The 115,343-nt window shown below is 43.4% G+C and carries 93 protein-coding genes and 2 tRNA genes (2 of these 95 only partly in view); 51 read left to right on the forward strand and 44 right to left on the reverse strand.

What is annotated here, in order from left to right:
• The 6 genes from ACP26M_RS18920 to ACP26M_RS18945 all read right to left on the reverse strand — a co-directional run.
• Positions 1-2,007, reverse strand: partial view of an efflux RND transporter permease subunit gene (locus ACP26M_RS18920; RefSeq protein WP_426582305.1) — the 5' portion only. 1,245 nt of this gene lie to the left of the window's left edge; only the first 2,007 of its 3,252 coding nucleotides appear in the window; the start codon lies at positions 2,005-2,007; its stop codon lies off the left edge, out of view.
• 7 nt (positions 2,008-2,014) lie between these two features.
• Entirely contained in the window at positions 2,015-3,409 is a 1,395-nt protein-coding gene (locus ACP26M_RS18925) for a TolC family protein (RefSeq protein ID WP_426582307.1), read from the reverse strand.
• A 769-nt stretch (positions 3,410-4,178) separates the two neighbouring features.
• Positions 4,179-6,434 (reverse strand): response regulator, encoded by a 2,256-nt coding sequence (locus ACP26M_RS18930; RefSeq protein ID WP_426582309.1) that lies wholly within the window; start codon positions 6,432-6,434, stop codon positions 4,179-4,181.
• Between the two features lie 25 nt (positions 6,435-6,459).
• The gene (locus ACP26M_RS18935; protein ID WP_426582311.1) at positions 6,460-7,056 is read right to left on the reverse strand and encodes an AhpC/TSA family protein; all 597 of its coding nucleotides are present in this window, start codon (positions 7,054-7,056) and stop codon (positions 6,460-6,462) included.
• A 181-nt stretch (positions 7,057-7,237) separates the two neighbouring features.
• On the reverse strand, positions 7,238-8,326 hold the full coding sequence (locus ACP26M_RS18940; protein WP_426582313.1) for an acyltransferase family protein: 1,089 nt from the start codon (positions 8,324-8,326) through the stop codon (positions 7,238-7,240).
• 67 nt (positions 8,327-8,393) lie between these two features.
• Positions 8,394-8,852, reverse strand: a complete 459-nt coding sequence (locus tag ACP26M_RS18945; protein WP_426582315.1) for a DUF1569 domain-containing protein — start codon at positions 8,850-8,852, stop codon at positions 8,394-8,396.
• 208 nt (positions 8,853-9,060) lie between these two features.
• Here ACP26M_RS18945 and ACP26M_RS18950 point away from each other — a divergent pair, with 208 nt between their 5' ends.
• From ACP26M_RS18950 to ACP26M_RS18970, 5 genes are all read left to right on the forward strand, one after another.
• Positions 9,061-9,513 carry a carboxymuconolactone decarboxylase family protein gene (locus ACP26M_RS18950; protein WP_426582317.1) on the forward strand — a complete coding sequence of 151 codons (453 nt, stop codon included), beginning with the start codon at positions 9,061-9,063 and terminating at the stop codon, positions 9,511-9,513.
• 34 nt (positions 9,514-9,547) lie between these two features.
• Entirely contained in the window at positions 9,548-9,892 is a 345-nt protein-coding gene (locus ACP26M_RS18955) for a YciI family protein (protein ID WP_426582319.1), read from the forward strand.
• Positions 9,893-9,939: 47 nt separating this feature from the next.
• On the forward strand, positions 9,940-11,181 hold the full coding sequence (locus ACP26M_RS18960) for an RNA polymerase sigma factor (RefSeq protein WP_426582321.1): 1,242 nt from the start codon (positions 9,940-9,942) through the stop codon (positions 11,179-11,181).
• Between the two features lie 210 nt (positions 11,182-11,391).
• On the forward strand, positions 11,392-11,583 hold the full coding sequence (locus tag ACP26M_RS18965) for a hypothetical protein (protein ID WP_090531057.1): 192 nt from the start codon (positions 11,392-11,394) through the stop codon (positions 11,581-11,583).
• A gap of 108 nt (positions 11,584-11,691) precedes the next feature.
• The gene (locus ACP26M_RS18970; protein ID WP_426582324.1) at positions 11,692-13,398 is read left to right on the forward strand and encodes a sodium:solute symporter; all 1,707 of its coding nucleotides are present in this window, start codon (positions 11,692-11,694) and stop codon (positions 13,396-13,398) included.
• Positions 13,399-13,497: 99 nt separating this feature from the next.
• On the opposite strand, the gene ACP26M_RS18975 is transcribed toward ACP26M_RS18970, so the two are convergent.
• Positions 13,498-14,352, reverse strand: a complete 855-nt coding sequence (locus ACP26M_RS18975) for a DUF2911 domain-containing protein (RefSeq protein WP_426582326.1) — start codon at positions 14,350-14,352, stop codon at positions 13,498-13,500.
• Between the two features lie 165 nt (positions 14,353-14,517).
• On the opposite strand from ACP26M_RS18975, the gene ACP26M_RS18980 reads away from it, so the two are divergent.
• The 8 genes from ACP26M_RS18980 to ACP26M_RS19015 all read left to right on the forward strand — a co-directional run bounded on the left by ACP26M_RS18980 (position 14,518) and on the right by ACP26M_RS19015 (position 28,514).
• Positions 14,518-15,705 (forward strand): class I SAM-dependent rRNA methyltransferase, encoded by a 1,188-nt coding sequence (locus tag ACP26M_RS18980; RefSeq protein WP_426582328.1) that lies wholly within the window; start codon positions 14,518-14,520, stop codon positions 15,703-15,705.
• A 506-nt stretch (positions 15,706-16,211) separates the two neighbouring features.
• Positions 16,212-19,385 (forward strand): SusC/RagA family TonB-linked outer membrane protein, encoded by a 3,174-nt coding sequence (locus ACP26M_RS18985; RefSeq protein ID WP_426582330.1) that lies wholly within the window; start codon positions 16,212-16,214, stop codon positions 19,383-19,385.
• A gap of 13 nt (positions 19,386-19,398) precedes the next feature.
• Positions 19,399-21,309 (forward strand): RagB/SusD family nutrient uptake outer membrane protein, encoded by a 1,911-nt coding sequence (locus ACP26M_RS18990; RefSeq protein WP_426582332.1) that lies wholly within the window; start codon positions 19,399-19,401, stop codon positions 21,307-21,309.
• A 13-nt stretch (positions 21,310-21,322) separates the two neighbouring features.
• Positions 21,323-22,072 (forward strand): DUF3823 domain-containing protein, encoded by a 750-nt coding sequence (locus ACP26M_RS18995; protein WP_426582334.1) that lies wholly within the window; start codon positions 21,323-21,325, stop codon positions 22,070-22,072.
• A gap of 74 nt (positions 22,073-22,146) precedes the next feature.
• On the forward strand, positions 22,147-24,333 hold the full coding sequence (locus tag ACP26M_RS19000; protein WP_426582336.1) for a hypothetical protein: 2,187 nt from the start codon (positions 22,147-22,149) through the stop codon (positions 24,331-24,333).
• Positions 24,334-24,667: 334 nt separating this feature from the next.
• On the forward strand, positions 24,668-26,944 hold the full coding sequence (locus ACP26M_RS19005) for a GH92 family glycosyl hydrolase (RefSeq protein WP_426582338.1): 2,277 nt from the start codon (positions 24,668-24,670) through the stop codon (positions 26,942-26,944).
• 292 nt (positions 26,945-27,236) lie between these two features.
• Positions 27,237-27,872, forward strand: a complete 636-nt coding sequence (locus ACP26M_RS19010) for a hypothetical protein (RefSeq protein ID WP_426582340.1) — start codon at positions 27,237-27,239, stop codon at positions 27,870-27,872.
• A gap of 84 nt (positions 27,873-27,956) precedes the next feature.
• Entirely contained in the window at positions 27,957-28,514 is a 558-nt protein-coding gene (locus tag ACP26M_RS19015; protein WP_188834232.1) for a hypothetical protein, read from the forward strand.
• Positions 28,515-28,555: 41 nt separating this feature from the next.
• Here the strand turns inward: ACP26M_RS19015 and ACP26M_RS19020 are convergent, their stop codons facing one another.
• The 3 genes from ACP26M_RS19020 to ACP26M_RS19030 form a co-directional block, all read right to left on the reverse strand.
• The gene (locus ACP26M_RS19020; RefSeq protein WP_090531094.1) at positions 28,556-29,464 is read right to left on the reverse strand and encodes a prohibitin family protein; all 909 of its coding nucleotides are present in this window, start codon (positions 29,462-29,464) and stop codon (positions 28,556-28,558) included.
• A 246-nt stretch (positions 29,465-29,710) separates the two neighbouring features.
• Positions 29,711-29,926, reverse strand: coding sequence for a DUF6358 family protein (locus tag ACP26M_RS19025; protein WP_090531097.1), 216 nt, complete (start codon positions 29,924-29,926; stop codon positions 29,711-29,713).
• A 2-nt stretch (positions 29,927-29,928) separates the two neighbouring features.
• Positions 29,929-30,243: a rhodanese-like domain-containing protein gene (locus ACP26M_RS19030; protein ID WP_090531100.1), complete on the reverse strand. Its 315-nt coding sequence runs from the start codon at positions 30,241-30,243 to the stop codon at positions 29,929-29,931.
• 116 nt (positions 30,244-30,359) lie between these two features.
• On the opposite strand from ACP26M_RS19030, the gene ACP26M_RS19035 reads away from it, so the two are divergent.
• Positions 30,360-31,478 (forward strand): DUF4407 domain-containing protein, encoded by a 1,119-nt coding sequence (locus ACP26M_RS19035; protein ID WP_090531102.1) that lies wholly within the window; start codon positions 30,360-30,362, stop codon positions 31,476-31,478.
• A 272-nt stretch (positions 31,479-31,750) separates the two neighbouring features.
• The gene (locus ACP26M_RS19040; protein ID WP_426582344.1) at positions 31,751-32,413 is read left to right on the forward strand and encodes a DNA-3-methyladenine glycosylase family protein; all 663 of its coding nucleotides are present in this window, start codon (positions 31,751-31,753) and stop codon (positions 32,411-32,413) included.
• A 237-nt stretch (positions 32,414-32,650) separates the two neighbouring features.
• Here ACP26M_RS19040 and cphA read toward each other — a convergent pair whose 3' ends face one another.
• A complete protein-coding gene (cphA, locus tag ACP26M_RS19045) occupies positions 32,651-35,290 on the reverse strand; it encodes a cyanophycin synthetase (protein WP_426582346.1) in 2,640 nt (879 codons plus the stop codon).
• 172 nt (positions 35,291-35,462) lie between these two features.
• On the opposite strand from cphA, the gene ACP26M_RS19050 reads away from it, so the two are divergent.
• The 5 genes from ACP26M_RS19050 to ACP26M_RS19070 all read left to right on the forward strand — a co-directional run bounded on the left by ACP26M_RS19050 (position 35,463) and on the right by ACP26M_RS19070 (position 41,622).
• The gene (locus tag ACP26M_RS19050) at positions 35,463-36,383 is read left to right on the forward strand and encodes a cyanophycinase (RefSeq protein WP_090531111.1); all 921 of its coding nucleotides are present in this window, start codon (positions 35,463-35,465) and stop codon (positions 36,381-36,383) included.
• 72 nt (positions 36,384-36,455) lie between these two features.
• Entirely contained in the window at positions 36,456-37,298 is an 843-nt protein-coding gene (locus ACP26M_RS19055; RefSeq protein WP_091172868.1) for an isoaspartyl peptidase/L-asparaginase, read from the forward strand.
• A gap of 181 nt (positions 37,299-37,479) precedes the next feature.
• Complete coding sequence (locus ACP26M_RS19060) at positions 37,480-38,103, forward strand: hypothetical protein (protein WP_176625616.1); 624 nt, start codon at positions 37,480-37,482, stop codon at positions 38,101-38,103.
• A 189-nt stretch (positions 38,104-38,292) separates the two neighbouring features.
• Complete coding sequence (locus tag ACP26M_RS19065; RefSeq protein ID WP_426582349.1) at positions 38,293-40,434, forward strand: carboxy terminal-processing peptidase; 2,142 nt, start codon at positions 38,293-38,295, stop codon at positions 40,432-40,434.
• Between the two features lie 258 nt (positions 40,435-40,692).
• Positions 40,693-41,622, forward strand: a complete 930-nt coding sequence (locus ACP26M_RS19070; RefSeq protein WP_426582351.1) for an NAD(P)-dependent oxidoreductase — start codon at positions 40,693-40,695, stop codon at positions 41,620-41,622.
• 185 nt (positions 41,623-41,807) lie between these two features.
• Here ACP26M_RS19070 and ACP26M_RS19075 read toward each other — a convergent pair whose 3' ends face one another.
• The 11 genes from ACP26M_RS19075 to ACP26M_RS19125 all read right to left on the reverse strand — a co-directional run bounded on the left by ACP26M_RS19075 (position 41,808) and on the right by ACP26M_RS19125 (position 53,356).
• Entirely contained in the window at positions 41,808-42,086 is a 279-nt protein-coding gene (locus ACP26M_RS19075; protein WP_426582353.1) for an Atu4866 domain-containing protein, read from the reverse strand.
• On the reverse strand, positions 42,047-42,892 hold the full coding sequence (locus ACP26M_RS19080) for an oxidoreductase (RefSeq protein WP_426582355.1): 846 nt from the start codon (positions 42,890-42,892) through the stop codon (positions 42,047-42,049). Before ACP26M_RS19080 ends, ACP26M_RS19075 begins: the two co-directional genes overlap by 40 nt.
• Before the next feature lie 87 nt (positions 42,893-42,979).
• On the reverse strand, positions 42,980-43,711 hold the full coding sequence (locus ACP26M_RS19085; protein ID WP_426582357.1) for an SDR family oxidoreductase: 732 nt from the start codon (positions 43,709-43,711) through the stop codon (positions 42,980-42,982).
• A gap of 41 nt (positions 43,712-43,752) precedes the next feature.
• Entirely contained in the window at positions 43,753-44,586 is an 834-nt protein-coding gene (locus tag ACP26M_RS19090) for an oxidoreductase (RefSeq protein ID WP_426582359.1), read from the reverse strand.
• A 93-nt stretch (positions 44,587-44,679) separates the two neighbouring features.
• Positions 44,680-45,582 (reverse strand): helix-turn-helix domain-containing protein, encoded by a 903-nt coding sequence (locus ACP26M_RS19095; RefSeq protein ID WP_426582361.1) that lies wholly within the window; start codon positions 45,580-45,582, stop codon positions 44,680-44,682.
• Positions 45,583-45,706: 124 nt separating this feature from the next.
• Positions 45,707-45,780 (reverse strand) — tRNA-Asp (locus ACP26M_RS19100).
• A 109-nt stretch (positions 45,781-45,889) separates the two neighbouring features.
• Positions 45,890-45,966, reverse strand: a tRNA-Asp gene (locus ACP26M_RS19105).
• A 187-nt stretch (positions 45,967-46,153) separates the two neighbouring features.
• Positions 46,154-48,538: a hypothetical protein gene (locus ACP26M_RS19110; protein WP_426582363.1), complete on the reverse strand. Its 2,385-nt coding sequence runs from the start codon at positions 48,536-48,538 to the stop codon at positions 46,154-46,156.
• A gap of 46 nt (positions 48,539-48,584) precedes the next feature.
• Positions 48,585-49,760, reverse strand: coding sequence for a DUF4249 domain-containing protein (locus tag ACP26M_RS19115; RefSeq protein WP_426582365.1), 1,176 nt, complete (start codon positions 49,758-49,760; stop codon positions 48,585-48,587).
• 9 nt (positions 49,761-49,769) lie between these two features.
• Positions 49,770-52,544 carry a TonB-dependent receptor gene (locus ACP26M_RS19120; protein WP_426582367.1) on the reverse strand — a complete coding sequence of 925 codons (2,775 nt, stop codon included), beginning with the start codon at positions 52,542-52,544 and terminating at the stop codon, positions 49,770-49,772.
• An 80-nt stretch (positions 52,545-52,624) separates the two neighbouring features.
• Positions 52,625-53,356: a hypothetical protein gene (locus ACP26M_RS19125; protein WP_426582369.1), complete on the reverse strand. Its 732-nt coding sequence runs from the start codon at positions 53,354-53,356 to the stop codon at positions 52,625-52,627.
• Positions 53,357-53,742: 386 nt separating this feature from the next.
• Here ACP26M_RS19125 and ACP26M_RS19130 point away from each other — a divergent pair, with 386 nt between their 5' ends.
• From ACP26M_RS19130 to ACP26M_RS19160, 7 genes are all read left to right on the forward strand, one after another.
• On the forward strand, positions 53,743-54,318 hold the full coding sequence (locus ACP26M_RS19130) for a TerD family protein (RefSeq protein WP_090531232.1): 576 nt from the start codon (positions 53,743-53,745) through the stop codon (positions 54,316-54,318).
• A 4-nt stretch (positions 54,319-54,322) separates the two neighbouring features.
• Positions 54,323-54,991 (forward strand): TerD family protein, encoded by a 669-nt coding sequence (locus tag ACP26M_RS19135; protein ID WP_426582371.1) that lies wholly within the window; start codon positions 54,323-54,325, stop codon positions 54,989-54,991.
• A 138-nt stretch (positions 54,992-55,129) separates the two neighbouring features.
• Positions 55,130-55,825 (forward strand): HAD family hydrolase, encoded by a 696-nt coding sequence (locus ACP26M_RS19140; protein ID WP_426582373.1) that lies wholly within the window; start codon positions 55,130-55,132, stop codon positions 55,823-55,825.
• Positions 55,822-56,667: a phosphoribosyltransferase family protein gene (locus ACP26M_RS19145; RefSeq protein ID WP_426582375.1), complete on the forward strand. Its 846-nt coding sequence runs from the start codon at positions 55,822-55,824 to the stop codon at positions 56,665-56,667. The genes ACP26M_RS19140 and ACP26M_RS19145 overlap by 4 nt, the downstream gene beginning before the upstream one ends.
• The gene (locus ACP26M_RS19150) at positions 56,657-57,211 is read left to right on the forward strand and encodes a TerD family protein (protein ID WP_114939325.1); all 555 of its coding nucleotides are present in this window, start codon (positions 56,657-56,659) and stop codon (positions 57,209-57,211) included. The genes ACP26M_RS19145 and ACP26M_RS19150 overlap by 11 nt, the downstream gene beginning before the upstream one ends.
• 4 nt (positions 57,212-57,215) lie before the next feature.
• Positions 57,216-57,830: a TerD family protein gene (locus tag ACP26M_RS19155; protein WP_426582377.1), complete on the forward strand. Its 615-nt coding sequence runs from the start codon at positions 57,216-57,218 to the stop codon at positions 57,828-57,830.
• 87 nt (positions 57,831-57,917) lie between these two features.
• On the forward strand, positions 57,918-59,084 hold the full coding sequence (locus ACP26M_RS19160) for a toxic anion resistance protein (protein ID WP_426582379.1): 1,167 nt from the start codon (positions 57,918-57,920) through the stop codon (positions 59,082-59,084).
• Between the two features lie 139 nt (positions 59,085-59,223).
• On the opposite strand, the gene ACP26M_RS19165 is transcribed toward ACP26M_RS19160, so the two are convergent.
• A complete protein-coding gene (locus tag ACP26M_RS19165; protein ID WP_426582381.1) occupies positions 59,224-59,856 on the reverse strand; it encodes a DUF2306 domain-containing protein in 633 nt (210 codons plus the stop codon).
• Positions 59,853-61,757: a YARHG domain-containing protein gene (locus tag ACP26M_RS19170; RefSeq protein WP_426582383.1), complete on the reverse strand. Its 1,905-nt coding sequence runs from the start codon at positions 61,755-61,757 to the stop codon at positions 59,853-59,855. Before ACP26M_RS19170 ends, ACP26M_RS19165 begins: the two co-directional genes overlap by 4 nt.
• A gap of 186 nt (positions 61,758-61,943) precedes the next feature.
• Between ACP26M_RS19170 and ACP26M_RS19175 the strand changes: the two genes are divergently transcribed.
• Complete coding sequence (locus tag ACP26M_RS19175; protein ID WP_090535023.1) at positions 61,944-62,489, forward strand: peroxiredoxin; 546 nt, start codon at positions 61,944-61,946, stop codon at positions 62,487-62,489.
• A gap of 217 nt (positions 62,490-62,706) precedes the next feature.
• Positions 62,707-63,291, forward strand: a complete 585-nt coding sequence (locus ACP26M_RS19180; RefSeq protein WP_426582385.1) for a carboxymuconolactone decarboxylase family protein — start codon at positions 62,707-62,709, stop codon at positions 63,289-63,291.
• A 255-nt stretch (positions 63,292-63,546) separates the two neighbouring features.
• Here ACP26M_RS19180 and ACP26M_RS19185 read toward each other — a convergent pair whose 3' ends face one another.
• The 4 genes from ACP26M_RS19185 to ACP26M_RS19200 are packed head-to-tail and all read right to left on the reverse strand — an operon-like array spanning position 63,547 to position 68,169.
• Positions 63,547-65,091 (reverse strand): DHA2 family efflux MFS transporter permease subunit, encoded by a 1,545-nt coding sequence (locus ACP26M_RS19185; protein ID WP_090535020.1) that lies wholly within the window; start codon positions 65,089-65,091, stop codon positions 63,547-63,549.
• Positions 65,092-65,095: 4 nt separating this feature from the next.
• Positions 65,096-66,151: an HlyD family secretion protein gene (locus ACP26M_RS19190; RefSeq protein ID WP_091173137.1), complete on the reverse strand. Its 1,056-nt coding sequence runs from the start codon at positions 66,149-66,151 to the stop codon at positions 65,096-65,098.
• Between the two features lie 22 nt (positions 66,152-66,173).
• A complete protein-coding gene (locus ACP26M_RS19195; RefSeq protein ID WP_426582388.1) occupies positions 66,174-67,538 on the reverse strand; it encodes a TolC family protein in 1,365 nt (454 codons plus the stop codon).
• Positions 67,522-68,169, reverse strand: coding sequence for a TetR/AcrR family transcriptional regulator (locus ACP26M_RS19200; RefSeq protein WP_426582390.1), 648 nt, complete (start codon positions 68,167-68,169; stop codon positions 67,522-67,524). The genes ACP26M_RS19195 and ACP26M_RS19200 overlap by 17 nt, the downstream gene beginning before the upstream one ends.
• A 263-nt stretch (positions 68,170-68,432) precedes the next feature.
• On the opposite strand from ACP26M_RS19200, the gene ACP26M_RS19205 reads away from it, so the two are divergent.
• Positions 68,433-70,886 (forward strand): PIG-L family deacetylase, encoded by a 2,454-nt coding sequence (locus ACP26M_RS19205; RefSeq protein WP_426582392.1) that lies wholly within the window; start codon positions 68,433-68,435, stop codon positions 70,884-70,886.
• A gap of 249 nt (positions 70,887-71,135) precedes the next feature.
• On the opposite strand, the gene ACP26M_RS19210 is transcribed toward ACP26M_RS19205, so the two are convergent.
• Positions 71,136-72,353 carry a M57 family metalloprotease gene (locus ACP26M_RS19210; RefSeq protein ID WP_426582394.1) on the reverse strand — a complete coding sequence of 406 codons (1,218 nt, stop codon included), beginning with the start codon at positions 72,351-72,353 and terminating at the stop codon, positions 71,136-71,138.
• A gap of 411 nt (positions 72,354-72,764) precedes the next feature.
• Between ACP26M_RS19210 and ACP26M_RS19215 the strand changes: the two genes are divergently transcribed.
• The gene (locus tag ACP26M_RS19215; RefSeq protein ID WP_426582396.1) at positions 72,765-75,659 is read left to right on the forward strand and encodes a DEAD/DEAH box helicase; all 2,895 of its coding nucleotides are present in this window, start codon (positions 72,765-72,767) and stop codon (positions 75,657-75,659) included.
• Between the two features lie 142 nt (positions 75,660-75,801).
• Here ACP26M_RS19215 and ACP26M_RS19220 read toward each other — a convergent pair whose 3' ends face one another.
• From ACP26M_RS19220 to ACP26M_RS19245, 6 genes are all read right to left on the reverse strand, one after another.
• Positions 75,802-77,058: a pyridoxal phosphate-dependent aminotransferase gene (locus ACP26M_RS19220; RefSeq protein ID WP_426582398.1), complete on the reverse strand. Its 1,257-nt coding sequence runs from the start codon at positions 77,056-77,058 to the stop codon at positions 75,802-75,804.
• Positions 77,059-77,223: 165 nt separating this feature from the next.
• Positions 77,224-77,958 (reverse strand): acyl-CoA desaturase, encoded by a 735-nt coding sequence (locus ACP26M_RS19225; protein WP_090534794.1) that lies wholly within the window; start codon positions 77,956-77,958, stop codon positions 77,224-77,226.
• A gap of 156 nt (positions 77,959-78,114) precedes the next feature.
• Positions 78,115-79,128, reverse strand: a complete 1,014-nt coding sequence (locus tag ACP26M_RS19230; protein WP_426582401.1) for an LLM class flavin-dependent oxidoreductase — start codon at positions 79,126-79,128, stop codon at positions 78,115-78,117.
• 183 nt (positions 79,129-79,311) lie between these two features.
• Complete coding sequence (locus tag ACP26M_RS19235) at positions 79,312-82,641, reverse strand: vitamin B12-dependent ribonucleotide reductase (protein ID WP_426582403.1); 3,330 nt, start codon at positions 82,639-82,641, stop codon at positions 79,312-79,314.
• A gap of 380 nt (positions 82,642-83,021) precedes the next feature.
• A complete protein-coding gene (locus tag ACP26M_RS19240; RefSeq protein WP_090534791.1) occupies positions 83,022-83,783 on the reverse strand; it encodes a phosphosulfolactate synthase in 762 nt (253 codons plus the stop codon).
• A 279-nt stretch (positions 83,784-84,062) separates the two neighbouring features.
• Positions 84,063-85,466 carry a tetratricopeptide repeat protein gene (locus tag ACP26M_RS19245; RefSeq protein WP_090534789.1) on the reverse strand — a complete coding sequence of 468 codons (1,404 nt, stop codon included), beginning with the start codon at positions 85,464-85,466 and terminating at the stop codon, positions 84,063-84,065.
• A 238-nt stretch (positions 85,467-85,704) separates the two neighbouring features.
• Here ACP26M_RS19245 and amaB point away from each other — a divergent pair, with 238 nt between their 5' ends.
• The 13 genes from amaB to ACP26M_RS19310 all read left to right on the forward strand — a co-directional run bounded on the left by amaB (position 85,705) and on the right by ACP26M_RS19310 (position 99,622).
• On the forward strand, positions 85,705-87,246 hold the full coding sequence (gene amaB, locus ACP26M_RS19250; RefSeq protein WP_426589742.1) for an L-piperidine-6-carboxylate dehydrogenase: 1,542 nt from the start codon (positions 85,705-85,707) through the stop codon (positions 87,244-87,246).
• A 302-nt stretch (positions 87,247-87,548) separates the two neighbouring features.
• Positions 87,549-89,198, forward strand: a complete 1,650-nt coding sequence (locus ACP26M_RS19255) for a S8 family serine peptidase (RefSeq protein WP_426582406.1) — start codon at positions 87,549-87,551, stop codon at positions 89,196-89,198.
• Between the two features lie 162 nt (positions 89,199-89,360).
• Entirely contained in the window at positions 89,361-89,885 is a 525-nt protein-coding gene (locus ACP26M_RS19260) for a YceD family protein (RefSeq protein WP_426582408.1), read from the forward strand.
• 16 nt (positions 89,886-89,901) lie between these two features.
• Complete coding sequence (gene rpmF / locus ACP26M_RS19265) at positions 89,902-90,093, forward strand: 50S ribosomal protein L32 (RefSeq protein ID WP_090534782.1); 192 nt, start codon at positions 89,902-89,904, stop codon at positions 90,091-90,093.
• A 16-nt stretch (positions 90,094-90,109) separates the two neighbouring features.
• Positions 90,110-91,048 (forward strand): phosphate acyltransferase PlsX, encoded by a 939-nt coding sequence (gene plsX / locus ACP26M_RS19270; RefSeq protein ID WP_176628831.1) that lies wholly within the window; start codon positions 90,110-90,112, stop codon positions 91,046-91,048.
• Positions 91,049-91,058: 10 nt separating this feature from the next.
• Complete coding sequence (locus ACP26M_RS19275; RefSeq protein WP_426582411.1) at positions 91,059-92,048, forward strand: beta-ketoacyl-ACP synthase III; 990 nt, start codon at positions 91,059-91,061, stop codon at positions 92,046-92,048.
• 256 nt (positions 92,049-92,304) lie between these two features.
• Positions 92,305-92,778 (forward strand): acetyl-CoA carboxylase biotin carboxyl carrier protein, encoded by a 474-nt coding sequence (gene accB / locus ACP26M_RS19280; RefSeq protein ID WP_426582413.1) that lies wholly within the window; start codon positions 92,305-92,307, stop codon positions 92,776-92,778.
• 148 nt (positions 92,779-92,926) lie between these two features.
• Positions 92,927-94,261 carry an acetyl-CoA carboxylase biotin carboxylase subunit gene (accC, locus tag ACP26M_RS19285; protein WP_426582415.1) on the forward strand — a complete coding sequence of 445 codons (1,335 nt, stop codon included), beginning with the start codon at positions 92,927-92,929 and terminating at the stop codon, positions 94,259-94,261.
• A gap of 67 nt (positions 94,262-94,328) precedes the next feature.
• A complete protein-coding gene (tatC, locus tag ACP26M_RS19290) occupies positions 94,329-95,198 on the forward strand; it encodes a twin-arginine translocase subunit TatC (RefSeq protein WP_426582417.1) in 870 nt (289 codons plus the stop codon).
• Between the two features lie 158 nt (positions 95,199-95,356).
• Positions 95,357-95,794, forward strand: a complete 438-nt coding sequence (gene rpiB / locus ACP26M_RS19295) for a ribose 5-phosphate isomerase B (protein ID WP_426582419.1) — start codon at positions 95,357-95,359, stop codon at positions 95,792-95,794.
• Between the two features lie 109 nt (positions 95,795-95,903).
• The gene (locus tag ACP26M_RS19300) at positions 95,904-97,472 is read left to right on the forward strand and encodes a M28 family peptidase (protein ID WP_426582421.1); all 1,569 of its coding nucleotides are present in this window, start codon (positions 95,904-95,906) and stop codon (positions 97,470-97,472) included.
• A 238-nt stretch (positions 97,473-97,710) separates the two neighbouring features.
• Positions 97,711-99,099, forward strand: coding sequence for a LutB/LldF family L-lactate oxidation iron-sulfur protein (locus tag ACP26M_RS19305; protein ID WP_426582423.1), 1,389 nt, complete (start codon positions 97,711-97,713; stop codon positions 99,097-99,099).
• A gap of 4 nt (positions 99,100-99,103) precedes the next feature.
• Positions 99,104-99,622 carry a dihydrofolate reductase family protein gene (locus tag ACP26M_RS19310; protein WP_188834658.1) on the forward strand — a complete coding sequence of 173 codons (519 nt, stop codon included), beginning with the start codon at positions 99,104-99,106 and terminating at the stop codon, positions 99,620-99,622.
• An 81-nt stretch (positions 99,623-99,703) separates the two neighbouring features.
• On the opposite strand, the gene ACP26M_RS19315 is transcribed toward ACP26M_RS19310, so the two are convergent.
• The 4 genes from ACP26M_RS19315 to ACP26M_RS19330 form a co-directional block, all read right to left on the reverse strand.
• A complete protein-coding gene (locus ACP26M_RS19315; RefSeq protein ID WP_090534765.1) occupies positions 99,704-100,264 on the reverse strand; it encodes a hypothetical protein in 561 nt (186 codons plus the stop codon).
• 209 nt (positions 100,265-100,473) lie between these two features.
• Positions 100,474-101,397, reverse strand: a complete 924-nt coding sequence (locus ACP26M_RS19320; protein ID WP_426582426.1) for an ROK family protein — start codon at positions 101,395-101,397, stop codon at positions 100,474-100,476.
• Positions 101,398-101,458: 61 nt separating this feature from the next.
• Positions 101,459-102,070, reverse strand: a complete 612-nt coding sequence (gldD, locus tag ACP26M_RS19325) for a gliding motility lipoprotein GldD (protein WP_254780280.1) — start codon at positions 102,068-102,070, stop codon at positions 101,459-101,461.
• Positions 102,034-102,840, reverse strand: a complete 807-nt coding sequence (locus ACP26M_RS19330) for a shikimate dehydrogenase family protein (RefSeq protein ID WP_354486995.1) — start codon at positions 102,838-102,840, stop codon at positions 102,034-102,036. The genes gldD and ACP26M_RS19330 overlap by 37 nt, the downstream gene beginning before the upstream one ends.
• A gap of 221 nt (positions 102,841-103,061) precedes the next feature.
• Here ACP26M_RS19330 and ACP26M_RS19335 point away from each other — a divergent pair, with 221 nt between their 5' ends.
• Positions 103,062-105,914, forward strand: coding sequence for an ATP-binding protein (locus ACP26M_RS19335; RefSeq protein ID WP_426582429.1), 2,853 nt, complete (start codon positions 103,062-103,064; stop codon positions 105,912-105,914).
• Positions 105,915-106,552: 638 nt separating this feature from the next.
• On the opposite strand, the gene pyk is transcribed toward ACP26M_RS19335, so the two are convergent.
• Complete coding sequence (pyk, locus tag ACP26M_RS19340) at positions 106,553-107,992, reverse strand: pyruvate kinase (RefSeq protein ID WP_090534757.1); 1,440 nt, start codon at positions 107,990-107,992, stop codon at positions 106,553-106,555.
• Between the two features lie 65 nt (positions 107,993-108,057).
• Positions 108,058-108,483 (reverse strand): IPExxxVDY family protein, encoded by a 426-nt coding sequence (locus ACP26M_RS19345; protein ID WP_229701770.1) that lies wholly within the window; start codon positions 108,481-108,483, stop codon positions 108,058-108,060.
• Between the two features lie 148 nt (positions 108,484-108,631).
• On the opposite strand from ACP26M_RS19345, the gene ACP26M_RS19350 reads away from it, so the two are divergent.
• The 3 genes from ACP26M_RS19350 to rnc are packed head-to-tail and all read left to right on the forward strand — an operon-like array spanning position 108,632 to position 110,877.
• A complete protein-coding gene (locus ACP26M_RS19350) occupies positions 108,632-108,868 on the forward strand; it encodes an acyl carrier protein (RefSeq protein WP_031266521.1) in 237 nt (78 codons plus the stop codon).
• Between the two features lie 19 nt (positions 108,869-108,887).
• Complete coding sequence (gene fabF / locus ACP26M_RS19355; RefSeq protein ID WP_426582433.1) at positions 108,888-110,141, forward strand: beta-ketoacyl-ACP synthase II; 1,254 nt, start codon at positions 108,888-108,890, stop codon at positions 110,139-110,141.
• 10 nt (positions 110,142-110,151) lie between these two features.
• Positions 110,152-110,877 (forward strand): ribonuclease III, encoded by a 726-nt coding sequence (gene rnc / locus ACP26M_RS19360; RefSeq protein WP_090534754.1) that lies wholly within the window; start codon positions 110,152-110,154, stop codon positions 110,875-110,877.
• An 18-nt stretch (positions 110,878-110,895) separates the two neighbouring features.
• Here rnc and ACP26M_RS19365 read toward each other — a convergent pair whose 3' ends face one another.
• Positions 110,896-111,705, reverse strand: coding sequence for a hypothetical protein (locus ACP26M_RS19365; protein WP_426582436.1), 810 nt, complete (start codon positions 111,703-111,705; stop codon positions 110,896-110,898).
• Positions 111,706-111,929: 224 nt separating this feature from the next.
• Between ACP26M_RS19365 and ACP26M_RS19370 the strand changes: the two genes are divergently transcribed.
• The 3 genes from ACP26M_RS19370 (at position 111,930) to nadD (ending at position 114,150) form a co-directional block, all read left to right on the forward strand.
• The gene (locus ACP26M_RS19370) at positions 111,930-112,805 is read left to right on the forward strand and encodes a YicC/YloC family endoribonuclease (RefSeq protein WP_426582438.1); all 876 of its coding nucleotides are present in this window, start codon (positions 111,930-111,932) and stop codon (positions 112,803-112,805) included.
• A 101-nt stretch (positions 112,806-112,906) separates the two neighbouring features.
• Positions 112,907-113,488: a guanylate kinase gene (gene gmk / locus ACP26M_RS19375; RefSeq protein WP_090534749.1), complete on the forward strand. Its 582-nt coding sequence runs from the start codon at positions 112,907-112,909 to the stop codon at positions 113,486-113,488.
• Positions 113,489-113,577: 89 nt separating this feature from the next.
• Positions 113,578-114,150 (forward strand): nicotinate (nicotinamide) nucleotide adenylyltransferase, encoded by a 573-nt coding sequence (nadD, locus tag ACP26M_RS19380; protein WP_091173065.1) that lies wholly within the window; start codon positions 113,578-113,580, stop codon positions 114,148-114,150.
• A 71-nt stretch (positions 114,151-114,221) separates the two neighbouring features.
• Here the strand turns inward: nadD and ACP26M_RS19385 are convergent, their stop codons facing one another.
• Entirely contained in the window at positions 114,222-114,683 is a 462-nt protein-coding gene (locus tag ACP26M_RS19385) for a MaoC family dehydratase (protein ID WP_090534746.1), read from the reverse strand.
• Between the two features lie 63 nt (positions 114,684-114,746).
• Positions 114,747-115,343, reverse strand: the 3' end of a protein-coding gene (locus ACP26M_RS19390) for an ATP-dependent DNA ligase (protein WP_426582441.1). Its footprint extends 1,020 nt past the window's final position; only the last 597 of its 1,617 coding nucleotides appear in the window; the start codon falls outside the window, past its right edge — the gene reads right to left on this strand; its stop codon occupies positions 114,747-114,749.

The raw sequence follows: 115,343 nt of genomic DNA on the forward strand, positions 1-115,343 counted from the left end.
TTTAAGCTCATCCATATTGATGTGGTAATCTTCATCAAGGTTAACCTGTAATACCGCTTCATGTGTACCGGTATTAAATACATAAAGGTTGCTGGCGCCATAGCTGCTTGGCACAATGCCTACATAAGCCGATGTAATAGCCACATGATGGTTCACCGTGCTGTCAATGATTTGCAAAACCTGTTTCAGCCCGTCTTCCGTACGTTCAAGTCTTGTGCCATCCGGCTCTTTGATCCTGATCTGAAACTGGCCGTTGTTGAGCTTCGGCATCATATCTTTTCCAATAGTAACAAAGCAAACACCGGCCAACCCCAAAACAACCACGAGATAAACAGGCACTATTAGCTTTTTATTAGGCATCCAGCGTTCAATGATGTGTATAAAACGGATCTTTATCCGTTCAAACAGGTCATTCTTTTCGGGATGGTTTTGCTCCTGCTGCAGGTGATGGTTTACCTGCCCTTCTTCGGGCCGGTCTAAAGCTTCGCCGGCATGGGCATGCAATTTCCCATGTTCATAATGCTGATAGGTTTCGGCTTTGATAAGCCAGTTTGATAAAATAGGCACCAGTGTTTGCGCTATGATGTACGATACGATCATCGTTAAGCCAATAGATAGCGACAGGGGTAAAAACATCGCTTTAGGCACGCCGTTCATCATAAACGATGGCGCGAATACTGCAAGGATACACAGCAGGATGAGCAATAGGGGGAACGAGATTTCCTGGCAAGCATCATAAATAGCCTGTGCTTTGCTTTTGCCCATCTCCAGGTGCTGGTGAATATTTTCGATGGTTACTGTAGCCTGGTCAACCAAAATGCCTATGGCGAGGGCAAGCCCGCTCAATGTCATGATATTGATGGTTTGGCCGAATAAGCCTAAAAGTAATACACCTAACAAAATAGATACCGGGATAGTAATCACCACGATCAAACTACTTCGCCAGTCGCGCAAAAACAATAATACCATCAGGCCGGTGAGCAATGCGCCCAGACCGCCTTCTGTCATAAGGCTCTTTACCGCGTTTATCACAAATATGGATTGATCAAACTCATACGAGATTTTAACGTCATCGGGTAAAAGGCCCTGAATTTCCGGAATCTTCTTTTTCAAAGCCTGTACCACACTCCAGGTACTGGCATCGGCGGTTTTTACTACCGGCAAATAAACAGAGCGCTTGCCATTAATCAATGCATAATCAACCGTAACATCGGTAGCATCGGCAACACGGGCTACATCTTTTACCAAAATGGGAACGCCGTTTTTGGTAACTACGGGGATATTGCCAAATTCATCTGTTTGGTTAATCAACGTATTAACCGTAGTTACAAACATAGTGTTGCCTAACCTTAAATTACCCGAAGGCGACATCACATTGAACTTAGCCAACGCACTTACTACCTCATCGGGCGTCAAGCCGTAACTTCTTAATTTATTTGGATCAACGTTTAAGGTGATGGACCTGGCGTTTGAGCCAAACGGCGGCGGGGCCGATAAGCCGGGAACAGTAGCAAACATCGGCCTTACTTTAGTAGCAGCCATATCATAAATATCCTTCAGGCTGCGATTGGGGGCGGATAGTACCAATTGCCCAACAGGCAACGATGAAGCATCAAACCTTACAACCTGCGGTGGCAGCGCTCCCGGCGGGAAAAAGCTCATTACGCGGCTTACCTGCAAAGCCACCTGGGCCTGTGCTTCGGCCATGTCTGTACTCTCGTAAAAACTCAGCTTAACCATAGTTAAACCCTGGATGTTTTTACTGGTAACGCTTTTGATGCCGTTCACATACAGAAACTGGTCTTGCAAACGGGTTGAAAAGAAACCCTCCATTTGCTGCGGCGACATACCGCCATATGATTCAATAACATAAATGGTGGGCAGGTTTAATTTTGGGAAAATATCTATCGGTATTTTTATAGCACTAAGCACTGCAAAGATGAGCAGGCTCAAGGTAACCACCACCGTTGTGATGGGCCGTTTAAGTGCGGATGTGACCATTGACATAGCTAAATTATTTTAAAAGGTTTAATACAGTATTTACCTGGTTGCCGGTAACGGCCTGCTGGAACAGGGCATTTGAATAGGCATATTTGGCCTGTACATAGTCAGTTTCGGCGCGGTAAAGGATATTGAGCGCGGCGTTAAGCTCAATGATATCGGTTAGCCCATTTTTGTATAATGACAGCTTTTGCCGGTACCCGTCAGAAGCCGCTTTAAGCTGATTGGGGATCTCAACCAGGCGTTCGCGGGCGGTTTGCAGCTCGACGCCCGACCGGTTGGCATTGACGGCCAGCAGTTGTTTTTGCTCATCCAGCTTTTTCCGGGAGTAATCGGTATTGGCACGTTGTGTCCGTAATTTTAACTGGCGGCGACGGATATCAAACAGGTTATAGGAAACACCTATACCTACCAGGTAATTATTCCTGTCGAACCCCCATCCGCTGCTGAGGCTGTTAAAATGGTCGTTAGCATCAACACTTGATCCCCTGCCCCAAACGGCGCCTTCCAATAATATTTTAGGATTGTAGCTTTTTTTAATGAGTGTTTCGCGCTGCAAACTGTTTTGATATACCGATTTATAATAATTGATCAATGGATGATCGGTGGTGTCGATAACCAAAGGGTCGAGGCCGGTTACGGTATTGATAAGATTTGTTTCGGCAGCGGTATCGGGTACTATTGTCTGATAGGGTAAGCCGCTGACAGCCGAAAGCTGTAACTGTACCTGCTTCACCTGGTTGTTCAGTTCGATATAGTTCAAACGGGCTTTTGACAGTTCGGCTTCCGCAATGCTGGTATCAACGCCTGCCCTTACCCCACTTTTGGCGAGCGACTGTACCGACCGGCGGATCTCCTGGTTGCGTTTTATGTTCCGCGCCTGGATGGTGAGGAAGTTTTCCAGTTCCGTTAGTAGCAGGTAATTGCCAATGGCATAAGCCTGCAATTGATATTTGGAATCAGCAAACTGGTTTAGCTGTACCTGAATATCAGAGTTGGCTACTTTATTTTGAGCGCCATAGGCACCAAAATTGTAAATCTCCCAGTCGAGCGCGGCTACCCCAACGTTGGCTGATACGGTGGTGGTATTGCTTTCCGGCCGTACCCCCCTGGAGTTGGAAGGAATGATACCAAAGCCGAAGTATGGGCCTGCAACATTGTTATTGGTCCCATAATCTGCCTGGTAATTTAGTTTCAGGTTAGGGAGCCAGCTGCTCCTGGTTTCAGCGGCCTGGGCTTGCCTAACCGCTATAGCTGCTGAATCGGTTAGCAATGTGGGTGCGTTTCGGTTTACGCTGTTGAGCAGCGTTTTTAAGCTAACCGGTATGTTACCTTGTTGCTGCGCATAAGTACAGGCTGTTATTAGCAGGCCCATAAAGAGGCAGCAGAACTTCTTTGAAATTCGCATATCTTGATGTACGGAATATGCTTACCGGGAAATGCCCGCACACTGATCGCTACAGATCAGTAGTACTGCAAAAAATGCCGGTAAACGATGGATAATTAATTGAAAAAATGATCGAAGATGTATCTAAAGACAGAGCGCCTTTAATCATTCAAATCAAATGCGAAAAGTGCAAAGGGAAAGATAGGAGTATCGATACCCGGATATAATCCTGAAATTTCGGATTAATTGCTTCGGATTTAATTTCCAAAGCTGCAACGCAAAAAACAGCAGGATAAAACTTCCTACAACAGTGCTGATCAAATCAGTAACAGACTTTTTCTCCTCAAGAGTTGATTTGTCCGGCCTTTGAACATAGCTTGGCTCGCTAAAGCTACTGTGCAGGTTCTCCATCTTTCGTTTAAAAACCGAATTGAATCCTGTTGAACGTGTACGGCCCGACTGCGTTAAGCGGGGAAGAAAAAAAACATGACTGCTCGCGATGACCAAATAAAAGGCCATTACCGATAATATCCGCAACGATCTTAAAAATTCAGTATTTCGCTTATTCAACATATTGCTTATGCTGTACAAAAATGAAAAAAATAACCTAATTGTTTTGCAAAAGTATTGTTGCATTTATATTCTGCATACCGGGATGAGAAAACTTCACTACTATTGAAGCAGGCCCCCGCCAGGTAATTGTCTTGCCCTCCGGAGGTTCTAAGTAACGCTTTCTTTTATTAAACATGAGCGAACCAAGAACCAAATTAACAACAAGAGTGCGGTTGCATCAACCCTGACGAACTGCGGCTTTATTAACTAAAGTGTGCCATTTCGAAAGCTTATTCATCAGTTCATCAAGCTTTACAGGCTTGCTCAGGTAATCATTCATACCGGCCTGCAAACAATCCTGTTCATCGCCGGCCATGGCGTTGGCTGTTAATGCAATGATAACAGGCTGCTTAATGTTTTCTTTACGGATTACACGAGTAGCTTCAAGCCCATCCATAACAGGCATCTGCATATCCATTAAAATAAGCTCGTAATCGTTTTTGTACAGGGCCTCTATTGCTTCGAGCCCGTTTTGGGCCATACTTGGCTTATAGCCCATTTTATTTAAAATGTGTTTAATAACGTGCTGGTTAACCTCATTATCTTCGGCAATAAGGATATTGAAGGGATATTTATCACCAAAATTAACCGAAAGCTTGCTCTTAGTTTGTTTATCATTGTTTTGGACCGATTTATTCCTGAGCGCCATAAAAACCTGTTTGCCCAGCACCTGTTGTTTTATCGGCTTGCTCATAACAGAGGTAAACAGCATTCGCTGATCTTTTATAAACTCTTCGCCAACCGAGCTTAGCAGTATAATAGGAATGTGGCTGTACCCTTCCCTAATGATGCGGGCCAGCATAACCCCATCCATTACGGGCATGTTCATGTCGGTAATAACCAGGTCAATGTCTTTGTTTCTCTGCAGGATCACTAAAGCCTCGGCGGCAGACTCTGCCGGTACCGATTTAAGGTCCCAGTTTTCAAACTGGCGGTTTAAAATAGACAGGTTGGTATGGTTGTCATCAACTATAAGGATCTTTTTGCCGCGCAGTTCCTCAAGATCAAAACTGGCAGGCTGCCGGTGGGAGATCTCGCCGGGATAGGCGTTTATGGTAAAGAAAAACCTGGTACCGGCACCGGGCTCACTTTCAACACCTATACTGCCGCCCATTAGCGCAACAAGCTTTTGGCAAATAGCCAAACCTAAACCGGTGCCCCCGTATTTGCGTGTAGTAGATGAATCAACCTGCGAAAATGCCTTGAACAGCCGGTGCAGCTTATCATGCGGAATGCCTATGCCTGTATCCCAAACATCAAATCTTAATTTCAGCAAGCCATCAGATTGTTTGTCAACACAGCTAACCTTAATACCAACCTCACCTTTCTCCGTAAATTTTATGGCGTTGCTTACCAGGTTTATAAGCACTTGTTTAAGCCGCAGCGGATCGCCGATGATACCCGGCGATATATCTTCGGCAATTTCATAAACCAGGTCGAGCCCCAATTGTCCGCCTTTAATGGCAAACATATCCATCACATCTTCAATACATTGCCGCAGGTTAAAATCATCCTGTTCAAGATCAAGACTACCTGCTTCTATCTTTGAAAAATCAAGAATGTTATTGATCACATGGATGAGCGTTTCGCCGCAGCTGATGATGGTTTCGTTAAACATACGCTGCTCATCGTTAAGCTCAGTTTCATTCAATAAAGCCGACATCCCGATAACCCCGTTCATAGGCGTACGGATTTCGTGGCTCATGGTAGCCAGGAAAATACTTTTTTCCTGGTTAGCCTGATCAGCCGCGAGGCGTGCTTTTTGAAGTTCCTGGTTGGAATAGTTTAGCTCCTGGTTTGCAGCTGCCAAAACCTCTTCATTATGTTTGCGTTCCAGCGATAACTGGGCTTCCCGCTGCAGATCGGCCATTTGCAGGGTTTGTACTATTCTTAGTTCGTTATACTTGCGCAACTGGTAGGCCCAAAGTCCGCATATGAACATAATAACCCCGGTAAGCAATACATGTATGATAAATGTTTGAAGATCAAAGTAATTGAGCTGGGTAAAAAATATGCCGCCATAACCAATATCCTGCAGATAGCTAAAAACAGCATGGTGTACAATAACAACTAAAAGCAATGGCAATTGTAGCCTCCAGTTTTGGTAGGTGATCAGCAGCGCACTCGAAATAAATGCAAAAAAGTGCATCTCAAACAAGCCATGCATCTGGTAAATATACTGGGCCATAAAAATACCTAATACAGCTGCCAGCACATATTGGTATAAGGAAGAGTTAGGCAGGGCTATTTTAGCAGTATAGTACGCCAGCAGGCACAGGCCGCCAACGCCAAAGGCAATAAGCCATGTATCATAAAAATAGGCCAATGCTAAACCAACTACAAAATGCACAGGCAGGAAATAATCCATCAACCTGTCTGAGCGGTTTTTGATCTCGGTTTGAAAATTAATGTTTTGAACTATGTCTGCGGTCACTATGATTGATATTTAGGGGGTAATATTAATTATGACAGTCGGGCAGTCGACAGCCGTATGACGTTAATGCAAGTTTATTAAATGTTAGGCGTGTATTGTCGTTCAGTAAACCGTTGATGGCTACTTTGGCGAAGCTTGTTTTTTCGTCGGTACAGTAACGGCTTACGTTATAATTGCCGCGGTAATACAGCTTGCTGTCTGTATCAATAAGGGCAGCCTGGGGTGTTGAGTAAACCCCGCAGGCCGCAGCAACCGATGGATCAAATATAACAGGCAGTTTCATTCCAAACTTGTCCTGGATTTCGCTTTCGGTGAAGTGTTTATTGCTCATGATCACAATGGCAAAATTAACCTGGCTGCGATATTGCTGGGCAATAGCCTTAAACTGTTTGATATTAAATCTTGAACAGGGACAATCCGGATTAAAAAAGTGCAGAAACAGCGGCTTACTGCGGTCCTGGTAGTACCTGGGATTGATGGATAGTACCGTACCCCGCTTTACCGCTTTATAGTTTTTCGGTACAGGAGTAGGCAACTGGTATTGCAGCTCATTATACCAAAATAAAGCGCCAACAGCGCTTAAAAGTATCACAAGCCAACCAATAACTAACGTTTTTTTCATGTACCAAAGGTTGGCATACTTCTACAGAACAACTGGAAATCAGCACAAAACCAATTGTAAAAATAATTATTTTTAGTGTATAAAAAACACTTTTTCAGCATTTTAAACATACAGGTTTTAAATTTAACCGTTGGCTAAACCCTTCCTAATCTTTAATTAAGCTAACGAATAGTCATTCAGTTTATTTAACAGCCTGTTTTTTTCTTTTTTCGGTTAGGTAACTCCGTAATGGAACATCGTAACCTACCATAACCAGGTAAGCAAATGTTACCAGTACAATTAATCCACCTGTAATGATATATGTTAGATGAATGGCATCGGGTTTGTTGGCTGTGTTGTAATTGGCAAACATCCATATTACAGCGTAATGGGTCATGTACAGCGGATAAGAGATATTACCGGAAAATACACAGATTTTTTTCAAACCTGGATGGAGTTGAGCGCCGGCCCCTAAAGCAATTAATAAAGGGAAGTAAATGATCACTACCAGGGGTTCAGTTAACCAGTTCCAGGCTGAAAACGGCATCAGGAAGGCCAGAGATAATAAAATTGAAAGCCCAATAAAGCCAAGTTTGTTTTTTATAATAAGGTTGTAGCGATAAATCGACAACCCGGCGGTGAATGAAAAGGCTATCCGTGCCCCGCCGTCCCAAAAGCTATGACCATCCCAGCCGCCCATTAAATTGCCCGAGCGGCAGGCTACATAGCAAATAGCCGCTCCCGATAGCATGACAAGTACGATCAGATAACGCCGGGGCAGGCGGCAAAGCACAAAAGCATAAACAATATTAGCTACATATTCCCAAAATAGCGACCATGCGGGCGCATTAAAGCTAAACAGGTTAAAATACCGCACGGACATGGCCGGGTACGGGATCAGCAATATCGAGCAAAGAAATATCAGCAGCATTCTGCTAAGGCCATATAATTGAGGGTGGGCACCAAAGGGATCAAATAAAAAGCCCAGCAGTCCAAGTACGGATCCTAAAACAACCAACGGGTGCAGCCTGATCAACCTCGATTTGAAAAATTCCTTTATACCCATTTTGCCGATCCTGTCGTCATAAGCATAGCCAATTACGAAACCCGACAGGCAAAAGAAAAAATCGACCGCCAGGAAACCATGACCTATAAAATCCTTACTGTAATCGGAGTAAGCCACCTCCATAAAATGGAAAGTAACAACCGCTATAGCTGCTATGCCGCGCATGCCATCAAGAATTTCAAAATGCTGTTTGGTTTTAAGGATGGCGGGGTTTAGTTTTTCCATGCGCTATATCGATTTATCTGGTATGCCGGTAAAGAAAGGAAAATTTAGCCGTATGTTCAAACTGCGCTTAACAGCCAAACTGGATAAGGTGGTGGTCAATATGTTTATAGAACATATTGTTCCATTCGGTAATAGTTAAAGAGCCAAACGAATGAGACTTGCGCCCATCAAAAGCTTTTTCGCCCAGTTGTTGTGTTTTTTGGATGTAGGCTATCAATCTGTGTTTTTCGGTTTTGAAATCCCTTTCGCCGGTAATGAGAAATGCGGGCGCGGTAGGATTGTTGTGTTTATATGGGGTTTCAGTCACCACCTTGTTTTTAACCAGCATTTTCAGGATCAACTTCATGAACGCGCCGGGTTTGGGGTGCTTATCTTCATACACCATTTCATACGTTACACAGCAGTGCGCCAACATTTGTGCAACGTTCATTTTACCCCATCCCGGTGAGGTATGAGCCGTAAGCTTGTTGATCCGGCTAATTACATCATCAGCTACCTGTACAGTAAAAATATTGGGTAAGGCCATGAGGGGAAGATAGGCATTTTTATGTAGAGACGTATTACATGTATATGTAGTTAAACTGGAAAATCTGCAAAGCAGGAGATAATGCGCCCTGACAGAAATTCCCGAATTGAATTCCGACCGTAAAAAAAATAAAAAATATTTTTTTCGTTTTGTCCAATCTGCTAAGCACGGTTGTCATTGGGTTTTAACAACATAAATTTAAAACAAAATGGAACAGAGAATCAACATGTGGGAAAAAGGACAAAATGCCTTAAAACCATTATTCGGTATTAATACCTATCTAAAAAAATCGCCCCTTGAGTTATCCCTTCGTGAGCTGGTAAATTTCAGGGTATCGCAGATCAATAAATGCGCTTATTGTCTTGACATGCACTATAAAGATGCACGTGCCAAAGGCGAGACCGAACAACGTTTATATGGTCTGAGTGCATGGGAAGAATCACCTTATTATACCGATCGTGAAAGGGCCGCCTTCGCCTGGGCCGAAGCCGTTACCGCCTGCCATGTAACCGACGAAGTATACAACATAGCCAAGGCGCAGTTTACTGATGAAGAACTGATAGACCTTACGCTATCCGTTACCACTATTAACACCTGGAACCGCATCAATCTATCGTTCCCAAATACCCCGGGTACATACCAGGTTGGCCAGTTTGCATAAACAACTTATATTAACGCCATTAAAACATAGCCTTATGAATGAGTTTTTGTTAGTGATCCACAGGGATCTGAAAAGTAAAGATGCCAGTCCTTCGCCTGAGCAAATGCAGGCAGCGATAAAACCTTTCCAGGATTGGATAGGAGGCATCGCTGCCCAAAACAAACTGGTTGGCACTCCCAAACGCTGGGATGGCGATGGCCGTACAATTAAGCAAAACACCGTGATCAATGGCCCCTATGCCGAAATTAAGGAATCGATAGGCGGCATGTTCATAATCAGGGCCGAAGATTATGACGAGGCAGTGGAAATTGCCAAAGGCTGCCCGATATTGCAATGGGGAGCCACCGTTGAAGTACGAATGGCTGTGCCTGCCGTATAAAATAAAAATGCCTTTGTACTTTTGCAAAGGCATTTTTATTTTAACCTATGCAAGCCCAAGAACTTTTACCTCACCTGTTCCGCACCGAGTACCGGAAAATTGCAGCAGTGCTTTGCCGCCTTTTTGGTATTGAACATATTGAAATTGCCGAAGATATTGTAAGCGATACCTTCCTTTCAGCCACAGAAAATTGGAGCATGAAAGGCTTACCCGATAACCCGACGGCATGGCTTTATACCGTTGCAAAAAATAAAACCAAAAATTACCTTAAACGGGACACGATTTTTAAGCAAAAGCTTTTGCCCGAAATAAAATATACGACCGACAGTAGTGGCGAAATAGAGATCGACCTGTCTGCCAAAAACATAGCTGATAGCCAGTTGGCCATGATCTTTACGGTTTGCAACCCGGTTATTTCGGCCGAGTCGCAGGTGGCGCTTGCCCTTAACCTGCTTTGCGGTTTTGGTATACAGGAAATTACCGATGCTTTTTTAGCAAACAAGGAGGTGATATACAAACGGATAAACCGCGCAAAGGAAAAACTGAAGGAGGCGGGAATCCGGATTCAGCAGCCAAGACTGAGCGAGATCGGCAGCCGGCTGGAAACTGTTTTAACAACCATTTACCTGCTGTTTTCTGAGGGTTATTACTCAACCTCCCAAAACGTCACCCTTCGCCGTGATCTTTGTACTGAAGCTATGCGGCTTAATTACCTGCTTATTGAAAATCCGGCCACCAATACTCCTGCCGTAAATGCACTTTTTGCGCTGATCTGTTTCCACTCGTCGCGGTTTGAGGCCCGCGCCAATGATCATGGTGAAATGATCCTCTATGAGGATCAGGATGAATTACTTTGGGACAGGGACCTGATCAATAAAGGCATTTACTACCTGAACCAGGCCTCAAGCGGAACTTCAATAACTAAATATCACCTTGAGGCCGGCATAGCTTACTGGCATACCATTAAGGAGGATGCTGCCGAAAAATGGGAAAATATATTACAACTGTACAATAGCCTCCTCATCTTGGAGTATTCGCCCATCGCCGCGCTGAACCGGACATTTGCCCTTGCCAAAGCCAATGGAAAACCGGCTGCAATAGCCGAAGCCGAAAAACTGAACCTGAGCAATAACCACTTTTATTATTCGCTGCTGGGCAACCTGTATACCGGCATAGATAATCAAAAAGCCTTACGGCATTACGAAACTGCTATGAACCTGGCTACTTCTGCAAATGATAAGGCAACTATGGCGGGAAATGTTGAGCGGTTAAAAAACTTGCAGGAATAGCCTTTTTACAATAGTTGAAAGGCTGTTGGTTCATGCATACCGCAAAGCTATTGGCATATTTACAACGATAGTGAATTTAAAGCCGACCGGACACCGAATGGATAATTGGTGTCATTTATGAACTTTTAAACCGCACAATCCTTTTACAAAACAAACTTTGGTAAAATTCAATTAATCACCTATTTTTGCTGCAATCATATACATAACATCATGGGACACCATAAAGAAGAAAAAGAAAACTTTGATTACATATACTATTTGGTAGGATTAATCTCTGGCTTATTTGTAGGCGGTATTATTGAAAAAGGCTTTACCTGGATTTTTGTAGGTGGTGTTTTAGGCTTGTTAACTGCTGCTGCATATATCGCCGTGTTAGTTCGTGGCCGTAATGAAGAGGCCTGATCCTGACCTCCCTTTATTTATAAAAAATTGGAACCAGTTTTACGGCATTGTTGCCGCATGGCTGGTTTTTTTAGTTTTAGTATTCTGGCTCATTACCAAATTCTTTGAATGAGTTTAACCGACTGGATTGTTTTAGGCCTTACCATATTTTCTATAGTGCTTTATGGCATATGGAAAAGCGGCAATAATAAAAATATCGACCAGTTTTTGATGGGCAGCCGTTCATTACCCTGGTACCATGTGGGCTTATCGGTAATGGCTACCCAGGCAAGTGCCATTACCTTTCTTTCAGCGCCCGGCCAGGCTTACTCAGACGGAATGCGTTTTGTGCAGTTCTACTTCGGGCTGCCCCTGGCCATGATCGTACTTTGTATCACCTTTGTCCCCATTTTCCATCGCCTTAAGGTTTATACTGCTTACGAATTTCTGGAACAGCGTTTTGATCTGAAAACCCGTGCGCTTACATCGTTCCTCTTCCTGGTACAGCGCGGCCTTTCAACCGGCATTACCATTTATGCACCGTCTATCATCCTCTCAACCATATTAAATATTAATACGGTTTACACTACATTGTTTATAGGCGGGCTGGTAATTGTTTATACCGTTTATGGTGGCAGTAAGGCAGTGTCATACACCCAGCTGTTGCAAATGAGCATTATTTTTACGGGGATGTTTTTGGCAGGAGTACTGGTGGTTTACCTGTTACCCGGCAATGTAAGTTTCATGAGCTCGCTCAAAATGGCTGGTAAAATGGGCCGCATGAACGTGATAGACTGGAAATTCGACCCCAATAACCGTTATACAGTTTGGAGCGGATTGATCGGGGGCTTCTTTTTACAGCTTTCCTATTTTGGTACAGATCAAAGCCAGGTAGGCCGTTATTTGACAGGCAGCTCGGTAGGGCAAAGCCGCCTCGGGCTAATCATGAATGGCTTGATCAAGATTCCGATGCAATTCCTGATCCTGCTGATAGGGGTGCTGGTTTTTGCGTTTTACCAGTTTAACCGCCCGCCCATTTTTTTTAACCAGTACGAGGTTAAACAAATTCAAAAAAGCGTTTACGCTGCGGAATATGACCATCTCAATCAGCAATATGGCCAGGCCTTTGAGCAAAAAAAGATCAAGGCTAACGAGTTGATAAAAGCCATCGACAGTAAAAATGAAGGTCGGATCAGTCATGCCAAAGATCAATTAAAGGTGGCCGACACTAAGGCCCACCTCATCAGGCAAAACGCCATTGAACTGATGAAAAAAAATAACCCTAAGGCCGATGATAACGATACCAACTATGTATTCCTTACCTTTGTTACCCAGTATCTGCCCAAAGGCTTGATAGGATTACTGATAGCCATTATTTTTCTGGCCTCCATGGGCTCAACCGCAAGTGCTTTAAATTCATTAGCATCAACCAGTGTGGTTGATATTTACAAACGCATTGTTAATCCCAACGCTACAGATCAGAATTATTTAAATGCATCGCGCCTGGCAACCGTGTTCTGGGGCCTGGTTTGCATTGGGATGGCCCTTTACGCCAGCCGCATAGGTAATCTGTTAGAAGCCGTAAATCAATTGGGCTCTTATATTTACGGAACCATCCTTGGAGTGTTCATAGTGGCCTTCTATCTTAAAAAAATAAAAGGAACCGCAGTATTTATAGCAGCTGTTATAACGGAGGCTATTATTTGTATACTTGGCTATTTTGACGTAATCGCTTATTTGTGGCTCAATGCTATCGGTGCTATTTTACTGATTGTGATTGCGTGGTTGATCAGTAAAGCCCTCTCTAAATCTCCCCCGGTTGGGGAGACTTTCTGAATATTATCAATTCATAAAAGAAAATCGCCATTTCCTATAAAAAACAGCGATTTTCTTTTTAAAGCCCTCCCTTCCGGGGAGGGTTGGGTAGGCTTAGGACTATTGCTTAGCCTGATCCAGTGCTTCCTGGTTTAAACGGGCGTATTCTTCATCTTTATCAGCTTTGGCTAGAGCGATACCGGCTTCTGCAGCTGCTATAGCACCGGCTTTGTCGCCTTTGCGTAGCAATAAACGCGATTCCCAAAGTTTATACCACGGACCTTTAGGCTCAATTTTTTCGGCTTCGTAAACCCAGCCAAGAGCTTTATCAACGTCTTTATGGTTTTCGTAGTAGTATTGTATGGCGTTGAAGTAATATGGCTTGCGGTCGCCTTTCATCAGCTCATCAATATTGGCTGTGATTTTAGCGTCGTCGTCAGTTTCCATGTGGATGTAGGCAGCGGTTTTGTCCCAAACCAAAACCAGGTCGGTTGATTTGGTAGTTGTATTAACAAAAGCCATAGTAAACGTTTCGCGTTTTTCGCTCACGTGGATTGGCTTGATATTAAAACGCAGAAAGTCCTGGTCTTGCTTGTAGCTGTAAGCGCCCCATTGTTTTACCACTTTATTAAGGATGATGGTCCACTCGCCTTTATTAGGGATACTGAACAGGGAGTAAGTACCCGCAGGCACAGGGTTACCTTCAATAACAACTTTTTCGGTAAAAGTGATGGTTGTTGCCGCGTTGGCGCCGGTACGCCAAACTTCGCCGTAAGGGATAATGCCCCCGAATATTTTGCGGTCTTTAACATTTGGACGGGAATAAGTGATGGTTATTTTCCCTAATCCGAAATCCTGGATGATAGTTTGAGTTGAGCTGGCCTCAGGTATGCGAGGTATCTGAGCGTATGACTTTGAGCTAAAACAACAGCACGCTATCAGCATACTGAACAGGAGTACGTAGGTTTTTTTCATGATTATAGTTTTCGAATCTAAGATACCAAATGTTTTAATGCGGATATTATTGTGTATGACCTAAAAATATTTTCAAGGTTTAGAAGCGTTAATACAAATACGTAATAAATGAAGGCCGCGTTACTGTAAAGCTAAAATTGCCAACGCTTTATTACCTTTGCACCCATGATTGACGTTATATTAAAGAAGGGTAAGGAAAAAGCCGTTTTGCAAAGGCACCCCTGGGTATTTTCAGGAGCGATTGAAAAAGTAAAGGGCAAGCCTGCCAATGGCGACGTTGTTCGCCTGATGAACACACAAGGCGAATTTATGGCCTATGGCTTTTATAACGATCAATCGCGGGTTACTTTGCGTTTACTGGAGTGGAATAAGGATGTGCAGGTTAATGAAGCCTGGTTTCGTGAAAAAGTAGCCACTGCTGTTAAAAGCAGGGATAGCATCTTAGCTAATGGCACCAATACCTGTAGGTTGATCTTCAGTGAGTCAGACTATTTACCTGGCCTTATTGTCGATAAATATGCCGGGCATCTGGCGGTACAGGTGCTTACTTCGGGTATTCAAAATGTAATGCCTATCGTTATTGATGAGTTAACCAAGTTGCTTAATCCCGAAAGTATTTCAGATAAAAGCGATAATGCTTCCCGTGCTCATGAAGGCCTGGCCGAAGCAGAAAATAAAGTACTTGCGGGTAGTCCGCCACCCGAACTGGTAGAGGTTTTAGAAAATAACGTTATTTACGGTATCAATATCACCGAAGGCCAAAAATCCGGCTTTTATTGCGATCAGCGCGATAATCGTCATGTGTTGGCTGTACATACTAAAGATAAAAAGGTACTGGACTGCTTTTGTTATACTGGCGGCTTTACGCTGAACAGCCTCAAAGAAGGCGCGGCATCAGTAACCAGTGTTGATAGTTCGGCATTAGCTATTGAAACGCTGGCCGAAAATATCAGGCTGAATAAACTGGATGCAACCAAACACACGGCTATTAAATCCGACGTGAATGTACAGCTGCGCAAATTCAGGGATGAGGGCGAAAAGTTTGACGTAATTGTGCTCGATCCTCCTAAATATGCGCCATCACGCTCGGCGCTCACCCGTGCATCACGTGCTTATAAAGATTTGAACCGTTTGGGTATGCTCCTGCTTAACGAAGGTGGCTTGCTGGCAACCTATTCCTGCTCGGGTGCTATGGATATGGAAACCTTTAAACAGGTAATTGCCTGGGCCGCGCTTGATGCAGGGAAACAGGTACAGTTTATTTACCAATTCCACCAGCCGGAAGACCACCCGGTACGCGCTTCTTTCCCCGAAGGTGAGTATTTGAAAGGTTTGCTTTGCCGGGTGTTTTAGTCGCCCCATCCCCCCAAATGGGGTACGTTAGTCGAAGGCCTGTTTTGCATAGCAAAACAGGCCTTCGACGTTAACACTGTCGCAGGTTTTTAAGTGTGAATAATAAACCATGTCATTGCGAAGCGCGGAACAGGAAATGAGCGGGGGGCGCGACGTGACAATCGCATGCTATACAAAACGGCCATGCTCCCATGCGATTGCCTCGTTCCTCGCAATGACATGTTTTTATGCGCTTCGTCAAGAGCGAACACAAGGCATGCTATCGCTAAACCCGCTCCATTTTTTTAAATTATACCTCCATTCGCTTAAAAAAAGGGTTAATTTCTGTCCGGTTAATAAAATTTTAGCCGAGTTAACCCCTTTTTTAACCCTTGTTTTAATACCACCCGCTATATCATTGCTGTGCCAAATGGAAAGCATGATACGTACTGAACGGGTTTAACCATCCCTGTTTAATGTTTTTGTTTTCCCCGCGGCAAGAGTTATAAACCCATTAACCAATATTTATGTACGAAAATTTTACCAATTATGATGGGTGCCATCGCATCCGTTATCGTGCTAAAATTAAAGGAGTATTACAGTGCTGCATTGCCGCTCTTTTGTTTTTAGCTATGTGTACTTCGGCTTTTGCTCAGGGCAGCAAAATTACCGGGGTAGTAAATGATGAGCATGGGCAGCCCCTGCCCGGCGTAAGCGTTAAGCTGAAAGGAATGCCTAATGGTACCACTACCAACGTACACGGCCAGTTCAATATCAATGCTGAGCCAAGCCAAACGCTGGTATTTAGCTTTTTAGGATACACCCCACTGGAAATTGCCGTAGGTAATCAAAAAAGCATTACCGTAAAACTGTTACCCAATGCCACCAACATGAACGAAGTGGTTGTAGTAGGTTACGGTACCCAGCGTAAAGCAACAGTGACCGGGTCAGTTGCATCGGTTACCAACAGCGAGATCGTGACTACCAAAAACGAGAACGTGCTGAACATGCTTGCGGGTAAAGTGGCAGGTGTACGGATTACCCAAAATACGGCTGAGCCGGGCTCATTCAGCAACGCGTTTGATATCCGTGGTTTTGGTAACCCGCTGGTTGTTATTGACGGGATCCCCCGCGATAATATTACCCGTCTTGACCCAAACGATATCGAAAGTGTTTCGGTATTGAAGGATGCATCGGCCGCTATCTATGGTGTGCGTGCTGCAAACGGCGTGGTTATCGTAACTACCAAAAAAGGTAAAAAAGGCGCAGTTGACCTTAATTATTCAGGTACCTATGGCTGGCAGATCCCATCCTACATGCCAAAACCCGTTGGTGCTGTTGACTTCATGACCCTGGTTAACGAGCAACTGCTGCATAACGTTAACGGCGGGCAGGTGAAATATACCGATGCTGATTTTGCTGCTTACAAAAACGGTTCAAAAACCAGCACCGATTGGTATAGCCCTGTTTTCGCTAATAGTGCTCCCCAGCAACAGCATAACCTGAATGCAACAGGCGGTACCGATAACAGCAGCTATTTTGTGAGTATGGGTATTACCGATCAGGACGGCTTTTTCAAAAGCGGCGACCTGAACTACAAGAAATATAATCTCCGCTCAAACCTCACCACCAAAATCAATAAAAATCTTACCATTGATGTAAACCTGAGCGGTACGCTTGAACAAAAAAATCAACCTTACCAGGATGCATGGTGGATCATACGCTCCTTTTGGAGGCAAGTACCTACTCAAAGCATTTACGCCAATAATAACCCGGCCTACCTGAACAATGGAGAAGTTGATGGTTCAAACCCTGTTGCAATGGCCGATGCCAATGTTGATGGTTACAAACAAATTGCCAATAAATGGTTACAGTCTTCGGTATCTGCAACGTACAACGTTCCGTTTGTGCCAGGTTTAAGTGCAAAAGGCTTGTATAATTATGATTATTATTTTTCAAGCAACAAGCTCTATCAGCGTTCATACAACCAGTATAACTATGATGCTAATAGCAATACCTACGCGCCTATAGCTAACCAAACCCCGGGTTCACTCACCCGCCAGTTTTATGAAAAACCGAGCAGCTTAATGCAGCTTTCATTAAACTATGCTAAGCAGTTTAAAGGAGGGCATAATGTTACGGCCTTAGCGCTTTATGAAGAAAGCGAGCGAAAAGGCGATAACTTTAACGCACAGCGCCAGCTTTCATTACCGGTTGATCAGCTATCGGCAGGTAACGCTTTAAACCAAACAGCTACGGTTGACGGCGGCTGGCCTTATGATTTTGTGACCAAATCATTTGTTGGTCGTGTAAATTACGATTACAAATCAAAGTACCTGGTTGAGTTTAGCTTCAGGGATGATGCCAACTCTAAAAACTCGCCGCTTAAACGTTGGGGCTTCTTCCCGGGTGCGTCTGCAGGCTGGAGGATTTCACAGGAAGGGTTCTGGAAAAATGCTAAAGCCCTTTCATTTATTGACGACCTGAAGATCCGTCTATCATACGCTAAACTGGGTGATGATGACAAACTTGACGCTTATCAGTATCTTACTGGTTATAATTATCCTGCTTCCGGCGATAACAACAAGGTACCTCCGGGGTCGGTATTTGACGGCACTTTTGTTAACGGCGCGCAAAGTCGTGGTATTGCCAACCCGTATATTTTTTGGTTTGTTGCTAAAACCTACAACGCCGGTATCGATCTGCAGGCCTGGAATGGTTTGTTAGGTTTAACTGTTGACGCCTTTAGGCGCGACAGGAGCGGTTTGCTTGATACCCGTGCCGATAACCTGCCGGGTGTAGTAGGTGCAGGTTTACCACAGGAAAATCTTAATAGCGACCGCGCGCAGGGTTTTGATATTGAGATAAACCATCGTTACCACATAGGCAGCTTTAACTATTTTGTTAAAGGTACATTCGGCTATACCCGTACCCAATGGATCAGCAAGGTTCACTCTGCTTACGGTAACTCACAGCTTAATTGGCATAATAACAACGACAACCGTTACAACAACATATTCTGGGGTTTTGGTGCCGATGGCCAGTTCCAAAACTATCAGCAAATCTTGACCAGCCCGCAGTTTGTATCACGTAACGCAGTAGTTGGTGATTACATTTTGCAGGATTGGAACGGTGACGGCGTAATTAACGATCAGGACGTACACCCAATAGCACAAAACGTGAGTAACAATAACTACAGCGTACCTTCAACCACATTTGGTTTAACACTGGGCGGTTCATACAAAGGTTTTGACATCAATACCGTATGGCAGGGAGCTGCAGGTATTAACGTATCCTACATCGAACAGTTGAATATCCCGCTGTGGGGTGGTGGTAGTGCACTATCTATGTTCATGGACAGGTATCACCCAACCGATCCTAAAGCCGACCCTTATAATCCTAACACCGTATGGACCCCGGGTACATTTGCCCTTACCGGTACAACAGCTAACACCAACTCGCTGTCAAATATCCACAGCGCGGCTTATGTAAGGTTGAAATCTGCTGAGATTGGCTACAGCATTCCTGCCGGAGCAGCTAAAAAGGCAGGTATTAAAGGTGCAAGGATCTTTGTGAACGGGTACAACATATTAACCATTACAGGTTTGAAATATCTTGACCCTGAACACCCATCGGCCAACTACGGCTATTTATACCCCTTAAATAAAGTTTATTCAATCGGTGTAAATGTTAAACTATAATCCATTACAGATCATGAAAAAATACACATATACAATATTGGCTTTTTTACTTTGCTGGACAACGGCATGTAAAAAGCTGGATACCCTGCCCCCAAGTATTGTTAAGGACGATGACGTTTTTGCGACAGCCGCGGGAATTCAGGCCTACATGTCAAGGCTGTACAGTGAATTACCTATCGAAGATTTCAGGTATTCGCCCGAAAGAGGTTTAAATATGTTCTGGATCATCAGCCCAACAAGCGCCACTACCGGTGAGGCGTTAAGCCGTGACCAAAATGGCTCGATGCAGGAGAACACGGGTCTTTCAACCTGGGGCGATTGCTACAGGGTTATCAGGGATGCTAACTATTTTGCAGAAACCCTGCCTAAATACGCAAGCAACTTTACCAGCGACCAGGTAAACAACTGGTTAGGCGAAGCAAGGTTTGTTCGCGCGGCCACTTACTTTGCTTTAGTTAAACGTTACGGCGGCGTACCGCTGGTTGATAAGGTGCTTAACTATCCGGAGCAAAGCATCGAAGAACTTAAAATACCCCGTTCGTCTGAAGAAAAGATCTATGATTTTATCGGTACCGACCTGGATTATGCTTATACCAATTTGCCTGAAACTAATCAGGCAGGCAGGGCCAGCAAATATGCAGCTGCCGGTTTCAAATCAAGGGCAATGCTTTATGCCGGTACAGTAGCTAAATACAACCAGATCACATTGGTTGATGGCAGCGGAAACCGGCTTTGCGGTATCCCGGCAGCGAAAGCGGTTACTTATTTTAAAGCAGCTTATGATGCCGCGGCATTACTTGATGGTAAATACAGCTTATACAAAAAGGCATGGGCAGCGGGCGATAAAAACGCGCAATATCAAAACTATGTTAACCTGTTTTTCGATGCGTCGAGCCCCGAAAACATATTTGTACGCCAGTATCATTACCCCGAATCAGTACATGGTTATGATGCCTACAACGTACCCCGCCAGTTAATGGGCGCTAATGGTTACTCATCAGAGGTTAACCCTACGCTTGATTTTGTAGAACTGTTTGACGGCTTTCCTAAAAATGCAGATGGTACCATCAAAACTACAACCAGTGGCAAATATGACCTGTACACAAATACCATCGACCTGTTTGCAAATGCCGAACCAAGGTTAAGAGCAACCGTAGTTTTGCCGGGCGATGTGATGAAAGGTGTAAGCATTGAAATTCGCAGAGGTATTTATACCGGCCCTTCGGCAGGTGGAATTAGTCCGCTGTTGCCTGCCGGTTCAACTGCGCATTATCCTACTGATAATATTGTTCAATCGGCCAACGCCAGCCAAACCCCGTACAAATTGCCAAATGGTACAACCATGAACCCTGCCGGTTTAAGCGGTTATTTCACAGGCGATGGTACCAATTCTGTTTCCGGGTTCTCTATCCGTAAATATATCGTACCGGATAAACCAACGTCTGAAGTATTGGAAAACCGTTCTGATCAAACCTGGATTGAGTTGCGTTATGCTGAGGTGTTACTTAACCGTGCCGAGGCTGCTGTAGAGTTAAACTCGTTAGGCCAGTCGGATAAAAGCTATTTACAGGATGCCTTTACCCAGATTAACGCTATCCGTGAACGTGGTGGTGCCGACCTGTTAACCGGTACAGCCAATTTAACTATCGACGTAGTTCGTAAAGAGCGTAAAAAAGAGCTTGGTTTTGAAAACAAACAGTACTGGGATATGCGCCGCTGGAGGGTTGCTGATAAAGAGCAAAATAGCACCATTTACCGTACGCTGATGCCTTTCTATTCGGCCAATGACGGCAAGTACTTTTTTGATGCCCGTTTAGATGAGCGTAACTCAAGGTACACATTTGATGTGCGCTGGTACTACGAGCAGATCCCGCAGGGCGAGATCCAGAAGAGCCAGAATTTAATTCAAAATCCGGGTTATTAATTTTAAGAGAGAGATGAAAAAACTATTTTATAGCATAGCATTAAGTGTATTGGTTGCCGCAGGCAGCTCATGCAAAAAGGTTGATAATTACGCCGCTCCCAATGTTACCTTAAAGGGTACCGTAACGGATGCAGGTACAGGCAAAAGCTTACAAACAGAACAAGGTTCAGGCACCAGGATCAAATTATTGGAGATAAGCTGGAGCGCTAACCCAACCCCATTTTATATATCCTCATTTCAGGATGGTACTTATCAAAACACCAAACTGTTTGCAGGCAAAAATGTAATTTCGGCCGAGGGCGCTTTTGTGCCATTGGTACAAGTTGATAATACAGGCAAAACCATTGTTGATAAAAGCCAGACCGTTGATGTCAAAGATGTAACCACCGTAAACTTTTCGGTTGAGCCATTTTTACGGATAGAGTGGGTTGGCGATCCTGTTTTAAATGCTGATGGCACCATAACTACCAGCTTTAAAGTTACCCGGGGTACTGCCGATCCTAATTTTCAGCAAAATGTGAGCGACGTAGCTGTGTTTATCAATTCAAACAAGTATGTAGGCAACAATAATTACGACAACCGTTATACGCCTAAATTGAGCGGTGATGCGGCCAATGCAACAATTGGGCAAACGGTTAGCCTTACTACACTTGGCGGTAAATTGCCAGGACAGCGGAGCTACTTTGTACGCGTAGGTGCAAGGGTTTCTTATGGCCTTAATTATTACAACTATACCGACGTTAAAGAGGTAAAGGTTCCGTAAAAATAAATAATACCTGTGTGAGGGAGGGACTGTGGGAGTGGTTCCTTCCAACACAGTTTTAACAAAATATAACTATGAAAAATACGCTGCTTTTTTGTTGCGGACTTGCCTTTGCTGCCGGCGCTTATGCGCAGGATACTAACCCAAAACCGGCTTCTCTGAAAGAGAAAACGGCTTTTCAAACCAGCAGCCCATGGAGGCCCGAAATTGATGTGCGATCGGACATTGCCATTGTTTATGGTACTAATGATCATCCAAACATGACCTTTGAGCAGCGCGTAAAATCATGGCGCGACCGTGGCTATGACGTAAATTTCATGACCGGCATTGCCTGGGGCGATTACAAAGACTACTTTTTGGGTAAATGGGATGGTAAAAACCACCTTGGCGTAGGGCAGGTAACTCAAAGGGGTGATACTATTTTCCACGGCAGGGATATGCCTTATGTGGTACCCGATGATTCCTTTATCGAATACATGAAAACCGCTGTGGTTAAACGGGTGATAGATGTAGGTATCACCAACATTTTTTTAGAAGAACCAGAGTTTTGGGCCCGTGCAGGTTATAGCGCCGGCTTTAAAAACCAATGGCAAAAATATTACGGCTTCCCATGGAAACCGCAGGATGCATCTCCTGAAAATACCTACTTATCAAACAAGCTAAAATATAACCTGTATTATGAAACTATAAAACAGGTATCATCATACGCAAAGGAATACGGCAAAAGCAAAGGTATGAACATTAAAGTGTTCATTGCTACGCACTCGCTGGTAAATTATTCATCGTGGCAAATCGTTAGTCCAGAGGCAAGCCTGGCTTCATTACCGGGTATTGATGGTTACATTGCTCAGGTATGGACGGGCACCTCGCGCGAGCCGACTTATTTTAACGGCTTAGAAAAGGAGCGTGTATTTGAAAATGCTTTCCTTGAATATGGTTCGGTAGTATCCATGACTGCCCCAACCGGCAGGAAAGTGTTTTTCCTAACCGACCCGATTGAAGACCGTGTACACGACTGGAGCGATTACAAACGCAACTACCAGGCTACCTTTACCGCTAAACTGTTATACCCTATGGTTGCCGATTACGAGGTAATGCCATGGCCTGAAAGGATCTATACCCATCCGTACCCGGTATTGGGCACTAATGAAAAAACACTGATCCCGCAGTTTTACTCAACCCAGATGCAGATCATGGTAAACGCCTTGAATGATATGCCTGCGTCATCAAACAAAGTATCGGGCGTTAACGGCATTGGTGTGCTGATGAGTAACACGCTGATGTTTCAGCGTTTTCCTACGCATAACGGCTTTGAAGATCCGCAGTTTTCTAACTTCTACGGTCAAACGCTGCCACTGGTAAAGCGCGGTGTTCCGGTACAAACAATCCACATGGAAAACCTGGGTTATGCAGCATCGCTTAAGGATATCAAAGTTTTAGTGATGAGCTATTCGAACATGAAACCTGTATCGGCCGAAGTTCATGAGCAACTGGCTGCCTGGGTTAAAAATGGCGGTGTACTGATCTACACCGGTCGCGATGATGATCCGTATCAATCGGTAATGGAATGGTGGGATACCAAGGGCAATAATTTTAAAGTGCCATCACAGCACCTGTTTAAACTGCTGGGCGTAAACCCAAGCGCCAACAACCAGCGTTTTAACGTTGGTAAAGGAGCGGTTTATGTACTGAGGCAAAATCCTAAAGAGTTTGTAATGCAGGCCAATAATGATGAAACTTTTATTAACCTGGTAAAGCAAGCTTATGAAAAAGATGCCGATGGCGGTAAGCTGAAATTTAAAAACAGCATGTACCTGGAGCGCGGCCCGTATGATGTGGTTGCCGTAATGGACGAGAATACTGATAGCAAACCATACACAGTTAAAGGCCCGGTTATCGATCTTTTTGATCCGCAGTTGCCTGTGTTGGATAAAAAAATCATTAATCCTAATGAGCAGGCCTTGTTATACGTAGTTAAACGTGTTGAAGATAAAAAGCAACCAAAAGTATTGGCTTCGGCCTCAAGGATTTATGATGAAGCTATAACAGAAAACAGCTACAGTTTTGTAGCCAAAAGCCCGATTAATACATTAAACAGCGCCCGGATCTTATTGCCGGCGCAACCGAAAGAAACAGTAGTTACCGATAATACAGGAAAAACCATTGCTGATGTAAAATCCTCGTGGGATAAATCATCAAAAACCCTGTACCTGGGCTTTGCCAACAGTCCCGATGGTATTAAGGTGAGCATTAAATGGTAAAAGAGTCTTTTGAGAGAGAGTTGATTTATGCTTCCGTACGTGAAATTTCACGTGCGGAAGTTTTTTTGAAAAGAGATTCCGTAATTCGCTCAAAAAATTTGTCCTTGTATTGATAACGGCTATTCGGAAGATTTTTTAATTCCCTCCCTTGGGAGGGGTACAGTGGAAAGTGTTGTGGCGGGGGGGGGGGTTGTAGGCTTTGCTAATGAATATGCATGGTGATTAACCCCTCCCTGCACCCTCCCGAGGGAGGGAATCGCGCAATCCCCGTTTTAAATTTCTTTGAGTACCGATAATACTGTATTGATTTGAAAATAAAGTCCCCAAATAATAAATGAAAAAATTACTTCTCCTGGCGTTTGCCTTTTTACCGGCAGCACTTTCGGCACAAGAAAAGGTGCCGTCACCTGTCGATCTGATCAACCCGCTTATGGGCACGCAATCAAAGCCATCGCTCTCCAATGGGAATACTTACCCGGCCGTAGCACTGCCATGGGGTATGAACTTCTGGACACCGCAAACCGGTAAAATGGGCGATGGGTGGCAGTACACTTATGATGCCGATAAGATCCTCGGTTTTAAACAAACCCATCAGCCTTCACCATGGATGAATGATTATGGGATGTTTTCTGTGTTCCCTGAAACAGGTAAGTTAAAATTGGACGAAAAAGATCGCGCCAGCTGGTTCTCGCACAAAGCTGAAACAGCGAAGCCATACTATTACAGCGTTTACCTGGCCGATTATGACGTAACAACCGAAATTACGCCAACCGAACGCGCAGCAAGTTTCCAGTTCACTTTCCCTAAAAGTGATAGTTCGCACATTGTAATTGACGCATTTGACAAAGGTTCATATGTAAAGATCATTCCTGGTGAGCAAAAGATTATTGGTTACAGCACAAAAAACAGCGGTGCGGTACCTGCCAACTTCAAAAACTATTTTGTTATTTATGTAGATAAACCATTCGCGCTGGCTTCAGCATGGCACGATTGGAAGCAAGACGCCGGGCAGCTGGAATATACCGGCGACCATGCAGGCGCGGTAATCACAGTGAAAACCGCTAAAGGTGAAAAAGTTCATCTGAAAGTAGCATCATCATTCATCAGCATTGAGCAGGCCGAACTTAACCTGAAACGCGAGTTGGGTAATGATGATTTTGCAACAACCTGCCAAAAAGCAAAAGATACCTGGAACAAAACCCTGAGCCGTTTGGATGTTAAAGGCGGAACTATCGATCAAACCCGTACTTTTTACAGCAGCCTTTACCGTATGCTTTTTTTTCCAAACAAAATGTACGAGGTGGATGCCAATGGGCAAAATGTACACTACAGCCCATTCAATGGTAAAGTTTCTCCGGGTTATTTATTTGCCGGTACCGGTTTCTGGGATACCTTCAGGGCATTGTATCCTTTCCTGAATTTGGTTTACCCATCTATCAACAAAGAAATGCAGGAAGGCCTGATCAATGATTATAAAGAAGGTGGTTGGTTGCCAGAGTGGTCGAGCCCGGGCTACGCTGATTGTATGATCGGTAATAATTCCGCGTCGGTAGTTTCTGAAGCTTATCTGAAAGGTTTGCGCGGTTACGATATCGAGACTTTATACCAGGCCCTTAAACACGGTGCCAACAACGAAGGGCCGAATGCCACCGGTCGCCGTGGGGTGCAATACTATAACACTTTAGGTTATGTACCTTATAATGTAAAGATCAACGAAAACGCAGCACGTACGTTAGAGTATGCTTATGACGATTTTGCTATTTACCAGTTGGGTAAGGCTTTGGGCAAACCTAAAAAAGAAATTGAGATCTACAAAAAACGCAGCCAAAACTACCGTAATATCTTCGACCCGCAAACTAAACTGATGCGCGGTAAAAATCAGGATGGCACTTTTGAAACACCATTCAATCCGTTTAAATGGGGCGATGCCTTTACCGAAGGTAACAGCTGGCACTATAGCTGGGGCGTGTTCCATGATATTCAGGGTTTAATAAACCTGATGGGCGGCAAGCAGCAATTTGCAGCCAAACTGGATTCCGTATTTGAAATGCCGCCGGTATTTGATGACAGCTACTACGGTGGTGTGATCCACGAGATCCGTGAAATGCAGATTGCGGGAATGGGGCAATATGCTCATGGTAACCAGCCCATTCAGCATATGATCTACTTATACAATCATGCTAACCAGCCCTGGAAAACGCAGTACTGGGTTCGCGAAGCTATGAACAGGCTTTACCGGGCAACGCCGGATGGTTATTGCGGCGATGAGGATAATGGTCAAACTTCTGCATGGTATATCTTCTCTGCAATGGGCTTTTACCCGGTAACCCCGGCCAGCGACCAGTATGTTTTAGGTGCCCCGCTGTTTAAAAAAGTAACTGTTAATTTAGAGAATGGCAAAACCATCACCATCAACGCGCCAAAAAACAGCGCAGATAACAAGTATGTAAACACACTTACAGTTGATGGCAAGCCATACACTAATAACTGGTTAAGCCATAAAGGATTACTAAATGGTGCAGTACTTGATTTTGATATGCAAGCTACTCCTAATAAGGACCGCGGTACAAAAGATGCCGATGTACCTTATTCAATGAGTAACGAGAAATAAACACCCCTCCTTAAAAATTCCCCTCTTGAGAGGGGGCGCGGCGGGAATGAGTGAGAGCAGGGGTGTGTTTGTGCGATTTGATTATCAAAGCAGAAACACACCCCTCCGCCCCTCTCAAGAGGGGAATCGCACATTCCCGTCCTTTTTTTTTTTTTGCAGAGACGCATCACATGCCGTCTCCCGCTATGCAGATCAAACATGCATGATGGGAGATGCGGGTTATGCGTTTTTTGTTTTAGATATGCCACCTAAAAGTTTTGTTTTACCTACATTTAGCAATCAACGCTAAACCATGAAATATCTTTTACTTTTCGTACTTATCACAACTACCTGTATTGTTAAAGCGCAGGATTTTGCGGCTTTAAAGGCGGGACAATCAAAGGCCGAACAGATCATATTGAATGATGAAGACGGGAAGGTGATGATGGCATTTTATGATCCCAGCGCCAACAAAACTCAAAATAAACTTATTGCCTCTGTGCAGGCCAACGCCAATAAACATATCCCTCCGGTATTATTTACTATGGCTATAGTTTTATTTGGGCAGGAAAAATATAGCGATGCCTGTTTTTGGTTTTATGTAGCGCAATTAAGATCAAGATACGATGTAAACCGCAGTGTAGATAAAACGGTATCGGCAGCCAACTGGAACGGCCCAATCGGGATGTCGATAAACCAATATGCCTTTGAGCATCTGGATACCTTAGAAAAGGTTGTTCCCCAGGTTGTAGCTTATGTAACTGCAAATGACGAGTTATATGATCAGCGATGGATCAACGTTTTAACAGCACATGATAAGGTAAAAGACGAAGACATAGATAAGTTAAGCGTTGATAAAAGCCTTTGGCCAGATATCAAGAAAGAAACAATAGATTCTTATTATGCCGATTTTAAAGAGGTTGTGAATAAAGCCAGGCAAAAGCAATAAGAATATGGTTTTTAAGCAGATATTCGGGGTTGTTTACGTTTAATTGGTAATTTACTTTTATCTTTTTTGTAACTTGCCTTATCAATGAAAAGCCAAAAAACAAACGTTTCGGTCTTACTCGTATGTCTTTTGGCGCTGCCTGCGATATTAGCTTTTTCCTTACACCCCTCCGGCAAATACAACCTCGATTTTTTCACTACCCATAACCAATTTTACCTCTGCGATTCGGCCTTTACCGGTACCACCGGTGATACTACCTTTTGGAACACCGACGCCCAAAATGCGCGCTTAGGGACTACCGAAGATATCATCGGCATAAAAATAGCCAGCTATGGCCACGTACGGGCCGAACTTAATGTGCTCAACACAGCCGACGCAGAAAAAGATTTCAGCAAATACGACCATGTTGTTGAGGGCAGTGTAAAACTAAGTTCGGGCATTATGGAAGTCCTGAATTTTCCGGATACCAAAATTATCTTAAAAGCCATTGTTACCCCGGCAAGATATCGCATACGCATTTATTCGTATGCTGTAAAAAACGTAAATCCCGATGAGGACGAAGGTACCGATCACTATAAGATTACCCTTTGGCCCGGAGAAGGTAGGGAAAGGAAAGTATTGAAAGCCTACAGGGCGGACTAATCCATTTATGCCCGCCCGAAACAAGGTACATTAATCACGCACTATTTATCGCTGATCATTATCGGGTTGCCTCCCTTTCCGCCGCCAATAATAATCACCTTGGCATTGGGCGAAAGCGCTATTTCCTTTTGTGCTTTTATGGCTTCGTATTGCAGTTGCTTATCCGATAACCCGGTTGAAAGGATACGCTGATAATCGGCAATACCCTGCGCTTCCACCCGCTTACGTTCGGCTTCCTGGCGTTCCTTTTGCAGTACGAACTCCATCTTCTGGGCATCCTGCTCGGCGTTGATCTTTGATTCAATGCTGGCCCGTACCGAGGCAGGCAGGGTGATGTTGCGCACCAGGATCTGCTGCAGTTCAAGTCCGCGTTTTTCAAAACTGGCGGTAATGTAACGGTTTATTTTATCCTGAAACTCCTGTCGTTTGGTCGAATACAGGTCGACGGCAGCATAAGCAACCGCGTTATCGCGGATGGCCGTGCGCGAAACCGGGCGAACGATCTTATCCACATAGTTTTCGCCGATGTTCTGCATAATGTAAGGGGCTTTGTCGGGCTTTACTTTGTATAGCACAGAAAGATCAATGGTAACCTCCAATCCATCTGATGAAAGCACGCGGATAGCATCATCGCCTTCCTTTTGGCCTTCATTATTAACCGCACTCATGGTATAGGTTTGGGTCTGCACATCGAAAGTTGTGATCTCTACAACAGGGTTTATAATGTGTAAACCACTTTCAAGCACCTGGTCCTGCACCTTGCCAAAAAGGGTTTGAACCCCCACTTTACCCGGCTCAATAACTTTAAATATATTGAGTAATAAGCCAAGTACCACCATGGCGATACCCACCGCGGTTACCACGCCGTTAAAGCGGCCGGCCGGTTCGGGCGAACGTTTGAGCACTATACCCACAATGAGTACAATCACTCCTAATACTGCTATAAACATGCAATGAAGTTAAGCTTTTTTTGCATGCTGCAAGCTTATTATAAAAGAATGTTTTTTAGGGAATTAAGGCTGTTATTGCCGGGAATTAGATGGATGCGAAAGGGGGGTATTTTTTTTGCCGACTTAGCATAACGGCACAAGTTAGCCGGCGCTTGTTCCCTTTACACAAAACTTGCGCCATTAGAAGTAGAGAAGACTTACGAAGTTTTAAAAACTTCGTAAGTCTGGAGCCTAATTAATATCGGGTTACTTAGCCCCTTTGCCTTTTTTATTTTGCGGGGCTTGCTGGGTCTCTTTAACCTGTTTCAAAAGCCTCAGCTTCATGAAAATCACAACTACGCCAACAACCATGGCACCGGCCATGATCAGGTAGTTTTTTTCGGTGAACATTTTATAAGCAACAATAAAGCACAAAGCTACACCCATGGTGTAAAGCACATTGAGCACCAGTTTAAAGCCCATTATTAGTATACGTTTAATTCAGGGTCAATTTCGGCCTGCCATGCGAGGATCCCGCCCCTCAAATTTGACAGATTGGTGAAACCCTGCTGCTCCAGTTGCATAATAGCAGCCGCGCTGCGTTTACCGCTGCGGCACATTACTACTACCGGCTTGTCTTTACTTATCTTTTCCGATTCTATCAGCACTCCGCCAAGCGGTATAAGCTGCCCGCCAAGGTTTGAAGTTTCGTATTCGAAATCTTCCCTAACATCAATCAGTTGAAAGTCTTCGCCTTTGTCAATTTTCTCTTTTAGTTCCTGTACGGTTATCTCGTTCATGTTAAATGTAATTATAATTCAAAGGTAGTTTTTTTCTTAATCAAATATTTAGGCTTGTTATTTGTAACAATCAAAGTATATGAGCGTTTCATATATGTTTACACAATAATTACTTAATGAAAAAAGTTACACGCTTTTTCTGGTTCTGTTCAGGAGCACATATCGATACCCTAAAAAAGTACCCAATTGAACATAATAAGTATGTTGGTATTGGGGCTACCATATTTTTCACGGCACTGTTCGCCGCGTTATCCGGCGGTTATGCCATGTACTTTGTTTTTAATGGCGATGCCTTTGCTGTAGGTTTTGCTATACTATTCGGTTTACTATGGGGAACGGCCATTTTTAACATGGATCGCTACATTGTATCCAGTATCAACAAAGAAGGCACAACCAACCAGCAGATCCTGCAGGCATCGCCCCGTATTTTGCTGGCCATTATGATCGGTATTGTGATATCACGCCCGCTTGAACTCAAGATCTTTGATAAAGAAATTCGCCAGAAACTAAAAACCGCCTATTTAAAAGGGCAACGCAGTAAAATTGATACCCTCGAAAAAACCTACATGCAGAAGTATGCCATGGAGCTGGGTAAAAACACCGATTTGAAAAAGGAAAAAGATTCATTGGAGCGGGATATTAACCGCTCACGTTATCAGCTTAACCAGGAAGTTTTCGGTGATAAAACCAACCAAACGTCGGGCATTACCGGTTATGGCACTTATGCAAAGCAAAAGCAGGCCATACTGGAAGAAAAGGAAGCCCGGCTTAAATCCGTTACTGATAATTTAGGGCAGATGGACCAGTACCTGAGCGCCCGGAAAGATTATGAAGGTTTAAACAGTACCCGGCTGTTCACTGAGCATCAGTTAGATAGTTTAGCCAGTATAGCAGGATTTTCCGACCGTAACTGGGCGTTGGGCCAGCTTACCTATACCGAAAACGGTAAGCGCGACCTTGATACCTACCTTGCTATCTCTTTTATCGGCTACCTGTTCATTTTGTTTGAATGTTTGCCGGTATTTGTAAAGCTGATGTCGCCCAAAGGGCCTTATGATACGGCTATCGCCAAAACAGCCGAAGCCAATATCCACCTTGCCGAACGTGATAAAGAACGTGATATAGCGGTTACCGATAATATTTACGATCACAACCTGGATACGGATATCGAGCGGCGAAAAAAGATCATTACCTCGCAATCTGATTATGATTTTGAGCGGCATAGTTACGAGTAAAACCCTGCATTTTTCCCGTAGAGACGCATAATTTAATAAGCTAAAAGCATGGGAGTTGTGCGATTCCCCTCTTGAGAGGGGTGGAGGGGTGTGTTTCTGTTTGGGTATTCTAATCGCAGAAACACACCCCTGCTATCGCTCTTTCCTCCGCGCCCCCTCTCGAGAGGGGATTTCTAAAATCCTGTCACTTGATAGCTTAAGGGCTACGTTCTATATCCATAATTTGCAATTACCAACCCAATCTCCCATCTTGCAAAACATAATATCAACCTATGTTTGAGCAATTTTCCCATTCAAACTTCCATACTATTTGCGATAAGCTCGCCGCGGGCGATTCGGAGCTGGCCCTGATCATCAAAAACCATGGTTATCCGCCTTTATGGTCACGCCCAAATAGCTTTGAAACGCTGGTTCATATTATACTGGAACAGCAGGTATCGCTGGCTTCAGCATTATCTGCCTTAAATAAACTCCGCGAGCGGGTACAGCAAATTACCCCTGCACGGGTTTTACTGCTCACCGATGAAGAATTCAGGGCATGTTATGTAAGTCGCCAAAAAACCATCTATATAAAATACCTTGCCGAAGCCATTGTAAGCGGGCAGATCAACCTTGCCGAAATGGAACAAATGCCTGATGATATTATCCGTACCAAACTAACCGCCCTCAAAGGCATTGGCAACTGGACGGTTGATGTTTACCTGATGTTTGTACTGCAGCACACGGATGTTTTCCCTATCGGCGATCTTGCCGCGGTGAATGCGCTTAAGCGGGTAAAAAATCTGCCAAAAGATATTACCAAAGAAGAGTTGTTAGCGGTGACCGAACAATGGAAACCATACCGAACGGTAGCAGCGATGATTTTGTGGCATTATTATCTGAGCCAAAGAGTACCGGCCCCACCCAAACCCTCCAGGCAAGGCGTTAAAAAATAAAGATCTTCGGAGGCTCAAGTGCTAACACCGAATACAAGTCGAATATTTTATCAGAGCCTTCGCGTAACCCCTCTTCTCTATTAAATAATTGATATTCAGATTATTATAATGAAATATTCGAAATTATGTTAACCCTGTTAACCCCCTGTTGGTGCTGTCCATGCTCAAAAGCATATAAACAAAAAATGCGCCGGCTTAGCCAACGCATTAAAAATATGCTTATCAAAGCCCCCCCCTTTAGGGGGCGGGGGGGGCATTAAATAGGCCATTCCTCTCCTGCTCCTGGTAATCCTGTACGGTTTCAATGGCATTATCAACCACGTCGCTCAGGGCCGTAATAAATGTTCCGGGGCGGGCCAGGCTCATGGCGTGTTTAATAGCGTCAACTTCCTTAGGCACTACTTCAACCTGCTTGTTAGGATTAACTGATTCAATTCCCTCCCTGAGTAAACCAATAATATTTTCGGCGGTGCGGCCACGCAGGTGTTTTTCCTGGCGCAGGATGATATAATCAAACATTTCGGCCGATATTTTACCCAGTTCGCGGATATCGTCATCCCGCCTGTCTCCCGTGCCGGCTATGATGCCAATTTTAAGCGGCGAATCGATATGTCTTAAAAACTCCTTGATGCCAGTGTATCCATCCGGATTGTGGGCAAAATCAATCATGAAACGGAAATCCTTAAACTCAAAAATATTCATGCGGCCAGGCGTTTGTGAGGCCGATGGAATAAAAGTTTCGAGCGAGATTTTGATGTCTTCTGTTTTAAATCCCCATAAAAACGTAGCCAGTGTTGCGGCAAGCACATTCTCGATCATAAAGGGCACAGTACCGCCAAACGTAAGCGGGATCAGGATGGTACGCTGTACGCGGATCTTCCAGTCGCCTTTTAAAATGGTGATAAATCCATTTTCGCAAATAGCGGCGATGCCCCCTTTTTTGCAATGTGATTTAATGATGGGGTTATTTTCATTACGACTAAAGTAGGCGATGTTACATTCGGCCTTTTTGCCAATGCGTACGCAATACTCGTTATCGGCATTTAAAACGCCCCAGCCATCCTTCTTAACCGAGTTAAGCACTACGCTTTTCACGCGCGAAAGGTCTTCCAATGAATGAATGTCCGACAAACCCAGGTGATCTTCCTGGATATTAGTAACTACCCCTATATCGCAAAAGCCAAAACCGAGGCCCGAGCGCAGGATACCCCCGCGGGCTGTTTCCAATACCGCGAAATCAACTGTTGGGTCTTTCAGTATAAACTCCGAGCTTACCGGGCCGGTTGTATCGCCCTTCAGCATCATATTGTTTTGTACGTAAATCCCATCCGAGGTGGTGAAACCTACCCGGTGACCGTTATTTTTAACAATGTGTGCTATCAAACGGGTGGTAGTGGTTTTACCGTTAGTCCCGGTAATAGCTATGATAGGGATGCGGGCCGATTTACCGGCCGGGTAAAGCATATCAATCACATGTCCGGCTACGTTGCGGGGCAGGCCTTCGCTCGGCGCAATATGCATCCTGAAGCCCGGTGCGGCATTAACTTCCAGTATCACTCCACCTGTATCGGTAAGCGGCTCGGTAAGGTTTTGCGCCATGATGTCGATGCCGCAAATATCCAGGCCGATGATTTTAGAAATGCGCTCACAAATAAAAATATTTTGCGGGTGCACATGGTCGGTAACATCAACAGAGGTGCCGCCGGTGCTTAGGTTAGCAGTTGATTTTACATAAACCACCTCATCTTTTTCGGGCACGGTTTCAAGCGTGTAGTCTTTTTTTGCCAATAGATCGAGGGTATCACGGTCGACCGTTATCTCGGTAAGCACATTCTCATGCCCGTAGCCGCGGCGCGGATCGGCGTTTTCCAGGTCTATCAATTCCTGGATATTTAGCTTGCCATCGCCTGTAACATGGGCCGGTTTACGAAGGGCGGCAGCAACCATTTTATTATCAATCACCAACACCCTGAAATCAAAGCCTGTAACATAACGCTCTACAATTACCCGGCGCGATATTTTGGCGGCGTGCTCATAAGCTTCAATCGCCTCTTCTTCAGTTTTTATGTTGATAGAAATGCCGCGGCCGTGGTTGCCATCAAGCGGTTTAAACACCAGCGGGAAGCCCACTTTGCGGATGGCATCGGGCACAGCCGATGCCGATGAAATAGTTACGCCTTTAGCAACGGGGATGGCCTGCTCCTGTAAAAGTCGTTTGGTTTCTTCCTTGTTGCTGGCAATATCAACGGCAATGCTGCTGGTTTTTTCGGTCATGGTAGCGCGGAAACGTACCTGGTTTTTGCCGTAACCCAACTGCACCAATGATTGGTTGTTAAGCCTGATCCATGGGATATCCCTTGCGATCGCTTCTTCTACAATTGACCCGGTACTTGGCCCCAGGCGGGTATTTTCCCTGATCTCGCGCATTTGCTGAATATCAGCATCCAGGTTGTAATCCTCACCTTTTATCAGCGCTTCGGTTATGCGCACGGCCGATTCGGCTGCAAAAACGCCAACTTTTTCTTCCAGGTAGGCAAATACTACATTGTATACGCCTTTTGTTTTGGTTTCGCGGGTGCGGCCAAAGCCGGTATCCATACCTGCAAGGGTCTGGATCTCTAAGGCAATGTGCTCAACAACGTGTCCCATCCAGGTGCCGGCAATCACCCGCTGAAAAAAACCGCCGGGTACACCGGGCGAGCAGCGGTGGCTGTATAACGATGGCAGCAGCTTTTCAAGCCGTTCATAAAAGCCATCTATTTCGTTGGAGGGGCGGTGCTCCATCTCCTGCAGATCAAGCCGCATTTGTATTAATTTTTTGCGCCTGATGCTCCAAATGTTGGGTCCGCGTAGTACCTGGATATTCTCGATCTTCATTATGTAGAATGCTATTTTTTTGTCAGTCTGATTTTCCCCTTAAAACTATAAAACATAACACGGGAATAAAATTTTTGATGGCAAAAAGCCATTATTTATTATTAGTTCCTGTGTTTGTGCATGTTTTTATCGTAATTTGTATATAGTTGTATTAAGATAGTGTGAAATAATCATGATTGTCCCGAAAGGTAAGCTAATAATTATAGGCGGCGCGGTTGATATGGGGAGCAATGTTACCCTCCAGGAGCATATTTTGCAGCCCGATTATATCAAATTTTTTGAACAAGGCATATTAAGGCGCATAATTAACGAATCTGCTAAGCACGAAGGCTCACAAATTGAAGTGATCACCACCGCCTCTCAAATCCCCGAGCTTGTCGGCGCCGAGTATATCAAGGCGTTTGGCCAGCTCAACGTTACCAATGTTAACGTACTGCACATCAAAAGCCGCGAAGATGCGGGGAACAAGGCATACTTAGACAGGATCCGTAAAGCCGATGTAGTGATGTTCAGCGGCGGCGACCAGCTCAGGCTAACAGCCATTTTTGGCGGCACCGAATTTTTACAGATCCTTAAACAGCGTTACCAAAAAGAGAACTTCGTTATTGCCGGAACATCGGCAGGCGCTGCAGCGGCTTCAACACACATGATCTACCGCGGGCAAAGTAACGAAGCCCTGGTTAAAGGCGAAGTGCAGATAACCGCCGGCCTTGGCTTTATCGATTCGGTGATTGTTGATACTCACTTTGTACAGCGTGGCCGCATAGGCCGGTTAATGTATGCCGTGGCAACTAATCCTGGTATTTTAGGGATAGGTTTAGGCGAGGATACAGGTTTACTTATTACCGAAGGTTATATGATGGAAGCTATCGGCTCGGGCCTGATTATTTTGGTTGACGGACGCAACATCGTATCAACTAATATATACGATGTGGAGCTTGGTTCGCCAATATCTATCGAAAACCTGAGGGTACACGTCATGTCGATATTTGATAAGTACGATCTGGTGCAGCACCGTTTAATCATAAAAAAGAGCGTAAAAGTTGAAGAAGGTGTTTTTATAAATGCACCAGGCAGCAAACTTCTACAATAATTTAAACTGCATAAAGTTCTTATAAATAGCCTGGCCTTATTTATGCAGGGACATCTACTTTAATTTATAATTATGAAAATAATTATTCACGGCGGTTTTTTTAGCGAATCGCATACCAACCAGGAAGTAAAGCTGGCCAAACAGGAAGCCCTGAACGGCATAGTGCAGTTAGGATACAAACACCTGCAACATCACACTGCTGCCGAAACGGCCGTTTATACCGTAAGGCTGCTTGAAGATTGCGAGCTTTTTAATGCCGGAACGGGATCACAGATCCAGAGCGATGGCAAGATCCGCCTCAGTGCCTCTTTGATGGATGGCAAAACCCAACGCTTTTCGGGCGTCATCAACATTGAAGATGTTAAAAACCCTATCTGTGTAGCCGAAAAACTTCAAGCCTATGATGATCGTGTATTGAGCGGCAAAGGAGCTTGCGATTTTGCTATAGAAAACGGTCATAAATATTATAACCCCGAAATCCCACAGCGACGTCACGAATACGAACAAAAACTAAGCGATTCTATAAGGCTTGGCACCGTGGGCTGCGTTGCATTGGATGTGCATGGAAACCTGGCAGCCGCAACGAGTACCGGGGGCAAAGGTTTTGAAATTCCCGGCCGTGTTAGTGATTCGGCCACAACTGCAGGAAATTATGCCAATGAGTTTGCCGGCGTTTCATGTACCGGCGTAGGTGAAGATATTGTAAGTGGCTCGGTAGCTGTTAAAATTGTTACACGAGTAACCGATGGCATGCCCCTTATGGCCGCTACCGAAAAAACCCTCGATGAAATGAAACCTTACGATGGCTTTGCCGGTGTGATAGGCATTACTACTGATGGGCAGATCTATCACTCAGACACCCACCCTTACATGGTATGGGCCCTGCATGACGGAGATATTGAAGTTTTTAACTAAAACCTAAATTTATTTTTCCCGTAGAAAGGGTATAAGTTAAGCACCTGTAAAATAACGGTGGCCTTTAGGCGTTTACGTATTTACTGCATTTTACGGGTATTGTTTTCCCGTTAACAAATAATTACATTTGTTAAGCTGATTAATTTAAAAATAAACAGTTTAAACCCAGGAAAAAGATTAGATGAGATATTTCCTACTTATTATTTTATGCGCTGTTGGGTTCGATGCATCAGCGCAATGGTATTACAAGCCATTCAATAAGCGTACCCGGTCTCCGCAAATGGCTTATGCACAAAGCCACTCTATTAAAAGGCTGCCCGCTCCTGCATTGGCTAAAGTAAAGATCCGCCCGTTTACTATTGAACATACCCCATATGTACTGGCCATGATCGAGGAATCGGTTATGAAAACCGCGCAGCACAATATGCGTTTTCATGTGTACAATGCCGCCAGCTACAACTTTAGCGACCTGGCCCAGATGTATATGAAACAAAACCGCCTGGCTGAGGCAAAATGGTTCCTGCTGCAAAGTATCACCATATCGCGCCAGCAAAACGACGACAGGCATACCATAGCCAACCTGCTTGACCTTGCGACTGTAAAAGCTGATTACGGCGATTATACACAGGCTAAACAAGACCTGGCCGAAGCCCGACAACTGGCTGTTGCCCGCGGTTTGACTTTTGACCTGGCTACTGTAGAGAAAAAAACGCGCTATTTACAAGACAATAAATTCAACACGCTGCATACCGAAACCCATTTTGCCGAAACCGCCGATGCAGGTACAAAAACAGTTAACAAATAGTATTTTTTTGTAACAAAAACGTAAAATGGTGCTGCCTGCATACTATTAGTAAAACATAATCGTATTATTGTTATTAGTAATTAAGAGACAGCATATTGACTGTCTCTTTTTTATTTTACATTAGCAAATTAATAATAGGCACAAGTATTGATGTTTTACACCAACCCCGATTTAACTACAGTAAAAGATATGTTTAAGAAAGTATATTTGTTATTGGTGCTGGGCGCAGCCCTCGCCTGTAAAGCATCACCATCCAAACCTGTTAAAGTAGCAGGTTCAAATGATTTACAGCCCGATGAACAGCAAAGCCTTGTTTGTAAGCAGGTAGCATCATTAATCTCTAACTACAACTATAAAAAAGTTCCGCTGAACGATTCAGTATCCGCCATCATTTACGACCGGTATATCAAATCGCTCGACGAGAACCACAGCTATTTTTTAGCATCTGATATCAAGGATTTTGAAAAATATAAAACCGTACTTGATGATGATATTAAAGCCGGCAACCTGGCCGATGCTTTTTATATCTTCAACGTTTTTCAGAAAAGATATATCGAGCATGTAAAATATTCGCTTGAGCAGATCAATAAAAATTTCGATTTCAATAAAACTGAAACCTTTGTTTATGATCGTGATAAACTGCCATGGATTGCTTCGCAAAGCGAAATGGATGCCATGTGGACCAAGCGCGTAAAATACGATTTGCTAAACCTGAAACTGGCCAATGCAGATATGGCCAAAAACAAGGAAACACTTAAGAAACGTTACGAAAACCTGTTAACACAAACCAACAAGCTATCAAACCAGGACGTTTTTCAATACTTTATGGACGCCTTTACAGAGGCTATCGATCCGCATACTAATTACTTTAACCCGTCAAACGCAGCTAATTTCAATATCGAAATGTCGCGCCAGGTTGAGGGGATCGGTGCTTCACTACAGGTGGAAAACGAGTATGTAACCATTAAAACCATTGTACCGGGCGGCCCTGCAGATAAAAGCCACCAGATAAGCGTCGATGACCGTATTGTTGCAGTAGCACAGGGTAAAACCGGCGAATTCCAGAACGTGGTGGGATGGCGTGTTGATAATGCCATCGCTATCATCCGCGGTACTAAAGGCACAACGGTAAGGCTTGAAATATTGCCTGCCGGTGCAAATGCATCAAGCAAACCCAAAGTGGTTGAAATGGTACGTGAGAAAATCATCCTGAAAGACCAATCGGCCAAAAAAGAGATCCGCTCTTACAACAGCAATGGTAAAACGGTTAGGATAGGTGTAATATCTATCCCTGCCTTCTACATTGATTTTAATGATTATAAAGCAGGTAATCCTAACTACAAAAGCACCACTCACGATGTTAAGGCGATCCTTGACTCGTTAAAGAAAGAAAATGTAGACGGCCTGGTGATCGACCTGCGTGAAAACGGTGGTGGTTCATTGATGGAAGCTATTGAGCTTACCGGTCTGTTTATTAAAACCGGCCCTGTAGTACAGGTACGTGACACTAAAGACCAGGTGGAAATTGATAAAGACGAAGATGCGGACATCACCTATAGCGGCCCTATGGCGGTACTGGTTGACCGTTTCAGCGCTTCGGCCTCTGAAATCTTCTCAGGCGCTATCCAGGATTACGGCCGCGGGTTAATATTGGGAACCCAAACTTATGGTAAAGGCTCGGTACAAAGCGCTATCGATCTTGACAGGGTGATTGGTTCTTCACTTCGTGAAAAAATTGCAGGCGTTGTTGGCGGCGGTAAAAAAACAACCTCAACGGGCAGCCAAAGCACTTACGGACAACTTAATCTTACCATAGCTAAATTCTATCGTATCAGCGGTAATTCAACCCAGCACAAAGGGGTAACACCTGATATTTCATTCCCATCGGTTATTCCATTGGATAAATATGGCGAAGATACCGAACCATCAGCAATGCCTTTTGACATCATTGCCAAAACAGATTATACCAAAACAGGCGATTTTACCGGCGTACTGCCACAGCTAAAAAAACTGCACGACCAACGCATGGCCGGCAGCGACAGCTATAAATACCTGCTTGAAGATATTGCCGATTTCAAAAAACATGATGCCGATGACAGCGTATCGTTAAAAGAATCTGATTTGAAGAAACAACGTGACGATGATGAAGCGAAATCATTTGAGCGTAACAACCTGCGTCGGGTAGCATTAGGTTTGCCAGCCCTTAAAAAGGGTCAAACCAAACCTAAAAACGAAGACCTTGACTTTGTAAAACGCGAAGCCGGCCAAATCATGACCGATTATATCAGCCTTGATAATAAGTATACAAGCGTATCGCAACCGGCTAACTAAGCAAATTATTAATAATATTGAGCGCCCGGAATTGAAAGATTCCGGGCGTTTTTATTTGGCGCCACATCCAACACGTCATTATAAGGCACGAAGCAATCGCGAACTATACAGGGCGGACCTGCAAGTTGGGGATTGCTTCGTACCTCGCAATGACGCTTTTATATTTGTATAGTAAAAATCACCTCCCTGTTATAAAACTCTGCCGGCTAATACCCTGGCATTTTGTAAATTTGGCCTCTTATTAAAAATCAATTCAAGTTGAAAAATAATATTCTTATTGTTGATGATGTGCACGCCATATTTATGGAGCAGGCCGAAGCTAAAGGTTATACATGCGATTACCGTCCGCTGATAAAGGCCGACGAAGCCATGCAAATCATAGGCGACTATGCAGGCCTGGTGATCCGCTCAAAATTCAGGGTGGATAAAGCCGTGCTTGATGCTGCCACCAACTTACAGTTCATAGCCCGCGCCGGTGCCGGTATGGATAATATAGATGAAGGCTATGCTGCTCAAAAAGGCATAAAACTCATCAACGCACCCGAAGGCAATTCGGATGCCGTAGGCGAACATGCTATAGGTTTACTGCTGTCATTAATGAACAACCTAAACCGCGGTGATGCCGAAATCCGCGCGGGGAAATGGCAGCGCGAGGCTAACCGGGGTTACGAGCTAAAAGGTAAAACAGTAGGTATTATTGGCTACGGCCATATGGGCAGCAGCTTTGCCCGGAAGCTTTCGGGCTTCCAGGTAAATGTTATTGCTTACGATAAGTATAAAACCGGTTTCAGTGATAAATATGCGCGCGAGGTAAGCATGGAAGAAATTGTAAAGCACAGCGATGTACTGAGCCTGCATATCCCCTTAAATGCAGAAACCGACGGACTGGTGGATGATGAATACCTTTTCCACTTTAAAAAGCCTATATTTTTCTTAAACACGTCACGCGGCAAAACTGCTAAAGTAAGTGCCGTGCTGAACGCCATACGCGAAGGCAAAATTTTAGGGGCTGGGTTGGATGTATTGGAGGTTGAAAAATTCCCGGCCCTTGCCGAACAACAATGGTTTGAGGAATTAAAACAAAGCGGCAAAGTGCTGTTAAGCCCTCACGTTGCCGGCTGGACATTTGATTCATACCGGAAGATCAGCGAGGTAATGGCCGAAAAGCTGACCGATTTTAAAGGATAGGCAAAGTGTCGGAGCCACATATCTTTAATAATTCGACAGCGTAAGGAACTCCCCTGTAAATGACATGAAAGAGAAATCTCCTGCACCATGCATACTTTATAAAGATGCATGGTGCAGGAGATTTCCGTTTAGATACATTTCCGGCTGGGTCGTAGAAATGATAACTGCATTGTTTGAGATGTTCGTTATGCCGTTTCCTTGTACAATACCATGCCGGCATGGTAAAACACCCCGTCTCTGAAATCACCTTCGGCGGTAAAGCCTGTATCGTCAAGGTATTCAACGTGGTTCCCTAATACGCTGTAATAACCTGTGTAGGCATTTTGTTTGTCGCCACGGGCCTCGGTGTAACGGCCGTTAGGCAAAAATTCGTGACGGATAAACCCATCGCGGGTAACCCATACACCTATATAATGGAGTGCGTTTATTGTTGTATTGCTGTTGAAAGTGTTAAATCTTTCCATGTTTCTAATTCGTTTTGAACGAAGGCAAGCTTCTTCTCAACCAGGCCGTAAGCATCCTCGCCCAAAAATAAATTTAGCGGTGGGTTAGCTTCGTTAGTTATGCTGATCATAGCCGCGGCCGCTTTTTCAGGGTCGCCGGCCTGTTGCTTGTCCATGTCGTTTTGGTGAAAATTTACTGTATCGCGGACGTTTTGATAGTCGGCTATCTGGTTTTGAGGTACCGCCAGTGAACCGGCCGACAGGAAATTGGTCCTGAAATAACCCGGCTGTACAATGGTAACCTTTATGCCAAACGGTGCAACTTCGGCTGATAATGTTTCGGAGAAACCATTAACGGCAAACTTGGTGGCGCAATAAATACCTCCGCCTGCAAACGCGCCGGTGAAACCACCTATCGACGATACATTTAAAATATGACCTGATTTTTGAGCACGCAGATAAGGCAACGCCTTACGGATCACATTCAATGATCCAAATACGTTAACCTCAAAGTTATCACGGGCCTCCCGGTCGGTCAATTCTTCAATACCGCCTAATAATCCGTAACCGGCGTTGTTGACAATAACGTCAATTTTTCCGAAGGTTTTTACAGTAAGCTCAACGGCTTCCTGCACACTGTCCTCGCTGGTCAAGTTAACGGCGAGGGGTAAAAACTGCTCGCTTTGTGTGTCAACTGCTTTGGTCAAATCGCTTAAATTGCGCGATGTGGCGGCTACTTTATAGCCTTCATTCAATAATTTTTTTACTAAGGCAAGTCCCAGTCCTTTTGAGGCACCGGTTACAAACCATACTTTGTTGTTTTCCATATGTTATATTTGATAGATTTTGATTTTACTTGTTACGATCTTAGTGATCGTTTATGATTTTCACTTATTTTGACCGGATGACTGACATTATCGTGTTTGTCCGAGCGGCCGTACCACCACCTCGTTAACAGAGATATTATCCGGCTGGCTTATAGCGTAAATCACCGCGTTGGCTATAGCCTCATCATCAAGTTTTGGCATGTTCGCAAGGTTGCCGTACAAGCCCCTAATCTTAGGGCTGGTAATATCATGCCCTAATTCGGATTTAGTTGCGCCGGGGTAAATGGTGGTTACCTTAATGTTTTGGGCAACTTCCTCGCGCAGGGTTTCCATAATAGCCTTAACCGCGAACTTGGTGCCGCTGTAAACGCCGATGCCCGGCGACGTTTTTAAACCACCAACCGATGATGTGGAGAGGATATGCCCCTGGCCGCGTTCAAGCATGTGGGGCAGCACAGCATTAATCCCGTACAATACACCCTTAATATTAATGTCGATCATCTTGTCCCATTCATCAACATGACCTTCTTCAAAAAAAGAGATGGGCATGATGCCGGCATTGTTCCACATTACGTCAACGCGGCCAAATTTGGCTATGGCCTGCTGAATGAGGTTATCCAGGTCAGTTCGCTTGGCAACATCGGTTACCACATACATGGCATTCTCGCCAATTTCCTGTACCAGGTCTTTCAACTGACTTTCGCGGCGGGCAGCCAAAACAACTTTGACACCGAGCAGCGCCAGCTTGCGGGCAGCAGATACACCAATGCCGCTGCTGGCACCGGTTATTACAATCACTTTATCCTTGATACTTTCCATTTGGTGTTTATATAGGTAGATATAGGGTAAACGGAATAAATTTAGAAATCAGTTGAGCAGGTTACATCCTCCCACTGCCTGATTTCATTGTGTAAAGTATCAAGCTTTGCCAAAGCACGATTGTACGCATCGCCACCTAATAAAAGGTATAACGGCGGGTTTTCTTCATAAACTGTGTTGATAATAGCAGTTGCAGCCTTTTCCGGGTCACCGGCTTGCTTGCCGTCCATTTTGAGGTATTTGTTATGAATGGCACGTACTTCTGTATAATCATCAATTTGGTTGTCAGTAATTGAAAGCGATCCTGCAGTAAGAAAGCTGGTGCGGAAAGCGCCGGGAGCAACCACGGTTACCTTAATGCCAAATTCTTTAACATCGGCTGCAAGCACTTCAGAAATGCCGATCACCGCATATTTAGATCCGGCATAAATAGCCCATCCGGTATTTGCTGTAATACCTGCTATAGACGAAATGTTAATGATATGGCCCGAACGTTGTTTGCGAAGGTATGGCATTACCGCACGGATCACGTTCAAGGTGCCAAATACATTTACATCAAACGCCATGCGGGTTTCAGCATCGCTGAGTTCTTCAATAGCACCGCCGATGCCATAACCGGCATTGTTGATCACTACATCGATACGGCCAAAAGCCTCATAAGTGTGTTGTAATGCAAGCGATACGCTGCTATCGTTTACCAGATCGACCTGTAGGGGTAAAAAATTATTGCTTGTTGTATTAACCGCATCGGTTAATTCCTGTAAATTTCTGGAAGTAGCGGCAACAAGCTGTCCTGCATCCAGTAGTTGTTTTACTAAGCTGAGGCCAAAGCCTTTCGAAGCCCCGGTAATAAACCATACTTTGTTGTTGTCCATAAAAATTGTTTGCTTTGTTTGTTTGAGATAAAACAAAGTTACAGCAGCAACAAAGGGGGCACATTACATTAATCAAACCAAAGGTTACAAAATTCAAACATTCCGAAACGAGCTTGGCGTTTGTTGGGTTTGTTTCTTGAAAAAGTTATTAAAATGTGTCGGCTCTTCAAAGCCCAGGCAATAACCAATTTCAGAAATGTTCCAGTCGGTATGCCTTAATAATGATTTGGCTTCGCTCAGCAGCCTGTCGGCAATATGATCGGTAGTGGTTTTGCCGGTAGTTTCGCGAATTGCCCTGTTCAGATGGTTTACATGCACCGAAAGCCGTTGTGCAAAATCATTGGCCGATCGCAATACAAACCGCTGTGAAGGGGTTTCAATAGGGAACTGCCTTTCAAGCAGCTCGGTAAATACTGATGTTATGCGTGATTTGGCATCTACATGCTTATAAACATTTTCGGATGGTTCCGTTTTAAGCGCATAATAAATTACTTCCGTAACATAATTACGGAGCAGATCATATTTAAAAGCATACTCGGTATTAATCTCAGACAGCATTTTCTGAAAAAGAGCGGTTACATAAGCGTCCTGTTCATCATTTAAGGCATAAACCGGCTTGGCATTAAGGCCAAACATCGGAAACTCACTTAAGCCGGTACGGAACTTCTCCAGAAAAAACTCTTCGGTAAATATGCAGAAGAAACCAGTGCGGTCATCAGACATGTGCTCAAATGTATACGGCACCATGGCGCTGAAGAACATCAGTGTTGAGCCCGAAAGTTTGATACTTTTATCGGCATAATGAATGATATTATCGCCGCGCATCAGGCTGATCTTATAAAAGGTACGGCGGCTGTAGGTTACCTGCTTTGCGTTAGGGCCAATACAATCCTCAATCCTGAATACATTAAAGTGACCGATGTTTTGCTGAAGGTTACCGGGCAGCCAGTTAACCTTTCTTTGATAAAAATCTTGAAGTGTTTCTGCTTTCGACATAAAGTAAAGTTACAAAAATCAAACCGAGGCATCAAAACGGGGATAATTAAATATTTTGAGGCAAACAAAAAGCCTTTAAATCGCATGATTTAAAGGCTTTTGCACATTCTTTGAATGTTTTTAGCGGAATGGACGGGACTCGAACCCGCGACCCCATGCGTGACAGGCATGTATTCTAACCAGCTGAACTACCACTCCTCCCGTTTGGGGTTGCAAATATACAAACCTTTTTGATCTACACAAATTGTAGAACTTAAAATAAAAAAAGCTTAAAACGCAAAAAAGCCCTACTTTTCAGTAAGGCTTTTGGCGGAATGGACGGGACTCGAACCCGCGACCCCATGCGTGACAGGCATGTATTCTAACCAGCTGAACTACCACTCCTCCGTTTGGGTGTGCAAATATACAAACCATTTTATTCTACACAAATTGTTTTTTCAAAAAAGTTCATTATTTAAAAAATTAAGCACTTTTTTGCGCGGTGCGCCTTTTTTGGCGATTATAAATTACTGATAATCAACCATAAACAAGCAAATCACAAAATATAAATCCTGTAGAAATTTAATAGTAGTTAATTCACTTCAAAGCTAAAATATTGGCTTGCGATGTCACCTTGTACCGTAATTCCTTGTACAATTCCTATATATTTCCCTGTTTGATCAGACGTATAAAACGACAACTGATTTTTACCTGCGGCTGAAGTATTGATATCCGGAACCCAATAAAGCAGGTTTCTGAAATCGGGCAACCGGTTTTTAGCTCCCTGTTCAGTGTCATATACCGGAGAATAGAACTCACGCTGCAATTGCAGACCTTCATAATCGAGCACTACGGCCTTGGGGTCTATTTCAACACCGCCAAGATCGCCTTTATAAGTTGTAAAGCTTAAGATTCCTTCGTAAACAGATGGGCCCCAATAATACCGGTACGGAACATCTTCGAGCTTACGAACTTTCAACGGGTCAATACCCATAACCTTATCTATGTTAAAAACAGGCACGTCGTCAAGCATTACTAACGGATCGCCATCTAAAAAACCATTACCGTTAAGTACTTTGATATGATACCGTTTTTGCGACCTGTTAACCCAAACTTCTCTTACATACTCTCTCAATACCTCTTCCATTGTAGTAAAGCGGGTATAGTTATCCAAAAGGTAGGTTTTATAGGGGGTTGCATAAAAACCCGAACTATCAACCTGCGGCTCATAAAAGTGCTTGATCTTATTGCCTAAATAAATATTCTGAACCTGTGTACCCAGGCTTCGTTCTTCAATGGCGCTTTGCATGCCCCGGGTTAGGTTAAATTTTAATATTGGGGATTTTGCGAATTGTTCAGAAAAAGGGCTTAAAATATCAATATGATAGGTGGTATCCCGTTCTGAATTGGTTTGAACTACTATTTCGCCGGGACCATAAAGCTGTCTTGTATTAAAAATCAACCTGCCTGTCGAATCACTTTTTGCTGCGTAAAGCTGTACCCGCTTTCCCGGTACACTTAAATAAGCCACTACATCTTTGGCAATACCACCTGTTTGCGTATTGGTTATTTTACCGGTAATCAGGTGCCCGTCATACTCTGGCAAAAAACTAAATGCGGCCTGTTTATTACCAAATACATTATCCCATTGAAATCTTCGCCAGCCTTGTGTTAGCATGAGGTTATCAAGGGCAGTGTCGGCTTCAGCATCGATATTTTTGAAATAGTAGCCTGGCGATTCAATGTTTCCCCGCAAATCTGACTTGAGCCACATATAACTGAATATTTCGCCGGCATCAATATTTTGTAATGAGTCAATCTTATAAACCGACATTGACAGGTTAGCAGGTTTTACGCGCCCCGAAAATTCTTTGGCAGCGATGTCCACACTTACCTTTTTACGGCGGGTATATGAAGGCTGATCAGCGGAGGCCTCGATAATGAGGTTTTGTTTGGGACGTTTAAAATAAAGCCTTTCGCACACGGGTTGTCTGGCGCTATTGAAAATTGTTAAGTGCGACACTCCTTCGCCCAATTTAGCTTTATCAAGCGTAAAAATGGCAGCACCGCTATTAAAGGGTGCTGTTATGCCGGCTTTAACCGATTGGCCTGTATGAGCAAACAGATATAATTCGCCAGCTTCAACGCCGGCGCCTTTTACTGTGATCTCCACCCGTGTGCTACCTGCATCTTTTACAGCCATTACGTAACCCCGACTTTCAACGGCAGGTAACTCTTTGGTAACAGCCGGGGTATTGCCCGATTTAATAACAACCGTATAAACATTCCCGGCTATTGGGGTGAATAAAAAGCTGCCAATGCCAAATTTCAATGGCCGGAAGCGCGCTACCGTATCGTGCTTCTGATCAACAATAAAACCTCTGCATTCACTTAAGCCTGTACCGTCTGATGCTGTAACCTTAAAAGCAACTTTACTGCTAATACCCGCAACAAGGTTCCCTCCTTCCGGGAAAAACTGAATATCGTAGCCCGGTGACTGTGCTTTATTCGTGGCTTCGGGAGATTTTAACGGATTGATAATGACTATAGCCTTTTCAAAATAATAATCAGGACTAAAATTTTTCATCCAGTTGGTATAGGCCCTTAACTTATAATTACCATTGCTTGCCGATACCGGTATATAAACAGAGCCACTCCCGAGGCCGTTTTTCATTTCTATTTTAGTTTGTATTATGGCATTTTGCTTGTTGTCCAATACATCAACATATACAACTTTGCTAAGGCCAAGCGGCTTATGATAAGTAGCATCAACGTTATATATTTTAAACCACAAAATTTCCCCGGTCATATATACACTTTTATCGGTGTGTGCAAATATTTTTTCCTGTAAGGAAGTTTGGCCATATTTATTAAAGCTCTCGGAAATTTGATTTATAGTTTGTGCTAACCCGTTTAACGATAAGAGCAGCATGCCTAAAAGCAGTGGAACGATAGCAAGTTTTTTAATTTCTTTCATAGCCAAACCTTATTGATTTATTTTCATGGCATCATTCATAACTTTTTTATCTCTCTATCCAAAATGAGGGAGTTTGTACTCGTCCCCTGATCCTGCAATCGGTACATTCAATTGATGAATAAGTATATCCTATTACGTTCATTTTGTCGGTTATATCGGCTACGGGTATCCCGCTACCATTAATAATCATGTTTAATACGTCATTTTGCTGCGTTTTAGGGTTGGAAAAAAGTGCAGTATCAGGCGGACCGCAATCATACGGGTACGTTGCCACCCACTCGCGAGGGAGATCGGCATTATCAATAAATACCCGTTTTGATTGAACATTAGTTACACTTATATATCCAATAACAGGTTCGGCCGGATCTTTAAGGTTGTGAATATTACCCGTTAGCTGTGATGGTTGCGCATCGAATATACTCCCCAATTGCTCGGTGTTCTTCTTCATATTTTCCCAAAACTGATAAGCCTCTTTTGTTAAAGCGTACTGCTTCAGCAAAATAGAATAACGCATTTCAATTTTTTCAGATGTCGAGGCTATGGTTGTTACCGGTTGCTGGTATATTACATCTTGTGATAGCTTAGCTGATGATCCTATCACTATGGTGCTTGATTTGCTCCCCGCAAAGCAATAATAATTATACTCACTGGGAGGCCGACCGACGACTTTTTTGTTTACCTGATCTACCATATAGGCCGATTGATATTTAGCATGAAAGCGCCACGTTTCTTCATAACTCCACCTGTAATATCGGGAGCTATTGGAGGCATCGTGCGTATTTGTATAAACCTGCATGTTACCATTTTTAATATTAAACCCTATGCTATCAATTGGCTGTGTCTTTTTTACCTCAACATAGTCCGACACATATTCTTTATTATCGTTAGTGACAATATGCACACGGTACTTTTTTGACACATCCAGGTTAAGCGCAGGTATAACATAAGTCCCATTTCCCCGGGGCGTAAGTGAATATGCTATTCCTCCTTCGGCTTCAACAGATACCGCGCAATTATCAACTCCGCTTGTGCTTACATTGCCCGAAATTTTAACCGTTCTGCTTAATTTTATTATAGTTGAATCGCTGCCATTGTTTATCACCCCTTCAACAACCAGGTAATGATTGGGAGAGTCAACAATTTTAGGGTTATAAGGCTTTTTACAGGCATTATATATGCCTCCCAGCAATAATAAAATCAATATATATCGTTTTCCTTTCATCGCTTTCAATTAAAACCTGATATTGTAATTAATAAATGGAATAGGCTTGGCAAATATTGACAGCTTATACCCGTTAATGACCCCGCCCTGCTCGGTAAAGAATGTTGAATACGCGTTTTGCCTGCCGGTTAAGTTGTATACACCTATTGTAAATGAGTTGTGTGTTAACTGGTGCACTTTATGGTTGCCTTCTATGTTCATTGAAAAATCCGACCTGAAATAATCCGGAATGCGGTATTGGTTCCTGTCCGAATAAAATACCCGCTCGGAACCACCATACTCATACTTGGCAATAGGTAGGGTAATAGGCCTGCCCGTGCTGTAAGTAAGATTTAAAGAAACACTGAACCTATGCGAAAACCTGTAGTTACTGATAAAATTAAACGCATGGGGTTTATCAAAATTTGCAGGATAGTAAGCACCACCATTTATCAAATCTCCGACATTAGGGTCATTTTGCTTTAAAAATGTGCGCGAATAAGTATAGCTGATCCATCCATTGGCTTTCCCAGTAGCTTTTTTTACTAAAAACTCAATTCCATATGCTTTGCCTTTTGTACCCACCACATCCGTTTCAATATGATGGTTTAATACGAGGTTAGCACCGCTCTTATAGTCGAGATAATCCCTTAATCGTTTGTAGTAAACCTCGACCGACGTTTCAATGGTGTTTGATTTTAAATTATGATAAAGGCCTAATGATACCTGGTCACCATATTGAGGTTTGATATTAGGATCACTTAGTTGCCAAACATCGGTTGGGGATATGGCTGTTGTGTTTGATAACAGGTGAATATACTGCCTGAGTGTGTTATAGCCGCCCTTGATCGATAGGTTATCGCCCAGTTGATACCTGGCCGAAAGCCTGATTTCGGGCCCCGAATAAGTTTTAATAAACTTACCACTTGCGTAGTTGGTACTATCCAACAGGTTGGCGCTTGTTTTAGGCAGGTTAGGCGCATAGTTATACACCGTTTGCGGCCCCAGGAAATTATAGATTGAATACCTTACACCACCGCTTATCGACAGATCGTCGGTCACGTCAAACTTATCGCCCAGGTATAAGGCGCTTTCCAGCGCCTGTTGTGTGGCAACAACATCAGGAGCTACCAATGATTGGGCGCCAAGAGGCTGAAAGCTGCCCGGATGGAGCTTATAATAAATGGAACTTAACCCAAAATCGACAGTGTTTTTGCGGTTAAGGTAATAAGTAAAATCCGTTTTAAAATTACTTTGGTTAATATCAAAATTCAGCTTGTAAGCATTTACCGGGTTATCAGCACTTGAAACATCATATTGGTACTTGTCTATCCCGGCCGTAATAACACTGAATAGTTTATTGTTAAAATTATGCTTCCATTTAAGGTTGATATTCCTGTTGCTGTAACTGTAAGCAGTATCACTATTGAGCCTGAATTTATCTTTGCTTATGTAGCTGGTTAGATACAGATTATTTTTATCATCAATCTGGTGGCTTATATCCAGGTTAAGGTCATAAAATGAGGCCGAACTGTGCTTATAGGCATCTGGAAGGAGCTTGAGGAGCCAGTCGGAATAAGTGGTGCGGCCGCCAAATGAAAACGAGGTTTTATTCTTGATGATAGGTCCTTCAACATTAAGCCTGCTGGTGATTAAACCAATGCCTGCCGAACCGGTAAATTTCTTCTTATTTCCCTCACGATTGGTTACATCCAATACCGAAGACAAACGCCCTCCAAATCTTTCGGGGATACTGCTTTTATATAATTCGATATCCTTAACTATATCGGGGTTAAACGATGAAAAAAAGCCGAAGAAATGCGAGGGGTTATAAATGGTGGCGTCATTCATCAGGATCAGGTTCTGATCGGCCGAGCCCCCGCGTACATTAAAACCCGTGGTAGCCTCGCCTACCGATTGAACGCCGGGCAGGGTAAGCACCACCCTTAATATATCGGCTTCGCCAAATACGGTAGGTACCTGTTTTATGCTTTTAATATCAAGCCTGTTCACCCCCAATTGAACATTACGCACATTAGCCACTTTCTCGGCAGAGATCTTTACCTCTTTAAGGCTGGTTACCTGCTCCTGCATTTCAATAATGATTTTCCCGTCCGAATAAAGGATGATCTGCCTGCGGGTATCGCGCATGCCAATGCCTCGAACGCTTAAAACCTGCCTGCCCTTGGGCAATTTGATAGTAAAGTAGCCAAACTGGTCGGTAGCTACACCCGTTTTGGTATTGGTTACATATATGCTGGCACCTGTTACAGATTCGCCCGATTTAGCTTCCTTTACATACCCCGAAAGCGTTGCCGTACCTGCCTCAATAGTGTTGGTTTTGATCCCTATTTCGTATAGCTTATTTTCGGTTGTTGCTTCGGGTATCTTTTTATCTTTATCAAGATCAGCATTAGCCGGTGACACACTCATATTTGCTGCTGTTGCATTGGCAGCTGTAATGCCAAAATAACCTACCGCCAGCCCGGTTTGTATTTCACGCCCTTTAGTTAAAAACACTTGCTGATGTTTGGTTATGGCGAAATTAAAACCAGTGTTTTTAAAAGCCTGGCTCAATATGGTTTCAATAGGTTTATTGGTTGCCTGCAGAGTTACTTTCAAACTGTCAAACTGCATGGCGTCGTAAAAAAAATGAAAGCCTGATTTTGCTTCCAGCTCTGTTACAAACTGCTCAATAGTAGCTTGTTGAAAGTTTACGCTGATTGATTTTACCGGACCCTGCTGGGCCTGGCACAGTTTAATTAAAATCAAAAAACAGAAACTTAAAAAGTAAATTTTTTTCATCCGGTTATTTTATTTTCCTGCCGTATACATTAATGCTATATTATTTTTTGCCCTGTTATTAAATAATAAGGCACGCCGCATTAATTAGTTAAATGATCATAATAAGTAGTTACATCCACTATAGCCTGCTCCTGATTTTCGCGAAAGTCGATATGATTTGCTTTTATATATTGCCGCAACTCCTTCTTTTTATCCTTAAAAATATCTAACAGTCCGCTCTTTCCGCTAAAGCTGAAATAGTTATCCCCTTTTTTAACATAATAATCTTTGGTTTCGCTAAAAAAAGATTCGATGGTATTGTTTCCCGTGTTGGTTTGGATGCTCTTGGCTCTTTTTACAATGATCCCGATCTTTTTCCCCTGGTATAATTGATCATAAAAACCGGTAGCAAGGCGGGCCTGGCCTGTCGAATCGGTAGTAATGCGTATAAAATGATGGTTAAGTAGCCAGAACTCCGGCACACGCTCGCTTGGTAATGAAATTTTTGTAAAGTGATTATAAAGCAGTATAACCACCAAATCTTTATTCAGGTCATATAACATCGGGACATCGCGATAAACCGCTAAACCGTATTTTACATCTCCAGCCGTAAATGACTTATTGTCAAAAACATATGCGTTGCCTTTTATTATGGGATCATAAAACTCATATTCGGGTCCGTTATATAAGTGTGATTGTTGCCCTATAGCAGTGTGATAATTAGCAATTACGAGGGCTAAACCCGTGCTATCGGGACCCGTTTGTGCAGAAACATGACCGTTTGCCATTATGCCCCAGGTGATAACTAAGGCCAGGAGTGATTTTTTTACCATTTAGGTTTTTATAAAAACGGAATTTACATGACTTTCACTTAATTACCAAACCCCTCTCCCTTAATACGCTAAAGCAAGTGTATTAATCGTGTTACATAAAAAAGCGACTGGGGGACTACAATGTACTATTACGAATGAGCTAAAACAAATGCAACAACCATTGTTAATAATTGCGTATTACGCAACTAAATTATCTCCCCTCTTCTGTAACAACCGCCCCCTGTCATCGTCTTATTTTTGTGTAGACAATTTTACAATATCACCTCAATAAAACATCTACCTTAGATTAAGCGTTTAATTGCCGGTTTGTCTCCGGCTCAATACCTGCAGCGCCGCGCAAACCCAATAGGCTACACAGGTTTTACCTAAAAATAACACATACTAAAATGGCTATTAACTTACAAAAAGGGCAGAAAATTGATATCGGCCTTTCAAAAATGACAGTTGGCTTGGGCTGGAACCCAAACGAAGGCACAGGTTATGACTTCGATCTTGACGTATCGGCTATTATGATCGATGCTAACCGACTGGTGCCCCAGGATGAATTTTTTGTTTTTTATAATAATGTCGACTCGCCCGAGCAATCGGTTCACCATACCGGCGATGACCCAACAGGCGGTAACAGCGATGGAGGCGATGATGAATCGATCACTGTTGACCTGACCAAAGTAGATGCCCGCATCCAGGAGATCCTGTTTGTGGTAACTATTCACGAAGCACAAGCCCGCCGTCAAAATTTTGGCCAGGTACGTGACTCATACATTCGTATCTTAGATAATCAAACAGGCGCCGAAGTTTGTAAATATGAGCTGGGCGAGGATTTTTCTATCGAAACAGCAATCGAGTTTGGCAGGCTTTATAAACGCGGTGGCGCCTGGAAGTTTGAAGCATCAGGCGTTGGTTACAAAGAAGACCTGGCTTTCTTTTTAAGTAAATATTTCAAAGGGCAAATAATCAAATAGGGCAATGGCTATAAATTTGGTAAAAGGTCAAACAATTGACCTTCGTAAAAATGATAAAGGCGAAAGTTTCGACCTCTCCTCGGTAACTATTGGTTTAGGCTGGGACGTTAGGAAAAGTAATGGTGGCGGCTTTTTAGGCAAGCTGTTTGGCGGTGCCGAAGAAGCTGAATATGATTTGGATGCAATAGCGTTTTTGTTAGATAAAAACGGTAAAGTAGCGAATCGCGGCTATGCCAAACAAACCGCTAATGGGCGTACTATCAATATGTTCGAGGGAGATGTGATTTACTTTAACTCGATGCGCCATCCTTCGGGACACATCTGGCTTACCGGCGATAACCGCACCGGGGCCGGTGAGGGCGATGACGAGCAGATCATCGTAAAGCTTGATTCGCTCGATCCGAAATATGACCGCATCCTTTTCCTGGTAGCCATTTATCAGGGCCGTAAAAACAACCAGCACTTTGGCATGGTGGAGAATGCATTTATCCGCGCGGTGGATAGCCACGGTAAAGAGATTGCAAAATTCAGTCTCTCCGGCGATTCAACATACAACGGCATGTGCTCCATGACTTTTGCCGAAGTTTATCGCAAGGACGGCACCTGGAAATTCCGCGCCATTGGCGATCCGGCTACTACCGATAGCCTTTCGGAAATGTTGAAAGGATATTAAAGAAACTAATAAACCACGTCATTGCGAGGTACGAAGCAATCCCCGATCAGCAGGTCCGCTCTGTATAGTTTGGGATTGCTTCGTACCTCGCAATGACGCGTTTAAGTAAAGCCTCTAAACACATCTACCTAAACATAAATGTACCAGCACTATTCATTTGATCTATGGCTCACGCTGATCAAGTCAAACCCTTACTTTAAAATAGAGCGCACCAAGATCTTTCACCGGGATTTTAATCCGGCAGGTAAAAGTGTCGATGAGGTGGCAAGGGCTTTCAGGCAGGTTGACCTGATGTGCAATGCCGTAAATGAACGTACCGGCAAAAACATTGATGCCGATGAAATGTACCTGATGGTGATCAGCACAATTAATGACAATCAGTATCCGCTCGCCGATGTTAATGTAGATAAGCTGTATGCCGACATGGAAACCCTGCTGTTTTACTATCTGCCGGTGCTTTACTCACCTGTAACAATTGAGGTGCTACAGCATCTAAAACAAAAAGGTGATTGCTCATTGAGTATTTTAAGTAATACAGGCTTTATAAAAGGACAAACGCTCCGCAAGGTAATGGTTAAATTGGGGTTGGATACGTTCTTTAACTTTCAGATCTATTCGGACGAGGAGGGGATGTCGAAACCAAACGGGGATTTATTTAAGCTGATGGTGCAAAAAGTTAAAGAGTGTAATAAACCAAAGCAGATAGACCGGTCAGGTATCATACATATAGGCGATAACCCGGCGGCAGATATAGCGGGGGCTAAAGATGCAGGCCTTGATAGCCTGCTCATCAATTCAAACAACTTATCCATTTTAACCTTATTAAGTTTATGAAAGCTACCTACTCATTACACCATATCAACAGCGCAACACATTTCGGTTTCGATGCGGATGATTACAGTCGCTTTAAATTTGGCGATGGTAAAGTATCCCGTTATTTCGGTACCGATTTGGCAGATGGTTTCATCGCGGAGCATTTAAGCAGGCAGCCCATAAAAAAACAAATAGTAGTGATATCGAGCCCATACTCGTTTATCCCTACGGCTACCTTCGCTATGAAAAACCACTTTGTATGCCGGCTTAACCGCTGGCTGGCTAATCACGGTTATCCTGTTGTGCAGGAAACCAAGGTTCATCGCACCATAACTTATAAGGAAGATTATGGCGAGCTGGATGCCGAGCAAAGGATTAATTTAATAGGTAACGATTCGTTTCATATTGATAAGGATTTTCTTAAAGACAAAACCCTGTTTTTTTTAGATGACATCAAGATCACTGGCAGTCATGAGCGCATGATCATGAAAATGGTAGATGAGTATGGCTTACAAAACGACATTTACATGCTGTACTTTGCCGAACTGGTGAACAAAAACATACACCCCAATATTGAGAACTACCTCAATTATCACCATGTTAAAAACATCTATCATTTAAATGATATCATTAAGGGCAGCAAATTTTGTATCAACACCCGCATAGTAAAATATATTTTAAATTACGATCACGAAAGTTTTTGCATCTTTATACAAGATCAAGACAGCAATTTCATAAACTTGCTGTATGATATGGCTTTGGGTAATGGTTATCACACCATTGAAGCTTATGCGCCTAACTTAAACTTTATTAAACAAAACCTATTAATAAACAACAATAAACTAATTCAGCATGGCAATTAACTTGCAAAAAGGCCAAAGGGAAACTATTGGTGCCCCTAAATTTACGATAGGCCTTGGTTGGGATACAAACAGCTCATCAACAGGCTCGGCCTTTGACCTCGACGCTTCGGTGTTCATCATGGGCGATAATAAAAAAATACTGGCCGACGAATTTTTCGTTTTCTACAACAATCCAAAATCTCCTGATGGTGCAGTTGAGCATACCGGTGATAACCTAACCGGTGCGGGTGACGGTGACGATGAGCAGATCATTGTCGACTTGTCAAAGATCGACCCGCGTGCTACCGAGATCTGCATTGTGGTAACCATTCATGAGGCCGAAAGCCGCCGCCAGAACTTCGGACAGGTACGTAACTCTTTCGTGCGCATTTTTGATTCTGCTACCAATACCGATATTTTGAAATACGAACTGGAAGAGGATTTTTCGATAGAGACCGCTGTGGAGTTTGGCCGTATCTACAAAAAAGATAACAACTGGAAATTTGAAGCTGTTGGCGCTGGCATGAAAGGCGGCTTACAGGATTATTTAAACAAATACAACTAAAATTATGGCTATCAATCTTCAAAAAGGGCAGCGAATTAGCCTTGAAAAAAGTAATGGCAGCAAATTGCAAAATGTATGCGTTGGGATAAACTGGGGCGCTATTGAAAAGAAGGGCTTATTTGGCTTTGGCACCACCAAAGAAGCTGTTGACCTTGATGCCAGTTGCATTTTATATGATGAAAGCAAACGCCTGGTTGACGTGATCTACTTTGGCAACCTGCGCTCAAAAGACCACTCCGTGAGGCATAGCGGCGATGACCTTACAGGCGATATGGCAGGTAATGACGGGCTGGACAACGAAGTAATCACTGTTGATTTTGCTACGCTGAGCCCAACCATGAGCTATGTAGCCTTTGTATTGAACAGCTTCCGCGGCCAGGATTTTGGTACTATACCGTTTGCCTCTATCCGCATTTATGAAGGTACACCAACCCGCGTTAACGAAATCTTCGCTACTTATGATATTGCGCACAGCAAGGATTTTGCAGGCCATGTATCTATGGTGATGGGCGTGTTTTACAAAAAGAACGGCGAGTGGAAATTTAATGCCATCGGCGAACCAACCCGCGACCGTAAATTGGAAGAAACAGTGAAAACTGTAACCGCAACCTACTTGTAAAAGTTTAATTCATTGATCTTAAGTATTAAGCCGGGTGGCGCTTAAGATCAGCTAATTAAGTACTACTAAATCATTAATAATAAGATTATGGAAAGTGCACCAAACAATGATGAACTAAATCTGAATATACCACCGCTGATCACTCCAACCAATCAGGATCTTCCGGCGGCAGCCGCACCAACCGGCAATGTGCCTATGAAGGTGGATAAACAAGGTAATGTCAACCTTGACGCTATACCAAACCAGGACCTGCAAAAGTACGGTGAAATGGGGAAAGATATCAATCCAGCCGATGTTAACTCCATACTTAACTACGGCGTTGAGGTACAAAACTCAATGGAGAAATACAGCAATAACTTCCTTACTTCGGTACGTACCTATAACTCTGGCGAAGTAGGCGGGCTGATTAACGAGTTACTTACCGAGCTTAATTATATCGACGTTGACGAGCTGAACCAAAACGCGTTCACCTCATTTATATCACATATCCCGTTCATGAAAAAGCTGGTGGTTGATACCAAAAAGCTTTTCCAGAAATACGATACCGTGGTTAATAACATCGATAAGATCACCAATAAGATCAAGGCAGGCCGTGTTAATTCGTTAAAGGATAACAGCTCGCTGCAAACCATGTTTGACAGCAACGTTACCTACATTAAGCAAATGGAAGACCTGATTATAGCCGGCCAGCTTAAGTACAATGAGCTTAACGAAAAACTGGCGGTGATGGACGGTAATCCGACAGGCTACCAGGACTATGAAATTGCCGATCTGCGCGATTTTGTAAACCGTTTGGATAAACGCCTTGCCGACCTGAAGGTAGTTCGCTTTATTATGCTTCAATCGCTGGCACAGATCCGTGTGGTGCAGAACAACAATACTACCATTGCTGAGAAAGCACAGTCTATAGTATCAACCACTATCCCGGTTTGGAAAAATCAACTTACTATAGCTGTGGCCCTCAACCGCCAGAAAGAGAATGTGGAGATGCAGAAAAAGATCTCGGATACCACTAACACAATTTTACAAAAGAATGCCGAAATGCTGAAACAAAACAGCATTGACGTAGCCCGCGAAAATGAAAAAACAGTAGTATCGTTGGATACGCTGAAAAAGACTACCTCATCACTTATTGAAACCCTTACCGAGGTAAAACGGATCCACGATGAAGGCACGGCCAATCGCCGCACATTGAATACTGAGCTTCAAAACCTGGAAACAGAATTGAAGAAAACGGTAACGAGCGTGAGTTAACCATCTTGATTATAAAATTCACGTCATTGCGAGGTACGAAGCAATCACCAATAAGCAGAGCAGCTATGCATACTCGCCCTGTAAAGTCGGGGATTGCTTCGTACCTCGCAATGACGTTTTAGAGAAGATAGCACCATCTTCACCCTACCTCAACCGGCATCTTCCCATACCTGTTTATAAGCTCAGCCAAAATCAAATTAGGCACCCAGCTTAAAAAAGCGATAATGAGGTAATTATTATGAAAGTTTACGCCATTACCTAAAACAGTAAACAGCCAGATATAAAAGCGCAGGGTAACCGCGCCGAAGGCGAGGGCATAGCTGCGGTTCATCATTTTAATGTGATCATCTATGCGGCCGTTTTTAACCAGCAGGAATGCTGCCAAAGTAAAAATCACCCATAGTGTATTCTGAAGCAGGAACGATATAAATACGCCTGTGCCGCGGTTAATAAAAAGCGTCATGACATAGGCCCCCGGTGCAGCAAAAAAAAGCACACCAAACACATACAATTTCCCCAATGCCCTGTGCAGCGCTTTATTATTATATACCTTTTTTGAAAACTGAAAGAATCCGGCCAGCAGGATCACGCTGCTGCCTATAATATGGCAATAAAAAGCAGGCAGGTACCACCCGGTTTCAACAGCTTTTTGTTTAATGTGTAAAAAGTACGAATCGTGATTAAAATCCCAGTATTGAATAAATGTGCCCGCACAAAGCACAAACACCCAAAAAAAGGAAAAGTATCTTAATATGCGAGCGGTAATGCTCATTTTGCCGCAAGTACATTAGGCTTTATTGCCGGCAATCCTTTTAGCTTCTGATCAATCCACTGAATGTTATATTTATCTATCTCGGTTAGCGAATCCTGAACGCTGAGGTTTTCTGATTTATAATGCCCGTAAAATTGTTGTTCGAACATTTCCGTCCAGCGTTTGTCTTTAAACTTATAATTATAATCGGCATAGATTTCGTTTTTCATATATCGCAGCACTTCTGGCGAAATTGCCCCACTGCTCGTCATTTCATATCGGCCATCGATCATCTTATAACAAACGTAACAGCCATCAATAAAATGATTGTCCATTTTACGGAATTTAGTAAATGCAAAAACCCTTTTGGTGTTCATCGTTTCCTCCACCTTGCCGTTTTGTATCTTTAACAGATGAAATACTGGCAGTTCATTTAGATATGTGCTGTTATATAATTCAATACTTCCAACAGATGTTACTTTAACCTCCAGTAACGAATCGCTCAGCACATTGATGTTAAACTCATTGCAACGGCCGCTGAATTCGCTGCCACCTTCTTCAGTATTAATATCGGTATTGATCCGGTAACCATACAGCTTATTATTCTTGATATCAATAAGCACCATATTGTTGCTGTCATAAAATTCCGCCCGGCCACCTATAAAGTAATCGCGGATGGAGTAATAAGCACTTTGGATCCAATTATCGCTACCTGTTGCTGAACTGTTTACAGGCAAAGCTTTGGCTTTTACAATGTACCGACTGCTTGACTCTTCAAAATAAACATGGTTTCGCAACGGATTTTTAAATTGTTTAATTCCGGAAATTAAATGCAGATCATCAAGATATGACGGCGGTATGTAAATTGCACCATGCTGCTCCCTCGAATTAAACTCGGTAATCCCACCTGCCGGGCTTTGATTTAAAGTGAACGAAGCCGGTTGCTTAAGTTTACCGAAAATATCCTTCACCCTGATGCCTGCTTTTTCAGAAACGGAGTAATCGCTTTTCAGCCAAAAATAATCGTCACCCTTCCTAATAGCAGCAATGTACTCAGCGTCGTTCAGGGGGAATATCTGGTCGTACTCAACAGGTAATACTACTTTGCCGCTAAGGTCATAGAAGCCGCGTTTGTGGCCTTTTTCTACTTCAACAAGGTTAGGAAAAGTGCCGCCTATGGTATATACAAGATCGTATTCGGCCGGAATTATCTCTTTGTAATCAGGACTTACTAAACCCATTTTAAAGGTTTTAGCGGTATCTTTTTCCTGCTGAAATTGTTCTGAAAAATCCCATTTGCCTTTTACCACATAAAAATAGGTTTGACCTTTAATATGGCTAAACCAAATCACACTATCGTATTTGGTTTTTAAACTATTAGCATCGGCGAAAGCCTTTAAAGTAACCGGGCTGTAAATCTCTTTATCACTGTAATTTTTTTGCCAGGCACTGCTTTTATAAGCTATATAATCAGTCATAAAACTGGCAGCATCTACCTGGTAAATTTTGTATTTGTTATTCTCTTCTTTTTGGATAGTGAAAGTTAAACTACTTAGCTTGTTGCTGAGGTGGTCACCACTAAACGTTACCGGCACAACTGCAACCGCAAGTTCGGGGTTTGTAAAGCTGATTGTGCTTTGATCAACATTCAACTCAAGCTTAAACGAAGTTTCAGGATCTTCGGTTTTGTTGAGCAAAGCCGTGATTAGCCGGTTGATAGGTTCACTGCTTTGTTTATCCGGAAAATATGCAAGCAGTGAGTCGCGGTTACCTTTAATTAACTGTTGATTGAAGCTTTTTAAGAACTGTGTTATATCTCCTTGTTTTGGAGATGAAGCGCTCTTTCCTTTTAATAAAAAGTATCCGCCTATAGCTAAAACAACAACCGTTAAGGTAATAATAAGGACAGGTTTAGTTTTCATACAACCAAGGTAACGTATTTTTTGAAATAGTAAAAACGCGCCAAAACCCTTAAAATCGCCCAAATAAAAATCAACTATATTATACAATAATTATATAGTTAAAATCTATATAGCATCAATTATTAGTATTCGGGAGGCGGTTTAAAATTTTTATATTTGCATAAACATTAAAAGAAATATCAAAATATGTTAACGATAGGACAAAAATTCCCCGAATTTTCTAAAACAGCAGTAGTAAGCCTTGAAAAAGGTAAAGAGTTTGAAACCCTTACTTCTGAGTATTTAACCAACGATGATAACGTTTGGACTGTAATGTTCTGGTGGCCAAAAGACTTCACTTTTGTTTGCCCTACTGAAATTGCTGAGTTTAACAAAAACTTTGGCGAATTCCGCGACCGCGAAACCCGTTTGATCGGTGCTTCTACCGACTCTGAATTTGTTCACGCTGCCTGGAGAAGAGATCATGACGATCTGCGCGATTTGAAATTCCCTATGCTTGCTGATACTTCAAAATCATTAGCTGAAGACCTGGGCATTTTAGAGCCAACTGAAAAAATTGCTTACCGTGCTACTTTCATCATCGACCCACAAGGTATCATTCGCTGGGTATCAGTTAACGACCTGAGCGTTGGCCGTAACGTGAAAGAAGTATTACGTGTACTTGACGGTTTACAAACTGACGAACTTTGCCCTTGCAACTGGGAAAAAGGTCAGGAAACTTTAACTGTATAATTTATACAACAGATAAACGTCCCCGTACTGTATTTCGGTGCGGGGATTTTTTACACCCTTTTTAAAGCTAACGAAAGCCTAAATTGAAGTTGTTTTTTATGTAGAGACGCATAATTACGTCTCCGTAGGACAAGCCACTTTGCAAGGTGTTTAACCTCCTTAATTTGCAACTGGGAGACGCATTATGCGTCTCTACAATAAGAAAATCACCCAAAAAATGAACGAAAGCACTGAAGTGATCCAGGAGATACTCGAAAGTATCGGATTAGATAAAAACTATCGCACAGCCAGCCTGAGCCTTTTAGAAACTGGCGAATCACGTTACCTGCGCGACCTGAAGCTGAACTTTACCAGCACACTTACCTCAGCACATCTAACCAACAAAGAATGCGCCCTGCTTGGTTTGGCTACTGCTGTAAACAATAACAACGTACCGCTTACCAACTTCTTTACTACATACGCTAAAGAACAGGAGGCTACTGATGCCGAAATTGGCGAAGCTGTAGGCTGTGCTTCCTTATTGGCATCAAACAATGTGTTTTACCGTTTCAGGCACTTTACCCAAAAGGAAAAGTACACCCAGATCCCGGCACGAATCCGTATGCAACTCATGATGAAACCGGTAACCGGTAAAGAATTTTTTGAACTGGCCAGCTTAGCTGTATCGGCTGTTAACGGTTGCGAAATGTGTGTAAACGCACATGAGGATTCGCTTATAAAATTAGGCACCACCGAGGAGCGTATTTTTGATGCCGTACGTATAGCATCATTAGTTACCGCTACAGGTAAAGTTATATTTTAACAAGCTTAACTTATTTTAACAATGAAAAAGGCATGAAATAATAAAATTTCATGCCTTTTTCATAAATAGTATTTTATTGCCCAATAAAATTTGCGTTTATTAATTAAAATCCAGTAAATTTATACCTTAAGATTAAACAAACCCCGGTCGCAATATTCAAATATGTTGTTTATGCGGGAGGAGTTACTTAAATTTTAATTGTTAATTTTTTTTGGGGAAAGCCGTTCCGGTAATAGTGGAACGGCTTTTATTGTTTTAGTGCGAATCCGCAACAGCTTTCAGCTTTTTGAACGGCTGAAGATAAAGCAACGGTATCGAAAATAACATCACCAATCCCGATATCCAATAAGCATCGTCATACGTTAACAACAATGTTTGCCTGGTAACCATACCTTCGATAGCCTGATATGCCATATGGGTAGCATCAATCATTGATTTGCCTTTGGCCATAAATCCTTGGGTAAGCATGTGTAAACGGTCATTAAACGGATTGTTATACGGATTGATATTTACAAGCAGATTATTGCGGTGCACACCCTGGCGTATATGGATGAGGGTGGTTAATGTAGCAATCCCGAACGAACCGCCCAACTGGCGCATCATATTGTTCAAGCCCGATCCCTGGCCCAGTTCAGGACCTTTCAAATCAGCCATGGCCAACGTAGTAAGCGGCACGAACAATAAAGCCATACCCACACCACGGATTAATAACGGTATTAACACATCCTTTTCGCCGGTAGCCAGTGTCGAATTGCTTAACATATGTGTAAATACATAAAAAAGGAACATGCCCGCAGTAGCCATAAACTGGGCTGGTATGCCCTTATTCAGCATTTTGCCTATAAACGGCATCATTACAATGGTACACAAACCACCGGGAAACAACAGCTCGCCTGTTTGCTGGGCGTTAAAGCCGAGCAGGTTTTGACAAAACACCGGGAACACAAACACCGATCCATACAAACCAAACCCGAGTATAAAGGATGTGAACATGCCCACAGCAAAACTTCGGTGCCGCAGAATGCTGAAGTTTACAATCGGGTGCTCGGTACTCATCTCACGCCAAATGAATAATATGGTACCTAATACAGCCGATATAGTTAAAACCAGGATGTATGGCTTAGCAAACCAGTCTTCACTTTCACCTTTTTCAAGTACGGTTTGTAAGCTGCCTACTGCAATAGCCAGCAAGATAATACCCCACCAGTCAACAGGTTTGCCTTTGGCATCCTTGGGTGTTTCCCGCACGAAGGTGTACGTACAAAACGCCGCCAGCGCCCCCACCGGGATATTTACGTAAAAGATCCAGGGCCATGAGTAGTTTTCAACTATCCAGCCGCCAATGGTTGGGCCTACAGTTGGACCTACTACCGCTCCCAAACCAAATAGCGCGGTTGCAGTACCTATCTGCTCACGGGGCCAGGTTTCAAGTAATATGGCCTGGGCTGTCGAAATCAGACCACCGCCGGCTATACCCTGAATAATCCTGAACAATACCAGCTCATCCATGCTGTGCGCGTTACCACATAAAAAGGATACGATGGTAAACACGATGATAGATGCCATGAAATAATTTTTACGCCCAAAACGGCCGCCCAGCCAACCCGACATGGGCAATATGATCACGTTTGCTACCGCATACCCGGTAACTACCCAGGCCACATCCTCAAGGGTTGCGCCAAGGTTACCTTGTATGTGAGGCAACGCTACGTTAACGATAGTGGTATCTATCAGCTCCAGTAATGAGGCTGTGATCACCGTAATGGTGATGATCCACTTTTTAAAGCCAGTTTCAGCCATAATGTTATTCTTTAATTACAGATACGTTTACGCTCATACCAGGGCGTAATTTTGCAAGCTCTTCTTTAGTGCCGTTGATTTTAATTTTTACAGGCACACGCTGTACAACTTTTACGAAGTTACCGGTAGCATTATCCGGAGGCAACAGGGAGAATTTGGCACCTGTAGCAGGCGAAAAATTGTAAACCTGTCCTTCCAGCTTCATGTCTGGATAAGCGTCAACTTCAATTTCAACTTTTAAACCATTTTTGATATTGGTAAGCTGTGTCTCTTTGTAATTAGCGGTAATGTAAAGGCTGTTATCATTCACTATTGAAAACAAAGTTTGACCAGCCTGTACCAGCTGACCTAACTGTACATTCTTTTTAGAGGCTAAGCCGCTTGCCGGAGATTTCACCAGCGTGTAACTCAATTGCAGCTTTGCATAATCAATATCAACCTGCCTTTGTGATACACCCGTGTGGGTAACAGCCAACTGGCTGCGGGTTGTACCAATTTGCTGAACAGCAGCTTTGTACTGATCCTGCGATGCCCTGTAATTAGCTTTTGCTACATCCAAATCGGCCTTAGCCTGGTCAAATTGCTGCTGGGTTACTGACCCGTCTTTTACCAGGTTGGCGTAACGGTCGTAATCTTTCTGTACTTTTTCTAAATGGGCCAGATTTGATGAAACCTGGGCTTTTGCACTTGCAGAGTTTGCTTCGTTAGCAAAAATTTGCGATTGGTTTACATTAATGCCTGCGCTTGCCCCAACTTGTGCAGCCTGAGCCTGCTCTAATTTTACCTTATAATCGCGGTCATCAATTTTAACCAGTGGCTGACCTACATTAACATGGGTGTTTTCTTCAAAATAAATTGAGTCAACATATCCGCCAACGCGGGCAACTACAGGGCTGATATCACCGTCGATCTGGGCATCATCAGTATCAATGTGTTTGCTAAAGTAGATGTATTCTTTTATACCGAAAATTACGCCGCCAATAAGTACAATGCCTAATATGATGGGGATAACTTTGTTTTTCTTTTTCGGTTGTTCCGGTGTTTCTTGTTCCTTTGCCATTTTATTTAAAGGTTTGGTATTGTTATTTGTTGATTTTTCCTGTTGATTTTAATAGTGTATAGTAAGCGAGACCAGCATCGGCTTTAGCCAATTCTAAATTGATCTGTGCCTGGTAAAGCAAGGTTTCGGCATCGGCCCTATCGGTTGCAGATGCTATATTGCTTTTGTATTTTGATTCGAGAATCTTGTTGTTTTCACCAGCCTGATCAATAGAGGTTTGTAAAAGTTTAACCTTTTCAAGCGCCTGGGTATAGCTTTGGTAGCTTTGGTTAACTTCATTTTTTATTCTGTCGGTAGTGATGCCTTTGTTGATCTCAACCTGCTGCTCCTGGATCTTAGCCTCGGTAACTTTGTTCTTGTTGGTCCAAAGGGAGCTGAAGTTCCATGATACGGTTAATCCTACAGATATAGGGGTGATAAAATTACCGCTTTTAGGTATCGGGTTGGCGCTTACATCAACATAATAAGCAGCAGCCGATGCGCCTACCGTTGGCAGGTTATTAGCTTTAATGCTTTTAGTATTGGTTTCAGCAACGCGACTGCGTAAAGCAAATTGTTTAAACTCAGGGCGGGCGGCCATTGCTGTATTAAGGTAAGCAGTTAACGGAGATACCTGCCTGTCGGCTTCGGTGATCTGGTCGATGTTTAGCTGTGTCCCTTCCGGTAAACCTAACAACACATTAAGATTGTAGTTGATGATACGACGGTTAGTTTCCAGGTCGACACCGTTAACCTCGATGTTTGAGCGTTGTAATTGAAAGCGCAGCACATCGTTTTTGGTTACCAAACCCTGTTCAAAAAAACGCTGTGCCTGTTTAATTTGTACATCAACAGTAGCAAGGTTTTGAGCTACCACCTTTTTGCTTTGCAGCACTTTGTAAAGGTTATAGTACGAACTGATGATATCATAAACTACCTCGTCTTTATCATTTTCAACATCAAGGCGGGAAACCTGGGTGAGCAGATCGGTAGATTGGCGGGCATATTTCAATTTATTACCGCCAAATATGGTTTGGTTTAAGCTCAGGATCCCTAAATACGCATCGGCATGTGATGGCAGGTTAATGCTTTCAGAACCCAGGGCCAGCCTGTTGGCCGGGATCTGGGCACGATTGTAGCCATAACTTACTTTACCTGTTGGCAATGCTTCGTCTTTTGCCTGATTATATTGAGAAACAGCTTGCTCAACTTTCGAATTTGATAGTTTTAAAGTTTTGCTGTTTTCAAGGCCGAGTTTAATGGCTTCGTCAAGTGTAATTGTCCTGTCTTGTGCGCTGGCAGCAAAAGGCAGGCTCAAAACTATGAGGGCGATACTACCGCGTAAAACGGGCCGTAACACCTGCTTTAATAGCTTAAGGTGGTTGGTTTTGTTATTTTGAGTTGTCATGTTCTTTAACTAAATAAGCTTTTAAAAGTCTTTTCATGTATGTTTTAACACGTGGTTTCAGTTCATTCTCCATAAACTTTTCATCACGAATATCATGTCCCAGTATTAATGATGATAGCTGCGGCATGTTAACTATATAATTTTTTGTACCAAAAAGGGTAGCTATTACCAGTGCTATATCGGCATCTGTATGAAACAAGCCGCTGTTTACGCCTTCTTCCATAATCCTTTTTACCTCATATACATTTACCATCAGTATTTCGATGATCTTATCGGTAAGGTCGCCACGTTTATTCATGGACACTTCCCTGTTAATGAGTTTTTGAAAACAGTTGTTGGCTATGATGCGTTCAACGTAATTGTCGACACATTTATCCAGTTTATCCCAGGCATTCATGCTGCCATCGCTGTTAATATTTTGCAGCAGCGTACGGAACGAATTGATCTTGCGTTCAAAAACAGCCAGGAAAAGCCCTTCTTTTGATCCAAAATAGTAATTGAGCATAGCCATGTTTACCCCGGCTTCGCCCGATATGGTACGGGTGGAGGCTCCGTCATAACCCAGGTCCGCGAATACCTTTTCGGCCACGTCGAGGATGTGGTCTTTTTTATCTATTTTATCTTTTTCCATTGTTTTAACGGCACAAAATTAATCAAACGATTGATTAAGCGTATCGAATTGAAGCAGAAAAAGTTAATCAGTTGATTAAGATTACCATCGAATGACAGATTTGTTTGACAATGCTTGAAAAAATTGTAAAAATCAAAAGTGTTTGTTAAAACATTTAATATTTATCATTAAAAACTTTAACAGATTGATGGTCACCGTAATGGTTTTGTTATATTATTGATACAGGAAATACAGAATATCTATCTTTCAATATATTTGTTGCTATGAAGCGTATCCACCTCATTGCAGTATTCCTGTTTGCAACTGTTTTTTCAAAGGCCCAAACCAACCCACCTACCGATCTCGGCACTATTCAGCAAAACCTTAAAAAACTTGATGTGCTTGGCAGTGTATTATATGTGGCTGCCCATCCCGATGATGAAAACACCCGCCTGCTGGCCTACCTGGCGCAGGAAAAACATTATCGCACCGGTTACCTGTCGCTCACCCGAGGCGATGGCGGACAAAACCTGATAGGCAATGAGCAAAGTGAACTGCTTGGTTTGATACGTACGCAGGAATTGCTGGCTGCCCGCCGGGTTGATGGCGCCGAACAGTTTTTTACCCGGGCCAATGATTTTGGTTTTTCAAAAGGGCCGGAAGAAACGCTAAAGATCTGGGATAAGGAAAAAGTATTGGGCGATGTAGTTTGGGTGATCCGCAAATTCAGGCCGGATGTAATCATTTGCCGCTTCCCAACAACCGGCGAGGGGGGCCATGGGCATCATACCTCTTCGGCTATATTAGCGCAGGAAGCTTTTATAGCCGCCGCCGATCCAAACCGTTATCCGGAGCAGTTAAAATATGTAAAACCATGGCAGGCCAAACGCCTGATGTGGAACACTTTTAGTTTTGGCAATATTAATACTACCTCGGCCGATCAGTTTAAGATCAATGTTGGGGTTTATAATACCATCCTGGGTAAAGGTTATGGTGAAATAGCTGCCGAAAGCCGTAGCAATCACAAAACGCAGGGTTTTGGTTCGGCCAAACAACGTGGCGAATCATACGAATTTTTTAAAACTATTTTGGGCGATGCCCCGCAAAACGACCTCATGGATGGCGTTAATACCACCTGGAAGCGCGTTAAAGATGGCGACGCTATCTCAACGTTAACAGGTGTTATCAGCCGGAACTTTATTAGTGACGCGCCCGAAAAATCAGTACCGGCATTGGTACAATTACTGACGAAAGTGGAGAAAATATCGGATAACTACTGGCGCGAACAAAAAGCCAAAGAGCTGAACAACCTGATTACAGCTTGTGCCGGTCTTTGGTTTGAAGCTTACGCAGCAGAGCCAACATATGCTTTGGGCGATAAAATGAGCATACGTGCACAGGTGATCAACAGGTTTAACTATCGTGTTAAGATAAACAGCATTGATGCTAACGATAGCGCATTAGCATTGCAAAGCAAGGAGATACCATTTAATCAACTGCAAACTTTTGAAACTACTGCCGCCGCATCTATGTTAACGCAGCCGTACTGGCTTGCAGCCCCGCACCCCATTGGTGTTTACACTTTGGCCGATAACACGTTGGCCGGCAATCCTGAGAACCTCGATCTGCCCAAAATTACTTTCCAGTTTATTATTGAGGGGAAGCCTATTAATATTGACCGCCGCATAATATATAAATACGTTGATCCGGTAAGGGGCGAGGTTTATCAGCCTATTGAAATTACGCCGCCGGTAACTGCCAATATCGAAGGCAAGGATTATATTTTCAGTACACAGCAGGTACAAACGGTATTAGTAAACCTGAAAAGTTTTACCAAAGCAAGTGGTACCATCAGCCTGAAACCTGTTCCCGGCTGGAAAATAAGTCCTGAAAAAATTGACTTTATCGGTAAGGAAAAAAATGAGGAATGGTCGGTAGCATTTACGGTTACCCCAACTGATACTAAAACTAAGACTACCGATCTGGAAGCGGTGGTTAACGCTAACGGCCAACCATTTTCACTTAGCCTTCGCCGTATCAGGTATGATCACGTACCAGCTATTACCCTATTTCCGCCGGCACAAACAAAACTCGTTTACCTCGATCTTAAACATAACGGCCGAAAAATAGGTTACATTGCCGGTGCCGGCGACCAGATGCCTGAAGCTTTGCGCCAGGTAGGCTACGAAGTACACATACTAAGCGAAAATGAGGTAATGAACGGTGATCTTTCAGGTTATGATGCCATTGTAACCGGCGTACGTGCCTACAATGTGAACGAGCGACTTGCTTATCAGCAATCGAAATTAATGGCATATGTAAAGAACGGCGGCAACCTGGTAGTACAATACAATAACAACAACGGCATCGTGGTAAAACAAATAGGCCCGTATCCGTTTACCGTAGTAAACAAGAGGGTTACTGATGAAAATGCCGAGATAACTATCTTAGATCCGCAAAACCCCGTGCTGAATTACCCCAACAAAATAACTAATGACGATTTCAACGGCTGGATCCAGGAACGTGGTTTATACTATGTAAGCAATATCGATCCGCAATATAAACCCATTCTCCAAATGCACGATAAAGGCGAAGAACCACTTAACGGATCACTTATAGTTGGCGATTATGGTAAGGGCAGGTTTATATACACTTCCCTGGCGTTTTTCAGGGAGTTGCCAGCCGGTGTCCCTGGAGCCTACAGGTTGTTCATTAACTTGTTGAGCAAACCAAAATAACCTGATAAACAGCGTGTTTACTTGGCGAAGCCAAAAGGATTCTCTATGAGAGCCCCTGAAGAAACAATAACTTCAGTGCGCCAAACTGGGTAAATCGTACTGAGTGGGATATTACCCTGTAAACCTATAAACAGGGTGACAAATGTGGATGGCTCTGGAGAAAAAGGAGCGAAGATATGTAAAGCATTAAAATAACTATAAAACCAAAACGGCCTCTTAAAGAGACCGCTTTGGTTTCTTTAGCCATAATTAATAAGCGTAAAACGGCACATCTTCATAGGCATATCCGCCTGCACCCCAATAAAATTCGTTTTGATTTTTAGTGTAGAAATGGTCAATTTCGGCAGGTGTACCTCCGTGATAATAGCGATAAACTGGCACCGAACTATTTGCCTGGCTGGGATAGGCATAAAAGGCTACCCTTTCTTTGATGTAACCACCAGGAGTGGTCGCATTCCTTGTATAAAAGTGATCAACAGCAGAGGAACTATAATAACGATATACAGGCTCTGTACCGGCTACCTGGGTAGTGAAGGCAAAGAAGCCGACTCCCTCAAATATATACCCTGTGTTATTTCCCTGAGCCAATTCATTATAATCCGTAGTGTAAAAGTGATCGGACGAGCCGCCGTTATAATATCTGAAAACGGGTGATGTGCCTGCTACCGGCGGGTTTAGCGGGTAAAGAAATTGTACAGCAATTTTATCATAGTTCGAAAGCACTGTTGCCCCGGTACCGCACTCATTGCCATTCATTAACGAAACCGGATCGGCTTCAGTAGGTGTACCAAGAATATGAGTGGCACTGTAATGGGCGCTGTTAGGTGCTGTTCCATTCTGAGGTTCGTTTAAAAACCAGTTGGTATGCCTAAGACCGATACTGTGACCTAATTCATGCGCTATTGTTCGTTGTCTTTGATCAAATGAATTTCCCGAAATCGCAGCTGGGCTTATGTAGATTATAAAACCAGGCTGTCCGTTTATCGGGAAATAAGACTGCCCGCAAGCTCCACCAATATTATTATTTGCCATTATCGTAACATTGTAAGAACTGCCTACAGAAAATTTCACCCTGCAGTTCGGAATACCATTCCATTGTGCAATGGCCGCGTTAATTTCGGCAGTATACGCGCTCATAGAAGCATCAATATTGATCACTACGTTAGTGTTTAAACCCAGGTAATTTTGCGCACCGTATTGATCTGTCTTAATTTTCGAGGCGTTACCATTTGTTGTTGCAACAACGGTCTTCTTTGAAAACAACATATCACCGTCCACCAAGTAGTCGGTACCGATATCCTTAATATCAGAATCGTGGAAACCCAATGATTTAATGTAATCCAAGGCACTGGTGCTGTTTTTTTCTTTATCCGCAGGTGCTAAATCATAAATTGCTTTTTTGCAGGAATTAAACGATAGCAATGTGGTAAACGCAATAAATGCGAGTTTGAGGTTTTGGTTTTTCATTTGTGATTTATGTATTTAAGTTTAAGTCAAAAATAATATTATTAATTATATTTATTACAATAATTTAATTTTTTATTAAATAAAAACTAACCAAACGAAACCCTATAATAATAAATAACACTATTATAAATAATCAAGGTATTAAATATCAATATTATGAACCTGAGCTCAAAGGATTCTAAGAAGACGAGCTTCCCCTTTGACTGAACTCAACGTTTTACAGCTGTGGTAAATCTGTTTTAATCCCAAACCTTTTCAACCCGTCAAAAACACTACATATGTTATCAACAATGTGTCAATTTTACTTTATTAACAATTTTTTAATATAAAACTCTTTCAATTACAGTAAATTCTATTTACGTTTGAATTTTTTCTTGATGTAGCTTCAAATAATTTTTTACCCTGAAGCACATGTTACGCGTCGACAGTTCCAAACCATGCCAAATTATTTATGCCATTGCCAAGCATGACTACCTGTCGTATGTTATTGAGCCTCACATTGTTCAGCTCAATCCAAATGGTGAATTTTCATTAACCCATCAGCGTTTATTTTCCAATACAGCTAAGGAGTTTTGCGAGTTTTTGGATGATACTGATATCAGGCTGATCAAACTGCTGGAGGAGATGGAACAGGGCAACGTGATCAAAAGGTATTATAAAAAACCAATCCGCCCGTTCGAGTTTTTCTCCAAGATCTTCAACGAGCAGATGTTTGATATGATTCGCCCAAAACTGGAGAAACGGATAGCTGAAGCGTTATCATTACTTTGCGGCAAACAGGTATACCAGATGAGTAAAGAAGGTTATCCGGGCGAACGCAAACTTCAGCTGGCTACCGAGGCGGCATCGGTGTTATTTCATTTCAGACGTAGTGAAGAAGAGATCAGGTATTTCCCTACCATCAAATACCAGGGCATGCGCATTGAGTTCATGTTTAAAAATGCCGAGATCATTTGCAATCACCCGGCCTGGATGCTTCTTGACGACACCCTGTATTATTTCGATAAGGAAATTGAAGGTAAAAAACTACAGCCCTTCCTGAACAAGCGATTCATCGCCATACCAAAATCGTCAGAACAATCATACTTTGAAAAATTTGTTGCCCCGCTTATAGAAAAGCATAATGTTTACGCCGAAGGCTTTACCATCAATACCGAAAAGTATGATGCCTGCCCTGTACTTAAGCCTATTTATATTGAAGGCGGCACTTCGCAATTACAGCTTTCTTTTAAATATGCCGGCTACATTTTTCCTTACGGCGATGGCAGGCACATCTCGGTACGGATGGAAAAAAACGGCGATGATTACCTATTCCATCGTATTAAACGCTCAACCACCTGGGAAAAGGGCAAAATGCACCAGCTTGAACAATTGGGGCTTAAAATAGCTTCCTCATTGTTCCAAAACCTCGAAGTTGCCGGCCATGATGATGATGACGACCGCTCGTTCTCCGTTTTTGAATGGCTTAACCAGCATCACGACCAGCTTATTGAACAGGGCTTTGAACTGGAACAGCCTGAAGGACAAAAACGCTACGTATTTGGCAGCAGTAAAATAGAACTGGTAGTAACCGAAAATAACGACTGGTTTGATATTAACGCCATGGTAAGCTTTGGCCCCTACCGAATCCCTTTTATCCAGTTAAAAAACCATATCCTTAACCATAAAAAGGAGTTTACCCTGCCATCGGGCGAAATTGCGGTAATTCCCGAACAATGGTTTTCACAATATGGTAATTTGCTGCATTTTACCGAGGGCAGTAATGAACTTAAACTACGCCGTCATCACATTGGCCTCGTTACAGATCTTGCCGAAGGCGAAATGGCCAGCGTTACCATGACCCGCAAACTGCAAAAGCTGACTAATTTTGATGAGCTTGAGGATGCTCCGATGCCTGTTAACTTTGAAGGCAATTTACGGCCATATCAAAAGGCTGGCTATAACTGGTTCCACTTTTTAAAGCAATATCATTTTGGCGGCTGCCTTGCCGATGATATGGGCCTGGGTAAGACCATCCAAACTTTATCGCTGCTGCAAAAGCACAAGGAAGATACGGAAGAGGCTGGAAGCAAAGCCACTTCGCTGGTGATCATGCCTACCTCGCTGATATATAACTGGCTTAACGAAGCCCGTAAATTTGCTCCGCAGCTTAGGTTGATGGTACACACGGGAACCATGCGTTACCGAAATGCTGATGTTTTTGCCAACTACGACGTGGTGATCACCACTTATGGCATCAGCCGTATCGATATCGAAATGTTTAAAGATTTCTTTTTTGACTACGTGATATTGGATGAAAGCCAGAATATTAAAAACCCTTCATCAAAATCATACCAGGCGGTTAAGCAACTTAAATCTCGTTTTAAGCTGATATTGAGCGGTACCCCGGTAGAAAATTCGGTTAACGATTTGTGGACTCAGATGTCGTTCATTAATCCTGGTTTATTGGGCGCGCAACAGTTTTTCCAAAACGAGTTTGTAGCGCCGATAGAAAAGAAAAAGGATGAAGATAAGGCCCGAAAATTACAGGCCCTTATTAAGCCTTTTGTGTTACGCCGTACCAAGGAACAGGTAGCAACAGAACTTCCACCTAAAACGGAAAACCTTTTCTATTCGCAGATGACCGAAGAGCAATTATCTGTTTATGAAGAGATCAAATCTGAATACCGGAACGAGCTATTGAAAAGTTTGGAGGATGGTACTTTTGCCAAAACGCAGATCCAGGTATTACAGGGGCTCATTAAGCTAAGGCAAATTGCCAACCACCCTATCATGATTGATAAAGATTATGAGGGCGATAGTGGCAAGTTTGAGGACGTGGTTCATACGCTGAATAACGTACTCGATGGTGGCCATAAAGTGCTCATATTTTCGCAGTTTGTAAAACAACTTAGCATTTACCGCGATCATTTTGATCGGGTTGGCATCCCTTATGTATATCTTGACGGCAGTACCCAAAACCGCGGTGATGTAGTTAAGCAGTTCCAGGAAGATGAAAAAACGCGTGTATTCCTGATCTCGATAAAAGCCGGCGGCGTAGGCCTTAATCTTACCGAAGCCGATTATGTGTTCATTCTCGATCCATGGTGGAACCCGGCTGTTGAGCAGCAGGCCATTGACCGCACACATCGTATCGGGCAAACCAAAAACGTTTTCATTTATAAATTCATCACCAAAGATTCGGTTGAAGAAAAGATCCTGGCCCTGCAGCAGCGCAAACTCAGCCTGTCAAGGGCGTTGATCACTACCGAAGAAAGCTTTATTAAATCCCTTACGGCAGAGGATATTAAGGAAATATTGGGGTAAATGCCTTTCCCAAACCCTCCCCTAAAGGGCGAGGGCTTTAAAAGAAAAAGCGATGAGTAATTAATGCTCATCGCTTTTTCGTTTTTCAACAAACTCTTGCGCTCGTTTATAACGAGCGCAAGAAGTAGAAGGAGTACTTGAACTATTTTAACTTGCTCAGCGCCGCTTTCACCCTTGGTATCAAGGCCTCAATTTCATGAAGCGGGGTTGCACCAACCGATGCCCTGAACCAGTTCACTTCATCACCTGTACCAAAGGCGGAGAATGGAACAAATGCGGCTCCTGCTTCTTTAATCAAATAAAAGTTAATATCTGCCGAATCTCTTAGCACTTTGCCATCGGGAGTAGTTTTGCCGCTGTAATCTATTTTAAGTGTAAGATAGATAGCGCCCATTGGTTCAATCGAGTCTACATTTAAACCGCTGGCTTTCATTTCCTGGAAACCTTCGTGCAGGGCAGTTAGGCTTGCCTGGATCTTTTCTTTTAAATCGGTAAGGTAATTGTTTACATCAGCCTCATCGGTTAAAAATTTGGCCATAGCCATCTGTTCAGGCTTGGGCGACCAGGCACCCATGTGGCCTACAATGGCTTTCATATTTTCGATAACCAGCTCTGGCCCGAAACCCCAGCCTACACGTACACCAGTTGCTGCAAAACATTTTGAACCGCCATCAACGAAAATGGTGTAATCTTTTAACTCCGGACGAAGTGTTACCGGATCGTAGTGTTTGTGCTCGCCAAAAGTTAATTGTGAGTAGATCTGATCGTATAACAAATACAGTGGTTTCTCACCGACCGCGCGGCTCTTGTTTTCCGCAATTACAAGATCACAGATCTCTTCCAGGTCTTTTTTGCTGAACATGGTACCGGTAGGATTTAAAGGCGAGCATAACGCCAATAAAGCCGCTCCCTTTAAATGCGGACGGATATCATCTGCAGTAGGCATAAAATTGTTGTCTGGGGAGGTAGGAATAATTACCGCATCAGCATTCAATAGATCACTGTAGTGGTTATTGTTCCATGATGGTGCAGGGAAAACCACTTTTTCGCCGGGGTTAACTACCGCCAAAAATATAGAATAGATCAGCGGGCGCGAACCACCCGAAATCAGGATTTGGTTGGGCGCATAGTCAAGACCTAAACTTCTTTTCAAAAAGCCACTTACACTCTGGCGCAGATCAAGCATACCATCAGCAGCCGGGTAGTTGGTTTGATTATGATTATAGGCGTCAATAATCTTTTCCTTTAGAGGAGTTGGAATAGGATAAATATTGGAATCGAAATCGCCAATGGTAAGGTTGGCGATATTCTGGCCTTGTCGTTTTAATTCGTTGATCTCGCCCGCAATCTTAATGATCTCCGAGCCATGCAAATTTTGAGCTAATAAAGAAACACTCATGGATTTATGTATTTATAAGCGGCAAAGATAGGGAAAGAAGCTGAAAGCCGAAGGCTGAAAGCTTAAAGCAAAACTCAGAGCTAAAAAGACAAGGCCTAAAGCTGAAAGCTTTTTAGCTCCCGGCGTTAGGCCTTGTCTTTTATTTTGTGGCTTTAAGCTTTCAGCTTAAAGATACGCTTTACGCAGTTTAATGATCCGCATCCAGTGCATGAGTTTCATTACGGGGTAAACCGGGTCTATCTCAAACCACTTAGCGCCAAAATTGGCTTTGTTCGGATGTTTGTGGTGATTGTTTTGGAATAGTTCGCCCAGCATCAGAAAATCGAACGGGGTTGTGTTTTTTGATTTATCACCGTTATCAAAGTTTTGATAACCGTATTTATGACCGCACCAGTTAACAATAGCACCATGTATTGGCCCCATTAAAAAGTGGATAGGGATCAACAGGAACATCCACCATGCTGTAGCAAACTCCACGTAAAATAAAATGTATAAAACACCAAATGAGATGCGTGATACCATTGATGAGCCAATAAAATCAACAAAACGCCATTCAGGGATATTACCCTTAAAGCGCTCTTCGGGCTCCTTCAGCTTCCTTACATGCAGCCTGTAGCTTTTAGCCGTATATACCATCATCTGGAAAACATCCTTAAAAAAATGAGGCGAATGCGGGTCTTTTTCGGTATCGCTATATGCATGGTGTTCGCGGTGCATAATGGCATAAGCTCTTGGGTTCAGGAACGATGATCCCTGGCAAATATAGGTGAGCAGGTAAAAAGTCCCCTCGTAAAACTTATTGGTTGTAAACATTTTGTGAGACGCGTACCTGTGCAGAAAGAACGTTTGAAAAAATAGCGACAGAAACCAATGCGCTATGAAAAATATGATAATAACCATTGAATTGTAGAAAATAGACTTATTTATAATCTTTCCAAAGATACAATTTAAAGCCTTATAAAGTTTTTAATATGTGAATAATCGTATCAGCCTCAATAAAAAATGCCGTTCCTGGCATAGAAACGGCATTTGCTAAAAAAAGTTGTTTTACGAGGATTATAATAATTCAAACTGTTCGGCCAATAAGCGGTACGATTCCAGCCTGTCCTCAAAATTTTCGGTAATGGTAACAGCCATAATTTCATCCACTCCGTAATCATTGGCAAGCCAGTTTAACTTCAGCTTAAGCTCTGTTGGCGAGCCGGCAATTACGCGGTACCGGTTATAACGGATGCGTTCCTGCTCAGCCGAGGTATAATCAACATCCTTTACATCATCATAACTCAACGGAATTATTGGCCCGCCTTTTTCAAACTGCAGAAAGCGATGGTCCATAACGGCCTGGTGCTGCCTCACTTTTTCCTCATCTTCAGAACAGAAGATAAATACAGCTACGTTAGCCTGTGGTTGTCGCAGGTCATCAGATGGCTGAAATCGCTCCTTGTACATTTTAACACTTTCGGGTCCGCCATTGGGGTTAATAAAATGTGCAAAGGAAAAACCCATACCGAAATGTGCCGCGAACAAGCCGCTTTGTCCGCTCGAACTTAGCAACCACATGTTAGGCACGGTTTTAATCTGCGGGATAGCTCTGATGCGCGCCTGTATGGTTCCCGGTTCGTAAGTATCATGAAAGTAATTCTGCAGATCGGCCAGTTGCTCAACAAAGTCCTCCTCCCTGAACTGGTTTGAAGGGTTAAGCGCGGCTGCGGTGATCCTGTCGGTACCCGGCGCGCGGCCCATTCCAAGGTCAATCCGGCCGGGGAACAGCGCCTCCAGCATCCTAAAATTTTCGGCAACTTTAAGGGTGCTGTGGTTTGGCATCATGATACCACCCGACCCCATGCGCATGTTTTTAGTTTCGCCGGCCAAATGGGCTAACAATACTTCGGGCGTTGAGCCTGCTATAATACCCATATTATGATGTTCCGAAATCCAGAAGCGGGTGTAGCCAAGGGTATCTGTATATTTTGCCAGTTGTATAGTTTCCTGTATGGCCTGCTCGGCAGTAGCGCCTTTTCTAATTGGCGACTGGTCGAGCACGCTCAGTTTGATCTTGTTTGTGCTCATATCTATTGTGAACACAAAAATAAGCATCGAGTTGCAGGTGGGCTTTATGCCAGGGTTTTTATGGCATTGCAATTACTATTACTGCAGCATTAATTTTGACCCTGACAATAAATAAGCCCCGCCTGGTGAGCGGGGCTAAACATAATTAACTATTTATAATTGATTTGAAAAAATCCGTATTGATTACGAGCATCCCATTGAGTTGCCGCAGTTTAAGCATTTGTAACAGGTACCCGAACGAACCGTGGTATGCCCGCAAACGTTACAGCTTGGCGCATCACTTTGTACGCCCATGCTAACATCGAAAGATAAGCCTTTTCTTTGAGCATTTATAGAATTATCTGAAGATTGAGTAGATGGCTGATACACATTGGTTTCATCGGCATTAAAATCCTCATCACCCATTTGCGGGTTTCCCAATACGCCGTTTTTATCGGTTATGATGTGTACCAGGTCGGTGCGGTCCTGGTATTCATAGCCCAGCATCCTGAAAATATAATCAATAATGGAGGTTGCACTTTTAATATTGCTATGCCCTACCACCATTCCCGCCGGTTCAAAACGGGTGAAGGTAAATTTTTCTACGTATTCCTCCAGCGGTACACCATATTGCAGACCAATAGAAACCGCGATGGCAAAACAGTTCATCAATGAGCGGAAAGTTGCACCTTCTTTATGCATATCTACAAAAATCTCGCCCAGGGTGCCGTCCTCATATTCTCCAGTACGCACAAATACGGTTTGCCCGTCAATACTGGCCTTTTGCGTAAAGCCGCGGCGTTTGTATGGCAGGTGTTTCTTTTGCACCACGCGCGAAAGCTGGCGCATAAAATTGGTATCCTTTGATTTTTCCATGATGGCCATGGCTGCTTCAATAACCTGCTCGGGTGTCAGATCGCTCAGTTTTACGTTGGCAGCTTCGCCTAATACTTCTTCAATTGTATCCAGCTTGTCATCAGCTTCTTCCTTAACATCTGATTTGGTTGAGAGCGGTTGGGATAGCTTACAGCCATCACGATAAAGTGCGTTGGCTTTCAAGCCCAGCTTCCACGAAAGCTCGTAGCAATCTTTGATCTCATCAACTTTGGCTTCGTTTGGCAGGTTGATGGTTTTTGAAATGGCACCCGAAAGAAATGGCTGCGCTGCTGCCATCATTTTGATGTGCCCATGGGCATGGATATAGCGCTCGCCTTTTGCACCGCATTTGTTGGCGCAATCAAAAATAGGATAATGATGTTGTTTCAGGTACGGCGCTCCCTCGATGGTCATAGTACCGCAGATATACTCGTTAGCTTCTGCAATTTGTTTTTTGCTGAAACCAAGTGCGCGCAGCACATTAAAATCGGGCGCATTATACTGCTCGGCCGTGATGCCCAAACGTTTCAAACATTCTTCACCCAGCGACCAGATATTGAAAGCAAAGCTGATCTCAAAGGCAGATACCAGGCCCTTGTCCAGTTTTTCCAGTTCATCATCATTAAAACCTTTGGCTTTAAGCGTATCTATATTGATATGGGGAGCACCTTTTAGGGTTGCTGCACCTTTAGCATAATTAACAATGGCGGTAACCTCATGGTCCTGGTAACCTAAATTGCGCAGAGCCTCGGGCACAGCCTGGTTAATAATTTTGAAGTAGCCCCCACCCGATAATTTTTTGAATTTCACCAACGCAAAATCCGGCTCGATACCAGTAGTATCGCAATCCATTACCAAACCGATAGTTCCCGTTGGGGCTATAACAGTGGTTTGAGCGTTGCGGTAACCATATTTTTCGCCCATTTCAACGGCCTTGTCCCAGGCATTGCAGGCAGCTGAAAGCAGGTAATCGGGGCAATGCTTTGGGTTAATACCGGGAGGGGTAATTTCCAGTCCCTCGTAGTTTTCGGTAGAATTATACGCAGCATAGCGATGATTGCGCATCACCTGCAACATGTGCTCTTTGTTATCATTATAGCGGCTGAAAGCACTCAGCTCTCGGGCCATTTCGGCTGAGGTTGCATAGGCAGTGCCGGTCATGATGGCGGTAATAGCTCCGCCAATAGCACGCGCTTCGTCACTATCATAAGGAATGCCGTTCACCATTAGGGCCGAACCCAGGTTGGCATAACCAAGGCCAAGTGTGCGGTAATCATAGGATAATTGTGCTACTTCTCTTGATGGGAATTGAGCCATCAATACGGAGATTTCCAGTACAATGGTCCACACTCGGCAGGCATGTTCAAAACCCTTTACATCAAACACGCGCGTTTGCGGATTAAAGAAATGGGCAAGGTTGATGGATGCCAGGTTACAGGCCGTATTATCCAAAAACATATACTCCGAACAGGGGTTAGAAGCATTGATGCGACCACCTTCGGGGCAGGTATGCCACTCATTAATAGTGCTATCAAACTGAACACCCGGATCGGCACAGGCCCAAGCTGCAAAAGCGATATCGTCCCACAGTTTTTGCGAGGATATGGATTTAACGGTTTTGCCGCTCATCCGGCTGGTTAAATTCCAGGCCGAGCCTGTTTTAAGTGCTGTAAAAAAGCTATTGGGAATGCGTACTGAATTATTGGAATTTTGACCGGATACCGTACGGTAAGCCTCGCCTTCATAATCAGACGAATAACCTGCGGCTATCAGGGCTGCTACTTTCTTTTCTTCTTCTACTTTCCAGTTCACAAACCCCTCAATTTCGGGATGATCCAGATCAAGGCAAACCATTTTGGCTGCCCTGCGGGTTGTCCCGCCCGATTTGATAGCTCCTGCTGCCCTGTCGCCTATTTTCAGGAATGACATCAGGCCTGATGAATAACCACCTCCCGATAGTTTTTCACTCTCGCCGCGGATCTTAGAAAAGTTTGTGCCTACGCCTGATCCGTATTTGAAAATACGGGCCTCACGAACCCAAAGGTCCATAATGCCGCCCTCGTTCACCAAATCGTCATCAACAGAAAGGATGAAGCAGGCGTGCGGCTGCGGGCGCTCATAAGCCGAGGTTGATTTACTCAGTTGTTCTGTTACCGGGTCTACATAATAATGTCCCTGTGGTTTGCCGGTAATGCCGTATGAGGTATGCAGACCGGTATTGAACCATTGCGGCGAGTTTGGGGCAGCCAGTTGGCCAACAATAGTATAAACTATTTCATCATAAAAGATCTCAGCATCTTTTGGTGAAGCAAAATAACCATATCGCATACCCCAATCCTTCCAGCAGTTGGCCATACGATGGGCAACTTGTTTAATGCTTTTTTCAGATCCGGTTGAGCCGTCGGGTTGGGGTACGCCTACCTTACGGAAATATTTTTGAGCCAGGATATCAGTAGCCACCTGCGACCAGCCCGCCGGTACCTCAACATCGTTCATTTCAAATACGGCATCGCCTGAGGGGTTGCGGATCACCGACGATCGCTTTTCATATTTAAACAGGTCGTAAACACTGGTACCTTCTTTGGTGAAATAGCGTTCGGCTTTGAGCCCCTTTTCCCCGCTTGCTGCGGGCGCCTTCCTGGTAATATTTTTAGCCATAGCTTTTACAGATTATGATAAAATTAACTGAGTACGTGCAACACTAAAAAGGTTCAGGGGTTTTAAATCAAATCTATTAGTATGCTGAATAGCATAATAACCGGAGTTTTCCACAGGCTTGGAATAACATGCGTCCCTTGTTCTTATGCAAGATAAATTAATTGATTTTTAAATACTTGCAGTGTTGATAATTAAGAATTGATGTATTTTTTTTGAAAAAGGCATATAGTTTTAACAATACTCAGTCACTGTGTTTTAGCCTGCCGGTGCCAGTCTTGTGAGATTGCCTGTGTGTAAGGTTGACTCGTGCCCTCTAAAACAAAAAGCCTCCGGATTACTCCGGAGGCTGGGTTAATTGTTATATTAAGATCAGTCAACAATTACATCTCTAAAAAATGGTCGAAAGTATCGCTGCGGATACCTAACCTTAAGGTTTCAAGCGGGATGATATCCGTTGGAGCGATATTACCCAAGCTAACATTCGCACCTATCAATTTAATGAACCAAACTTGCTGCGCTTTTTGAGGCGCTTCCCAAATAATAGTCCCTTCAGGGATCTGGGTCAGGATCTCATCAATCAATCCCTGGCGTACCTCTCCCGAATCACGATAAATACCCACATTTCCGCTTTCACGTGCTTCAGCAATTACTTTCCATGAGCCGGCCTCAATTTCGGCATTCATCAGTTTGATCCATTTATAAGGGGCAAAGATCTTTTGAACATCTTTTGAGCCAACTTCGGATATTACCGTAACCTGTTTGGCCAGCTCGCTGATATAGTTACATTTTACATCATGCTCAATAGTGATCGAACCATCGGATACTTCGCAATGTTCCAGCTGGTACTTATCCAATAAACGGCGGTAATCGTCAAACTGGTTACGTACAATAAAGGCCTCAAACAGGGTGCCCCCAAAATAAACAGGGATCCCGGCCTCCCGGTAGAGCTTTAGTTTTTGTTCAAGATTAGGGGTTACATATGATGTAGCCCAACCCAGCTTTACAATGTCAGTATACGGCCCGCCAACTTCAATAAAATCTTCAACCTGGCGCAAGCTAAGGCCTTTATCCATAACCATGGTAATGCCTTTATCACGTGGTTTAGTTGTACGATCAGGAAGATGATTGATAGTGTAGTTCATTGTGAGTATTTGTTATAGCCTATAACTAAAAGTTCTAACGAGGCAAAGGTCGCAACAAATATGCAGATGTGCAAATTTCAAATGTTAAATGATTTTAAAGCTGATTGTAAATTTATTGTTGTGATTTTTATGGTGAGTGGTTGATTGGGTTGATTAGGAGAGTAGTTTAAATATCCCTAAAACACAAAAGACGCATAATACGCGCCTTTTATGTTTTAATTTTTATTATGAGATAAACCATTCACCTAATCACCCCAATCAACCACCCACCATTCTCCTCTACTTAGTATACCTGTTGATAATATCCACAATCACTTTATTCTTTTGCAATTGCGGCAGGTAATCAAACAGGATGTAATGTTTCTCCGGATCGGCTGCTAAAGCATATTCCAGGTTGTTAAGGGCTTCATTGTATTCGCCTTTGGCAAACAGGTAGGCAACCATACGATAGTAAAGCTCGGCCGCTTCGGGATTATTTTTGATAGCCTGGGCTATAATTTCAATAGCTTCATTAAGCTTTTGCTGCTCGTAAAGTATCGACGAATAATCCAGCCAGGCATCAATATCAAGCGGATTTAGCTCAACCACCTTTTCGTAAGCCTTTTCTGCTTCATCTAAATGCCCGAGCTTATATTCGGCATCGGCAATAGCAAACCAGTAATCGGCATTGGCAATATCAAGGTCGAGCGCTTTTTTATAAAAGTGCAGCGCTTCAAAGTAACGTTCCTCAAAATCAAGGGTTACCCCAATCCCAAACCAGGCATCGGCCAGTTTTGGATCCATCTTAACCGATTTTTTGTAGAAGGCACGCGCATCGTCCATTTGCTCCAGCTTTTCATAGCATTCGCCAATGGCACAATAAGTATCGGCATTGGGCTGCTCATATTCAAAGGTGTGGCGGTAAACTTCTATAGCTTCAGCATATTTTTCAAGGTTAACCAGTGCATTGCCTTTGTTGAAATAGGCCGATGCAAAGCTGTCCTTAATTAATATAGCATAGTCATATGCGTCGATGGCTTTTTCAAACAGGCTCAGCTTGGTATAGGCATTGCCTAAATTATACCAGGCCGCATAGCTGTAGGGTTCGTTATCGATATATTGCTGGTAAAACTGAACACTTTCCTGTTGGTTGTCCATTACGTCGTAGCAAAACGCCAGTTCGTAAAGGGCATCCTGGTTTTCCATATTTTGCTTAAGACAGAGCTTAAGATAAGTTATGGCAGTCTCATAATCGCCCATGTTTTGATAAACGTAGGCTATGTGCAGCAAGATCTCGTCGGTCTCTTCGGCAAGGTCAAGCGCTTTTTCGTAATTTTCCAGCGCCTCGGAATAACGCTCCAGGCTTTCGTACAGATTACCGCGGATAATATAGATATCCGCGTCAGATGCTTCGAGCATAGCAGCTTGGTCCAAAGCGGCAAAAGCCTCCGGAACCTTGTTGCTTACCACAAGCAGTTGGGCCTGTTTGATCAGGAAAATTGCCGCAAAAGGGTGCTGGCTTCTCGCGTACTCTGCTACCTGTAATGCCCTGGCCGGATCATTCTTTTCGATGTAGTAGTCGATAATGTTCTCAAACGCCTGGGCATCAAAAAAGTACAAGTCCTGATTTCTGATCATTTCCTCGTACCGTTCTACCGAGAATTTTGGGTCTTCGGTAAAACCAAATTCAAATTCTTCTTCCATTCAATTTTGTTTGCAGAACATCCGCTTTAGGTTGACAAATTGCCTTGTAAAGACTTATTGAGTTCAAATTACAATAAGTAAGCATCCAAAATGCAATTTAGTTTTCAACATTCAAACATTCTTAACAACTGTTCAATACAAAGCATTGATAATTAATAACAATGGATACAACAGGCAAGCGATGAGTGATTCTGAAAAATTGCCCTAAAGATTTCTACCTTTGGCAAAAGTAACAATTATGGAGCCTAATATTTCAGATATCCTAAAACGTTTACATATAAACGATATTAATGACGCCTTTAGTACAGGCAGTACCTGGGGCAGCAGCGACGGTGCCGCAGTAAAAGATATAACATCGCCGGTCGACGGCAAAAAAATAGCAGCAGTAAGGCTGGCAACCGAAGCAGATTATAACCAGGCGGTTGAGCAGGCAGCCAAAGCATTTAAAACCTGGCGTAAAACCCCGGCACCTAAACGCGGCGAAATAGTGCGCCAGATTGGTGAGGCCTTACGCGCAGCCAAGCAGGACCTGGGCATCCTCGTATCCTACGAAATGGGCAAAAGCCTGCAGGAAGGCCTGGGCGAGGTGCAGGAGATGATAGATATTGCCGATTTTGCGGTTGGCTTAAGCCGCCAGCTTTACGGTTTAACCATGCACAGCGAAAGGCCAGAGCACCGCATGTATGAGCAATATCACCCTCTGGGTATAGTAGGTATTATTTCGGCATTTAACTTCCCGGTGGCGGTTTGGAGCTGGAACTCCCTGCTGGCCTGGGTTTGCGGCGATGTATGCATCTGGAAACCATCCGAAAAAACGCCTTTAACAGCTATTGCCTGCCAGCATATAGCACAGGAGGTTTTTAAAAAGAATAACATTGAAGAAGGCGTTTCATGCCTGGTTATCGGCGACCGCAACATTGGTGAGCTCATGGCTGGCGATACACGCGTTCCATTAGTATCTGCTACAGGCTCAACCCGTATGGGTAAAGCGGTGAGCGCCGCGGTTGGTGCAAGGCTTGGCAAAAGCCTGCTGGAGCTTGGTGGTAATAATGCCATCATCATCAGCGAAAATGCCGACCTGGATATGTCGCTCATCGGAGCGGTGTTTGGCGCCGTGGGTACTGCCGGCCAGCGTTGCACCAGTACCCGCAGACTTATTATTCATGGAAGCGTTTACGAGGCATTTAAGCAAAAGCTGGTTAACGCTTATAAGCAGATCAGGATTGGAAACCCATTGAATGAACACAACCATATGGGCCCTTTGATTGACACAGATGCTGTTGCCTTGTATCTTGAGTCGATTGAAAAATGCAAGGCCGAAGGCGGCAACTTCGTGGTTGAAGGCGGCAAACTGGAAGGTGTAGGTTATGAATCGGGCTGTTATGTAAAACCATGCATTGCTGAGGTTGAAAATCACTTTAAGATAGTGCAGCACGAAACCTTTGCACCTATCCTTTACCTTATCAAATACAATACTATTGAGGAGGCTATCGATTTGCAAAATGGTGTTCCGCAAGGACTGTCATCAGCTATTATGACCAATAATTTGCGCGAGGCAGAACAATTTTTATCCTACGCAGGTTCTGATTGCGGAATTGCTAATGTTAACATCGGCACATCCGGGGCTGAAATAGGCGGCGCTTTCGGCGGTGAAAAGGAAACAGGCGGCGGCAGGGAATCAGGATCGGATGCATGGAAAGTTTATATGAGGCGACAAACCAATACTATAAACTATTCAAAAACCCTGCCTTTAGCCCAGGGGATAAAGTTTGATTTGTAAATCAACCTTTATGTCATTGCGAGTGTAGCGTGGCAATCGCACGGAAGCATGGCCGCTCTGTAGAGTATGCGATTGCTTCGTCGTTCCTCCTCGCAATGACATAAGTTGATTTGCGTTAGGGATAGCAGCGGATACCGGCCCATGAGCATAATGCCTGCAGGCGCATGAGCGGATAGCCCAGCCGAAGGCAACGCCCTGAAAATAAAAATTAACCTAAATGAAAGTCGGCACGTAAAAAGCCGGAAGATTAAACTAAAACGATTCATTGTGTCTTAGATAAGACATACTATAATACACAGTTCATGTTCAAATTTTGTAAGTACGTAAGCGCAACCACTTTATCAGCAGTATTATTAGTTAATTTACCGGCATCGGCTCAACAAATGCCGGCGGCCGAACCCGCCCCGCCAAAAGCCTGGCACCTGCTTGATTTAAAGGAGAGCGGCTTTTACGGCATCAGCTTAAAGCAGGCCTATATGTTTGTGCAAGGCAAAAAAAGCAAGCCGGTTGTTGTTGCAACTATTGACAGTGGTGCTGATACTTCGCAAACGGACCTGAAAACAGTGCTATGGGTAAATAATAAAGAAATTCCAGGAAACGGCATTGATGACGACCATAATGGCTACGTTGACGATATACATGGATGGAACTTTTTAGGCGGCCCCGGCGGCAAAGCCGACTTTACCGAAACCACAGAAGAGGTACGCGAATACAATAAATTAAAAGGTAAATATGCTTCGGTTACGGATTCGACCGCTACCAATAAAAAAGAATATGCTTACTGGCTGCGTGTTAAAACGGTTTATGATTCAACAGTAAACAAGGCCAACACCGAAATCGGCCAGCTTTCGCCGGTGATGAACGCGTTGATGGTTACCAGCGGGTATATTAAGCGCGGTCTTAATTTACCGGCAAACGGCACTTTTACACAGGCCGACCTTGTAAAGGTTAAAGCCACTAATGACACCTTAAGCCAAAGCAAATATGTTTGGGAATCGGTGTTTTCGCAGGAGGGCGCGGGTTCTACCAATGCCAAAATCATTAAGGACCTGAGCGAATACCTGGCGAAACTTAACAATGATGTATCGCCTGACCTTACATCGCGCAAACGCATTGTAGGCGATGATCCGGATACAATGGATGGCAAACCATATGGCAATAACCTGGTAAAATTTGCAGATGCGGCACATGGCACCGGTGTGGCCGGGCTCATTGGCGCGGTGCGTAACAACAATTATGGTATCAATGGCGTGGCCGATAATGTAAAACTGATGATCATTAAGGCCGTACCTAATGGCGATGAATATGATAAAGACGTAGCCAATGCTATACGCTACGCTGTTGATAACGGCGTCAGGGTGGTTAACATGAGCTTCGGAAAAAAGATCTCGCCACATAAGGAATGGGTAGATGCCGCTTTCAAATATGCGGCCTCAAAGAATGTTTTATTAGTAATGGCTGCCGGCAACGATAACCAGGATATGGACCTTCAGCCCGAATTTCCAAATGATACTTTTTTAGATGGCTCATCGAGCGATGCTGATAACGTGATCAGCGTTGGTGCGTCGGGGCCCAGAATGGGGCAAAACCTTGCCGGTGATTTTTCCAATTACGGCAAAAAGAGCGTTGATATATTTGCGCCAGGGGTAAAAGTTACCTCAATTACTACCGATGCTGAGGTTGATACAGAAGACGGCACCAGCTTTTCGTCGCCAATAACGGCAGGCATTGCGGCTTTGATATTAGAATACTATCCAAGCCTGAGTGCTAAGCAGGTAAAGGAAGCTATTTTAGGCTCGGCAACACCGCTAAGGGGCACCATGGTATTAAAACCCGGCAGCAAAACCGAAAAGGTTGATTTTACAACGCTATCCAAAACCGGGGGCATAGTCAATGCATACAAAGCGCTGCAAATTGCCTCAAAAATGAAGGGCGAGGTTTTATCAAACTAATTCCATAAAGATAGAACAGTGATTTTTGCATTGCGTAAAAATCACTGTACTCCAACCTTTTACCTTTCTCCTTTTACCTTTAACCTCCTCAAAAGGGCAAAATAAAAAAACACTTTCCAGTTATGGTATTTTTCTCTACATTTGCGGGCTAATTGTCGCTCATTGAAACCGCTTAAAAAATATTCGATTCCCTTTACGGGGCTTAAACTTGGGAAACACCAGTTTGAGTATGACATACAGGATGACTTTTTTGATGAGTTTGAATATTCGCTCGTAAAAAAAGCAACCCTGCACTGTGAGGTTGAACTGGATAAGCAGGAAACTATGCTGATCCTGCATTTTAAGATAGACGGCACAATTGATACTACCTGCGACAGGTGTTTATCGCAACTGCCGCAGCAGGTTGATATTATTGAACAGCAAATAGCTAAGTTCAGCGATGAACTGATAGATGAAGACGAGGAGATCATTACCCTTGGCAAAAACGATCATGAGATTGATATAGCCGGGCTGATTTACGAATACATTAACGTTGCAGTGCCGTTTATATCGGTTTGCGACAACGAGGGTGAAACCCCTTATTGTGATAAAGAAATGCTTGAAAAACTAAATAGTTTTTCGGCAAATGGTGAACAAAGTGAGCAAACAGACCCACGGTGGGATGCGCTCAGGAAAATGAATAAATAATTAATATTAGGATATTATGCCACATCCAAAGCGGAAATTTTCGAAATCAAGGAGAGATAAACGCAGAACGCATTACAAAGCGGAAGCTCCAACTTTAACTACCTGCCAAACTACAGGCGCTGTGCATTTGCCGCACAGGGCATATACTGTTGATGGTAATGTTTACTACAACGGTAAAGTTCTTATTGAGAAAGCAGCAGTAGCATAAGTTTAATTTTCTGAGAATGAAGATTGGCTTAGATATTATGGGCGGTGATTACGCTCCCAAAGCAGCTGTTTTAGGAGCTATCGAAGCGTATAAAACTTTATCTGCCGACCAGAAACTGGTACTTATTGGCGATAAGGAAGTTACAGTAAGTATTCTTCAGGAAAATGGTGTAAGCCCTGATAACTTCGAATTTGTACATACAACCGAAGTTATTGGTATGGGTGAACACCCTACCAAAGCTATTGTTCAGAAGCCTGATTCGAGCATATCAGTTGGTTTCCAGCTGTTAAAAAGCGGCGAAATCCAGGCATTCTCATCAGCTGGCAATACCGGCGCCATGCTTGTTGGTGCCATGTTCAGCGTGAAAACTATTCCGGGTGTTGTACGTCCGGCAATGACTACTATTGTACCCAAACTTAAAGGCGGTTTGGGTATTTTGTTGGATGTAGGTGCCAATGCCGATTGTAAGCCCGATGTGCTTGTTCAGTTCGGCGTGCTCGGCAGCTTGTTTGCCCAAACCGTTTATGATATAGCCAATCCACGGGTTGCGCTCATAAATATTGGCGAAGAAGAAGAAAAAGGTAATATCCTTAGCCAGGCCACCTACCCATTAATGAAAGCTACATCGTTGTTTAACTTTGTAGGTAATGTTGAAGGACGCGATCTTTTTAGTGAAAGCGCCGACGTTTATGTATGCGACGGTTTTACCGGCAATGTAATATTAAAGCTTGCTGAATCGTTCTACGTTATAACGCGGAAAAAACAGCTAAAGGACGAGTTTTTTGACAGGTTTAATTATGAACAATACGGTGGCAGCCCGATACTGGGCGTAAATGCTCCCGTTGTTGTTGGTCACGGCATCTCGAGCCCCGAGGCAATAAAAAACATGGTCCTTTTATCAAAGAACATGGTAGAGAGTAACCTCGTTGATAAAATAAAACAAGCATTCCAGTAATTTTATAAAGATGAGTAAAGTTCATGCCGCTATTACCGCAGTACATGGTTACGTCCCCGACTATGTATTAACCAACCAGGAACTGGAAACGATGGTTGATACAAATGACGAATGGATAACCAGCCGTACCGGTATCAAGGAGCGGCGCATATTAAAAGGCGAAGGCCTTGCTACATCAGATATGGCGGTCCCTGCTGTTACCGAGCTGCTCAGAAAACGCGGCATCGGTGCCGATGAGATCGATCTTATCATCTTTTGTACTACAACCCCCGATATGATCTTCCCCGCTACAGCAAATCTTTTAGCGCATAAAATTGGTGCTAAAAACGCATGGGGATTTGATTTACAGGCAGCCTGTTCAGGCTTCGTATACGGTTTAACCACCGGCGCTCAATTTATTGAAAGCGGCAAGCATAAAAAGGTGCTGGTTGTTGGCGGCGATAAAATGTCGGCTATTATTAACTACCAGGACCGTGCTACCTGCATCATTTTCGGCGACGGCTGCGGCGCGGTATTGCTTGAGCCTAATGAAGAAGGCAACGGTATTATCGATTCTATTTTAAAAAGCGATGGTTCGGGCAGTCAGTACCTAAACCTGAAAGCCGGCGGCTCATTGAAACCGGCAAGCCATGAAACGGTTGATGCTAAAGAGCACTACGCCTATCAGGAAGGCCAGGCAGTATTTAAATTTGCGGTAACCAATATGGCCGATGTTGCGCACGAGGTAATGGAACGCAACCACCTTACCGGCGATGATATTGCCTGGCTGGTACCACACCAGGCCAACAAGCGCATTATTGATGCTACGGCAAACCGTACAGGTATCAGCTCAGATAAAGTGATCGTTAACATCGAGCGCTATGGCAATACCACCAATGGCACAATCCCCCTTTGTTTGTGGGAATGGGAAAGCAAGTTTAAAAAAGGGGATAACCTTATTTTAGCAGCCTTTGGCGGTGGCTTTACCTGGGGTTCAGTTTATTTAAAATGGGCTTATTGATGTGCTGATTCCAGATGTGCGGATGTGCCAATTTACATAAAGGAAGTACATTCATCATATCAGAAATTTAAAACATCTGTAAAAAGTACATGTTATCTGCTTAAAGGAATAGAAAACAGACCGCTTAGCTACGATAACTGGCCATTTTAAAAGCTAATTAATCAACACATAACTTGCATATCTGCGCATTTGCATATCTGCACATTTGACTATAACTTAGATATAAACTTTGTCCAAAACCAATTAATCCTTCAACATGGATATTAAACAAATTCAGGACCTTATTCGCTTTGTTTCCAAATCGGGCGTGAACGAAGTATCAATCGAGCAAAAAGATTTTAAGATCACAATAAAAACCAACGAGGTGCAACCTACAGTGGTTCATGCTACTATTCCGGCAGTTACGCAACCTGTTACCCAGGCATTACCTACTGCACCGGCCCCTGCGCCTGTTGAACCTACTGCACCGGCCGCTGCGGATACATCGAAATACATTACCGTTAAATCGCCTATGATCGGGACTTTTTACCGCTCATCAAGCCCGGATAAACCTATGTTTGTTAATGTTGGCGATGAGATCAAACCTGGTTCTGTAGTATGTATCATTGAAGCTATGAAACTGTTCAATGAAATTGAATCAGAAGTTTCGGGCCGCGTGGTAAAAATCCTTGTTGATAACGCCTCACCTGTGGAGTACGATCAACCCCTGTTTTTAGTAGAACCAGTTTAATTGATGCGCGTATGTGCAAATTACAGATGTGCAGATGATATTTAATTCGTTTGCACATTTATAATTTACATATTTGCCCTTCAATCATTCATTAATATTTTTCATCTGCATATTTGCACATCTGTAATTTGCATATTCAAGAAAAACAATGTTTAAAAAAATATTAATAGCTAACCGTGGCGAAATCGCCCTTCGTATTATCCGTACCTGTAAGGAAATGGGTATTAAAACGGTAGCTGTATATTCAACTGCAGATCGCGATAGTCTTCATGTTCGCTTTGCCGACGAAGCTGTTTGTATCGGTCCGCCGCCAAGCCGCGATTCTTATTTAAATATCCCGAACATTATTTCAGCTGCCGAGTTAACCAATGCAGATGCGATCCATCCTGGTTACGGTTTCCTGTCTGAAAATGCTAAATTTTCGGCCATTTGCGCTGAGTATGGTATCAAATTTATCGGTGCTACTGCCGAGCAGATCAACCAGATGGGTGATAAAGCTTCGGCCAAAGATACCATGAAAAAAGCCGGTGTGCCTATTGTTCCCGGTTCTGATGGTTTGCTTGCCGATGTAAAATCGGGTATTGCTATCGCCAATAAAATAGGTTACCCTGTTATTTTAAAAGCAACTGCCGGCGGTGGTGGCCGCGGGATGCGAATCGTTTGGAAAGACGAAGACTTTGAGAATGCCTGGGACTCGGCCCGTGCCGAATCAGGTGCCGCCTTTGGTAACGATGGTTTGTACCTTGAAAAATATGTTCAGGACCCACGCCACATTGAAATTCAGGTTGTAGGTGACCAGTTTGGAAAAGTATGTCATCTTTCTGAACGTGACTGCTCTATTCAGCGCCGTCACCAGAAACTGGTTGAAGAATCTCCTTCACCTTTCATGACTGAAAAGTTGCGTAAAAAAATGGGCGACGCCGCTATTAAAGGGGCTAAAGCCGTTAAATATGAAGGCGCAGGTACCGTAGAGTTTTTGGTTGATAAAGACCGCAACTTCTATTTTATGGAGATGAACACCCGGATCCAGGTTGAACACCCGGTTACCGAAGAGGTGATCAACTTTGACCTGATCAAAGAGCAAATTAAAGTTGCAGCAGGTATCCCTATCTCAGGCAAAAATTATGAGCCAACAATGCATGCTATTGAGTGTCGTATCAATGCCGAAGATCCGTTTAACGGTTTCCGTCCGTCACCGGGTAAAATAACCAATTTCCACTCGCCAGGCGGTCATGGTGTACGCATCGATACCCACGTATACACAGGCTATGTTATACCGCCAAATTACGATTCGATGATCGCCAAGGTTATCTGCGTGGCCCAAACCCGCGATGAAGCTTTGAGCACTATGGAGCGTGCATTGAGCGAATTTGTAATAGAAGGCGTTAAAACAACCATCCCATTCCATTTAAAATTATTGAAGGATCCAAACTTCCGCGCTGGTAACTTTACCACCAAGTTTATGGATACATTTGAAATATAATTCAAACTATCTTCATAAAATACTACGTACTTAGCAAGATAGCGTTTATACAGCGGTATATATTACAATGAGCGAGAACAAGATCATCAAGGCCATAAAGGATAAAGGAAAAACGTTAGAGGCAGAAATGTCCTTCTTTGATCACCTCGAAGCCTTGAGATGGCATCTCGTAAGGGCTTCAATAGCCATTGTAATATTTACCGCTGTTGTTTTTTATTACTACGACTGGATTTTTGATACCATTATCATGGGGCCCAGTAAGTCAACCTTCTGGACTTACCGGATGCTTTGCAAAATTGGTGCAGCTTTGCACCGCGATGGTTTTTGCATTGACAAAGTAAATATTAAATTAATCAACACCGAAATGGCGGGCCAATTTACCCTCCAAATTAACTCGGCATTAATTATTGGTATTACATTGGGCGTTCCTTACCTGATATGGGAGATATGGCGTTTTATTAAACCCGCATTGCATGACGCCGAGCGCAAAGCTGCTACAGGCTTTGTATTTTATGCCTGTGTGCTTTTCTTTTTAGGGATCACTTTTGGTTACTTTGTGATCACGCCGATGTCTATTAATTTCCTATCGAGTTATACAGTAAGTGCGGTTATCCAAAATTTATTTGATATCGATTCTTATATTTCGTCAGTAGCTACCCTTACCCTTGCTACAGGCGTTGTTTTTCAATTGCCAATCATCGTTTACATATTGGCCAACCTGGGTGTCATGACCCCTAAGTTCATGAAAGAAACCCGCCGTTATGCCATTGTGGTGATCCTGGTTATTGCCGCCGTAGTTACCCCTACACCTGATATGCTCACCATGACGGTGGTTAGTATCCCCCTATTTGTGCTGTATGAAGTTAGTATTGTTGTAGCAGGCCTTGTTGAAAAACGTAAGATTAAAAAGGAGCTTGATTTCGAAAAAGGCAACTAACAGTTTTAATATTACTGTTTTTATTGCCCTGGGTTGCAAATAGGTGAAATCCGCATATTTTATACTGGCTTAATCCCATTTTTGAGCAGGCACACACTGGTCGCTTTATAACAAATTATTTACCTTTAAAAAGTAGTAAAACGTTATATTTTTGTTAAATGAAACAGGGACTAAAAATCGCTATCGGTTCGGACCATGCCGGATATGACTATAAACAAATTTTAACAGAGGCTTTATCATCAGTCGAAGTAAAAGACCTCGGCACTTATTCATCCGAATCGGTTGATTACCCTGATTTTGCACATCCGGTAGCCAATGCCGTTGAAAGCGGCGAATGCGACTTGGGAATCCTGATTTGCGGCGCAGCAAATGGTGTAGCCATAACGGCCAACAAACACCAGGGCATCCGTGCAGCCATTTGCTGGAAAGAAGAAATTGCAGTACTGGCCCGCAGCCACAACAACGCCAATATAGTTTGCGTACCTGCCCGCTTTGTTACCCCCGAAGAAGCGAAGGCTATAGTAACTACATTTTTAAATACTGAATTTGAAGGCGGCAGGCATGCTAACCGTGTAGGGAAGATAGCCTGTGCTTAAGCCGGAGATTGGAGGTTAGAGATCAGAGATTAGTCGGGTTTGCTCCGATTAATGGCTATGATCTATTAACCATGATCCATTAACTAACATCGAACTATTAACTAAAAGAATGAATAAATTACCATTATTGCTTATCGCGCTGGCCTCCGCAACGACGGCCTGTGCGCAGCAGAACGCTACGGCAATGAAATATGCCGGGCTGATTACTGCCGACGACGCGAAAAAGCACCTAAGCATCTTGGCTTCGGATGCATTTGAAGGCCGCGAAACAGGTAAGCCCGGCGCCGAAAAAGCCGCTAACTATATCGCCGCCGAGTTTAAAAAATTAGGGCTCCAGGCACCTGTTAACGGCTCATACTTTTTTGATGTGCCACTTACCGAAAATGCTTTGAAAGTAACGGCATTTACTGTTAACGGTAAATCATTTGAGTATGGCACCGACTTCTATTTTGGAGGCGCTTTTCCGGATAAAAGTACATCTGTAAATGACGTTGTTTTTGTTGGTTATGGTACCGAAGCCGAAATAGGCAGCACCGACCTGGCAGGCAAAATTGTGCTTTGGATCAACGAAGATAAGCCCGAAGCAGGAACTACACCCAATACCAGCTACCGCATGAGCAATGCGCGCATGAAAGTTGTAAAAAATTTACAAAGTAAAAACCCTGCTATTATATTAGCAGCAAATCCGGGTATTGCTGCTGTACTGACTCGTTTGGGTAAAAGCGTAGCAAGTCCGCGGTTAACTATTAAAGACGAAGCAGCTAAGCCGGCAAATACCAATGCACCTGTAATTAACATCACCGCTGCATTGGCCGACGAACTGGTAAAGCCAACGGGGAAAAGCTATGCCGATCTTAAATCTGCTTCGGTAGCGGCAGTTACTCCGGCTACTGTTATTAAAGACAATGTGGTTATAAACTACGCAACCACTAAAAAAGATGTAAAAGCGGTTGATGTGTTAGGCTATATGCAGGGTACCGACCTGAAAGATGAAGTGTTGGTCTTTTCGGCACATTATGACCACATCGGTTTAAACCCCGACGAAAAGGCTAAAGATAAAGTGAACAACGGTGCCGATGATGATGGATCAGGTACTACCGGCGTTCTGGAAATTGCACGTGCTTTCTCTAAAGCTAAAAAAGATGGCCATGGCCCCCGCCGCAGTATCCTGTTTTTAGGTAACGTTGGCGAAGAAAAAGGTTTATTGGGTTCTGAGTATTATTCAGATCATCCTGTATTCCCGCTGGCTAATACAATTACGGATTTAAATATCGATATGATCGGTCGCGTAGGTGAGGAGTACATTGGTAAACCTGATTCCGCGAATTATGTATACCCTATCGGTTCGGCCATGCTGAGCAAGGAACTGCATGAAATTGGAGAGAATGCCAACAATACTTATACAAAACTAAAACTTGATTATAAGTATGACGATCCAAATGATCCTAACAGGTTTTACTACCGCAGCGATCATTACAACTTTGCAAAACACGGCGTACCAATCATATTTTACTTTAATGGCGTACATGCCGATTATCACCAACCAGGCGACGAGGTAAGCAAGATCAACTTCCCGCTACTCGCTAAACGCGCTCAACTGGTATTTTATACCGGCTGGGAGCTTGCTAACCGCGATAAGCGTCCCGTAGTGGATGCAGTTGCAGGCGGAGGGAAATAGTGCATGGTTGATTGGGAGAGCGGTTCTCTCATTAAAATAAAACACAAAAGGCGCATATGCGCCTTTTGTGTTTTATACATACTGCCGCAGGTTAGCGTAGCGTAATCCGTGGCAGCGAAAACCACGCACTAAATTTAAAACCTTCTGACATCTTATCTGTTCAAAAACAACCACTCACATAATCAACTTAATCAACCACCCATTCAAAAAATAAAACAAAAACCCTATTTTCGCATATATGGGAGCAACCGCTGAAGAATTCTTGATAAAATCGGAGGAGAAGGCTTTTGATGCCGATCACCGTCACATCATCAACTTCAATATTGACCGGTACAATACGGCGGTATCGCGGGGCCTATCGCGCGTTATCAATTTAGATAATGCCAAGAAAAAAGGCCATGTGCTCAAATGGAAGGTGATGGAAAACCTCGACAAATTCCTCCCCGAGTTTGAGGCCAATTTTCAGAAACGCGGTGGCAAAGTGATCTGGGCAAATGACGTTGAGGAGGCCCAGCGCGAAATCCTGAACATCATCAAAAAAGCCAATGCCAAAACTGTGGTGAAATCCAAATCGATGGTTACTGAAGAAATTCACCTGAACGAGTTTTTGGAGGGCAATCAAATAGAATCGCTTGAAACCGACCTGGGTGAATATATCGTGCAGTTGTTGGGTCAAAAGCCATATCATATTGTTACCCCGGCTATGCACCTCAGCAAGGAGGATATCGCGAAGCTTTTCCACCAAAAATTTGGCACCCCCATTGATGCCACTCCCCAACAAATTACCCTGAAAGCCCGCGAGCTGCTTCGCGAAAAATATGTACAGGCCGATGTAGGTATCACCGGTGCCAATTTCTTATTAGCGGATACCGGCAGCATCGCTATCAGCGAAAATGAAGGCAACGCGCGCCTTTGTACTACATTCCCTAAAATCCATATTGCCATTGTGGGGATCGAGAAGATCATCCCTTCCATTACCGATCTGGACTTGTTTTGGCCAATGCTATCTACTCATGGCACCGGGCAAAATCTTACCGTTTACAATACTATATTAAGTGGTCCGCGCCGGCCGGATGAAACCGACGGACCTGAGGAAATGTACGTAGTACTGCTGGATAATGGGCGTACCAGTCTGCTGGCAAAAAAAGACCAGCGCCAGGGCCTTTACTGCATCCGTTGCGGGGCTTGCCTTAACGGTTGCCCCATTTATAAAAACATTGGAGGCCACACTTATGCCACCACTTACAGTGGCCCGATAGGCTCTATTATTACTCCGCATACCCAGGGGATGGAAAATTTTAAACACCTGAGCTATGCTTCAAGCCTGTGCGGTAAATGTACCGAGGTTTGCCCGGTTAAGATCGACATCCATAAAATGTTGCTCCTCAACCGCCGCGATGCGGTGAACGAAAACCTGGTTACCAATAAAGAACGCTGGGGCTGGGCTATCTGGAAAAAAGGAATGCTTAAACGCAAACTCACCGATTTTTTTGGCGGAGGCATGAAAAACTTCCTGCTTAAAACCTTCTTTAAACGTACCTGGGGCCATTTACGCGAGATGCCGCATGTAGCTGATAAATCATTTAGCAAGCAATGGCAGGAAATGAACAACACACCCGAAGAATAATGCTATGCGTAAAATAATTTTAAACGTAGCTGTTAGTCTCGACAGCTATATTGAGGGCCCTAATGGGGAGTACGACTGGTGCTTTGACGACCAGGATTATGGCCTTACCGACTTTTTTAAAGCCTGTGATGCCATCTTCATCGGGCGCAAAAGTTATGAGCTGATCATGCGTACCGATCCAAAAATGTTTGCCGCCATGAAAATTTATGTGTTTTCAGATACACTTCATGATCCGCAAGCTGATAATGTTGAAATACTGAGGTCTGCTGATTTTAAAAACAGGGTCGAAGAAATCAGGAGCCAGGAAGGACGCGATATCTGGTTGTTTGGCGGGGCAGAACTTGTTGAAGCGTTTATCAAAAACAATCTAATCTCCGAATTATTACTATCCGTACACCCGGTAATTTTAGGTAGTGGAAAACCCCTTTTTACAAATATAAAAGAACGCATTAACCTGGTATTGCTTGGTGCCGAGCAATTTTCAAGCGGACTTATTCAACTCAGGTATATCATCAAACCGTAGTTCAATTTGGAATTGCTTAATGGCATTGTAATTCGAAAGCTTATAGTTAAACGCCATATGCCCGCTCTGCGCTTAGGTACCCTATCCTACTTCAATAACCACAAAATCCTTTTGCATCCGTTTCACCTGCTCGGCCATGCGTTTAATAAACAGGTAATTTGCCGTACCGCCAATAACCGCGCCTACAACCGGAACCAGGCGTTCGGCAGTGCGGGTACCTAATATCATGAGCATCCTTTCGGCAATGCCCTCCATCATGGATTTGGTGATAGCCACGCCGGCTTCCACCCTTACCGATGTTGCTACTAACGACATAAAATCGTCGAACCCATTATCATACGTGCCCCGGTAATAATACATAATGCCCATAATAGCCCTAAACTGCTGGGTGATCAAATTGATGAAATCAAATGGGATCCCCGCTACGAGGGTAAACATCCCCCCGCTTCCTGCCATAGCCCCCGAACCTGCTGCAAGACAAGCGCACTGGTTAATAAAACCTTCGAGGCCGAGTTTATCAACGCCGTTTTTTATTTTAAGCTGATCGATACCTTCAAATATCTTCCTAAACCCCATATGGGCAAGGCTTTCGGTATGCAACCGGATATCATTACCTATTTTATTGAATTTGATGAGTTTCATTGTTTATTAATTAATGGCAGTTATTAAGCCGCTGTGTTATTAACAACAGATCCATCTGCGTGTTTGTAAATTTGGCGGAAACAGAACAATAAGTTTTAAGGGATAGCTAAACCATATTTCCATCCTGGTCGGGATGGTTACTATAGAGGCAAGCTTATTCAGGTGGAATGATTTTCTGAAATTGTGAGAAACTGACCTTGAAGGGTTAATTAACCTATATGCCTCCTCAGGTTTTCAATTGCCCCAACGGGCACTGCCAATTCGCCTAATTCGGCTATTACTACCCCTGGCCCGGGCAAAAACAGGATCATGGTATTAGCCCGGATGGCGTTTTGTACCCGAACGCGCAAAGGCTCACCCAATAAGGATAAGCCTCCGCCTAACACTATAATATCCGGATGAAAGAGATGAACAGCATGTGATAGGCCGAAGCCCAGGTCGGCAGCGGTATCATTCAATATTTTCAGTGCATCTGCATCTCCCTGTTCCAAAGCAGTTAGTAACATTTTGGCCTCGCCTCCATTTACATCCGCACAAAGTTGGGCCAGTTTACCATCAGGCTTTTGAGCGATTACTGTACGGATCTTTTTGTCAACCGCCCAGCCCGAGCAGCTATCTTCAAGCGTAAGGCCTTCGCGGTTAAGGCGGATATGGCCTATCTCCGCTTCGCCCGGTTTTGTCCCGTGATAAATTTGGCCGTTAATAACCATTCCGGCACCTGCCCCGCTGCCAAGCGTTACATAAAATACATGTTCATAGTTACGCCCAGCCCCTTTTAATGCCTCGCCAAGGGCCGCTGCATTAGCATCATTCTCCAAAATAACCGGTACATTAACCTGCTGCTGCAACCAACCCGAAATGTTAAATCCGTCCCATCCACTTAACTGGTGCGACTTAGCAATGCAGCCCGCCTCCCTGTCAACCGGTCCGCCAAAACCGATGCTTATACTTTTAATGATATACTCTTTTGAAATATTGGTGATGGTTTGGGCAATATGCTCCCTGATCCCTGCAGCAGCCAACACTCTGTCTACCGCAAAACGAAATGTCCTGTTGATAATAAAACTATCATCGGCCAAAACTATTTGCAGTTTGGTTCCGCCTATTTCAATACCTATATAGCAATTTTGCATGGTTAAAATATCCAGCTCTTAAAGTCTTGCTTCTATTATCTTGTTGTCTTGCTTCTGGCTTCTACTTCCACTTAAAACTTTTAATCATCACCGCCATGTCCTGCTTTATAAAACTAAGCACAGGTTGTATGGAGTCGAGCCGGGGTTCGGTGTTAAAATATAGCGCTCCCCGTATATAATTATGTACACTATCTGTAAGGAAAAACTGCGCCGATGAAGCGGCATTGCCGTCTATGGTATAATAAATGCCATAAACTTTTTTATCGGCATAATGGATGATGCCTTCGTCAATGGATGTGGCTTTTACGGTATGCTTAAAGGCGAAGGTGCGGGCATCCTCCACCAGTTGGTTAAACTCTTTTTTTGAGGTGATGGGCTGATAGCTTAAATGCAGCGTGGCATTAAACCGCGGGAACTGCATGTTTATCCAGCAAGGTTTGGCACCCCGCTTTTTATCTGGTTCAATAAAGGCGTACCTGGGATATGTAAAAGCATACGGGCAACCGGCAGCATAATCTTGGTATTCTTTTTTAGGGAACGCAATGCGATAGTAGCCGCGGGGCTTGGGCGCGTAATCATGATTGCCGCTGCATGCGAACAAAAACAATAGCACTGCTGCCAGTAAACTTACATACTTCATGGATGTTTCTCCTTTGAGTTCCAGATCTCCCATGATTTTTCGGCCTGTAAAACCAGCATTTCGTAACCATTTTTGGTAACAGCACCGCGCTCCCGCCCTTTTTTCAAAAACAGGGTTTCTTCTGGATTATATATCAGGTCATATAAAATATGATCTTCACCTATAAAATCATAAGGTATAAGCGGGCATTCATCAATATTGGGATGGGTACCCAAAGGAGTTGTATTGATGATAAGTTTGTGCTGTAAGATATGGTGTGGCTGAAGATCTTTAAACAAAATATTATCCGCATGGTGTGTAGGTTTGCGGGTAACAACTTTATAAGTTATACCTAAATTTTCCAGTACACACTTTACAGCTTTTGCAGCACCGCCATCGCCCAAAACCAGAGCATCATCATTACCATCACCAATTAAGGGTTTTAATGACTCTTCAAAACCATAAATATCGGTATTATACCCTTCCAGCCTGAAATCATGGTCTTTAACACCTATTTCGCCTGAAAAGGCGGCAGCCACCGGGCTTTCAGCGGTTACACGGATACAATTAACGGCGCCGGCTGTACGTGCGTCATGCTCAATCCAGTCAAGCAGCGGCATCACGTTTATTTTATGGGGGATGGTAACATTAAGTCCGCAAATATTGGGATGCTCGTCAAGCAGGTCCTGCAAATCTTTAATATTCTCGAGCGGGTAAAGATCATAGCGGCAATCGGTAATGCCTTCGGCTTCAAATTTTTCGGTAAAAAATTTTTTTGAGAATGAGTGCGAAAGCGGGAAGCCTATTAGTCCGTAGTGTTTCATTATCAATTTTTATATCGATGCAAAGCGCTAAAGTAATCAATTATAGCTTAAGCTGGCATAGGTTTAATTGTGTAATATTAACAACAAAACAGGCAATTTTAACTATTGATTTAAAACAGGTAAGCTGAAAAAACTTTGGATAGAAATTTTTTATAAGGAGATTTATTTCAAATTAAGGTAATTCCGGGCGCCGATAAAATTGTAATTTGGGCTTCAATATCATGGCCCCTATTACAATTTACCCTGTTCATCTTTTCCGAAGGATCATCCCTTTTTGTGTTATCATTTTATGCAGCTTTGCTGCACTGGCTCAAAGTCAATCCCGGCCCGCTAAAGAACCTGTACTAAAAATGCTCCGCAGCATGAAAAGTCCGGATTCGGCAGCTGTGCTTGCAAAAAAACTGATCGATTCGGCCAGGAAAAACAACAATAAACCATTTGAAGCGCGGGTGTTGCTGGCCCGGGCTTACCAGGCTTATGGCATAGGTAATGAACATGATGCTTTAACCTTTGGCCGTGAAGCTACCAAATTGACAACCACGGCCGATTCACTTACTTATGAAAAAGCACCAATAATGGTAGCCTACATGCTCAGCCGCGAAGCCAAAACGGTTGAAGCCTTAAACGTTGCTTTTAAAATACTGAAAGAGTGCGATAACAGGGGATGGAAAAGTTTAAGTATAGACTGCCGCGCCTGTATTGCCGATATTTATCGGTCGATTGGTAACCCTAAACAAGCCCTGCCTTATGCTGAGCAAGCTTCAAAAGATGCATTGAGCATAAAAGACACAGCTTCTTATATTTTTGCGCTGAGTAACTTATCCAACATCCTTTCCGAACGGAGTATATCGTCGCCGGGTAACCTGGTAAAAGCTACCTGGCTAATGGAACAGGTACTTGATAAAAAGTATGCTCATTTTCTTTCTGATTTTAGCATAGCCCGTTACCAGGGCAATCTGGGCCGGCTTTACCTCATGACCAACCAGGATAAAAAGGCAGAGGAGATCCTGATGAAATCACTGGAATTATCCCGCAAAGGCGATTTCAAAACTCTCGAAAAGCATAACCTTAATGAACTTATGACCATGTATGTTGATCATAAGGAGTTTAAGAAGGCCGCACGATTCGGTGAAATGGCCGTTAGCCTCCAACCCGAATCACAAAGTAACATCACCGTACAAAAAAACATCTATAATCATTTAACCGATGCATATGAAGGTATTGGCGATTATAAAAACGCTTTTAAGTATAGTTATCTGTACCGGCGGCTTAATGACAGCATCAACCAGCTCGATAAAGCAAGGGATGCTTCCGAACTGGATAAAAAATACCAAGCCGATAAACGGTTATTAATAGCCGCCGGTGAAACTAAGCTGGTTGAGGTACAACGGAATTTTTTAATTGTGCTTGCGCTGTTTATAGTAATAGCCTCCATTATCAGTTATCGTTGGTTTATTCTTAAAAAGAAAAGAGAGACGGCCTTACTGGCCGAAGAACATAGTCAGCTGGAAAAAATGGATGCTATGAAAACACGCTTTTTTGCAAACGTAAGTCATGAATTACGCACTCCATTAACGCTCATCATGGGGCCGGCGGTTCAGCTCCTGGCTTTTACTAATTATGAAGTTGAACAGCGTAACATGCTGCATTCGATATTGCGCAATAGCAAAAAGCTACTCAATATGACCAACGAATTGCTTGATCTTGGCAAGTTGGAAGCAGGGAAACTAGCATTACAACCCAAGCCCGTTGCATTATTATCATTTGTGAAGATATTATACCAGGGTTTTGTATCGGCCGCTGAATATAAACAAATCGATTACAGATTGCTCAACTCCATTAATCCGGCACTTTTTGTTTTGCTCGATCAGGAAAAGTTTGAAAAAATAGCTAATAACCTCATCAGTAATGCCATTAAGTTTACGCCTTATGCAGGTACTATAACCATTACTGCTGATATAAAGCTGGAAATGATTGAGTTTGGAGTAGCCAATACCGGTGTGGGGATTCATCCGGATGATTTGCCCAATATTTTTGACCGTTATTACCAGGGCAGGGGTAATAACGCGCCCTTAGAAGGCGGCACAGGCATAGGCCTTGCTATAGCGCGTGAACTTACAGAACTGATGGGCGGGCATATTACAGTTGATAATTGGGGAAAGGGTGTGTTTTTTAAGATAGTTATCCCGTTTAAGGCAACTGAAAAGCCGGCAACTGAAGTGGCCGGAACAGAAGCCGTAATTGTTTCGCATAGTAAAACCGTGGGGAAAGACACTAATGGGGAACTTATTATGCTGGTTGAAGACCATCATGAAATGGCTGCTTATATTGCAGATATTTTACGGCCACAATATCGACTCATCACTGCCGGCAATGGCCGCGCAGCACTGCAAAAACTGCAGGATATGCCGGTAATGCCCAGCCTGATCATATCAGATGTGATGATGCCCGAAATGGATGGCTTTACCCTGCTTGAAACCTTGAAGCAAAGCCCGGCTTACTGCAACATCCCGGTGATCATGCTCACCGCACTGGCCAATACACGGCATAAGCTTAAAGCGCTTCATATTGGGGTTGATGATTATCTCACCAAACCATTTTTAAGCAGCGAGTTGCTTGCACGCACTGTTAATCTTATTAACAACGCCGCCGCCCGCTCCGGGGCTACCATCCCTGATGATGATGAGCTGATTACAAGAACCAACGATCTGCAGATTGAACAACCGGCAGAAAACCCGGGCTTGAAACTTTCGCCTGCCGATTTATCCTGGCTTGAGGAATTGGAAGCCCAGGTACGAAAACATACCGGCAAAACCGATCTTACGCTTGCCGCACTGAGCTATGAACTGGCGATCAGTGAGCGGCAATTGTTTCGCCGCATAAAATCAATTACCGGGCTTACACCCAATAAATACATCCGCGCCATTAAATTACAAATAGCACGCGAAGCTATCGAAAGCGGAAAGTACCGCACCATTGCCGAAGTATCATATGCCGCGGGGTTTGATACACCTGCATACTTTGGCAAATTGTTTAAGGAACATTATGGCCGCGACGTTAACGAGCTACTTTAAACAATCCGGCCGGTTATCATTGTCTTTTTAATTTCAGAAATCTTTAACTGACAGGAGGCTTTTTTTAAGCAAATGGCGGTTTTCTAAAGCTAAATGGCAGTTTTATTATATCGCTTTTAGGCAGCTTTGTGAGATACAATCACCCCCTAATATAATGACTGTGACTTTTAATGAGGATAATCTCCGTACCCTTAACAGCCAAACCGATACAATACCAACTATCGGCAAAGCGCCTGATGCAATATGCCCAAGATGCAAAAACAAATTTTGCGACCGGATAAAAAGAGGTGCTATTGTTAAACTGTTCCTTCCCCGGCTTGCAGTAAAACGCTATCGCTGCAGCAGGTGCTCAAACAGGTTTTATAAACGCGGATAAATTTATTTAAGCATCTACCTTTTATTTTTTAGGATAGCAAGAGAAATCAGCCTTTCAACTTAAACTTGAATTATGCCTGATTTTAATTGTGCTTTGCCGGTTTACTTTCGGGTAGCCGGCATTGTTTTTTTGCAGAGACATCACCTTATATCCTATAAGGCGGAACGCGTTATTCCATTGATGCCTGCATATCCCGCCAACAAAAAAGCCCGCCAGTTATCCCGGCGAGCCTTCTTCATTAAAAGTAAGATTTTAAATAACCTTATTCCACAACGCTTAATTTAAGCGTATTGGTTTTACCCTGTTTAATTATAGGTGTAGAAGCAGTGTTAACAACTACGTCGCCTGTTTTAATCAGGCCTTCGGCTTTAAGAGTGTCGTTAACATCGGCAATGGTTTGATCTGTGCTTTCCAGCTGATCATAATAATACGCCCTCACACCCCAAACAAGGCTAAGCGCATTCAATAGCTGCTTGTTTGATGTAAAGATATATGTACTGGCTTTAGGCCTGTGGCTTGATATTTCAAATGCAGTATAACCTGAAGTAGTCATGGAAACGATACCTACCGCATTGCTTTGCTCAGCAATATGTACGGCAGATTCGCAAAGTGCATTGATCAGGAAATCCGGAGAAGAAGGGTCTTTAGCTGTCGCTTGCTTTGGAGCGTTAAACGGATAGCCTAACTCTTCAACATTGCGTACAATTTTGGCCATAGTTTCAATAACAATAACCGGGAACTCACCAACTGATGTTTCGCCGCTTAACATAACCGCATCGGCACCGTCAAGTACAGAGTTGGCAACGTCATTCACTTCGGCACGGGTTGGGCGTGGTGTGGTGATCATTGATTCCAGCATCTGGGTAGCTACGATAACCGGTTTTGAAGCAGCGCGGCATTTACGGGCAATCATTTTCTGTAGTAACGGTACTTCTTCAAGCGGCATTTCAACACCAAGGTCACCACGGGCAACCATTACGCCATCTGTAGCAGCAATAATGGCATCAATATTTTCAATAGCTTCCGGCTTTTCAACTTTGGCAATTACTTTAGCCGCCGAACCGTTGCGTGCTATAATACGTTTCAAGTCAATGATATCCTCGCCTGTGCGAACAAAAGAAAGACCGATCCATTCAACATCCTGTTTAAGGGCAAATTCAAGGTTGATCAAATCTTCTTCGGTTAAGCTTGGGATAGACACTTTGGTGTTAGGCAGGTTAACCCCCTTGCGTGACGTTAAGATACCGCCGTGAACAACCTCACATATAACTGTATCAATTTTGTTGGTTTCAATAACCCTTAACTGCAGTTTGCCGTCATCAAGCAAAATAATTTCGTTTGCCTGTACGTCCTGTGGGAAGGTATCATAAGTAATATAGATCTGCTCATCGTTACCAATGCACTCGTGAGTGGTAATTTTAATATGCGTTCCGTTAACTAAATGAATACCGCCGTCCTTTACCAGGCCGATGCGGATCTTTGGGCCCTGTAAATCGGCCAGGATACCTACGTTGGTTTTGTATTGCTCGTTAATTTCACGGATAAGATCGATCACTACCTTATGATCTTCAGGCTTACCGTGCGAAAAATTAAGACGGCAAACGTTAACACCTGCCTTGATCATCGCTAATAAAACATCCTTTTTAGCTGATGCCGGCCCCATGGTGGCAACAATTTTTGTACGATTATAGTATAGTTCCATATTATTCGGGTTAAAACTGGAGGGTATTTAATGATTGTAAAACCAACATCTTTTTAAATTCGGCGCTAAAATAAAAGATTTTCCCGTGATTTTATTTTTTTTGGGTCAATCTTTACAGCTGCAACTATCTCTGGTATTTTATTTAGCGATGAAATGATCGTATCAAGCTCATTATCATCTATATAGTTACGAATCATTAAAAAATAGTCGGCACTTTTTATTTCAGGCACCAGGTAGCCATCTGAGCCTTTATTGCCTATAAAGAAGAAGTCTGTTTCGGTGGTTTCCCAGCTGTAACGGTATAATGAAAACAAAACAGGTTCGCTCCCGGGGTAAATATCTACTTCCAGGTCATCGGTTTTTACGAAATTAAAATTCAAGTACTTGTTTATAAGAAAACAAACCCGGTAATCTTTAAGTGAGCTTGTTACTGCAATGAGCACAAAATCAAAATCGATCTCAAACTTTAAAAATTTCCTGTTCAAAATCATTACTTTTACGCCGTCAAAATTACTAATACAAACCGTTTCAATAAAATTTTGTTTAGAGATTTATATTGTAAAAGTTTTAGATTTGTTTATTGACAGAATTTATTTTTCTTTGCACTGAATTTTTATTAATCATTAAACTATAAAGACTATGTCTGATATCGCTTCAAGAGTAAAAGCTATTATCGTAGAAAAACTGGGTGTTGACGAAAGTGAAGTTACGCCAGAAGCGAGTTTCACCAACGATCTTGGTGCCGACTCGTTAGACACCGTGGAATTAATCATGGAGTTTGAAAAAGAATTTAACGTGGCTATTCCTGACGATCAGGCTGAAACTATTGGTACTGTTGGCCAGGCAGTTGCTTACCTTGAAAAAAACGTTAAATAAAACTCCTTAACTGGATTAAATGGAGTTTAAAAGAGTTGTAGTAACCGGGCTTGGAGCACTTACTCCTATTGGTAACACTGTTTCAGACTATTGGAACGGACTGATCAATGGAGTAAGTGGCGCTGCCTTGATCAAAAGTTTTGATACCGAAAAATTCAAAACTAAGTTCGCGTGCGAAGTGAAAGGCTTTGACGCGGATGGTTTTTTGGGCCGTAAAGACGCCCGCAAATTGGATCCTTTTGTACAATACGCCTTGTTTTCAACCGAAGAAGCCGTAAAAGACGCAGGATTAGATTTTTCAAAACTGGATACCAGCCGTATTGGCGTTATCTGGGGCTCGGGTATTGGGGGTTTAAAAACTTTCCTCGACGAGGTGACAGCCTTTGCCAAAGGTGATGGCTCTCCGCGTTTTAACCCGTTCTTCATCCCTAAAATGATTGCCGATATAGCCCCCGGCCATATATCTATTAAATATGGTTTGCGTGGCCCCAACTTCACTACTGTTTCGGCATGTGCTTCATCAAATAATTCCCTGATAGATTCATTTAACTACATCCGTTTGGGTAAAGCTAACATGTTCATCAGCGGTGGTTCTGAAGCCATTATCAACGAAGCCGGCATAGGTGGTTTTAACGCCATGCACGCATTATCAACCCGAAACGATGATCCGGCAACGGCATCGCGTCCGTTTGATCTGGACAGGGATGGTTTTGTGGCCGGTGAAGGAGCAGGTACTATCATTTTAGAGGAGTTAGAGCATGCAAAAGCCCGCGGCGCTAAAATATACGCCGAAATGGTGGGTGGCGGCATGAGCGCCGATGCCTATCACATGACAGCACCTCATCCCGATGGCTTAGGTGCCGCATTTGTAATGCGCGCAGCCCTCGAAGATGCTAACCTTAGCCCTGCCGATATTGATTATGTGAACGTTCACGGCACATCAACCCCAATCGGTGATCCGCAGGAAATTAAAGCAATACAGGATGTGTTTGGCGATGATATTTACCGTATCAACATTAGCTCAACCAAATCAATGACAGGCCATTTACTTGGTGCTGCCGGCGCGGTTGAAGCTATTGCATCGATACTGGCATTAAAAAATGGTATCATCCCTCCAACCATTAATCACTTTACTGATGATCCGGCTTTTGATCCTAAGATCAATTTCACTTTCAATACCGCTCAAAAACGCGATATTAATATAGTGCAAAGCAATGGATTTGGTTTTGGCGGACACAACGCTTCTGTAATATTTAAAAAGTACGAAGATTAATTGTGGTTTGATGCCTATAAGTCGGTTCTACAAGCTTTATATATCACCCAACAGAAAGTATGTTAAAATTTTAAAGAATTTGCTCGGTTTTGTGCCGGGCAATTTGTCTTTATACCGCATGGCTTTCCGTCATAAATCGGTAGCCCAAAACATCAAGAAGGGAGTAAAAAACAGTAACGAACGCCTGGAGTTTTTGGGCGATGCCGTACTGGGCAGTGTTGTTGCTGAAGTACTTTTTAAATTATACCCTTATGAAGATGAGGGCTTTTTGACCGAATTACGCTCAAAAATAGTAAGCCGTGTAAACCTTAACGCACTCGGAAAAAAACTTGGCTTTGATAAATTGATTGAGTATGATAACCGCATGCTTAACTCGAGCAGGCAGGGATCATTACTGGGCGATGCATTTGAAGCCCTGATTGGCGCGGTTTATCTGGATAAAGGCTATGACTTTACCAAAAATTTCCTGATCAATCATATCATAAAACCTCATATTGATATTCATACGCTTGAGCAAACGGAAACTAACTTCAAAAGCAAGCTTATTGAATGGTGCCAGCGACATGGCCGCGATATTATTTTTGAACTGGTAACCAATCAGGACGGCGAAAGCACCAAGCTTTTCACTGTACAGGCCAATATAGATGGTGAAGTAATGGGCTCGGGCAAAGAATTCAGTAAAAAGAACGCCGAAAAGCTTGCCGCCGAAAAAGCCTGCGAAGCCTTGGGCATCTGATTCAAAGTTTTTTAACAATTAAAGCGGTGGCTGCTTTTCTTTTTTAAGCTGCACCGGCCCCTCTCCCAGCTTTACAGTTGAATCGGGCACGATGAATGTTGGACTGTTTAGCTTTTCGAGCTTTTCTTTATCACTGCTGTTTTTGTAATATTCATATGCCCGTATGGTGTGCTTTATCAGGTCATAATCAGTCCAGGCTTTGATATCCTTATAGGTAGGCGTATAATAATTCATGAACTTACGGGCAAGGCTATCGGTAGCCAGTCCGGTATATTGCTTCACAAATGGGATGTTGTAATGTTTGTGAATTTCGGCCTGCTCCAATTCGCTTTGGGCGTTTTGAGCAAAGCGACGTGCGCGATTGGGAGTTGTTCCTAAAAGCTCGTAAAGGCCGGTTACGGGATTACTTAAAAAAGATAACGCGGGCGGCTTGCCATTATAATAAGTTCCCTGTTTCTTATAATCGTTTAATACCTGGTTTATTTCCTGCCGTTTGGTTTGGCCAACGACTTTTACCTCGTCAAGTTTTATAATAGGCTGCATGTAAACGGGCATGTCGCTATTGTTCAGTACCACTACTTTTTGAGGGGTATAGTCATCGCGGGAAAAAAGCAGTGTATCGCCGACGCGTGTCTTTATGCTAAACCAGCCAACATCATCACTAAGTATCAATGTTTTGGTATTCAGATCTTTAACAAAAACCTGTCCTACACGCTCATTGGTCACCTTTTTTGAGATAACCCCTTTTACCGTAAACTCCTGGGCCGAAACATGAACGGTAATGAGGCATAGAACCCCTGTTAAAAGCAGGTATAAATAGTTGCGCATCAGTGATAATTGAACGTAAATATAGGAAGTGTATTTTATTTGAAATGTGAAAAAATGTTAAAGCGCTTCGCTTTGGTGGTTGGAGGTTAGAGACTGGAGGTTAGTTTTACTTTTTTTGAATGATAAATTCTCTCTATTGAATTTATTTCAAATCCGAAATTTAACAGTGACCTAACCTCTAATCTCCGATCTCTAACCTCTAACTAAATTTGCTATCTTTGCGCATGATAAAATCCATGACAGGGTATGGAATTGCCAGTTTTGATTCGGGCAGTACAAAATACACCGTAGAGGTTAAATCCCTGAACAGCAAATTTTTAGAATTATCACTTCGTTTGCCGAAGATTTTTGCCGAAAAAGAGTTTCAGCTGCGTAATGACTGCAGCAAACTTATCGAACGCGGTAAAGTTAATTTATCTATCAATACCGAGCAGGTAAGTCAATCAGTAAAAGCGGCCGGCATTGATAAAGATCTGCTCAAACATTATTACAACCAGCTAAAATCAGTAAGCGAAGAGCTCGGCGAGCCAACCGGTAACCTGCTTCAGCTGGCATTGGGCTTACCCGAAGTTGTTAAATACGAAGAAGATACCATATCCGAAGATGAGTGGAAAGCCGTTGAAAAAACTTTTCAGCAGGCGATGGCCGCTTTCCAGGACTTCAGGGCTCAGGAAGGTAATGTTATTGAACAGGAAATCAAAGGTCGTATCAATACCATATTAAAAAACCTGGACCTTGTTGAGCTGGAAGATCCCAAACGGGTTCCTTTGGTCCGCGAGCGCCTTAATACGTTTTTAGCCGAAGCCGCAAGTCGCGAAGCTATAGATCAAAACCGGTTTGAACAGGAACTGATCTACTATATCGATAAACTTGATATCACCGAAGAAAAGGTAAGGCTGAAAGCACACTGCGAATACTTTATCGAAACATTAAAAAACGCTGATGCAAACGGCAAAAAGCTAGGCTTCATTTCGCAGGAGATTGGCCGCGAGATCAATACATTAGGATCAAAGGCGAATGATGCCAACATCCAGAAACTGGTAGTAGGCATGAAAGAGGAGCTTGAAAAAATTAAAGAACAACTGTTAAACGTATTATAATATAGTCATTGAGCCATGAGGTCATTAAGTCATTGATTGCGTTGTAAGCAATTTTTGAAAAATGACGCAATGACTTAATGACGCAATGACGTGTATAATCAATGACCAAAGAAGGTAAACTCATCATATTTTCGGCTCCCTCAGGTGCTGGTAAAACCACAATAGTACATCATTTGCTGGGGAAAATTCCTGATCTTGAATTTTCCATTTCGGCCACCACGCGTGAGCGCCGCGGCGATGAGGTGCATGAAAAAGATTACTATTTTATAAGCAAAGAAGAGTTTTTGCACCGCATTGCCAAAAAACAGTTTGTTGAATTTGAAGAGGTTTATACCGGTACTTTTTATGGCACGCTCCGTACTGAAATTGAGCGCATTTGGGCAAAAGGCAAAACAGTAATATTTGATATTGACGTTGAGGGTGGCCTTCACCTTAAACGCAAATACGGTCCCCAGGCTTTGGCTATATTTGTACAACCGCCATCGCTTGAGGTTTTAATTGAAAGGTTGACCGGCCGTGGCACCGATAGCGAAGAAAAACTGAAAGAACGCTTTGCCAAAGCAGAAAAAGAGCTTAAATACGCTCCGCAATTTGATATTATACTCAAAAATTACGATCTTGAAACGGCTTGCGCAGAGGCGGAGGAATTGGTGAGTAACTTTATTAGCCCCCCGGCCCCCTGAAGGGGGAGTGCAAAAAAACTCATTTTGTACACCGGGAGCATTTAATCTACAAAACTTTTAATTTCCCCTTTAGGGGTTAGGGGCACAACATGAAGATAGGCTTACTGTTTGGTTCATTTAATCCTATACATATAGGGCATTTGATTATTGCCAATTATATGGCAAACCATACCACGCTTGATAAGGTGTGGCTGGTTGTATCGCCACAGAATCCGTTAAAAAAGTATGGCGATCTGATCAACACTTATGACAGATTGGAGATGGCCCGCCTGGCTACTGATAATGCAACCAATATTAGTGTGAGCGATGTTGAGCTGAAGTTGCCCCAGCCATCGTATACCATTGATACCCTTGCCCATTTAAAGGAAAAATATCCCGAGCATGAGTTTGCCCTCATCATGGGTTCGGATAACCTTGGCTCCCTGCATAAGTGGAAAAACTATAAGCTTATCCTGCGCGATTATCGTATTTACGTGTACCCGCGCCCCGGCTATGAAAACGCCGAACTGGCCGATCACCCTTCGGTTACCATCACCATGACGCCGCTTATGGAACTTTCGGCTACGTTTATCCGCAAATCAATAGCCGAAAAAAAGAACGTGCAGTTTTTTGTACCAGATCCGGTATTGAAATTTATAGAGAGCAAGAGCTTGTACAGGTAACCCTGTAAATCTAAATTGCCCATCATTGCTTCGTACCTTACAGCAATGACGGGCAATTAATAAGTGTGGGTTTACCCAATAAAATGATATAAAAACACAACTTCGCCGGTAAAAGCCGGTTTGCGCTGGTCTTTTATTTCGAGCTCGATGGCCATAGTGGATTTCGTTGTGCCACGAAGGTTAAGCAAGCTGGTCAACTTTACTTTTAACCGTACCTCATTATCAACCAGCACTGGTTGTGCAAAACGAAGGTTTTCGATGCCGTAATTAATTTCCATTTTCAGGTTTTCGATCTTTACGATCTCTTTCCATAGGTGAGGGATAAGCGAAAGTGTAAGGTAGCCATGTGCAATGGTTGACTTAAACGGGCTTTCAGTTTTTGCCCTTTCCGGGTCGGTATGGATCCATTGGTGATCGAGGGTTGCATCGGCAAATTTGTTGATCTGCTCCTGCGTAATAGTGTGCCATGATGATACGCCAAGGTCGTTGCCAACCTGCTGTTCAAACTCCTGAAAACTGCTGATTACAATCATATTGGGTTATTGATAGTTAGGTTTTTTTAATATTGAAGCCGCAAAGGTATTAAATTATAGTGTTTATTCGCCCAGTAATGCCTTTAAGCTTTCCAGTGTATCAGCCTCTTCTTTGGGTTTATCATGCCGCCACCTCAGGATCCGCGGGAAACGCAATGCTATACCCGATTTATGCCTGGTTGATTTATTGATGCCCTCAAAGCCTATCTCAAACACCAGCTCGGGCTTTACGGTACGTACGGGGCCAAATTTTTCGATAGTATTGCGTTTTACAAAATAGTCTACCTTATTGATCTCCGCATCGGTAAGGCCCGAATAAGCCTTGGCAAAAGGCACCAGCTTGTCGCCATCCCAAACGGCAAAAGTATAATCTGTATACAGGTCGGCCCGGCGGCCATGACCTTTTTGGGCATAGATCATCACAGCATCCACCGATAGCGGATCGATCTTCCATTTCCACCAATCGCCCCTGCGGCGGCCTACCTGGTAGGCCGCGCTTTTGCGTTTCAGCATGATCCCCTCGGCTATCATAGCGCGCGACTGTTCCCTGATACTTCCAAGCTGCTCCCAGCTTTCAAACTGAATCAGCGATGAAATACGGAACACTTCGGAATATCGTGTCTCTGTTTGTAACTGTTCCAAAATTTCCCGTCTTTCAGT

The organism is Mucilaginibacter sp. R-33, from assembly GCF_049949235.1.
In the GTDB taxonomy this organism is placed as follows: Bacteria; Bacteroidota; Bacteroidia; order Sphingobacteriales; family Sphingobacteriaceae; genus Mucilaginibacter.

What these genes read in the sequence shown, in the direction of transcription:
- ACP26M_RS18925 (WP_426582307.1), bottom strand. Translation starts at nt 3,409, where the DNA reads ATGCGAATTTCAAAGAAGTTCTGCTGCCTCTTTATGGGCCTGCTAATA.
- ACP26M_RS18935 (WP_426582311.1), bottom strand. Translation starts at nt 7,056, where the DNA reads ATGAAAAAAACGTTAGTTATTGGTTGGCTTGTGATACTTTTAAGCGCT.
- ACP26M_RS18940 (WP_426582313.1), bottom strand. Translation starts at nt 8,326, where the DNA reads ATGGAAAAACTAAACCCCGCCATCCTTAAAACCAAACAGCATTTTGAA.
- ACP26M_RS18945 (WP_426582315.1), bottom strand. Translation starts at nt 8,852, where the DNA reads ATGGCCTTACCCAATATTTTTACTGTACAGGTAGCTGATGATGTAATT.
- ACP26M_RS18950 (WP_426582317.1), top strand. Translation starts at nt 9,061, where the DNA reads ATGGAACAGAGAATCAACATGTGGGAAAAAGGACAAAATGCCTTAAAA.
- ACP26M_RS18955 (WP_426582319.1), top strand. Translation starts at nt 9,548, where the DNA reads ATGAATGAGTTTTTGTTAGTGATCCACAGGGATCTGAAAAGTAAAGAT.
- ACP26M_RS18960 (WP_426582321.1), top strand. Translation starts at nt 9,940, where the DNA reads ATGCAAGCCCAAGAACTTTTACCTCACCTGTTCCGCACCGAGTACCGG.
- ACP26M_RS18965 (WP_090531057.1), top strand. Translation starts at nt 11,392, where the DNA reads ATGGGACACCATAAAGAAGAAAAAGAAAACTTTGATTACATATACTAT.
- ACP26M_RS18970 (WP_426582324.1), top strand. Translation starts at nt 11,692, where the DNA reads ATGAGTTTAACCGACTGGATTGTTTTAGGCCTTACCATATTTTCTATA.
- ACP26M_RS18975 (WP_426582326.1), bottom strand. Translation starts at nt 14,352, where the DNA reads ATGAAAAAAACCTACGTACTCCTGTTCAGTATGCTGATAGCGTGCTGT.
- ACP26M_RS18980 (WP_426582328.1), top strand. Translation starts at nt 14,518, where the DNA reads ATGATTGACGTTATATTAAAGAAGGGTAAGGAAAAAGCCGTTTTGCAA.
- ACP26M_RS18985 (WP_426582330.1), top strand. Translation starts at nt 16,212, where the DNA reads ATGTACGAAAATTTTACCAATTATGATGGGTGCCATCGCATCCGTTAT.
- ACP26M_RS18990 (WP_426582332.1), top strand. Translation starts at nt 19,399, where the DNA reads ATGAAAAAATACACATATACAATATTGGCTTTTTTACTTTGCTGGACA.
- ACP26M_RS18995 (WP_426582334.1), top strand. Translation starts at nt 21,323, where the DNA reads ATGAAAAAACTATTTTATAGCATAGCATTAAGTGTATTGGTTGCCGCA.
- ACP26M_RS19000 (WP_426582336.1), top strand. Translation starts at nt 22,147, where the DNA reads ATGAAAAATACGCTGCTTTTTTGTTGCGGACTTGCCTTTGCTGCCGGC.
- ACP26M_RS19005 (WP_426582338.1), top strand. Translation starts at nt 24,668, where the DNA reads ATGAAAAAATTACTTCTCCTGGCGTTTGCCTTTTTACCGGCAGCACTT.
- ACP26M_RS19010 (WP_426582340.1), top strand. Translation starts at nt 27,237, where the DNA reads ATGAAATATCTTTTACTTTTCGTACTTATCACAACTACCTGTATTGTT.
- ACP26M_RS19015 (WP_188834232.1), top strand. Translation starts at nt 27,957, where the DNA reads ATGAAAAGCCAAAAAACAAACGTTTCGGTCTTACTCGTATGTCTTTTG.
- ACP26M_RS19020 (WP_090531094.1), bottom strand. Translation starts at nt 29,464, where the DNA reads ATGTTTATAGCAGTATTAGGAGTGATTGTACTCATTGTGGGTATAGTG.
- ACP26M_RS19025 (WP_090531097.1), bottom strand. Translation starts at nt 29,926, where the DNA reads ATGGGCTTTAAACTGGTGCTCAATGTGCTTTACACCATGGGTGTAGCT.
- ACP26M_RS19030 (WP_090531100.1), bottom strand. Translation starts at nt 30,243, where the DNA reads ATGAACGAGATAACCGTACAGGAACTAAAAGAGAAAATTGACAAAGGC.
- ACP26M_RS19035 (WP_090531102.1), top strand. Translation starts at nt 30,360, where the DNA reads ATGAAAAAAGTTACACGCTTTTTCTGGTTCTGTTCAGGAGCACATATC.
- ACP26M_RS19040 (WP_426582344.1), top strand. Translation starts at nt 31,751, where the DNA reads ATGTTTGAGCAATTTTCCCATTCAAACTTCCATACTATTTGCGATAAG.
- cphA (WP_426582346.1), bottom strand. Translation starts at nt 35,290, where the DNA reads ATGAAGATCGAGAATATCCAGGTACTACGCGGACCCAACATTTGGAGC.
- ACP26M_RS19050 (WP_090531111.1), top strand. Translation starts at nt 35,463, where the DNA reads ATGATTGTCCCGAAAGGTAAGCTAATAATTATAGGCGGCGCGGTTGAT.
- ACP26M_RS19055 (WP_091172868.1), top strand. Translation starts at nt 36,456, where the DNA reads ATGAAAATAATTATTCACGGCGGTTTTTTTAGCGAATCGCATACCAAC.
- ACP26M_RS19060 (WP_176625616.1), top strand. Translation starts at nt 37,480, where the DNA reads ATGAGATATTTCCTACTTATTATTTTATGCGCTGTTGGGTTCGATGCA.
- ACP26M_RS19065 (WP_426582349.1), top strand. Translation starts at nt 38,293, where the DNA reads ATGTTTAAGAAAGTATATTTGTTATTGGTGCTGGGCGCAGCCCTCGCC.
- ACP26M_RS19075 (WP_426582353.1), bottom strand. Translation starts at nt 42,086, where the DNA reads ATGGAAAGATTTAACACTTTCAACAGCAATACAACAATAAACGCACTC.
- ACP26M_RS19080 (WP_426582355.1), bottom strand. Translation starts at nt 42,892, where the DNA reads ATGGAAAACAACAAAGTATGGTTTGTAACCGGTGCCTCAAAAGGACTG.
- ACP26M_RS19085 (WP_426582357.1), bottom strand. Translation starts at nt 43,711, where the DNA reads ATGGAAAGTATCAAGGATAAAGTGATTGTAATAACCGGTGCCAGCAGC.
- ACP26M_RS19090 (WP_426582359.1), bottom strand. Translation starts at nt 44,586, where the DNA reads ATGGACAACAACAAAGTATGGTTTATTACCGGGGCTTCGAAAGGCTTT.
- ACP26M_RS19095 (WP_426582361.1), bottom strand. Translation starts at nt 45,582, where the DNA reads ATGTCGAAAGCAGAAACACTTCAAGATTTTTATCAAAGAAAGGTTAAC.
- ACP26M_RS19110 (WP_426582363.1), bottom strand. Translation starts at nt 48,538, where the DNA reads ATGAAAGAAATTAAAAAACTTGCTATCGTTCCACTGCTTTTAGGCATG.
- ACP26M_RS19115 (WP_426582365.1), bottom strand. Translation starts at nt 49,760, where the DNA reads ATGAAAGGAAAACGATATATATTGATTTTATTATTGCTGGGAGGCATA.
- ACP26M_RS19120 (WP_426582367.1), bottom strand. Translation starts at nt 52,544, where the DNA reads ATGAAAAAAATTTACTTTTTAAGTTTCTGTTTTTTGATTTTAATTAAA.
- ACP26M_RS19125 (WP_426582369.1), bottom strand. Translation starts at nt 53,356, where the DNA reads ATGGTAAAAAAATCACTCCTGGCCTTAGTTATCACCTGGGGCATAATG.
- ACP26M_RS19130 (WP_090531232.1), top strand. Translation starts at nt 53,743, where the DNA reads ATGGCTATTAACTTACAAAAAGGGCAGAAAATTGATATCGGCCTTTCA.
- ACP26M_RS19135 (WP_426582371.1), top strand. Translation starts at nt 54,323, where the DNA reads ATGGCTATAAATTTGGTAAAAGGTCAAACAATTGACCTTCGTAAAAAT.
- ACP26M_RS19140 (WP_426582373.1), top strand. Translation starts at nt 55,130, where the DNA reads ATGTACCAGCACTATTCATTTGATCTATGGCTCACGCTGATCAAGTCA.
- ACP26M_RS19145 (WP_426582375.1), top strand. Translation starts at nt 55,822, where the DNA reads ATGAAAGCTACCTACTCATTACACCATATCAACAGCGCAACACATTTC.
- ACP26M_RS19150 (WP_114939325.1), top strand. Translation starts at nt 56,657, where the DNA reads ATGGCAATTAACTTGCAAAAAGGCCAAAGGGAAACTATTGGTGCCCCT.
- ACP26M_RS19155 (WP_426582377.1), top strand. Translation starts at nt 57,216, where the DNA reads ATGGCTATCAATCTTCAAAAAGGGCAGCGAATTAGCCTTGAAAAAAGT.
- ACP26M_RS19160 (WP_426582379.1), top strand. Translation starts at nt 57,918, where the DNA reads ATGGAAAGTGCACCAAACAATGATGAACTAAATCTGAATATACCACCG.
- ACP26M_RS19165 (WP_426582381.1), bottom strand. Translation starts at nt 59,856, where the DNA reads ATGAGCATTACCGCTCGCATATTAAGATACTTTTCCTTTTTTTGGGTG.
- ACP26M_RS19170 (WP_426582383.1), bottom strand. Translation starts at nt 61,757, where the DNA reads ATGAAAACTAAACCTGTCCTTATTATTACCTTAACGGTTGTTGTTTTA.
- ACP26M_RS19175 (WP_090535023.1), top strand. Translation starts at nt 61,944, where the DNA reads ATGTTAACGATAGGACAAAAATTCCCCGAATTTTCTAAAACAGCAGTA.
- ACP26M_RS19180 (WP_426582385.1), top strand. Translation starts at nt 62,707, where the DNA reads ATGAACGAAAGCACTGAAGTGATCCAGGAGATACTCGAAAGTATCGGA.
- ACP26M_RS19185 (WP_090535020.1), bottom strand. Translation starts at nt 65,091, where the DNA reads ATGGCTGAAACTGGCTTTAAAAAGTGGATCATCACCATTACGGTGATC.
- ACP26M_RS19190 (WP_091173137.1), bottom strand. Translation starts at nt 66,151, where the DNA reads ATGGCAAAGGAACAAGAAACACCGGAACAACCGAAAAAGAAAAACAAA.
- ACP26M_RS19195 (WP_426582388.1), bottom strand. Translation starts at nt 67,538, where the DNA reads ATGACAACTCAAAATAACAAAACCAACCACCTTAAGCTATTAAAGCAG.
- ACP26M_RS19200 (WP_426582390.1), bottom strand. Translation starts at nt 68,169, where the DNA reads ATGGAAAAAGATAAAATAGATAAAAAAGACCACATCCTCGACGTGGCC.
- ACP26M_RS19205 (WP_426582392.1), top strand. Translation starts at nt 68,433, where the DNA reads ATGAAGCGTATCCACCTCATTGCAGTATTCCTGTTTGCAACTGTTTTT.
- ACP26M_RS19210 (WP_426582394.1), bottom strand. Translation starts at nt 72,353, where the DNA reads ATGAAAAACCAAAACCTCAAACTCGCATTTATTGCGTTTACCACATTG.
- ACP26M_RS19215 (WP_426582396.1), top strand. Translation starts at nt 72,765, where the DNA reads ATGTTACGCGTCGACAGTTCCAAACCATGCCAAATTATTTATGCCATT.
- ACP26M_RS19220 (WP_426582398.1), bottom strand. Translation starts at nt 77,058, where the DNA reads ATGAGTGTTTCTTTATTAGCTCAAAATTTGCATGGCTCGGAGATCATT.
- ACP26M_RS19225 (WP_090534794.1), bottom strand. Translation starts at nt 77,958, where the DNA reads ATGGTTATTATCATATTTTTCATAGCGCATTGGTTTCTGTCGCTATTT.
- ACP26M_RS19230 (WP_426582401.1), bottom strand. Translation starts at nt 79,128, where the DNA reads ATGAGCACAAACAAGATCAAACTGAGCGTGCTCGACCAGTCGCCAATT.
- ACP26M_RS19235 (WP_426582403.1), bottom strand. Translation starts at nt 82,641, where the DNA reads ATGGCTAAAAATATTACCAGGAAGGCGCCCGCAGCAAGCGGGGAAAAG.
- ACP26M_RS19240 (WP_090534791.1), bottom strand. Translation starts at nt 83,783, where the DNA reads ATGAACTACACTATCAATCATCTTCCTGATCGTACAACTAAACCACGT.
- ACP26M_RS19245 (WP_090534789.1), bottom strand. Translation starts at nt 85,466, where the DNA reads ATGGAAGAAGAATTTGAATTTGGTTTTACCGAAGACCCAAAATTCTCG.
- amaB (WP_426589742.1), top strand. Translation starts at nt 85,705, where the DNA reads ATGGAGCCTAATATTTCAGATATCCTAAAACGTTTACATATAAACGAT.
- ACP26M_RS19255 (WP_426582406.1), top strand. Translation starts at nt 87,549, where the DNA reads ATGTTCAAATTTTGTAAGTACGTAAGCGCAACCACTTTATCAGCAGTA.
- rpmF (WP_090534782.1), top strand. Translation starts at nt 89,902, where the DNA reads ATGCCACATCCAAAGCGGAAATTTTCGAAATCAAGGAGAGATAAACGC.
- plsX (WP_176628831.1), top strand. Translation starts at nt 90,110, where the DNA reads ATGAAGATTGGCTTAGATATTATGGGCGGTGATTACGCTCCCAAAGCA.
- ACP26M_RS19275 (WP_426582411.1), top strand. Translation starts at nt 91,059, where the DNA reads ATGAGTAAAGTTCATGCCGCTATTACCGCAGTACATGGTTACGTCCCC.
- accB (WP_426582413.1), top strand. Translation starts at nt 92,305, where the DNA reads ATGGATATTAAACAAATTCAGGACCTTATTCGCTTTGTTTCCAAATCG.
- accC (WP_426582415.1), top strand. Translation starts at nt 92,927, where the DNA reads ATGTTTAAAAAAATATTAATAGCTAACCGTGGCGAAATCGCCCTTCGT.
- tatC (WP_426582417.1), top strand. Translation starts at nt 94,329, where the DNA reads ATGAGCGAGAACAAGATCATCAAGGCCATAAAGGATAAAGGAAAAACG.
- rpiB (WP_426582419.1), top strand. Translation starts at nt 95,357, where the DNA reads ATGAAACAGGGACTAAAAATCGCTATCGGTTCGGACCATGCCGGATAT.
- ACP26M_RS19300 (WP_426582421.1), top strand. Translation starts at nt 95,904, where the DNA reads ATGAATAAATTACCATTATTGCTTATCGCGCTGGCCTCCGCAACGACG.
- ACP26M_RS19305 (WP_426582423.1), top strand. Translation starts at nt 97,711, where the DNA reads ATGGGAGCAACCGCTGAAGAATTCTTGATAAAATCGGAGGAGAAGGCT.
- ACP26M_RS19310 (WP_188834658.1), top strand. Translation starts at nt 99,104, where the DNA reads ATGCGTAAAATAATTTTAAACGTAGCTGTTAGTCTCGACAGCTATATT.
- ACP26M_RS19315 (WP_090534765.1), bottom strand. Translation starts at nt 100,264, where the DNA reads ATGAAACTCATCAAATTCAATAAAATAGGTAATGATATCCGGTTGCAT.
- ACP26M_RS19320 (WP_426582426.1), bottom strand. Translation starts at nt 101,397, where the DNA reads ATGCAAAATTGCTATATAGGTATTGAAATAGGCGGAACCAAACTGCAA.
- gldD (WP_254780280.1), bottom strand. Translation starts at nt 102,070, where the DNA reads ATGGGAGATCTGGAACTCAAAGGAGAAACATCCATGAAGTATGTAAGT.
- ACP26M_RS19330 (WP_354486995.1), bottom strand. Translation starts at nt 102,840, where the DNA reads ATGAAACACTACGGACTAATAGGCTTCCCGCTTTCGCACTCATTCTCA.
- ACP26M_RS19335 (WP_426582429.1), top strand. Translation starts at nt 103,062, where the DNA reads ATGGCCCCTATTACAATTTACCCTGTTCATCTTTTCCGAAGGATCATC.
- pyk (WP_090534757.1), bottom strand. Translation starts at nt 107,992, where the DNA reads ATGGAACTATACTATAATCGTACAAAAATTGTTGCCACCATGGGGCCG.
- ACP26M_RS19345 (WP_229701770.1), bottom strand. Translation starts at nt 108,483, where the DNA reads ATGATTTTGAACAGGAAATTTTTAAAGTTTGAGATCGATTTTGATTTT.
- ACP26M_RS19350 (WP_031266521.1), top strand. Translation starts at nt 108,632, where the DNA reads ATGTCTGATATCGCTTCAAGAGTAAAAGCTATTATCGTAGAAAAACTG.
- fabF (WP_426582433.1), top strand. Translation starts at nt 108,888, where the DNA reads ATGGAGTTTAAAAGAGTTGTAGTAACCGGGCTTGGAGCACTTACTCCT.
- rnc (WP_090534754.1), top strand. Translation starts at nt 110,152, where the DNA reads ATGCCTATAAGTCGGTTCTACAAGCTTTATATATCACCCAACAGAAAG.
- ACP26M_RS19365 (WP_426582436.1), bottom strand. Translation starts at nt 111,705, where the DNA reads ATGCGCAACTATTTATACCTGCTTTTAACAGGGGTTCTATGCCTCATT.
- ACP26M_RS19370 (WP_426582438.1), top strand. Translation starts at nt 111,930, where the DNA reads ATGATAAAATCCATGACAGGGTATGGAATTGCCAGTTTTGATTCGGGC.
- gmk (WP_090534749.1), top strand. Translation starts at nt 112,907, where the DNA reads ATGACCAAAGAAGGTAAACTCATCATATTTTCGGCTCCCTCAGGTGCT.
- nadD (WP_091173065.1), top strand. Translation starts at nt 113,578, where the DNA reads ATGAAGATAGGCTTACTGTTTGGTTCATTTAATCCTATACATATAGGG.
- ACP26M_RS19385 (WP_090534746.1), bottom strand. Translation starts at nt 114,683, where the DNA reads ATGATTGTAATCAGCAGTTTTCAGGAGTTTGAACAGCAGGTTGGCAAC.